The following is a 111999-nucleotide window of genomic DNA, read 5'->3' as shown; positions in this document are numbered from 1 at the left end:
GGCTCGGTCGCCGGCGGCCTGTGGTTCGGCGCCCGGGTGGTGAGCGTCTCGCTGCCGCGCCAGTACCGGTGGCTGCTGCTCGGCGTCACGATCGGCCTGGCGCCGCTGGCCGCGGCGTCGAGCCCGTGGGTGCTCGGCGCGTTGCTGTTCCTCGGCGGGACGGCGATCGCGCCGACGCTCACCGTGCAGAACTCGCTGGTCGGCGCGCTCGCCCCGGCGCACGCCACCACGGAGGCCTTCACCTGGCTGTCCACGATGGCCACCGGCGCCTCGGCGGTCGGCGCGGCGCTCGGCGGGGCGCTGATCGACGGCCCGCACGGGGTGACCGGCAGCCTGGTGCTGGCGGTGGCCGCCGCCGCCGTCGCGGTGCTGGTGACCCTGCTGCCCGGCCGTCGCGCGGCGTCGTCCCCGCGGGAGCGGGTGGCCGTCTGAGCCCGCCCTCCCGGCCGGACCCCCCGGGCTGGGAGGGCCGCGGAGGCCGCTGGTAGTCTCTTCTCCGGTGGTTCCGGGGGGACTCGGACCCCGGGAGGCTTCGCCTAGTCCGGTCTATGGCGCCGCACTGCTAATGCGGTTTGGGTTAATCCCCATCCCGGGTTCAAATCCCGGAGCCTCCGCGCACGACAACTGCACAGCACGCACCCGTAGCTCAACGGATAGAGCATCTGACTACGGATCAGAAGGTTAGGGGTTCGAATCCCTTCGGGTGCACGTCTTGGTTGAGACACCGCCACGGCCCCGCTCCTCGCGCAGGAGCGGGGCCGTGGTGTTCCTCACGCCCGCGCCCGCCGCTCGGTCCGCGCCCGGGCCCGCGCGTGTGCCCGGGTCAGCAGGTCGCGCACCGTCGCCGCCGTCCGCGGCCCCGGGTCGACCACGCAGACCCAGCCCAGCTCGCCGTAGACGGGGTGCGCCAGCACGGTGTCGGTCTCGTCGGGGGCGGGCTCGTCGTCGCCGACCGGCTCCCGCGGCGCCCGCCCGACGAGCGCGGTGAACTCCTCCCGACCCACGCCGACGTTCACCCGGAACGTCCCGGGCCGGTCCAGTCGCGACGACCGGTCGCCGGGCAGGTCCTCGGTCACGACCGTCGCGAACGGCTGGGTCCGCGGCACGACGCCGTCGGGCGCCCAGTAGAGGAAGACGTCGCCCCAGGCCGCCTCCGGCGAGCCGTCGCCGGGCCCCGGTCGCAGGACCAGGACGCCGCCCAGCGCGGTGACGTGCTCGATGATCTCGTCGATGCCCACGCCTTCGAGCGTGGCACTCAGGTGCCTGTGGAGGGTCGGGCCCGAGGAGACGAGGAGGAGCCGATGCGGAGTCTCCAGTCGGGCCTGCGCACGGTCGACGTCGCCCGGCGGGCCGGGTGCTCGGTGCAGCACGTGCGCGACCTCGAGGCCGAGGGCGTGCTGCCCCCGGTCGGGCGCACCGCGTCGGGGTACCGCACCTTCACCGAGGAGCACGTCCGCGCGGCGCTGGCCCACCGCGCGCTCGCGGCCGCGGTCGGGCCGGTCCACGCGAAGGAGCTGGTCCGCGCCGCCCACCGGGACCCGCCGGGGCTGCTCCGCCTCCTCGACGCCGCCCACGCCCGGCTCGACGCCGAGCGGCGCGACCTGGCCCTCGCCCGCGAGGCCGCGGAGCTGATCGCCGGCGAGCCGATCCGGGACGTGCGGCCCTCGGACGCGATGGGCGTCGCCGAGCTGGCCGCGGCCCTGGGCGTGCGCCCGTCGACCCTGCGGCACTGGGACGCCGAGGGGCTGGTCAGCCCGCGGCGGGGAGCCGGCGAGGCGCGCCGCTACTCGCCGGCCGACGTCCGGGACGCCCGGATCGTCCACCAGCTCCGCCGCGCGGGGTACCGCATCGGCCCGCTCCGCGAGCTGGTGCCGCGGTTCCGCGAGGCGGGGCGGCACGACGACGTCCTCGCCGCGCTGGCCGCCCGGGACGCCGACGTCGACGCCCGGTCCCGCGCGCTGTTCGAGGGGACCGCCGCGCTCGCCGCGCTGCTCGGCGCGGGGGTCGGCGGAGGAGGTCGAGGGGCGGGGGGCCGGTCCTGACGGTCTGGCCGCGTTGGTCGGTCCACCGAGCTGTCGGTGGCCACTCGATTGCCGGCTGCCCCCGCCCACGTCCACTGTGAGCCCGGTCACACGGGCCGTCAACCCCGCCCGGGCGTGTCCCTCAGCCCTCCGTGCCGCGGGGGACGACGACCACCGGGACCGGCGCGGCGCGCACGATGCGGGTCGCCGTCGAGCCGAGGAAGACCCGCGCCAGCGGGCCCAGCCGGGACGAGCCCACGACCAGCAGGTCGCCGTCGGTCCACCCCGCGGCGGACACCGCACCGGGCCACCCCGGGCCCCGCGCCACCACCGTCTGCGGCGGACCGGGCAGGCCGGCGGCCACCCGGTCCAGCTCCTCCCGCGCCTGCACGGCCCATGCGGAGGCCACCTCCCGCTCGACGTGCAGGCCGGTCTCCGAGGGCAGCATCGGGTCGCGTTCGGGCGCGAGGGTCAGCAGGCGCAGCGGCACGTCCCAGGCGGCCGCGGTCCGCTGCGCCCAGGCGAGCGCTGCGCGGGAGCGGTCGGTGCCGGCCCACGCGCAGGTCAGCCGGGTCACCCGCCGGCCGGGAGAGCCCGCCCGCCCGGCCAGCGCCAGCGGCACGGGGGAGGAGCGCAGCAGGTGCTCGGGCACCGCGCCCTCCCGGCCGAGGACCAGTAGCGTCCCGCCCACCTGCTCCACCACGGAGACCAGCCCGGCCGGCACCGAGGGCGCCTCGACCGCGACCGTCCGCACCTCGGCCACGCCGGCCTCCCGCAGGTCGTGCGCGGCCCGGCCCTGGCGGGAGCGCACGAGTTCGGCGACCCACGTCCGGTACTCGCGGTCCACGCGGGGGTCGAAGAAGCCCCGGGCGGTCACGGTGGCGACCACGACGTCGTCCCCGGCGGTGCGGGCGAGGATCGCGGCCAGGCGCAGGTGCGCCTCGTCGCGGTCCTCCAGTTCGGCGGCGTGGCCGACGACGAGGGTCACCGGGGCGTCCGCAGCGCCGAGTGGGTGCGGGCGTAGGTGACGTAGACCACCGCGGCGACCGCCAACCAGCCGGCGAACAGCGCCCAGGTGATCCCGGGCAGCCCCCCGATCAGGTAGAGGCAGAACGCCACCGACAGCACCGGCACCACCGGGAAGCCGGGCACCCGGAAGCCGCGCGGCAGGTCCGGCTGGGTGCGGCGCAGCACGACCACCCCGATCGACACCACGGTGAAGGCGACCAGCGTGCCCATGCTGGTGAGGTCGACGAGGAAGTCCAGCGGGACGAACCCGGCCAGCAGGCCGACGAACAGCGCGACGACGACCGTGCCGCGCACCGGGGTCAGCGTGCGGCGGTCGACCCGGCTGAACAGCGACGGGACCATGCCGTCCCGGCTCATCGCGAACAGGATCCGCGTCTGGCCGTACATGGTCACCAGCGTCACCGAGAAGATCGAGACCACCGCCCCGGCGGCCAGGACGATCGCCGGCCAGCGCGACCCGGTGACGTCCTCGAGGATCACCGCGAGGCCGGCCTCCTGCCCCTCGAACGCGCCCGCCGCCTGCGCGCCGACCGCGGCGAACGCGACCAGCAGGTACACCGCCGTCACCACGACCAGCGCGCCGACGATCGCCCGCGGCAGCGTCCGGCGCGGGTCGCGCACCTCCTCGCCGGCGGTGGAGACGGCGTCGAGGCCGATGAAGCTGAAGAAGATCGACGACGCCGCGGCGCTGACCCCGGCCACGCCGAGCGGGGCGAACGGCGTGAGGTTGCCGGCGTCGAAGGCGGTGAACGCGACGGCGGCGAAGAACAGCAGGACGCAGACCTTGAGCACGACCATGACGGCGTTCGCCCGCGCCGACTCGCTCGCCCCGCGGACCAGCAGCAGCGCGCACAGCGTCACCAGCACGATCGCCGGCACGTTGACCGCCCCGCCCGCGCCCGGCGCGAACGACAGCGCCTCGGGGATGCGCACGCCCAGCAGGTCGTCGAGCAGCTCGTTGAGGTACTCGCTCCAGCCCACCGACACCGCCGCCGAGCTGACCGCGTACTCCAGCACCAGGCACCAGCCGACGACGTAGGCGACGACCTCGCCGAGCGTGGCGTACGCGTAGGAGTACGACGAGCCCGCGACCGGGATGGTGGAGGCGAGCTCCGCGTAGCAGAGCGCGGTGAACCCGGCGGTGACCGCCGCCAGCACGAACGAGACGACGACGGCGGGGCCGGCCTCGGGCACCGCCGTGCTCATCACGAAGAAGATCCCGGTGCCGATGGTGGCGCCGATGCCCAGCCCCATGAGCTGGCCGACGCCGAGGCGGCGGGCCAGCGCCCCGCCCTCGGGCTCGGCGGCGCCGGTCTCCTCGACCATGAGCGCGACCGGCTTCCGGCGGAACAGCTGGGAGCGCACGGTGGGGGCACTCACGCGGACCTCCTCGACGGCGGGTCGACCGCGCCCACCGTGCGCCCCCACGGCGGAGATGGCCATTCCTGCCGCGGGGGTGGCTCAGCCCACCCGGCGGAGCACCTCCGGGCCCAGCTCGGCGACCGAGGTGTGGCCGGTGAGGCCGAGGGTCAGGTCGAACTCGCCGAGGACGTCGGAGACGACCTGCCGCACGCCGGCCTCCCCGGCCAGGCCCAGGCCCCAGGCGTAGGGCCGGCCGAGCAGCACCGCCCGCGCGCCCAGGGCGACGGCGACGAACGCGTCCGCGCCGCTGCGGATGCCGCTGTCCAGCAGCACCGGAGCGCGGTCGCCGACCGCCGCGACGACGTCGGGCAGCGCGTCCAGCGCGGAGATCGAGCGGTCCACCTGCCGGCCGCCGTGCGTGCTCACCACGACGCCGTCGACGCCCTCGTCCAGCGCCCGCCGGGCGTCGTCGGGGTGCAGGATCCCCTTGAGCAGGATCGGCAGCCGGGTGCGGGCGCGCAGCCACGCGAGGTCGGCCCAGGTGATCGAGGGCCGGGAGTAGATGGCCTGGAAGGTCTCGACGGCGGCCCGCGGCAGCGGCGAGCGCAGGTTCTCCCGCAGCGGCCCGGGCCAGGCGCGGGCCATGCCGACCATCGCCAGCACCGCGGCCAGCGTCGGGCGCGGCTGGCGGTCCCGGCCGGCGGCCTCCCCGGCCTGGGCGGGAGCGGCGTCCCCGGCCTCGGCCACGCGCCGCTCCACCAGCCGCCGGAAGACCGGGTCGGAGGTGTACTGCGCGATGCCCTTGCCGAGCGCGAACGGCAGGTGGCCGAGGTCCAGGTCGCGGGGGCGCCAGCCGAGCATCGTGGTGTCGAGCGTGACCACCAGCGCCTCGCAGCCGGCCGCCTCGGCGCGCCCGACCAGGCTCTCCACCAGCTCGTCGGAGGTGGACCAGTACAGCTGGAACCAGCGCGGCGCGTCGCCCATGGCCCGCGCGCAGGTCTCCATCGGCACCGACGCCTGGTTGGAGAAGACGAACGGCACGCCCAGCGACGCGGCGGCCCGGGCGACGGCGAGGTCGGCCTCCCGGTGCACCAGTTCCAGCGCGCCGACCGGGCCGAGCAGCAGCGGGGCGGGCAGCCGCCGGCCGAACAGCTCGACCGAGGTGTCCCGGGCGCTCACGTCGCGCAGGACCCGGGGGACGACGGCCCACCGGTCGAACGCGGCGCGGTTGGCCCGCTGGGTGGCCTCCTCACCGGCGCCGCCGGCCACGTAGGCGTAGGCGCGGGCGGTCAGCCGCTGCCGGGCCCGGCGCTGCAGCGGCCGCGCGGTGGTGGGCACCAGCGGCGTGCGCCCGTACACCCCGGCGCGGTAGACCTCGTTCTGACGGCGGCGACCGGTCCCGGCTGCTGAGTCCACGGGGTCACCGTAGTGACCCGGCTCACCGGTCTCGCCCGCCCCTCGCGCCACCCGCGGCGACGACACGCCGGGCCGTTCGCCGCGACGCGCCGTCGACCCGTCGTCAACGGACGCTCACGGACCGCATCATGGGGGAGCGCCGCCGCCGGGACCACCGGTGCCGCGGCGTGCACGACCGCTCGAGGGGGAAACGTGCCGGTCGGGTCCGTGCCGCAGCGCACGCCGCGCCCCGTCGTACCGACGGGGCCCGCTCTCCTGTTCGCCGTGTCCGGCCTGCTGGCCGGCTGGGTGGCGCTGGCCGGCCCCGCGCTGGCCGCCGACGACCCGGCCCGGCCCGACGCCCGCGTCACCCACGGGCCGAGCTGCCGCCCCGGCGGGGTGGCGGTCGAGGTGACGGCGGGGACGGTGGCCTACGCGGTCACGCTGGCCACCACGCGCAGCCCGGACGGCGAGGACGCCGCGGAGCTCGCGCCCGGCGAGACCGTGGTGCTGCAGACCGGCGACGTCGACTGGGGCGAGACGATCGACAGCCGGCTGGAGTACGCCGCGCTCGACGGCTCGGGGACGGCGTACACCGACGAGCTCGACGGGTTCTCCTTCACCCGCCCGGCCGAGGAGGACTGCGCCGCGATCACCGCGCCGTCGCCCCCGGAGCTCCCCGCGGCCCCGATGCCGACCCCCGTCCCGGAGCCCGGCGTGCCCGCGGACGAGGCCGTGCCCATGCCGATGCCCGGCCTGCCCGTCCCGGAGCCCGCGCCCGGCGCCCCCGCCGACGGGCCCTCGGCCCGCGCCTCCGTGTCGGCCTCGGCCGACCAGGTGGCGGCCGGCGGCGAGGTCGTGCTGAGCGCGGCGGGCTTCGGCGCGGGGGAGGAGGTCACCGTCAGCGGCCCCGACGGCGCCGTCCTCGGGACCGCGGCGGCCGGCCCGGACGGCACGGCGGAGGTGGTCGTCCGCATCCCCGACGGCGGCGTCCCCGGGCCGACGACGCTCGAGGTGGCCGGCGCCGACAGCGCGCGCACCGCCGCGGTGGACCTGCGCGTCGCCGCGGCGCAGGGGCCGGTCGACCCCGACCCGCTGCCGCTGCCGCTCGTGGCGGCCGGCCTGGCGCTGGTCACGACCGCCACCGGGCTGGTGCTGGCCGCGGGCCGGCGCCACCCCGCGGACCCGATCGGGAGCGCCTGAGGCGGACCTGGGCGACGATGGGGCGATGCGCCCCGACGACGTGCTGACGAGCGGGATCCCGGCCGACCCCGCGGGACTCGCCGGGACCGCACCGGGCGCCGCGGAGACCTGGCTGCGGATCGTGCAGGTGCACGACCGGATCACCCACCGGGTCGACTCCGCGCTGCACCGCGAGCACGACCTGTCCCTCACCGGCTTCGAGGCGCTGCGGCGGATCGCCGAGGCGCCCGGCGAGCGCGCCACGATGGGCGAGGTCGCCGAGGCCCTCGGGCTGTCCCGCGCCGGGGTCACCAGCACCGTCGGCCGGCTGGTGGAGCAGGGCCTGGTCGTGCGCGAGCGGCGGCCGGGGGACCGGCGGCTGCTGCACGCGCGGCTCACCGAGGCCGGCCGCGAGCGGGTCCGCGCCGCCGCGGTCACGCACGACGAGCTGGTCGCGCACCTGCTCACCCTCCTGGGTGACGACGCCGCCGTCGTCACCGACGCGCTCGCCCGGGTCTCCGCAGCCACCCGCATCCGCCGCTGAACAGCGGTTTTCCCCTCGACGTCCGGGAAGACGGAGCCAGGTCGTCGGGAACTTCAAGCCCGTAGTGTTTGCGGGCCGTCGCGCCCGGGCAGGGCGCGATCATGTCCGTGAGCTGCACCGTCGTCGTGCCGACCATCGGCCGGCCGTCGCTCGACGTGCTGCTCGACGCCCTGGCCGCCGTGCCGGGCCCCCGCCCGGCCGAGCTGGTCGTCGTCGACGACCGCCCCGCCGGGTCCCCGCTGGCGGTCGACCGGCCCGGCCTCCCGCCGGTCCGCGTCGTCCGCACCGGCGGCGGCGGGCCGGCCCGCGCGCGCAACCTCGGCTGGCGCACCGCCCGCACCGAGTGGATCGCCTTCCTCGACGACGACGTCGTCCCCGACCCCGACTGGTACGAGCGGCTGGCGCAGGACCTCGCCGACCTCCCCGCCGACGTCGCCGGCAGCCAGGGCCGGGTGCGGGTGCCGCTGCCGGAGGACCGCCGGCCCACCGACTGGGAGCGCGGCACCGCGGGCCTGGCCACCAGCTCCTGGATCACCGCCGACCTCGCCTACCGCCGCGCCGCGCTGGCCGCCGTCGGCGGGTTCGACGAGCGCTTCCCCCGCGCCTTCCGCGAGGACTCCGACCTGGCGCTGCGAGTCATGGACACCGGCAGCCGGCTGGTGCGCGGGCAGCGCTGGATCACCCACCCGGTCCGGCCCACCGACCGGTGGGTGAGCGTGCGCGTGCAGGCCGGCAACGCCGACGACGTCCTCATGCGCCGGCTGCACGGCCCGACCTGGCGGCAGCGCGCCGACGCCGCGGTCGGCCGCCGGCCGCGGCACCTCGCCGTCACCGCCGCCGGGCTCGCCGCGGTCGGCCTGGTCGCCGCCCGCCGTCCCCGTGCGGCCGCGGCCGCGGCGCTGGCCTGGGCCGCCGGCACCGTCGAGTTCGCCTGGGCCCGCATCGCGCCCGGCCCGCGCGACCGGGCCGAGGTGACCACCATGGCGCTGACCAGCGCGGCCATCCCGCCGCTGGCCACCTGGCACTTCGTGCGCGGGGCGGTGCGGCACCGCCGCGTGACCCCGTGGCGCGGGCTGCCCGACCTGGTGCTGTTCGACCGCGACGGCACGCTGGTGCACGACTTCCCCTACAACGGCGACCCCGACTGGGTCCGCCCGGTCGACGGCGCCCGCGAGGCGCTGGACGTCCTGCGCGCCCGCGGGGTCCGGGTCGGGGTGGTGAGCAACCAGTCCGGCGTGGCCCGCGGGATCATCACCCGCGACCAGGTGGACGCCTGCATGGGGCGGCTGGCCGAGCTGCTCGGGCCGTTCGACACGCTGCAGGTCTGCCCGCACGGCCCGGAGGACGGCTGCGACTGCCGCAAGCCCGCGCCGGGGATGGTCGAGGCGGCGTGCGCCGAGGTGGACGTCGACCCGGCGCGGACCGTCGTGATCGGGGACATCGGCGCCGACGTCGAGGCCGCCGCGGCCGCCGGCGCGAGCGGGGTCCTGGTGCCCACGCCGGTGACCCGCCGGCAGGAGGTCGACGCGGCGCCGCGCGTGGCCGCCACGCTGACCGCCGCGGTCGACGACGTCCTGGCCGGCCGGTGGTGACGCCCCGCCGGGGCACCGTCCTCGTCGCCCGGCTCGACAACGCCGGCGACGTCCTCCTGCAGGGGCCGCTGGTCCGCGCGGTGGCCGCGGCCGCCGCGCGGGTGGTGTTCCTCGCCGGCCCGGCCGGCGCCGAGGCGGCCGCGCTGCTGCCCGGCGTCGACGAGGTCTGGACCTGGGCCTGCCCGTGGATCCTCGGCGACCCGCCGCCGGTCGACGCCGCCGACCTGGCCGCGCTCACCGACCGGGTGCGCGCGCTGGCCCCCGACGAGGCGGTCGTCAGCACCTCGTTCCACCAGTCCCCGCTGCCGCTCGCGCTGCTGCTGCGCACCGCCGGCGTGCCGCGGGTCTCCGCCATCAGCGTCGACTACCCGGGCTCGCTGCTCGACGTCCGCCACCGGGTCGACGACGACCTGCCCGAGCCCGAGCGGGCGCTGTCGCTGGCCCGCGCGGCCGGCTTCGACCTGCCCGACGGCGACGACGGCCGGCTCGCGGTGCGTCGCCCGCTGCCGCGCACCGGTCACGAGCCCGGCTACGTGGTGCTGCACCCCGGCGCCTCGGTACCCGCCCGCGCCTGGCCCGCCGAGCGCTGCGCCGAGGCGGTCGAGGCGCTCGCCGACGCCGGCCACCGGGTGCTGGTCACCGGCGGGCCGGGGGAGCGGGCACTCACCGCCGCGGTCGCCGGCACCCGCGGGACCGACCTGGGCGGGGCCACCAGCCTGCCGGAGATGGCCGCGCTGCTCGACGGCGCCGCGGCCGTCGTCGTCGGCAACACCGGCCCCGCGCACCTGGCCGCCGCCGTCGGCACCCCGGTCGTCTCGCTGTTCAGCCCGGTCGTCCCGGCGGTCCGGTGGGCGCCCTACGGCGTGCCGACCGTGCTGCTCGGCGACCAGGACGCGCCCTGCCGCGACACCCGGGCCCGCGTGTGCCCGGTGCCCGGCCACCCCTGCCTCTCGTCGGTGAGCGCCGCCGACGTCGTCGCCGCCGTCGAGAAGGTGATCGCCGCATGAGGGTCCTGGTCTGGCACGTGCACGGCTCCTGGACGACGGCGTTCGTCCAGGGCCCGCACGAGTACCTGGTCCCCGTCACCCCCGACCGGGGGCCCGACGGGCTCGGCCGCGCGCGCACGTGGGACTGGCCGGCGTCGGCCCGCGAGGTGACGCCGGAGCAGTTGCGGGACGAGCACGTCGACGTCGTGGTGCTGCAGCGGGTGCGGGACCTGGAGCTGGTCCGGGAGTGGCTGGGCCGCGAGCCCGGCCGGGACCTGCCGGCGGTGTTCCTCGAGCACAACGCCCCGGGCCTGGAGGAGGGCGCCGCGCCGGTGCCGTACACCCGGCACCCGCTGGCCGACCGCGACGACGTCCCGATCGCGCACGTCACCCACTTCAACCGGCTGTTCTACGACAACGGCCGCGCCCCGACGACGGTCGTCGAGCACGGCATCGTCGACCCCGGCGAGCGCTGGACCGGGGAGCTGGCCCGCGCCGCCGTCGTCACCAACGAGCCGGTGCGCCGCGGCCGCACGGTCGGCGCCGACCTGCTGCCCGGGCTGGCCGCGGCCGCGCCGGTCGACGTCTTCGGGATGGGCCTGGCCGGGCTGCACGAGCGGTACGGCCTGGACCCGGACCGGGTCGCCCTGCACGACGACCCGCCGCAGGCGGCGATGCACACCGAGCTGGCCCGCCGCCGGGTCTACGTGCACCCCGTCCGCTGGACCTCCCTCGGGCTCTCCCTGCTCGAGGCGATGCACCTGGGCATGCCGGTGGTCGCCCTGGCGGCCACCGAGGTGGTCGAGGCGGTGCCGCAGGGCGCCGGCGTGCTGTCCACCCGGCCCGAGGTGCTGTGGGACGCGGTCCGCACCTACCTGCACGACGAGGACGCCGCCCGGCTGGCCGGCAAGGCGGCGCGCGCCGCCGCGCTGGAGCGGTACGGGCTCCCCCGGTTCCTCTCCGACTGGGACGCCCTGCTCGAGGAGGTCACCCGATGAGGACGCACCGGGGCACCGGCGCACCGCTGCGCATCGACCTGGTCAGCGAGCACGCCTCGCCGCTGGCCGCCATCGGCGGCGTGGACGCCGGCGGGCAGAACGTGCACGTCGCCGCGCTGGCCGCGGGCCTGGCCGCGCGCGGCCACGAGGTCACCGTGCACACCCGCCGCGACGACCCGGACCTGCCCGACGAGGTGCCCACCGCCGACGGCTACGTGGTCAGCCACCTCACCGCGGGCCCGGCCGAGGCGCTGCCCAAGGACGACCTGCTCGGGCACATGCCGGCGCTGGCCGCCGCGCTGCGCGCCCGCTGGGCGGTGCGGCCGCCCGACGTCGTGCACGCCCACTTCTGGATGAGCGGGCTGGCCGCCGTCGAGGCCGCCGGCAGCCTGCTCACGCCGGTGCCGGTGCTGCAGACCTTCCACGCCCTCGGCTCGGTCAAGCGCCGCCACCAGGGCGACGCCGACACCTCCCCGGCCGGGCGGATCGAGCTCGAGCGGGACCTGTGCGCGACGGTCGACCACGTGGTCGCCACCTGCAGCGACGAGGTGTTCGAGCTGCGCCGGCTGGGCCTGTCCCGCGACCGCGTGTCGATCGTCCCGTGCGGCGTCGACACCGCCGTGTTCACCCCGCGCGGCCCGGTGGCGCCGCGCTCGGGCCGGCCGCGGCTGCTGGTGCTCGGCCGGCTGGTGGAGCGCAAGGGCCAGGAGGACGCCGTCCGCGCGCTGGCCGTCGTCCCGGACGCCGAGCTGGTCGTCGTCGGCGGCCCGCCGGCCGGCGCGGTCGACGCCGACCCCGAGGTCCGCCGGCTGCGCGCCGTCGCCGCCGAGGTCGGCGTGGCCGACCGCGTGTGCTTCGCCGGGTCGGTCGCCCGCGCGGACGTGCCCGCCTGGGTGCGCTCGGCCGACGTCGTCCTGGCCGTGCCCTGGTACGAGCCGTTCGGCATCACCCCGCTGGAGGCGATGGCCTGCGGCCGCCCGGTGGTCGCGACCGCCGTCGGCGGGCTGCAGGACTCCGTCGCCGACGGCGTCACCGGCGACCTCGTGCCGCCCCGCGACCCGGCCCGGCTCGGCGAGGTGCTCGCCGAGCTGCTGGCCGACGACGCCCGGCGCGCCGCCTACGGCGCGGCCGGGGTCCGGCGCGCCCGCGCCCGCTACCGGTGGGGCCGCGTGGCCGCCGACACCGAGGCCGTCTACCGGCAGGTCCTGTCCACCCGGCGTCCCGTCGAGGCCGTCCGATGAGCGCCCCTGGAGGTCGCCCCGTGAGTGTCGCTCCCCACTCGGCCGGCGAGGTCGTCTCGCCCGACTCCTGCACGCACCTCACCGGCCGCGACCACGTCGCGTCGCTGCACGCGGCGATGCGCAGCCTGGACGCCTCGGTCGACACCCTCGACCGCTGGGGCCGGCTGCTGGCCGACGTGCTGTGCGGGGAGTCCCGCGGGCGGCTGCTGGCGGCCGGCAACGGGGGGAGCGCCGCGCAGGCGCAGCACCTCACCGCCGAGCTGGTGGGCCGCTACCGCGCCGACCGGCCGCCGTTCTCCGCGATCTGCCTGACCGCGGAGACCTCCTCGCTCACCGCGATCGCCAACGACTACCCGGCCGACGAGCTGTTCGCCCGCCAGGTCGAGGCGCACGGCCGCGCCGGCGACGTCCTGGTGCTGCTGTCCACCTCCGGCCGCAGCCCGAACGCCGTCGCCGCCGCCCGCCGGGCCCGCGAGTGCGGCATCACCGTCCTGTCGATCACCGGCCCCGCGCCGAACCCGCTGGCCGCGGCGTCGGACGAGGTGGTCTGCATCGACTCCCCGTGGACGGCGACCGTGCAGGAGTGCCACCTGGTCGCGCTGCACCTGCTGTGCGCGGCCTTCGACGCCGCGGTGCTGGCCGAGCCCGCCCGGGTGCCGCAGAGCCGGCTCGGGGTGGCGCGGTGAAGCCGCTGGTGGTCGTCGGCGACGCGCTGCTCGACGTCGACCTGGTCGGCACCGCGTCCCGGCTGACGCCCGACGCGCCGGTGCCGGTGGTCGAGGACCTGGAGACCCGCGAGCGCCCGGGCGGCGCGTCGCTGGCCGCGGTGATCGCCGCCCAGGCCACGAACCGCGAGGTCGTGCTGGTCGCCCCGCTCGCCGACGACGACGGCGCGGCCCGGCTGCGCGCGCTGCTGGCCGGGCGGGTGCGGCTGATCGCCGTCCCCGCCACCGGCGGCACCGCGGTCAAGCGGCGGGTGCGCGTGGGCGACCACTCCGTCGTGCGCCTGGACAGCGGCGCGCCCACCGTCACCCTCGGCGAGCTGCCCGAGGAGGCGCGCGCGGCCGTCCGCGACGCCGCCGCGGTGCTGGTCGCCGACTACGGGCGCGGCACCACCGCCGACCCTGCCGTCCGGGCGCTGCTGGCCGAGGCCGGCGGTCCGGTCGTCTGGGACCCGCACCCGCGCGGCGCCGACCCGGTGCCGAGCGTCCGGCTGGTCACGCCCAACGGCTCCGAGGCCGCCCGCGTGGCCGCGGACGTGCCCGCCGACGGCGACGGCCTGGCCGCCGTCGGGGCGCGGGCCGAGGCGCTGATCCGGCACTGGGGCGTGGGCGCGGTCGTGGTGACCCTCGGCGCCCGCGGCGCCCTGCTGTCCTACGGCGAGGGCGCGCCGATGGTCGTCCCCGCCGTGCCGGTGACCGGCGGCGACCCGTGCGGCGCCGGCGACTCCTTCGCCGCCGCCGCCGCCCTGGCCCTCGCCGACGGCGCGGTGACCGGCGAGGCGGTGGCCGCGGCGGTCGCGTTCGCCGGCCGGTTCGTCGCCGCGGGCGGGGCCTCGGCGTGGGACGCCGCCACGGTGCCCGAGCCGAACGTGGCCGCCGAGGACGACGTGTCCGCCCTGCTCGCCCGGGTGCGTGCCACCGGCGGCACCGTGGTGGCCACCGGCGGCTGCTTCGACCTGCTGCACGCCGGGCACGTGGCCACGCTGCGCGCCGCCCGCGGGCTCGGCGACTGCCTGGTCGTGTGCATCAACTCCGACGACTCGGTGCGCCGGCTCAAGGGCCCCTCGCGGCCGCTGGTGACCGCCACCGACCGCGCGCGGGTGCTCGAGGCGCTGGCGTTCGTCGACGCCGTCGTGGTGTTCGACGAGGACACCCCCGCCGAGGTGCTCGACCGGCTGCGGCCGGACGTGTGGGCCAAGGGCGGCGACTACGCCGGCGCGGACCTGCCCGAGGCCGCGGTGCTGCGGCGGTGGGGCGGCCAGGCCGTCGTCCTGCCCTACCTGGACGGCCACTCGACCACCGCCCTGGTCGAGCGCTCCCGCGTGTGAGGGACGACCGCCCGGTCGCCGTCGTCCTGCGACCGCTGGGGCTCGGTGACCTGCTCACCGGCGTCCCGGCGATCCGCGCGGTGCGGGCGGCCGTGCCGGACCACCGGCTGGTCCTGGCGACGACGTCCGCGCTCGCGCCGCTGGCCGGCCTGGTCGACGCCGTCGACGAGGTGCTGCCGGCACGCGAGCTCGAGCCGCTGGACTGGCGCGGGCCGCCGCCGGAGCTCGCCGTCGACCTGCACGGCAAGGGGCCGGCGTCGCACGTCGTCGTCGCCGACCTGCGCCCGGCACGGCTGCTGACCTTCGCCAGCCCCGGCTACCCCGGGCCCACGTGGTACCCCGACGAGCACGAGGTCCGGCGCTGGTGCCGGCTGGTGTCGGAGGGGCTGGGGGTGGACGCCGACCCCGACGCGCTCGACCTCGCCGTCCCGCCCGTGCCCCCGGCGGTGCGCGGGGCGGCGCTGGTGCACCCGGGAGCGGCGTTCCCCGGCCGGCGCTGGCCGGCCGAGCGGTTCGCCGCGGTCGCCCGGTGGCTGGCCGACGCCGGGCACGACGTGCGGATCACCGGCGGCCCGGCCGAGCGCGAGCTGGCCTGCGCCGTCGCCCGTGCGGCCGGGCTGTCCGACGACGCGGTGCTCGCCGGGCGCACCTCCACCCTGGAGCTCGCCGCCACGGTCGCCGCGGCGCGGGTGGTGGTCAGCGGCGACACCGGCGTCGCGCACCTGGCCACCGCCTACCGCCGGCCGTCGGTGGTGCTGTTCGGCCCGGTGTCGCCGGCGCTGTGGGGACCGCCGCCGCGGCCACAGCACGTCGTGCTCTGGCACGGCGACGGCACCGGCGACCCCTGGGGCACCGAGCTGGACCCGGCCCTCGCGCAGATCACCGTCGGTGAGGTCACCGCCGCGCTGGAGCGGCTCGGCCCCTACCTCTGACGCAGCGCGTCGAAGAGGACGTCCTGCAGGTCGTTGGGGTCGACGGCGGAGTAGGCGGCGCCGCCGGTGGCCTGAGCGATCTGCTCGAGCGCCGCGACGTCGGCGTCCGGGCCGAGCGCGACCCCGATGACCTTGACGGGCCGCTGCGGGTCGGCCTCGTCCTGCAGCGTCTGCACCAGCTGGTCCAGCGCGATGCCCGACGAGTCCTCGTTGGTGCCGTCGGTGACCAGGACGACGCTGCTCACCGCGTTGGGGTCGTACTGCTCCTGCGCGGCGCGGACGGCGGCCAGCGCGGTGTCGAACAGGCCGGTGCCGCCGGGGGTGAGCCGCTCGGGGAGGGTGTCGAGCTGCTGGTCGAGCGCGTCGCGCTGCGTGCCGCCGTCGACCTCCTCGTCGAGGGTGCGGATCGGCGCGAGCTCCACCCAGTCCTGCTCGCCCTGCAGTTGGTAGGCGAACACCCACAGCCCGATCGACGAGGTGCCGGGGATGAGGGTCAGTGCGCTCTTGGCGGCGTCCCGGGCGAGCGTGGCGCGGGTGCCGTCGCCGGCGGGCGCCTCCATCGACTGGGACACGTCGATGACGGTGAGCAGCCGCGACGGCGCGGCGAGCCGGGCGAGCTCGGCCAGCAGGCCCTGCACCTGCTCGGCGTCGACCGCGAGCACCTCGGGCGCCTGCTCCTGCACGCCGGGGCCGGGGTCGGTCGGCGCGGTCCCGTCCGCGTCGCGGAAGCCGGCGGCGAGGACGGCGGTGCGCGCGGTCTCCGACGTCAGCGCCCGGACGACGGCGTCCACGGCGGCGCGGTCGTCGTCGCCGGGGGAGCCGACCCGCAGCACCGGGTAGTCCAGCTCCGGCGAGCCCTCGGCCGGGTAGACCGCGACCAGCTGGGGGTCCTCGGCGCCGCGGTTGACGCTGATGACCTCCTGCTCGCTCACCGGGACCAGCGGCGACCCGGGGTCGCCGGACTGCGCCGTGGCCAGGGCGTCGGCGGGGCTGACGGCCGGCCCGCGGCGGGCGGCCAGGACCGCCTGGACGACGGCGTTGTCCGCGGCGTCCCCACCGCCGAGGGACGAGCGGACGGCGGCCAGCGCGGCGACTCCCTCGGCGCTGGCGGCGAGGTCCGGGACGGCGACCGAGCGGGCCCCGGACAGCGCCTGGCTCCACTGCGGCGCCTGCGCGCTCCAGCCGAGCTCGTCGGCGGCGGCCCGGCTGGTGCCCAGCACGACCGGCGAGGTGGCCATGGAGCCGGACGGGTCCAGCGGCGCGTCGCCGGCCCGCACCGCCCAGAGCGAGCTGTCGGGTACCCAGACCTGGGGCAGCGCGGAGCCCTCGAGGGCGGAGAGGTCGCCGACGGTCTGCAGCGGCTCCTGAGCGGTGACCTCGGCCGCCGCGCACGCGCCGCCGCCGAGGTCCTGGGGCTCGGCGAGGAGCTCCTGGGCGACGTCGCCGAGCTCGGGGGCGACGGTCACCCGGACGGTGCGGGTGCTCTCGCACCCGTCGCTGCTGCCCGAGCCGGCCAGCCACCACACCACGCCGCCGGCGACGAGGGCCACGACGACCAGCGCCACGACCAACGCGACGGGTGCAGGTCGCTGCACACGGCGCATGGAACTGGTGTCGGCGTGGCGGCCCATCGATGTCTCTCCGTCAGTGTCCGGTTCCTCGGCGTGCCCCCTAGCCGCCTGCCCCAATGTAAACGTGAATCAGGACACGGAGGAGGGGCCCCGCGGAGAAGTGGCCCAGGACACCCGGCGGGCTCAGCCGGCCCGCAGTGCGGCGGCCTCCCGCTGCTCGGCGAACCAGGCCACCGTGCGACGCAGGCCCTCCTCGGAGGGGACCGTGGGCCGCCAGCCGAGCAGTTCCTCGGCCCGGCGGGTGTCGGGCCGGCGGACCTTCGGGTCGTCGACGGGCAGGTCGATGTACTCGATCCCCGACGACGACCCGGTGAGCTCGATGACCCACTGCGCCAGCCGCAGCATCGACAGCTCGTCGGGGTTGCCGATGTTCACCGGGCCGGGCTGGTCCGAGCAGGCCAGCGCGAGGATGCCGCGGACGGTGTCGTCGACGTAGCAGATCGAGCGGGTCTGCGAGCCGTCGCCGGCCACGGTCAGCGGCCGCCCGGCCAGCGCCTGGCCGACGAAGGCGGGGATGGCCCGGCCGTCGTCGGGGCGCATGCGGGGCCCGTAGGTGTTGAAGATCCGCACGATGGCGGTGTCGGTGCCCTTGGAGGTGCGGTAAGCGGTGGTCATCGCCTCGCTGAACCTCTTGGCCTCGTCGTAGACGCCGCGCGGGCCCACCGGGTTGACGTTGCCCCAGTACTCCTCGGGCTGGGGGTGCACCAGCGGGTCGCCGTAGACCTCCGAGGTGGAGGCCAGCACGTAGCGGGCGCCCTTCTCGTGCGCCAGGCCCAGGGTGTGCAGGGTGCCGAGGCTGCCGACCTTGAGCGTCTCGATCGGCATCCGCAGGTAGTCCAGGGGGCTCGCCGGCGAGGCGAAGTGCAGCACCAGGTCGACGGGGCCGGGGACGTGCACGAAATCGGTGACGTCGCAGCGCACCAGGCGGAAGCCGGGGTGCTCCATCAGGTGGAGGACGTTCTCGGGCGACCCGGTGAGGAAGTTGTCGAGGCACACGACCTCGACGCCGCGGTCGAGCAGGTGCTCGCACAGGTGGGAGCCGAGGAACCCGGCCCCGCCGGTCACCACCGCCCGCCGGATCGTCCGCGCCGCGTGCACCATGCCGTGCTCCTCGTCTCGCCGTCGTCCCCCCGGACAGGGGTCTGCGCGGAGCCCTACCCGGAGATCAACTGCCGACACTTCGGGAGCTGAGTGTTCTCGAGGAGTCCCCGGAACGGCGAACGGGCCGCCGACCCCCGGGAGGGGATCGACGGCCCGTCGCCGTTCAGCGGGTACTCACCTCAGTTGATCGGCTCCTCGTCCGGGATGCCGTTCTCCGGCGGGGTGGCGGCCTCGCCGTCGAACTCCTCGATCTCGGCGTCGCCGTTGTCGGTGACGAGCACGGGGGTCAGGTCCTCCGAGCCCTGGCCGACGATCCGGCTGACCGACATGCCGCTGTAGCCGGCGTGGCGGTCCTCCGAGAAGCGGAAGGGCGCGAAGCCCGGGCCCTCCCACTCGGAGCCGGCCTGCTCGACGGCGGCGACGAGATCGTCACGCGTCGGGTTCTGGCCGGCGGCCTGCAGGGCCTGCACCATCGTGTAGGCCTGCGACATGCCGTAGACCCGGTAGTTGCTGAGCTCGCCCTCCTGGCCGGACTCGTCCCAGACCCGCTGGAACAGCTGGATCCAGGGGTTGTCCGGCTGGTCGACCGTCGGGATGTACTCGGTGGTCAGGACGCCGTCGAGCAGGCTGGCGTCGCTCACCTGGCCCTCGGAGAAGCGGGCCAGCAGCGAGCCGACCAGCTGCGGGTCCGAGCCGATGTTCGAGTAGAACCACTGCGGCCGGTAGCCCAGCTGCAGCGCGGTCAGCTGCGACAGCGCGGTGTAGCTGGGCACGTTGAAGCCCAGGACGAGGTCCGCGCCGGCGGCCTGCAGGGCCGAGATCTGCGGACGGACGTCGGTGTTGCCGGGGACGTAGGTCTCCTCGGCGACGATCTGGTCCTCGAGGTACCGCCGGGCACCGGCGGCGCCGTCCTCGCCAAGGTCGTCGGCCTGCAGGAACAGGCCGACCTTGGCGTCGGGGTAGTTCTCGGCCACGTACTGGCCGATGATCTTGGCCTCGATCTCGTAGTCGGGCTGCCAGCCGAAGGTGTACGGCTTCTCCTCGACGTCGTCCCACAGCCGCGAGCCCGACGACACGAACAGGTCGGGCACGCCCTCGCTGTTGAGGAAGTCGGTGACCGCGTTGTGGGTCGGCGTGCCGAGGCCCGACATGAGCGCGAAGACCTCGTCCTCGAGGACGAGCTGGTTCACGACCTGGCTGGTGTTGGTCGGGTTGTAGGCGTCGTCCCGGTAGACGAACTCGATGTTGCGCCCGTTGACCCCGCCGTTGGCGTTGACGTAGTCGAAGTACGCCTGGACGCCGGTCGGGATCTCGCTGTAGCCGGGCGCCGCGACACCGGTCAACGGGTAGTGCGCACCCAGCTTGATCGTGTCCTCGGTGATGCCGACGTCCGAGGCCTCGTTCTCCTCGCTGCCGCCACCGCCGCCGCCACCGGAGTCCCCGCCGCCGCAGGCGGCCAGGGTGGTGGCGACGGTCGCCGCGGCCACGAAGCTGACGAGGCGTCGTGAGGATCGTGTCAAGGGTTCTCCTCTGGAGGGACCCGGGCGCCGTCGCCCGGGGGGCTGGTGGGGGGGTGGGGAAGCGGGGGTGGGGAAGGGGGGTGCGGCCGCTGGCCGGGGTGGGGGACAGCCGTCGGGTCCCGGCTGCTCACCCCTTGGCGCGGGCGGCGGTGCGCCGCGCGCGCTGCTTCATCCAGGCCAGCCGGATGGACCCGACCAGCCCCGCGGGGGCGAAGAGCATGACCAGGATGAGGATCACGCCGTAGACGACGTAGGAGATCTCGGCGGCCTGAGCGGCGTCCATGTCGAAGGACTCCCCGAGGTCGCGCAGGTAGCGCGGCAGGAAGACCAGCAGCGCCGAGCCGATCAGCGCGCCGAAGAGGCTGCCCAGACCGCCGATGACGATCGCGGTGAGCAGGGACAGCGACAGGACGATGGTGAACGCCGTCGGCGCGGTGAGCCGGACGACGAGGGCGAGCACCGCGCCGGCCAGGCCCGCGGCCGCGGCGCTGACGACGAACGCCGTCACCCGCCAGGCGCCCAGGTTGATGCCGGCCAGCTCGGCGGCGACCTCCTGGTCGCGCACCGCGCGCCACGTCCGCCCGACCCGGCTGCGCATGAGGTTGGCCAGCAGGAAGAAGGTGATCAGCAGGCAGGCGACCGCGATGTAGGCGATCCACTTCACGCCCGACGCCGAGTTGCCCGACAGGGTGCGGATCGTCTCGACGAACCAGTCCGGCCGGTCCGGGGTGGAGACCGTCAGGCCCTGCTCGCCGCCGAGGGTGTCGGAGAAGTACAGCGCCAGGCCGGGCAGGCCGACGGCGAGGGCGAGCGTCGCGCCGGCCAGGTAGGGGCCGTGCAGGCGGGCCGCGGCCACACCGACGATCGCGCCGACGATCGAGGTGAGCGCCACCGCGATGAGGAAGACCACGGCCAGCGGCAGCGGCTCCTCGGCGTCGAGCAGCAGGGCGGTGGTGTAGCCGCCCACGGCCATGAGCGCGCCGTGGCCGAGGGAGATCTGCCCGTTGAGGCCGGTCAGCACCGTCAGCCCGCCGGCCGCGATGGCGTAGTAGGCCACGTAGCCGATCTGGGCGTTGAAGCCGAGGTCGGTGGACTCGAGCAGCAGCACCGCGAGGACGGCGCCGATGACGAGCACCACCAGGTGCCGCAGCAGGGTGTTCCGCGGCAGGAACGTGCGGCCGCCGGTGGCCTGGGCCGAGCTCGCGTCGGCCGCGGCCGTCGCCAGTGACGGCGCGTCGGACGACGCGGCGCCGGCCTGCGGCGGGGATGCGGGGGTCTGCAGGTCGCTCATGCCGCTCACGCCCTCCGGGTCTGGGTGGTCGAGAAGAGGCCGCCGGGCCGCACGAGCAGGACGACCACGAGGACGACGAGGGCGGCCAGGCCGACGAGCTCGTCAGCGACGTAGCCGCGGACGTAGCTCAGCAGCAGGCCGAGCACCAGCCCGCCGACGACGGCGCCGACCGGCGAGTCCAGCCCGCCGAGCACCGCGGCGACGAAGCCGAACACGATCAGCGAGTCCATGAACGTCGGGGTGACGAAGGCGGTCTCGGCGGCGATGAGCATGCCGGCCAGCGAGCCGACGACGGCGGCCAGCGCCCACCCGAGGGTGAGCATCCTGCCGACCCGGACGCCGAGCAGCCGGGCGACCTCCTGGCCGAAGGCCGAGGCGCGCATGGCCAGGCCGACGCGCGTGAACCGGAACAGGGCGGTCAGGCCGGCCATGACCGCCAGCACCGCGAGGAGGGTGAACACGGTGTTGGGGCTCAGGGCCAGGTTCGAGTCCCCGACGGTGAAGCCGATGTTCGAGAACGGCGGGACGAAGGCCCGCTGGTTGACGCCGAAGAGGACCGAGATCAGCGCCTGGATCGCGATGAAGAGACCCAGGGTGACGATGACCGCGTTGAGCTCCGGCCCGCCCTCGACCGGGCGGATCACGACCCGCTCGACGACCGCGCCGATGAGCAGGCCGGCCAGCAGGGCGACGACGAGACCGACCCAGTAGGACTGGCCGTTCTCGATGAGGGCGAGGGCGATGAAGGTGGTGAGCGCGGCCATCGCGCCCTGCGCGAAGTTGACGATCCGGGTGGACCGCCAGATGAGCACGAGGGCCAGGGCGAACGCCGCGTAGACCGCTCCGTTGATCACCCCGCCGAGGGTGAGGTTGACGAACTCTCGCACGTGGGGGCTGCCTTCCTGGTGCTGCGGGGGAGCGGGGTCTAGAAGCCGAGGTAGGCGTGCCGGAGGTCCTCGTCGCCGGCGAGCCGGGCGGCGTCGTCGGTGACCACGACCCGGCCCAGGTTCAGCACGACGCCGGTGTCGGCCACCGACAGCGCGCTGCGCGCGTTCTGCTCGACCAGCAGCACCGAGAGGCCCTCGGTGTCGACCAGGTGGCGCACCAGGCCGAAGATCTGCGCGACGATCCGCGGGGCCAGGCCCAGGGACGGCTCGTCGAGCAGCAGGACCTTCGGCCGGGCCAGCAGCGCGCGGCCGATGACGAGCATCTGCCGCTCGCCGCCGGACAGCGTGTGCGCCGTCTGGTTGCGCCGCTCCCGGATCCGCGGGAAGAGGTCGTAGACGCGGTCGAACTCGTCCTGCGCGACCTTGCCGCGGAACAGCGAGCCGACCCGCAGGTTCTCCTCGACGGTGAGCTCGGCGATGACGCCGCGGCCCTCGGGCACGTGCGCCATGCCCTTGGTGACCATGGCCTCGACCGGGTCGCGGGTGACGTCCTCGCCGTTGAGGGTCACCCGGCCGGCGGTGGGCCGGACCAGGCCGCTGATCGTGCGCAGCAGCGTCGTCTTGCCCGCGCCGTTGGCCCCGAGCACCGCGGTGATCCGGCCCTGCTCGGCGCGCAGGGTCACGCCGTCGAGCGCCTTGACCGGGCCGTAGGAGGCCGACAGGCCCTCGACCTCGAGGACGGCGGTGGCGGTCGCCGCGCCGCCGGCGGGGGCCGCCGCGCCCTTGGTCAGGCCGGTCCCGGCGGTGCCCGCCGCCGTGCTGCCGTGCGCCTCAGCCACGGGTCGTCCCCCCGTCGGTCGCGGCCAGCTCGCTGGCGTCGGTCGTGTCGTCGACGGCGTCGCCGAGGTAGGCCTCGGTGACCGCCGGGTCGTTCTGCACCTGCTCCGGGGTGCCGGCGGCGATCAGCTGGCCGGAGTCCAGGACGGTGATCTGGTCGCACACCCGCATGACCAGGTCCATGTGGTGCTCGACCAGCAGGACGCTCATCCGGCCGCTCAGGTGCTGGATGAGCTCGCCCAGCTCGTGCATCTCGTCCTCGCTGAGGCCGGAGGCCGGCTCGTCGAGCAGCAGCAGCTCGGGCTCGGAGACCAGCGCGCGGGCCAGCGCCACGCGCTTCTGCACCGGGTACGGGAGGCTGCCGGGGTAGCGGCCGGCGTAGCCCTCGGCGTCGAGCTCGGTGAGGGCGGCCGTGGCCCGCTCGCGCAGCCGGGCGTCGTCCTTGTCGGAGGTCGGGATCGCGAACAGCGCGGAGAAGAAGCCGGCGCGGGCGTGCTTGTGCGCGCCGACCATCACGTTCTCGAGCACCGTCAGGCCGGGGAACAGGCCCACGCCCTGCAGGGTGCGGGCGATGCCGAGCTTCGCGAGCTGGTTCGGCCGCAGCCGCCGCAGCTCCTGGCCGCGCCACACGATCCGGCCCTCGGTGGCGCGGACCAGCCCGCAGGCCACGTTGAACATCGTCGTCTTGCCGGCGCCGTTGGGGCCGATGAGCCCGTGCACCTGACCCGGCTCGACGGTCAGCGACACGTCGGTGAGGGCCTTCACGCCGCCGAAGGCGACGCTGATCCCGGTCATCTCGAGCCGGGCGGTGGGCGATCGGTCCTGGTGCCGGGTGCTGCTGCCTGCGGTTTCCGGCGGCTGCGCCAAGGTGCCCACGTCTCCTCTGCGTCGGGGAGGTCGCCGCGCTGCCGACCGCCGCCCGAGGGGCGACGATTGGGTCACGGCTACGTCCGTTTGACTCTGCTGGCCGGTGAGGACCGTCACAATGGGCGCACCGCACAGTGATCGGTGGCACGTGTTGTGCTCTGTGCGATGAACACAGGAGGTGAGCGCGTGCGGACTGCCCCCTGGGGTGTGGAGGAGCGCCTCGCCGAACTGGTCCCGGCGCTGCTGGACCGGCTCGACGAGCTGACCGACCGGATGGTGGAGGTCCTGGTCGAGACCGAGCCCGCCTACCGGGAGGCCCTGGTCGGGGGCGACCAGCAGATGCGCGCGACGCTGCGGCGCAACCTCGAGGTCGGCGTCCGCGGCCTGCGGCCCGACGTCCCCGCGGCCTACCACCAGAGCCACGCGGAGGGGGCCCGCGCCGTCGGCCGGCTGCGGGCCGCGCAGGGCATCCCGCTGGAGGCCGTGCTGCGCGCCTACCGGCTCGGCGGCCAGATCACCTGGGAGGCGCTGGTCGCGCTGTCCCGCCAGGGCGACCGGCACGACGACGGGCTGCTGCTCGAGGTCGCGGGCTCGCTGTGGCGCACCAACGACCGGGGCTGCAGCGCCGCCGCGGAGGGCTACCGGGACGAGGAGCGGCGCCGCTCGGGGCTCGACGCCGCCGAGCGCCAGCGGCTGCTCGACGGGCTGCTCGACGGCCGCGGCGGCGACCCGGCCTACGCCCGCACCGCCGCCGACCTGCTGTCGGTCCCGCTGGCCGGCCGGCTGGTGGTCGTCGTCGCGCCGGCCGGCGAGGAGGGGGACGCGTTCCTCGACCCGACGTCGGCGCTGCTCAAGCGTGGCATCCGCTCGGCGTGGGCCCGCCGGTCGCAGGCCGCGGTCGGCGTGGTGGCGATGGGGACCCGCCGGCTGCCGGAGCTGCTGGCCTGGCTCGGCGCCGTGGCCACCGGGCCGGTCGGGGTGTCCTCCGTCGTCGAGGGCGCGGCGGCCGTGGCCGGCGCCTACCGGCTGGCCGAGACCGCCGCGCGCACCCTGCCCGAGGACGCCGCCCGGGTGGTCACCATCGACGACCGGCTGCCCGAGGCGCTGCTGAGCAACTCCCCGGAGATCGCCTCGCGGCTGGTCGGCCAGACCCTCGGCCGGCTGCTCGAGCTGCCCGGCGACGAGCGCGAGGTGCTGCTGGAGACGCTGTCGGCCTTCCTCGACGCCGACGGCTCACCGACGCGCGCGGCCGACCTCCTGTACTGCCACCGCAACACGGTCATGCACCGGCTGCGGCGGATCGAGTCGGTGACCGGCCGCAAGCTCACCGACCCGCGGGCCCGGCTGCTGTGGCAGCTGGCCCTGCTGGGCACCGGCCACCACGACGCCGGGCACCGCCGGCCGGTCCGCGACTCCGCCTGAGCAGCGGGGCCGCCTCCCCGCTACTGCAGGTAGCCCTCGACCTCGGACCTCGGGCGCACCTCGGCGGTGTCCGGGTCCTCGTCGTACTGCCGCTTGGCGTCCCGCTGGCGGACCAGGTCCCAGAGCTGGTCCCGCTCCTCCTCGACCTGACGGAGCCGGGTGCGCTGCTCGGCGGTGTGGTCCCCGCTCTCGCGGAGCCGGTGCTCCTCCTCGACCAGTGCGTCGATGCGGCTGCGGATCTCGCTGTCGTCCATGCCCGCCACTCTGCCCGAGGTCCCGCCGGCGTAACCGGTCAGCGCTCGGGGACCCAGCCCTCGACGAACGCGGCCAGCCGCCGGGTCACCGCGCCGCCGGCCCGGCCCAGCGCCAGCAGCGCCACCCGGTCCAGCGGGACGCGGACCGGCCGGCGCCCGGGGACCACGGTGCGCACCGCGTGCCCGGCGGCGACCAGCTCCGGCCACGGGCGGTCCAGCTGCGCGCGCACCCGCGCCAGCGCGGCCGCCGTCGGCCCGGCGTTGCCCTCGACCATCGCGGTGACGAACGCCGGGTCGCTGCCGACCACCCGGGTGCCGTCGCGGAAGCTGCCGGCCGCCAGCGCGAGCGCCAGCGGGCCCGCCTCACCCGCGGCGGCGGCGAGCGCGGCGGCGAGCAGGTGCGGCACGTGGCTGACCGCGGCGACGGCGTCGTCGTGCTCGGCGGCGGTCACCGGCACCACCTCGGCGCCGGCGTCGAGGGCCACCTCGGCGGCGCGCAGCCAGCGCGGCAGCTCGGTCCCCGGCTCCAGGCACAGCGCCCAGCGCGCGCCGCGGAACAGGCCGGGGTCGGTCGCCCCGTGCCCGGACCGCTCGGTCCCGGCCATCGGGTGCCCGCCGACGAACCGGCCGCCGAGCGCCGCCCCCACCGAGGCGAGCACGGGGACCTTCACCGAGCCGAGGTCGGTGACGGTGGCGGCGGGGTCGACGTCGAGGCCGTCGAGGGCCGTGGCCGTCGCCGGCAGGGGGACGGCGAGGACGACGACGCCGCCGAGCTCGCGGGTGACCCGCACGCCCCGGGCGGCGGCCGCCTCGCGCGCGGCCGGGTCGACGTCCCACCCGGACACCTCGCGGCCGGCGGCGACCAGCGCGGCCGCCAGGGACCCGCCCAGCTGCCCCAGGCCCACCACCCCGACCGGCGGCGCCGGCATCGTCGGCACCGGGAGGCTCATGCCGGCGCCCCCCAGGGCCGGTCGGTGCGGAAGACGCGGGCGAGCGCGGTGGCCACCAGCCGCCCGTCCTCCCCGCGGGCGTCGATCCGGTAGACGGCGGTGCGGCCGCCGCGGTGCAGCTCGCTGCCCTCGGCCACCAGCCGCTCCCCGGGCCGGCCCGCGACCAGGAACTCGGTGTGCACGTCCTGCGCGACGGCCACCGTGCCGTGGCTGTTGCCCACCGCCGCGTGGACGACGTCGAGCAGCGCCATCGTCGCACCGCCGTGCGCGGTGCCGACGGCGTTGAGCAGCCGCGGGCCGACGGTCATGGCCGCCCGCGCGTACCCCGGCCGCACCTCCTCGAGCTCGATGCCGAGCAGTTCCGCGAGCGGGTCGGCGGCCAGCTGCGCGAACAGCGCGGCGTCGACCTCGGCTCCGTCGGAGGGGGCGGGATCGGCCATGATCAGAGGCTATGCCGCACTCCCCGCGCTCCCGGCCTCCGGCATGACCCCGCGGTCGTTCCTCCTGTCGCAGGAGGTGTCGGACTACGTGCGGGCCAGCTCCGAGCCCCTGGACGAGGTGGCCGCCGCGCTGGTCGCCGAGACCGCCGCGCTGGCCGACCGGGGCGAGGTCCCGGCCACCTTCCAGATCGCCGTCGAGCAGGGCGTGCTCATGCAGCTGCTCACCGCCGCGCTCGGCGTCCGGCGGGCGGTCGAGATCGGCACCTTCACCGGGTTCTCCGCCCTGTGCACCGCCCGCGGCCTGGCCGAGGGCGGCTCGCTGCTGTGCCTGGACCGCAGCGAGGAGTGGACGGCGATCGCCCGCCGGTACTGGGAGCGGGCCGGCGTCGCCGACCGGGTGGAGCTGCGGTTGGGGGAGGCGCTGGACCTGCTGCGCGCGGTGCCCGCCGAGCCGGTGTTCGACCTGGCCTTCGTCGACGCGGACAAGGGCGGCTACCCCGCGTACGTCGAGGAGCTGCACCCGCGGATGCGGCCCGGCGGTGTCGTGCTGCTGGACAACACCCTGCGCAACGGCCGCGTGCTGGCGCCCGAGAACGACGAGGACCGCGTGCTGGCCGACCTCAACGCCGCGCTGGCCACCGACCCCCGCTTCGAGACCGTGCTGCTGCCGCTGGCCGACGGCCTGACCGTGCTGCGGGTCCGGTGAGCGCCCCGGAGACGGCCGCCCCGCCGAGCTGGGCGGTGCGGGTCGCCCGCCGCGGCGGCCGCTGGCGGGTGGAGCTGCTGGCCGCCGACGCCTCCGACGAGCTGCCGGTCCTCGAGCGGGCGCTGGGGGAGCCCGGTGCGGAGGAGTGGCCGGGGCCGTTCGTCGTCGTCGTCGACTCGCGGCTGTACTTCGTCGTGCTCCGGCACGGCCCCGGGGGCATGGTGCGGGCACTGATCTCGGACGCGACCATGCAGGAGTGGGTGCTCGGCGCCGAGGTGGTCGAGCGCTACGGGATCGCCGTCGACGAGGACGGCGCCTTCGACGACGACGAGACCGGATGGCCGGGAGGGGACCTGGACGTGTTCGCCGACGACGGACTGCCCGCCGACGAGCTGCGGCCGATCGTGACCGCCGACGACCTGTGGGCCGACGAGATGGTCGCGCGGATCGCCACCCGGCTGGGCTTCGCCGACGAGCTGGCCGCGGCGGTGCGGGCATGAGCGCGACCGCGACCGCCGTCGTGTTCGACCTCGGCGGGGTCATCACCGAGAGCCCGATGCTCGCCTTCGCCGCCTACGAGGCCGAGGCCGGCCTGCCCGAGGGCCTGATCCGCCGGCTCAACAGCACCGACCCCGACACCAACGCCTGGGCCCGGTACGAGCGCAACGAGCTCGACGTCGAGGGGTTCGTCGACACCTTCGAGGCCGAGGCGCTGGCCGCCGGCCACCGGGTGGACGCCCGGCGGGTGCTGGCCGCGCTGTCCGGGGAGGTCCGCCCGCAGATGGTGGAGGCGGTGCGGACGCTGCGGGCCGCGGGCCTGCCGCTGGGGATGCTGTCGAACAACGTCGCGCCGATGGAGCGCACCGGGCGGCTGGCCGAGCTGCTGGACCTCTTCGACGCCGTCGTCGAGTCCTCGGTCGAGGGCGTGCGCAAGCCCGAGCCGGAGATCTACCGGCGGGCGCTGGCCCGGCTGAACGAGGCCACCGGCCGCGAGCTCGCCTTCTCCGACTGCGCCTACCTCGACGACCTGGGCATCAACCTCAAGCCGGCCCGGGCGCTGGGCATGCACACGATCAAGGTCGCCGACCCCGCGACCGCGCTCGCCGAGCTGTCCGCGCTGGTCGGCCTCCCGCTGGCCGGCGCCCGGACGTGACCGCTCCCGCCGGCGTCCTGCCCGACGACGTCGTCGACGCGGCGATGGTCCGCGCGCTGCAGCTCGCCGTCGCCGCGCAGGAGTGGGGCGACACCCCGATCGGCGCCGTCGTCCTGGGACCGGACGGCGCGGTGCTCGCCGAGGCGGCCAACGAGCGCGAGAAGCGGGGTGACCCCACGGCGCACGCCGAGGTGCTCGCGCTGCGCGCCGCGGCCGCGGTGCACGGCGACGGCTGGCGGCTGACCGGCGCGACGCTCGTCGTCACGCTGGAGCCGTGCACGATGTGCGCCGGCGCGGGCGTGCTGGCCCGGGTGGCGCGCGTCGTCTACGGCGCCGACGACCCCAAGGCCGGTGCCGCCGGGTCGCTGTGGGACGTGGTCCGGGACCGCCGGCTCAACCACCGGCCGCTGGTCACCGGCGGGGTCCGGGCCGAGGAGAGCGCGACACTCCTACGTGCGTTCTTCCGCCGGAAGCGGGCCCTGTAGTCTCTTCGGCGGTGGCGTGTCCGAGCGGCCGAAGGAGCACGCCTCGAAAGCGTGTGAGGTGCAAGCCTCCGTGGGTTCAAATCCCACCGCCACCGCCAGCAGGATCCGACGGCGGCGCCCCGCGAGGGGGCGCCGCCGTCGTCGTCTCCCGGGTCAGGCCACGACGTCGAGGTCGACCAGCAGCTCCCCGTCGTCCCCGCGGACGAACGTCACCGCGTGCGTCTCCACCACGCGCTCGCCGTCCCGCACGAACTCCACCCGGCTGGTCGCGGTGAGCCCGTCGTCCCGCTCGTCGACGTCCCGGACGTCGACGAGCGACACCTCGTCCCAGCGGCCGAAGAAGTCGCGGTAGTAGTCGAAGCTCGCCCGCGACCGCAGGCTCGGCCCGGTCATCGCGTACGCGCTCTCGGGGTCGCCGGGCAGGTACTCGTAGTACTGCTCGAGGGTCTGCCGCGCCTCGCCCTCCGCGTCCGACGCGGGCTCGGCCTCGTCCGCCGGCGTGGTCTCCGCCGGCTCCGGGGTGGGCTCCCCGGCCGGCTCCCCGGCGGACCCGGTCGCCGTCTCCGGCGCCGGGGTCGGCTCCGTGCCCGGCGACGTCGGGTCCGCCGTGCTCTGCGCTGCGGGGTCGGCCGACGGGCTCCCGCCGTCGCCGCGCACGGCCAGCCAGGTGGCCAGCGACGCGGCCAGCACGACGAGCAGGACCAGCGCGGCCACCAGCAGCGGGCGGCGGCGCCGGCGCCGGGCCCCGACGGTCGGCCCGGTCCGGGGCGGCCCGGGACGGGCGGCGGGCCCCGGCGCCGGGCGGTCGGCGGGCTCCGGCCCCGAGGTCGGCGGGCCGGTGGGGGCGGCCGCGGGCTGGACGGCGGTCGGCGGGTCCGCGCGGACCGCCGGGTCGGTCGGGGGCACCGGCGCCGCCACCGCGGCGGTCCGGTCCCGGTCGCGGGAGGACCGCAGGTCGGTGCGGGCCAGGAGCACCGTCGTCGTGTCGCCGTCGCGGCCGGCGGCCAGCTTGGCGAGCACGTCGCGGACCTCGGTCATCACCGGCCGGTCGGCGGGGTCGCGGGCGAGCATCCGCAGCAGCGGCCGCTCCAGCGACCCGGCGCGGGCGGGCGGGCGGATCTCCCCGCCGGCGACCCGGTGCAGCAGGCGCAGCGCGTTGTCGTCCATGCCGAACGGGGGCTGACCCTCCACGCAGGTGTAGAGGGTGGCCCCCAGGGAGAAGACGTCGCTGGCCGGTGTCATCCCGGCGCCCTGCGCGACCTCGGGGGCGAGGAAGGCCGGCGTCCCCGTGATCTGGCCGGTCTGGGTGAGCGTGACGTCGCCGCTGGCGTGCGAGATGCCGAAGTCGGTGATCTTGACCAGGCCCTCGACCCGGTCGCCCCGCCCGATGAGCACGTTGGCGGGCTTGACGTCGCGGTGGACGATCCCGGCCGCGTGGACGGCGGCCAGCGCGTCGGCCAGCTGGGCGCCGACCTGCGCCACCTGGTCGGTGCGCAGCGGCCCGTCCTCGGCCAGCACCACGGCCAGGCTGCGGGAGGGCAGGTACTCCATGACCAGCCACGGGACGCCCTTCTCGAGCGCCACGTCGTAGACGGAGATGGCGTGCGGGTGGGTGAGCCGCGCGGCGATCCGGCCCTCGCGCAGCGCCCGCTGGAGGTGGTGGTCGGTGGTCTCCGGGTCGGCGCCGGCCGGCAGGAGCACCTGCTTGACCGCCACCCGGCGGTCGAGGAGCTCGTCGCGCCCCAGCCACACCGCACCCATGCCGCCGCCGCCGATCCGCTCCAGGAGGCGGTAGCGGCCGGCCACCAGGCGGCCGGGGACGGTGGAGGTCACGGGCGGCTCCTACCCCGGAGGCGGGCGCCCGGCACGGGCCGGTTCAGACCGTGCTGGGGACGCCGTAGCGGCGCGCGTACTCCTCCTGCGCCCCCTCGGGCAGGACGTCGTAGAGCTCGCCCAGCTGCTCGACCGCGTCGGGCGCCAGGTCGTCGAACAGCCGGACCCACGTCGGCGGCTCGTCGTAGCCGCGGGTCAGCAGCAGCTCCCACGCCTGGGCCTGGCGGTCGCGCTTGCTGCGCTCGGCGGCGAACTCCGACAGGTAGCGGTCCTTGGCGGCCGCCTTCTCCTCCGCGGTCGCCGAGGGCGGCAGTCCCGCCGGGTCGGCTCCGTGCAGGACGGCGACGATGGCCTCCACGACCTCCGGTCGGACCTGATCCGGCTCGCTCATCCGTCCTGCCTCCTCGGTTCCCCCGTGCGGCCCCGTGTGGTGCCCGTGCGGTGTGCGACCGGTCCAGCCTGCCCCGTGCCGCCCCCGCGGACCACCCGGGGCGGCGCGCCCGTGCCGGGGCGGCGGCTGACCCGCGGCCCGGCGCCCGGTACGATCGGCGCACTGGAGGATTCGCCTAGTGGCCTATGGCGCTCGCTTGGAAAGCGGGTTGGGGGCAACCCCTCGGGAGTTCGAATCTCCCATCCTCCGCACGGACACGACGGGCCCCCGGCTGACGGCCGGGGGCCCGTCGCGGTCTACGCCCCGGCCACCGGCTCCGGCGCCCGGCGCAGCCGGCGGACGTAGAGCCCGGCGACGGCGGCGAGCAGCAGCAGGCCGCCCGCGACGGCGGCCGGGGCCAGCCGCTCCCCGAGGAACGCGGTGGCCAGGACGGTCGCGGTGAGCGGCTCGAGCAGCGTGACGATCGAGGCCACCGCCCCGGGCACCGTCCGCACGCCGGTGAAGAACAGGCCGTAGGCCAGCGCGCTGGGCACCAGCCCCAGGTAGAGCAGCACCGCCAGCGCTGCGCCGTCGGTGGGCACCGACAGGCCCTCGGCCAGGACCACCGGGGTCAGCAGCAGCGTGCCTCCGGCGAAGCCGGCCAGGGTGACCGGGACGCCGGCCGGCACGCCGCCACCGGCCAGCGTGACGACGGCGTAGCCGAGCGCCGAGCCGCTGGCCGCGAGGGCGCCGAGCAGCACCGTCGTCCCGGTGTCCGCGCCGGCGGAGACGCCGACCAGCAGGGTGAGCCCGACCAGGGCGACCGTCAGCGCGACGACCGTCGCCCGGTCCGGCCGGCCGTGACCGAGCAGCGTGCCGCCGACGGCGATGAGCAGCGGCGCGAGGCCGAGGGCGACGAGCGTGGCGATGCTCACACCCGCCCGCTCGACCGCGCTGAAGTAGGCGAGCTGGTAGGCGCCCAGCCCGGCGCCGACGAGGGCGAGCCGGACGGCGACCGGCCGGGTCACCGGGACCGCCGTGGTGCGGCGGCGGGCGGTCGCGAGCCAGGCGACCGCGAGGGCGGCGGCGCCGATCGCGAGGCGGTACCAGGCGATGTCGAGGGCGGACAGGTCGCTGCGGTCGCCGATCAGCCGGCCGGACAGGCCGGCCGTGCCCCAGCACAGCGAGGCGAGGACGACGAGGAGGAACCCGCGACTCGCCGCGGGGGAGGAGAGGGCGGGGGAGGACAGGGTGGACACGACGCTCCTGGGCGCTGGTTCCGGACGGGGGACCGGGTCCGGAGCACGGCGCAGCGGCGGACGGCGGGGGTGCCGGCCGCGCGGGTCAGCCCGCGGTGCTCCGGGTCAGGAGCGGGGCGGGGGCAGGACGAGGGCGCGCCGGGGTGCCATGGACCGTGAGGCTAGCGGGCGGCGTCCTCTACAGTGGTGTGCAGACCCCTCGTGTGGCGTCACCCCGTGAACCTCCCCAGGGCCGGAAGGCAGCAAGGATAAGCGGGCTCTGGCGGGTGCGCGGGGGGTCCCTCTCTTCCCGGGCACGGATCCCCCCTCGCACGGCGCGGCTCACAGCCGGCTCCCAGGTCGGTGCGCCAGCATCCCCGATCCGTCGAGGAGAGGAGCTCGTCATGGCCCGTCGCCGTCGCGCGTGGTGGATCGTCGGGGGACTGGTCGCGGTCCTCGCCCTCGGCCTGGGCGTCGGCCCGCTGGTCTACGCCGCGCTCGAGGAGGACGCCGCCGCGGCGCCGACCGTGCAGGCGCAGCCCTCCGACGTCGAGCTCGCCGCCGACACCGACGGGACCTGGACGGTCGCCCCGGGCTCCTCGGCCGGCTACCGGGTCGACGAGGTGCTCAACGGGGCCGACGTGACGGTCGCCGGCACCACCGACCGCGTCACCGGCTCGGTGGTCGTGCAGGGCGGGGACATCGCCTCGGCCGAGGTCACCGTCGACGTCGCGAGCATCACCACCGACCGCAGCCAGCGGGACGGCTACTTCCGCGACGAGGTCATGGACGTCGGCACGTACCCGACGGCGACGTTCACCGTCCGCGGGCCCGTGGACCTGCCCGAGCTCGGCGGCACCCCGGTGACCGTGCCGGTGACCGGCGACCTCACTCTGCGCGGCACGACCCGCCCGGTGCAGACCGACCTGTCCGTCGTCCGCACCGCCGGCGGGGTCGAGGTCTCCGGCGCCGTCCCGGTCGTGTTCGCGGACTTCGGCGTCTCGGCGCCGAACCTCGGCTTCGTCCGCGTCGAGGACCGCGGCCAGGTCGAGTTCCTGCTGAAGCTGACGCTGTGACACGGAAGGCGTCCGGCTGCTCCCGGGACGTCGTCCCCGCCACGTAACCTCGCCGCGTGGCTCTGGCGCTCTACCGGAAGTACCGCCCGGCGACCTTCGCCGAGGTGGTCGGCCAGGAGCACGTGACCACCCCGCTGGTCAACGCCGTCGACGGCGGGCGGATCAACCACGCCTACCTGTTCAGCGGCCCGCGCGGCTGCGGCAAGACGTCGTCGGCGCGGATCCTCGCCCGCTCGCTCAACTGCGAGCAGGGGCCGACGTCGACCCCGTGCGGGGTGTGCGCGTCCTGCGTCGCGCTGGCGCCCGACGGTCCGGGCTCGCTCGACGTCATCGAGATCGACGCGGCCAGCCACGGCGGTGTCGACGACGCCCGCGACCTGCGGGAACGTGCCTTCTTCGCGCCGGTGAACAGCCGCTACAAGGTCTACATCGTCGACGAGGCGCACATGGTCACCACGCAGGGCTTCAACGCCCTGCTCAAGGTGGTCGAGGAGCCGCCGGAGTTCCTGGTCTTCGTCTTCGCGACGACCGAGCCGGACAAGGTGCTGCCGACGATCCGCTCGCGCACCCACCACTACCCGTTCCGCCTGGTGCCGCCGACGACGCTGCGCGGCCTGCTGGAGAAGACGTGCGCCGCCGAGGGCGTGCAGGTCGAGCCCACGGTGTTCCCGCTGGTCGTGCGGGCCGGCGGCGGCTCGGTGCGCGACTCGCTGTCGATCCTCGACCAGCTGCTGGCCGGCGCCGGGCCCGAGGGCGTCACCTACGCCGGCGCCGTCGGGCTGCTCGGCGTCACCGACGACGCGCTGCTCGACGAGGCCGTCGACGCGCTGGCCGCGCAGGACGCCCCCGGTGTCTTCCGGGCCGTCGACCGCGTGGTCGAGGCCGGGCACGACCCGCGCCGCTTCGCCACCGACCTGCTCGACCGGCTGCGCGACCTCATCGTGCTCGACGCCGTGCCCGACGCCGGCGCCAACGCCCTGCTCGACTGCCCGCCCGACCGGCTGGACCTGATGGTGCAGCAGGCCAAGGCGCTGGGGTCGGCGACGCTGTCCCGGCTGGCCGACACCGTGCACGCCGGGCTGACCGAGATGCGCGGCACCACCGCGCCGCGGCTGCTGCTGGAGCTGGTCTGCGCGCGGATGCTGCTGCCGGCCACCGACGACACCGCCGCGGGCGCCCTGCAGCGGCTCGAGCGCCTCGAGCGCCGGCTGGCGATCGGCGGCGTGCCGGAGGCCGGTGCCGCGTCCGCGTCCGTGACACCGGCACCGGCACCGGCGCCCGCCCGCGAGGCCGCGCGGCCCGCGCCGGTCCGCGAGGAGCCGGCGCCGGCCGAGCGCGGCGGCCCGCCGCGGCGCGAGTACGTCCGCCCCTCCCAGCGCGCCGCGCAGCCCCCGGCCGCGCCCGGGCCGACCGCGTCCGCGGCACCTCCGGCCGCGCCGCCCGCGGCTCCGCCCGCCCCCGCGGCCGCGGGCCCGCTGCCGGGCCCGGCGCCCGCCGCGGCGTCCCCCGCGGCCGCCGACGACGACTGGCCCGAGACCCGGGCGCCCGGCGCCGGTGCCCCGGGCCCCGCACCGGCCGCCGCGTCCGCCTCCGCGGCGGCGGCCGACGACTGGCCCGAGACCACGCCGCCCGGCTCGGCGCCCGCCCCGGCCGGCCCCCGGCCCGGCGTGCGGGTCGCCACCGGTGAGCCCGACGTCCCGCTGCCGCCCGAGCCGACCGACGACGAGGACTGGCCGCACCCGGCCCAGCCCGCCGCCGCGCGCGCCGCGGCCGCCCGGGTGGCCGAGCCGCGCCCGCCGGCGGCGCCGCCGCGGGCCGCCGCCGAGTCCGCGCCCGCCCCGCGCGGCGGGGAGCCGACCCCGGTGGTGTCCGCGAACCCGCCCGCCGACCAGGCCGCGGCCGGGGACGCCGGCGAGGGCGGGCTCGGCACCGGCGACGTCCGCCGGGTGTGGCCCGAGCTGCTCGCCGTCGTCAAGCGGCACAAGCGCACCACCGAGGCGCTGCTCAAGAACGCGCAGGTGCACGAGGTGCGCAACGGCGTGCTCACGCTGTCGACGTCGTCGCCGGCGCTGGCCCGCCGGATCGGCGACGACCTCAACAAGGACGTGCTGCGCGAGGCGCTCAACGAGCTGCTCGGCGTGCGCTGGAAGGTCGAGGCGGTCGTCGAGGGCGCGACCCGCGGCTCCGGCCCGGCCGGCCCGTCCCCGGAGGCCGCGCGCGAGGCGGCCCGGGCGGCGGAGGCGGCCGAGGCGCGCGAGCTCATGGCGCAGCGGGCGGCCGAGGGCGACGACCCCACCGCCGACCGCGGGCCCTCACTCGACCCGGAGCAGGCCGCGCTCGCGCTGCTGCGCGCCCAGCTGGGCGCCCAGCCGCTGGAGGGCTGAGCGCGCCGGTCCCGGCCGCCGTCCCCCCGGATGTCGGACCGGCGGCCTACCCTCGGGTCATGTTCCCCGGTGGTGGCCAGCCCGACCTGTCGGCGATCCTGCAGCAGGCCCAGCAGATGCAGCAGGCGCTGGCCGCCGCGCAGGAACAGCTGGCGAACGAGGAGGTCACCGGCTCGGCCGGCGGCGGCCTGGTCACGGCCACGATGAGCGGCGACGGCGAGCTGCGGTCGGTCACCATCGCGCCGTCGGCCGTCGACCCCGACGACGTGGAGACCCTGCAGGACCTCGTCGTCGCCGCCGTCCGCGACGCCTCGCGCCTGGCGAGCGAGCTGACCGCCGACCGCATGGGCCCGCTGGCCGGCGGTCTCGGCGGCGGCTTCCCCGGGCTGCCCGGCGCCTGACCGGCCCGTCCGCACCACTCTTCCCCTAGGAGCACCGTGTACGAGGGGGCCGTCCAGGACCTCATCGACGAGCTCGGCCGCCTGCCCGGCGTCGGGCCCAAGAGCGCGCAGCGCATCGCCTTCCACCTGCTCGCCGCCGAGTCCGCCGACGTCGGCCGGCTCGTCGCCGCGCTGCAGCGCGTGCAGGCCGAGGTCCGCTTCTGCGTGACCTGCTACAACGTCGCCGAGGGCGAGCAGTGCCGGATCTGCAAGGACCCGCGCCGCTCCGACGACGTCATCTGCGTGGTCGAGGAGCCCAAGGACGTCGTCGCCATCGAGCGCACGCGCGAGTTCCGCGGCCGCTACCACGTCCTCGGCGGCGCGATCAGCCCGATCGAGGGCGTCGGCCCCGACGACCTGCGGGTCAAGGAGCTCATGACCCGGCTCATGGACGGCACCGTCACCGAGCTGATCATCGCCACCGACCCCAACCTCGAGGGGGAGGCCACCGCGGCCTACCTGGCCCGGCTGGTCGGCCCGCTGGGCCTCACCGTCTCGCGCCTGGCCAGCGGGCTCCCGGTCGGCGGCGACCTCGAGTACGCCGACGAGATCACCCTGGGCCGCGCGTTCGAGGGCCGCCGCCGCATCGACGCCTAGCACCTGCGCCCCCGACGGTCACAGGCGCCGTCCAGCGAGGTCACAGGATGGTGTCGATGGGAGCCGACGGCTCGGGAAGCGCTCCCCGGGAGACCTAGGGTCCGACGCACGTCCGTGCGGTTCTTCCACCGCGCGGCCGCCCAGCGTCGAACTCATCCGGCCCACCGGGGTCGAGAAGGCAGGTCTTCCGCGATGCAGCGTCGACCACAGCGTGCGCTGGCCGCCTCGGCGGCCGTGCTCACCGCAGTGACCCTGGCCGCCTGTGCCTCCAGTGACCGGGACTCCGGGTCCGGCGGGGAGGGTGGCGAGGCCCAGTCCGGCGGCACCCTCGTCTTCGGCGCGGCCGGTGACCCGGACGTGCTCGACCCCGCCTTCTCCAGCGACGGCGAGACCTTCCGGATCGCCCGGCAGATCTACGAGGGCCTCCTGGGCAACGAGATCGGCGGCACCGAGCCGGTGCCCGCGCTGGCCGAGGACTGGGAGGTCAGCGAGGACGGCCTCGAGTACACGTTCTCCCTGCGAGAGGGCGTGACGTTCCACGACGGCACCGACTTCAACGCCGAGGCGGTCTGCTTCAACTTCGACCGCTGGTACAACTTCGAGGGCCTGGCCAGCAGCCCCGCCGCCTCGTACTACTACCAGGCGGTCTTCGGCGGCTTCGCCAGCACGCCCGACACCCCGAGCATCTACGAGAGCTGCGAGGCCACCGACGAGTCCACCGCGGTGGTCCGGCTCACCCAGGTGACGTCGAAGTTCCCGTCGGCGCTGGCCCTCCCGTCCTTCTCCATGCAGAGCCCCACGGCCCTGCAGCAGTACGACGCGGACAACCTCTCCGGCAGCGAGGACGCGCTCACCTTCCCCGAGTACGCCCTCGAGCACCCGACCGGCACCGGTCCGTTCAAGTTCGAGAGCTGGGACCGCGGCAACGGCGAGGTGACCATCGTCCGCAACGAGGACTACTGGGGCGAGCCGGCCCTCCTCGACGAGATCATCTTCCGCACCATCCCGGACGGGAACACCCGCCGCCAGGAGCTGCAGGCCGGGTCGATCGACGGCTACGACCTCGTCGCGCCGGGCGACTACCAGACGCTGGAGGACGAGGGCTTCCAGGTCCTGGTCCGCGACCCGTTCAACATCCTGTACCTGGGCTTCAACGGCGGGAACGTGCCCGGCACCTCCGCCAACCCGGCACTGCAGAACCCGCAGGTGCGGCAGGCGATCGCGCACGCGATCGACCGCGAGACGATCGTGAACTCGCTGCTGCCCGAGGGCGCCGAGGTGGCCACCCAGTTCATGCCGCCGACCGTCGAGGGCTGGGCCGAGGACGTCACCACCTACGACTACGACCCCGACCGCGCCCGCCAGCTGCTGCAGGAGGCCGGCGCCGAGGGGACGACGCTGCGGTTCTACTACCCGACCGAGGTCAGCCGGCCCTACCTGCCGGACCCGGCCGCGCTGTTCCAGGTGATCAACCAGAACCTGATCGACGCCGGGTTCACCATCGAGCCGGTGGCGCTGCCGTGGAACCCGGACTACCTGGACGCGGTCCAGGCCGGTCAGGCCGACATCCACCTGCTCGGGTGGACCGGTGACTACAACGACGCCTACAACTTCATCGGCACGTTCTTCGCCGAGCAGGCGAACGGCCAGGCGTCGGCGGAGTTCGGGGCGTTCAGCAACCCGGAGATCTTCGCGGCCCTCGCCCAGGCCGACGCCGAGCCCGACGTGGCGGCCCGCACCGAGCAGTACCAGGAGGCCAACCGTCTGATCATGGACTACCTGCCCGGTGTCCCGATCTCGCACTCGCCGCCGGCCCTGGTGGTCGCGGAGAACGTGCAGGGGCTGGAGCCCAGTCCGATCAGCGATGAGGACTTCTCCACGGTGTCGCTCAGCGACTGACCCGCAGTGCCGGCCGCGCCGGGGCAGGTGGATCCTGTCCCCGGCGCGGCCGGCGCCGTTCCTGCCCCCGGAGAGGTGACCCGAGCGCGTGCTCCGCTTCGTCGTCCGGCGGCTCCTGCAGCTGATCCCGATCCTGCTGGGGCTGTCGGTCCTGCTCTTCGCCTGGCTGCGGGCGCTGCCCGGGGGGCCGGCCCAGGCCGCCCTCGGTGAGCGCGCCACCCCCGAGGCGATCGCCCGCTACAACGAGCTGTTCGGGCTCGACCAGCCGCTCTACGTGCAGTACCTGCGCTTCCTCGGCCGCGCCGTGCAGCTGGACTTCGGCACCTCCGCGCGCACCGGCCGCCCGGTCACCGAGGTCTTCCTCGAGCGGATGCCCGGCACCATCGAGCTGACCGTGTTCGCGATGGTGTTCGCGATCGGAGTCGGCATCCCGGTGGGGTACCTGGCCGCCCGCCGGCACGGCAGCTGGCTGGACTCGACGTCGGTCATCGGCTCGCTCATCGGGGTCGCCATCCCCGTCTTCTTCCTGGCCTACCTGCTGCGCCTGCTGTTCGCCGTCGAACTGGGCTGGCTGCCCGGTTCCGGCCGCCAGGAGGTGCGCATCGACGCCACCCGCGTCACCAACTTCTACGTCCTGGACGGGTTGCTCACGCGCGAGTGGGACGCCGCCTGGGACGCCTTCGAGCACCTGATCCTGCCCGGGATCGCGCTCGGCACGATCCCGCTGGCCATCATCGTGCGGATCACCCGGGCCTCGGTCCTGGACGTGGTGAACGAGGACTACGTGCGGACGGCGAACGCGAAGGGCCTGGCGACGGCGACCGTCCGGCGCCGCCACGTCCTGCGCAACGCGCTGCTGCCCGTGTCGACGACGATCGGCCTGCAGACCGGCCTGCTGCTGTCGGGGGCGGTGCTCACCGAGACCGTGTTCGCGTTCGGCGGGGTGGGGTCGGCCATCTACGACGCGATCTTCCAGCGGGACTACGCACTGCTGCAGGGCTTCGTCCTGATGCTGGCCATCATGTACGTGCTGGTGAACCTGCTGGTCGACATCTCCTACGGGCTGCTCGACCCCCGGGTCAGGGTCTCGTGAACCAGGGGGAGGGCCGATGACCGCGGTGGGGGACGTCCGCCGGCGGCGGATCGACGAGCTGGCCGCCCGCGCCGGCCAGGTGCCCGAGGGCGAGGGCGGCGTCTCGCTCACCCGCAGCGCGTTCCGCCGGCTGCGGCGCAACCCGGTGGCGATCCTCGGCGCGGTCATCGTCGTGGTGTTCCTGCTGGTCGCGGCGTTCGCGCCGCTGCTGGCCCCGCGGGACCCGCTGGCGCAGACGCTCCTGTCGGAGATCCGTCCCGGCTACATCCCGGGCGCCCAGGCGGGCTTCCCCCTGGGCGTCGACGAACTCGGCCGCGACCTGCTGTCGCGGCTGATCGTCGGCTCCCGCCAGTCGCTGCTGATCGGGGTGGTGTCGACGCTGCTCGGCGTCGTCGTCGGCATGTCCCTCGGCGTCCTGGCCGGCGCGTTCGGCGGCTGGGTCGACACCGTCATCATGCGGTTCGTCGACATCGTCCTGTCCATCCCGAGCCTGCTGATGGCGATCAGCATCTCGGTGCTCCTGGGGCAGAACCAGTGGTCGCTGATGATCGCGATCGCGGTCACCCAGGTCCCGGTCTTCGCCCGGCTGCTGCGCGGGTCGATGCTGAGCCAGCGGAACAGCGACTACGTCCTCGCCGCCCAGGCCCTGGGCATCAGGCGCGGCCGGATCGTGTTCGGCCACGTCCTGCCCAACTCGCTGTCCCCGGTGATCGTCCAGACGACGCTGTCGCTGGCGACCGCGATCATCGAGGCCGCGGCGCTGTCCTTCCTCGGCCTGGGCGACCCCGACCTGGCCCGGCCGGAGTGGGGGGCCATGCTGTCCAACGCGCAGGACTTCCTGTCCGTCCGGCCGGAGCTGGCGATCTACCCGGCCGTGTGCATCATCGTCGTCGCGCTCGGCTTCACCCTGCTCGGCGAGTCGCTGCGCGAGGCGCTCGACCCGAAGTTCCGGAGGTGAGCCCGCTGACCATCGAGGAGCTGCCGCCCAGGTCCGTCGACCGCACCGGCCTGCCCGTGCTCGAGGTCGAGGACCTCACCGTCACGTTCACGCGGCGCGGCGAGCAGCCGACGCGGGCCGTCGACGGCGTCAGCTTCAGCGTGGCGCCGGGCGAGACGATCGGGCTGGTCGGCGAGTCCGGCTGCGGCAAGTCGGTGACGTCCCTCGCGGTCATGGGCCTGTTGCCGCGCCGCGGCGTGGAGGTCGGCGGGTCGGTCCGGCTCGACGGCGCGGAGCTGGTCGGCGCCCCCGAGCGGGAGCTCCGGGACCGGCGCGGCGCGGACATGGCCATGGTGTTCCAGGACCCGCTGTCCTCCCTGAACCCGACGGTGCCCATCGGGACCCAGGTCACCGAGGTCCTCCTCCAGCACCGGGAGATGTCGAAGAAGGACGCCGTCGACGAGGCCACCCGCCTGCTGGACCGCGTCGGCATCCCCGACCCCGGGCGCCGGCTCAAGGAGTACCCGCACCAGCTCTCCGGCGGCATGCGGCAGCGGGCGCTGATCGCGATGGCGCTGGCCTGCGCGCCCCGGCTGCTCATCGCCGACGAGCCCACGACCGCGCTCGACGTGACGATCCAGGCGCAGATCCTCGAGCTGCTGCGCGAGCTCGTCGTCGACTCGGGGACGGCGCTGGTGATGATCACCCACGACCTCGGCGTCGTCGCGGGGCTCTGCGACCGGGTGCACGTCATGTACGCCGGCCGGATCATCGAGTCGGCCGACCGGCACGAGCTGTTCGCCCGGCCCCGCCAGCCCTACACGGGGGGCCTGCTGGCCTCCGTCCCGCGGCTGGACGGCGCCCGCGGCGCGCCGCTGCGCCCCATCCGCGGCTCCGCGCGCGACGCCATCCCCTGGGCCGAGGGCTGCGCGTTCGCGCCGCGGTGCGACAACGCCCAGGACGACTGCCTCACCGAGGTCGCGGGCAGCACGGTGCCGCTGGAGTACGACGGACCCGGCCGCGAGCTGCGCTGCCGGCACCCCCTCGAGTACCCCGTGTCCCCGGCCGGGGCCACGGCGTCCGGAGCCGCCCGATGACCGCCGTCCCGTCCGCCGACCCGCTGCTGCGGGTCGAGGGCCTGCAGGTGCACTTCCCGATCAAGCGGGGGGTGCTCGTCGACCGCACCGTGGGGCACGTCCGCGCCGTCGACGGCGTCGACCTGAGCATCGGCCGCGGCACCACGTACGGCCTGGTGGGGGAGTCCGGCTGCGGCAAGTCCACCCTCGGGCGCGCCGTCCTGCGCCTGGTCGAGCCCACCGGCGGGCGGGTGGTCTTCGACGGGACCGACGTCAGCTCCCTGTCGGGGGAGCCCCTGCGGACCATGCGCCGGCGCATGCAGATGGTCTTCCAGGACCCGCTGGGCAGCCTCGACCCCCGGCAGAACGTCGAGTCGCTGCTGTCCGAGCCGCTCGCGGCCCACGGACTGGGCGGCGGCCGGCAGGGCATCGCCGAGCGGATCCGGACGCTGCTCGACGCGGTCGGCCTGCCGTCGGCCGCGCTGCGCCGCTATCCGCACGAGTTCTCCGGAGGGCAGCGCCAGCGCATCGGCATCGCCCGCGCGATCGCCCTCGAGCCGGACCTGCTCATCGCCGACGAGCCGGTCTCCGCGCTCGACGTCAGCGTCCAGGCGCAGGTCGTCAACCTGCTCGAGGAGCTGCAGGAGCGGCTGGGCCTGACCTACCTCGTCATCGCGCACGACCTCGCGGTGGTCCGGCACATCAGCGACGTCGTCGGTGTCATGTACCTGGGCGCGCTGGTCGAGCAGGCCCCCTCCGACGTCCTCTACTCCGAGCCGCTGCACCCGTACACGCGGGCGCTCATGAGCGCCGTCCCGGTGCCCGACCCGGTGGTCGAGGAGAGCCGCGAGCGGATCCTGCTGGCCGGGGACCTGCCGTCGCCGGCCGACCCGCCCAGCGGCTGCCGCTTCCACACCCGCTGTCCGTGGCGGCAGGAGACCCGGTGCGACGACGAGGTGCCCGTCCTCCGCGAGCTCGGCACCGGGCACCTGGTCGGCTGCCACTGGGCGGAGGAGATCCGCGACGGGCTGCTCGCACCGCGCTCGCCGGAGGAGGTCGCCGCCACCCAGGGCGTCAGCGTCCGCCCGACCGGCGCGCAGAGCCCGGAGAGCGACGCCCTCGTGCAGGGTCTGGACTCGCCGATCGAGCGGCTCTAGCGCCTCAGTCCTCCACGACGACGTCGTCGCCGCGGCGCAGCGCCCGCTTCACCCGCAGCCGCAGCACCTTCGCGTAGCCGCGGACGAACTGGGTGTAGCCCGGCGTGGGTCCGTGGTAGCCGAGAAAGCCGCGTGGGCCCTCGACCATGTCGCCGGTGCGGACGTCGTAGCGGGCCTGGTGCCACGGGCAGACCAGGCAGCCGTTCTCGTCGAGGGAGCCCCCGGAGAGGTCGGCGAGCTGGTGGCGGCAGCGGCGGGACACGGCGAAGTACTCGCCGTCGCGGTTGCCCACGGCCCACTTCCCGGCCCGGCCCACCGCCCCCGGGGGCAGCCGGTCGGCGGGGATGCGGTCGGTCTCGCTCACGGGGGTCCTCCTCGGGCCGGGTCCAGGTCGACCGCCCCCTACCCGGTCGCGCCCGTCCTATCCGGCCGGGGAGCGATCACCCACCTAGGGTCGGGACCGTGCGCCGGCTGATGGGGGTCCTCGCAGTCACGACCGCGGTCCTGGTCGCCGGCGGGAGCCCGGCGCTGGCCGAGCCGCCCTTCGACGTGCCCGACGAGGTGACCGACCGCGCCGGCGTGCTCGGCTCCGGGGGCCTCGCTCAGGTGCAGCAGGCGGTCGACGAGCGGCAGGCCGAGGACGGCACGCAGGCGTTCGTGGTCTACGTGGCCAGCTTCGACGGCGTCGACCAGGGCGCGTGGGCGCAGGCCACCGCGGAGGCGTCCGGGCTCGGGTCGACCGACGTGCTGTTCGCCGTCGCCGTGGACGACCGGCGCTACGGCTACTGGGTCGACGACGCGTTCCCGCAGAGCAACGCGGAGATCGAGGACTTCCTCGCGCGGGACGTCGAGCCCGAGCTCGGCGCCGACGACTGGGCCGGCGCCGGCGTGGCCTTCGCCGAAGGCGTCGGCGACGCGGCGGGCTCCGGCACCGGCTCGGACGGCGGCTCGGGGGCCCTCACCGCCGCGGTCGTCGGCGGGGTCGCCGTCGTCGGCGGGGGCGCCTGGCTGCTGGCGCGGTCGCGGCGCCGCCGGCGGGACGGGCAGCCCCCGGCGACGACGCGGATCGAGCGGCCCGACCCGAACGCCGGCGTGCCCACCGAGGAGCTGCAGGGCCGGGCCAGCGCCGCGCTGCTCGACCTCGACGAGGCGGTGAAGACCTCGCAGCTGGACCTGGACTTCGCCCGGCTGCAGTACGGCGAGGCCGCCGTCGCCGGGTTCACCGAGGCGCTGGGGCAGTCGCGGCAGGAGCTCACCCGCGCCTTCACGCTGCGCCAGCAGCTCGACGACGAGGTGCCGGAGGACGAGCCGACGCGACGGCGGGTGCTGGGCGAGATCCTGCAGCTCACCGCGGCCGCCGACGCCCGGCTCGACGAGCAGGCGCAGGCCTTCGACCAGCTGCGCGACCTCGAGCGCACCGCCCCGCAGGCGCTGGAGGCGCTGGGCCCGCGGATCACCGCGCTGCACGGCCGGCTGCCGCAGGACGAGCAGCGGACGATCCGGCTGCAGCGGCGGTACGCGGCGTCCGCGCTGGCGCCGGTGGCCGACAACCTCGACCAGGCCCGCGCGCGGCTGGCCGCCGCCGAGCAGGAGGTCGCCGAGGCCCGCGCCGCGCTCGACGCCGGCCGCTCCGGCGAGGCGGTGGGCGACCTGCGGGCGGCCGAGGACGCGGTGGCCCAGGTCGGCACGCTCCTCGACGCCGTCGCCCGGCTCGAGCGCGACCTCGAGGAGGCCGCCGCCCGGCTGCCCGCCGTCCGCGCCGAGACCGAGGAGGACCTCGCCGAGGCCCGCGCCCTGGTGGCCGCGGGAGACGCCGGCGGGCTGCGGCCGCAGGTGGCCCGGGCCGAGGCGGGGCTCGCCGCCGCGGAGGAGGCCATGGGCTCCGCGGACGGCACGCTGCCCGACCCGCTCACCGCGCTGCGCCGGCTGGAGGAGGCCGACCTCGCGCTGGAGCAGGCGCTCGCCGTCGCCCGCGACGCGCAGACCCGGGCCCGCCGGGCGGCCGCGGCACTGGACCAGACGCTGCTGCGGGCCCGATCGACGGTGGCCGCCGCGGCGGACTTCGTCGCCACCCGGCGCGGCGCGGTCGGCCCCGAGGCCCGCACGCGGCTCGCGGAGGCGCAGCGCCACCTCGACGCCGCCGTCGGCACCGGGCGCACCGACCCCGAGGGCGCGCTGCGGGAGGCGCAGCTGGCCGACCAGCTCGCGCAGTCGGCGCTGCAGCTGGCGCAGTCCGACGTCGCCGGCTGGTCCTCGGGCTACGGCGGGGGCTACGGCGGCGGGTACGGCGGCGGCTACGGGCCGGGCTACGCGCCCGGGTACGGCTACGGCGGCGGGCGCGGCGGCGTGGACCTCGGCAGCCTCGTGCTCGGCGGCATCCTGGCCGGCGGCTTCGGTGGCGGGCACGGCCGCGGCCACGGGGGCGGGGGCCTCGGCGGCGGCTTCGGCGCCGGCGCCGGGGGCGGGCGGCCGCGGGGCGGCAGCTTCGGCGGCTCGCGCAGCCGCGGCCGCAGCGGCGGCGGCCGCTTCTGACCCGGCTCCCGTGCCCGTCCGCGGACGTGCACGGGAGCCGGGGGTGCCCGGGTCGGGTCAGCCGGGCAGCTGGCCGTAGGTGTGCTCGGGGGTGAACCGGACGACCAGGCGCCGCTCGGCCACCATCGCCCGGCGGTAGTCGTCCCAGTCCTCGTGCTCCTCGGAGACGCCGCGGTAGTAGGCGACCAGCTCCTCCACCGTGGCGTCGTGCGGGTCGGCGGCGACCGGGGTGAGCTCCGCGGTGCCCTCGACGGCCACCCACGACCAGAAGTCCCGGGAGGTCACGTGCAGGGTGACCCGCGGGTCGGCCCGGAGGTTGCGGGTCTTGGCCCGGTCGTCGGTCACCGAGATCCGGAACAGCCGCCGCTCCGGGTCGTAGGCGTAGCCGACGTTGGACACCTGGGGCCGCCCGTCGCGCTTGACCGTGGCCAGCACGCCCATGTGGTGCTCCGCCACGAACGCCAGGTGCCGGTCGTGCACGGTCACCGGACCCGCCCCCGGGCCTTGAGCGGCACCGGCGGCAGCGGCGGGGCGAGCTGCCGCTGGTCCTCGTCGAACCCGGCGACGACGCCGAACCGCGGGTCGCCGTCGTTCCACCGCTCGGCGTACTCGGTGACCTCCTCGCCGGACCGGCCGACGAAGTTCCACCACATGACCAGCCGCTCCTCGAACGGCTCGCCGCCGAGCAGCAGCAGCTTCGTGGCCGACTCCGTCCGGATCCGCACCGACCGCCGGCCGGTGCCGAGGTAGACCATCGCCCCGTGCGCCAGCGGTGCGCCCTCGACGTCGGCCCCGCCCGAGGCGCCGAGCAGCGCGTGCTCGAAGTCCGGCTCCAGCGGCACCTCGACGTCGGCACCCGCGGCCAGGTCCAGGTCGACGCCGACGATCGGCGTGTACGCGGTGCCCGGCGACGCCGCGCCGCCGAACCCGCCCATGAGCACCGTCGCGGTCAGCCCGTCGGAGGTGAACCCGGGCAGCGTCGCGTGGTGCTCGAACGCCGGCGCGGTGTCGCGGGCGGCGTCGGGCAGCGCCACCCACAGCTGGGCGCCGTGCAGGAACCGCGGGTGGGGTACCGGTGACTGCTCGGAGTGCGCGATGCCGTGCCCGGCGGTCATGAGCGCGAGCTGGCCGGGGCCGAAGGTGACGTCGCTGCCGAGCGAGTCGCGGTGGTGCACCTCGCCCTGGACCAGCCAGGACACCGTCTGCAGGCCGGTGTGCGGGTGCGGCGTCACCTGCATGCCGGCAGTCGCCGCGACGTCGTCGGGGCCGTAGTGGTCGACGAACGCCCAGGCGCCGACCATCCGGCGGCCCAGCGTCGGCAGCAGTCGCCGGACGACGGTGTTCGCCCCCAGCGGCACCTCCTTGGCGGGCAGCAGGTCGAGGGCCGGCCCGGCGGTCGTGTCGGCCAGGCCGCCGACCTCCTGCGCGCTGGGACGGGGCTCGGTGTTGCTCATGGGCGGACCTCCGGACGGCGGACGGTGGGGGGCGGGCAGGGTCAGCGGGGTTCGGGCGCGGTCGGGCAGCGCAGCGCGGCCAGGTCCCAGCCGGCGCGGCGGGCGCCGGCGGCGTAGGCGCTCTCCAGGAAGTCCAGGACGGTGGCGCGCGGGTCGGCCGCCGTCCGCACGTCCTCGTAGGGCAGCAGCGCCAGGTGCGCGCCGCGGCTGTCGACCCACCGCGCCGCCGCCGGCCGCAGCGGCTCCTCGGCCAGGCCCGCGGGCTCGGGCGCGGTGTAGGAGTAGAAGGCCGGCTCCGGGACCTGGTCGTCACCGAACCAGAAGCCGGCGCTGATCACCTCGTGCGAGTAGGCCTCGCGGGTGACCGGGTCGACCGCCGCCGGCTGCTCCACCCGCCGGTCGGAGAAGCGGGTGACGGCCAGGTCGAGGGTGTGCCAGAAGTGGTGCACCGGGCTGGTCTTGGCGTAGCTGCGGCCGGCGAACTCCTCGAGCACCTGGGCCACCTGGCCGAGCACGACCCAGTAGCGGGTCACCGCGGCGCGGTCGTAGGCGGCGTGGTGCTCGTCCTCGGCGAACGGCGTGCCATCGGCCAGGTCGAACGGGACGGGCAGCTCGACGGTCGCGGGCAGGCCGAGCGCCGACAGGCTGCCGAGCAGCTGCCGGTAGAACGCCGCCACGCTCAGCCCGGGCAGCGGGAACGACGTCCGCCGCCCGTCGGCCACCGCCACCTCCAGCCGGTGGTCGACCAGGTCGAGGTCGACGGCGAAGACCGGGTCGAAGCCCATCGGCCGGGTGGTCAGGCCGCGGCCGGTGAGGTGGAAGGGGACGTGCCACCAGTGGTTGCGCCGCGGGGCGTTGGCCAGCCGCAACTTGCCCACGACCTGCAGGAACCGGTGGAGGGTGTCCTTGGTGTCGGCCCACTCGGCCAGCGGGATCGGCGGGAAGACGGACACGGGGGACTCCTCGATCGGCGGTCGCGGCCAGCATGCAGGCCCCGGCGGCGGCGCGGAAGCCGCCGCCGGGGCCGTGCTCACCACCCGGTGCTCACCGCCCGGTGCTCACTGCCCGGTCTCGCCGCGCACGGAGCCGTGCGCGTACGTGGCCGGGATGCTGCCGAGCCGGCCGGCCTGGTGGTCGGCGAAGGCGTCGAGCAGCTCCTGCCGGGTGTTCATGACGAACGGCCCGTACATGGCGATCGGCTCGCGGATCGGCCGGCCGCCGAGGACGACGACGTCGAGCGCCGGCGTCCGCGACTCCTGCCGCTCGGCGCCGCGCACCGTGACGGTGTCCCCGGGGCCGAGGACGGCGAGCTGCCCGGTGCGCACCGGCGCCCCGTCGATGCCGACCGAGCCGGCGCCGGAGAGCACGTACACCAGCGCGTTGAACGAGGGGTCCCACGGCAGGTCCAGCGTCGCGCCGGGGGAGACGGTGGCGTGCACCATCGCCATCGGCGTGTAGGTGGAGCCCGGCCCGCGGTGCCCGGCGACGTCACCGGCGATGACCCGCAGGAACGCGCCGGCGTCGGGGCTGGCCAGCAGCACCGACCGGTCGGCGCGCAGGTCCTGGTAGCGCGGCTGCACCCACTTCTGCGCCCGCGGCAGGTTCACCCACAGCTGCAGGCCGTGGAACAGCCCGCCGCTGACCACCAGGTGCTCCGGCGGCCGCTCGATGTGCAGCACGCCGCCGCCGGCGGTCATCCACTGCGTGTCACCGTTGCTGATCGTGCCGCCGCCGCCGTGCGAGTCGGCGTGCTCGAAGGTGCCGTCAATGATGTAGGTGACGGTCTCGAAGCCGCGGTGCGGGTGCCAGGAGGTGCCTCTGGGCTCACCGGGGGCGTACTCGACCTCGCCCATCTGGTCCATGTGCAGGAACGGGTCGAGGTCGCGCAGGTCCACCCCGGCGAAGGCGCGGCGGACCGGGAACCCCTCGCCCTCGAAGCCCGACGGCGCGGTGGTCACCGAGCGGGTGCGGCGCCGCACGGTGCCCGGCGCGGGGACCGGGACGCGGGGCAGGGTGGTGGTGTCCTCGACGGTGACGGCGGGCATGGCCGGCCTCCCTCAGTTGAGCTCTCAACCAGTGGCGACCGTAGCACCGGGCGGGCCCGAGTTGTTCCCGCCCGGCGCCGGGTGGTGACCCGGTCCGGACACACCCGCCCGGCGCGTCGTCGCCGTCCGGAAACGCGCGCGACACACGCCCGAACTAGGTTCCGGCCCATGGCGGACCTCTTCGACGGGTATCCCCTCGGGGAGCAGTGGGACGAGATGTTCGGCGGACCGGCCCAGCCCCGGCCGGCCTACGCCGGGCTGTTCGCCTCGCTGCAGCCGATGGCCGGCGAGGAGCTCGCCGCGCGGGCGGACCTGCTGTCGCAGACCTACCGGGACGCGGGGGTCACCTTCGCCCACGCCGGCGAGGAGCAGCCGTTCCCGCTGGACATCGTGCCGCGGGTGATCGGCGCCGACGAGTGGGCGGTGATCGAGCGCGGCGTCGCCCAGCGGGTGCAGGCGCTGGAGGCCTTCCTCGCCGACGTCTACGGCGCGGGGGAGGTGTTCGCCGACGGCGTCGTGCCGCGCAGCGTGGTCACGACGAGCGCGCACTTCCACCGGCAGGCGCACGGGCTGGTGCCGCCCAACGGGGTGCGGGTGCACGTGGCCGGGATCGATCTGGTGCGCGACGAGGCCGGCGACTTCCGGGTGCTCGAGGACAACCTGCGCTCGCCGTCCGGGGTCAGCTACGTCATCACCAACCGTGCGGCGATGAGCCAGGTGCTGCCCGAGCTGTTCGCCGACCACCGCATCGAGCCGGTCGCCGGCTACCCGACCCGCCTGCTCGAGGCGCTCAAGGCCTCCGCGCCGCCCAACGTCAGCGACCCGACCGTCGTCCTGCTCACCCCCGGCGTCTACAACTCCGCCTACTTCGAGCACGCCCTGCTGGCCCGCCAGATGGGCGTGGAGCTGGTGGAGGGCCGCGACCTGGTGTGCGCCGGCAACCAGGTGAGCATGCGGACCACCGACGGCCAGCGCCGCGTCGACGTCATCTACCGGCGCATCGACGACGACTTCCTCGACCCGGTGCACTTCCGCCCCGACTCGGTGATCGGCTGCGCCGGCGTCCTCAACGCCGCCCGCGCCGGCCGGGTGACCATCGCCAACGCCGTCGGCAACGGCGTCGCCGACGACAAGCTGCTCTACACCTGGGTGCCCGACCTCGTCCGCTACTACCTCGCCGAGGAGCCGGTCCTGGACAACGCCGAGACCCACCGGCTCGACGACGAGGACACCGTGCGCTGGGTGCTCGACTCCCTCGACCAGCTGGTGCTCAAGCCGGTCGACGGCTCGGGCGGCAAGGGCATCGTCATCGGCCCCCGCGCGGACGAGCGGACCCTGCTCGAGCTCGCGGAGAAGGTCCGGGCCCGGCCCCGCGACTGGATCGCGCAGCGGCCGATCGGGCTGTCGACGTCGCCGACCCTGGTGGGCGGCCGGATCGCCCCGCGGCACGTCGACCTGCGGCCGTTCGCCGTCAACGACGGGGAGAAGGTGTGGGTGCTGCCCGGCGGGCTGACCCGCGTGGCGCTGCCCGAGGGCGAGCTGGTGGTCAACTCCAGCCAGGGCGGCGGCTCGAAGGACACCTGGGTGTTCAGCCCGCCGCGGCCGGTGCCCGAGGCCGACGAGCCGCCGGCGCGCACCCGGATCGAGTTCACCGCCGCCGACCTGCCCGGCGACCCGCCCGGCCAGGACCCGCGACCGTTCGAGGACGCCGTCGCCGGCCAGTCCCAGCAACAGCAGCAGCAGACCCTGGGAGGCGTGGAGTGCTGAGCCGGATCGCGGAGTCGCTGTTCTGGATCGGCCGGTACGTCGAGCGCGCCGACGACACCGCCCGGATCCTCGACGTCCACACCCAGCGGCTGGTCGAGGACCCGTGGATCGACGAGCGGCGGGCCTGCGCGAACCTGCTCGGCCTCATGGGCGCGGGCGTGCCCGAGGACGAGGCCGACACCGAGCGGGTGCTGGCGACCCTGGCCTTCGAGCGGGACAGCCCGAGCTCGATCGTCGGGGCGCTGTCGGCGGCGCGGGAGAACGCCCGCGGCGCCCGCGAGGTGCTCTCGGCCGAGATCTGGGAGTCGCTCAACGTCACGCACAACGCGCTGCCGCAGCAGCGCACGATGGCCCGCCGGTACGGGCCGCACTCGCTGTTCCGGTTCGTCCGCGAGCGCTCGGCGATGGTGTTCGGCCTGGCCGACTCCACGATGAGCCGCGACGAGTCCTGGCTGTTCCTCGTCCTCGGCCGCTCGCTGGAGCGCGTGGACATGACCGCGCGGCTGCTGTCCACCCGCGTGCTGGCCGGGGACGCCGCGCCGTCGTGGACGCTGGTGCTGCGCTCCACCGGCGCCTACGAGCCCTACCTGCGCACCTACCGCGGCGTCGTCGACTCCAGCCGCGCCGCGGAGTTCCTGCTGCTGGACCGGCTGTTCCCGCGGTCGGTGTTCGCCGCGCTGGAGCAGGCCGAGGCGTGCCTGGCCGAGCTGGAGCGCTCCACCGTCCGCGACGCCACCCGCATCGGCGTGGCCGGCGAGGCGCACCGGATCGTCGGCCGGGCGCGCACGGTGCTCGAGTTCATGCCGCCGCCCGAGGTGCTGGACCGGCTGCCGCAGCGGCTCGACGAGCTGCAGCGCACCTGCTCGCTGGCCAGCGCCGCGGTCACCGGCCGGTTCTTCACCGAGCAGGCGCCGCAGGTGTGGGTGCCGGAGGGGGTCGCGTGAGCCAGGCGCAGGTCCAGGTGCAGGTCCCGGGCCGGGCGCCGCGCCCGGCCGGCGACCGCTGGCGGCTGCAGGTCGTGCACACCACCCGGTTCCGCTACGGCGGGCCGGTGCGGTCCTCCTACAACGAGGCCCGGCTGACGCCGGAGAACAGCGGCCGGCAGACGACGCTGCGCTCGCGGGTCGAGATCGAGCCGGCCGCGACCGCGTTCGCCTACCGCGACTACTGGGGCTCGACGGTCACCGCCTTCGACCTGCACACCCCGCACCGGGAGCTGGTGGTCACCGGCACCTCGATCGTGGAGGCCGGCCCCGACGCCGTCGACCACGACCACGTGGGCTGGTCCGCGCTCCGCGGCCGGCTGGTCCGCGACCGCTTCGGCGAGCTGCTGGCCCCCACGCCCCGCACGGCGATGGACCCGACCGTGGTGCGCGCCGCCCGGGCCGCCGTCGGCGACGCCCCACCGCACCTGGCCGGGCCCGCGGTGTGCCGGTTCGTCCGCGAGCACATGGAGTACCTGTCCGGCTCGACGTCGGTGCGGACGACGGCGATGCAGGCGTGGACGGCGGGCCGGGGCGTCTGCCAGGACATCTCGCACGTCACCGTGGGCCTGCTGCGCGAGCTCGGCCTGCCCGCCCGCTACGTCTCCGGCTACCTGCACCCGCGCCCCTCGGCCGGCATCGGCGAGACGGTGACCGGCGAGAGCCACGCCTGGGTGGAGTGGTGGGACGGCGGCTGGTGCGCCTCCGACCCCACCAACGGCGTCCCGGTCGGGCCGCGGCACGTGACCCTGGGCCGCGGCCGCGACTACGGCGACGTCCCGCCGTTCACCGGCATCTTCTCCGGCCCGCGCAGCGAGGGGCACACGGTGACCGTGGAGGTCACCCGGCTCGCTTAGCAGCCCCTCGCCCGGGAGCCCCGCCTAGAAGCCCCGGAGCAGCCGGGCGACGCCGGTGAGCTCCTCCTCGGCGTCGGCGTCGGGGAGCACCTCGCTGCGGTCGGCCAGCCGCGGCCGCCACGCCGGCGGGGCCGACTGCAGCCACGCGGCGCCGGCGTCGGTGAGCCGGCCGTCGGAGCGCAGCGGCGCCCAGCCGCGCAGGAAGCGCAGCCCCTCGGCGGCGGTGACCAGGGTGCGGGCCACGCCACGGCCGCGGTACACCGGCTCCACGGTGACGTCGTCGACCAGGCCGGAGCGGATCCACCAGCGGACCTCGGCGATCCGGTCGGTCATCCGCACCCCGGCGGCGGCGACCTCGTGCGGGCGGACGACCGCGCCGGCCCGGAAGGCGTTGCCGCGGAAGGCCAGCAGCGAGGCGGCCGGGACCGCGCTGGTCGCGTGGGTCACCTCGGCGAACCACATCGGCGGGCAGGTCCCGGACAGCTCCTCGGCGACGTCGATGCGCACCACCCGGCCGTCGGAGGCGCGGTGCCGGACGTCGACCTGCCAGCCGGCGGGGCGGCGGCCGCGGGCGTCGACGGCGGTCATGTCGACGGGGGTGCCGTCGGGGAAGCGGTCGGAGTTGACCGCCACCAGCGAGTACTCGAGGGGGCCGGGGCCGCGACGCAGCAGCCGGGCCCACCACAGCGCCGTCGTCTCCGGGGCGGGCTCGGCCAGCGGCGGGACCGCCCGCAGGCGCGGTGCCGCCGGCGCCGGGCCCGGGAACGCCGCGTCGTGGGCCGCTGCCGTCATGCTCATGTCGTCCTCCGCTCGTCCGCCCCGGACACCCGGGGTGTGCTGCCGACGACTCTCCGGACGTCACTTGCGGGTGCCTTGGGGTCCACTAGCGGACCGCCCCCAGGCGGCCGGGGCGTGCGGGCAGCCGGGGATACTGGGGTCCGATGACCTGGACCCGGCCCTGAGCGCCCCGCTGAACCTGCTCAACCTCGAGCGGGTCTCCAAGGCACACGGCACGACCGTGCTGCTCGACGACGTGTCGCTCGGCGTCGCCACCGGCGAGCGGATCGGCGTCGTGGGGCGCAACGGCAGCGGCAAGTCCACGCTGCTCGGCGTCCTCACCGGCCGCGAGGAGCCCGACTCCGGCCGGGTCACCCGGCGCGGCGACCTCGCCGTCGGCGTCCTCGACCAGTCCGGCACGCTGCCGCCCGGCGCGACCGTCCGCGACGTCGTCCTGCCGGAGACGCTGTTCGCCGCCGAGCACGAGTGGGCCGCCGACCCGGCCGTCCGCAGCGTCCTGACCGGCCTGGAGCTCGACCGGCTCGGCCTGGACTCACCCGTCGCCCCGATGTCCGGCGGCGAGCGCCGGCGGGTGGCCCTGGCCGCGCAGCTGATCCGCCCGCTGGACCTGCTGGTGCTCGACGAGCCGACCAACCACCTCGACGTCGAGGGCGTCGCGTGGCTGGCCGACTTCGTCAAGCGGCGGGTCGGCGCGCTGGTGGTCGTCACCCACGACCGGTGGTTCCTCGACGAGGTGTGCACGCAGACCTGGGAGGTCGCCGACGGCGCGGTGCACGCCTACGAGGGCGGCTACGCGGCCTACACGCTGGCCCGCGCCGAGCGGGCCCGCGTCGCGGCGGTCACCGAGGAGCGGCGGCTGAACCTGGTCCGCAAGGAGCTGGCCTGGCTGCGCCGCGGCGCGCCGGCGCGCACCAGCAAGCCGCGGTTCCGGATCGAGGCGGCCGAGGCGCTGATCGCCGACGAGCCGCCGCCCCGGGAGACGATGGCGCTCAAGGGCTTCGCCGCCCGCCGGCTCGGGAAGACCGTCTACGACGTCGAGGACGTCGACTACGCGGTGCCCTCCGACGACGGCCCGCGGCCGCTGTTCCGCGACCTGACCTGGCACGTGGGCCCCGGTGACCGGATCGGCGTGGTCGGCGTCAACGGCGCCGGCAAGACCTCGCTGCTGCGGCTGCTGGTCGGCGAGACCGAGCCCGACCGCGGCCGGGTGGTGCGCGGGCAGACCGTCGCCCCGGCGTACCTGTCCCAGCACGTCACCGAGCTGCCCGGCCGGCTGCGGGTGCTCGAGGCGGTGCAGGAGGTCGCGCGGATCGCCCGGATCGGGAACCAGGAGATCTCCGCGTCGTCGCTGGCCGAGCGGTTCGGCTTCCCGGCGTCGCGGCAGTGGACGCCGGTCGGCGACCTCTCCGGCGGCGAGCGGCGGCGGCTGCAGCTGCTGCGCCTGCTCATGGCCGAGCCGAACGTGCTGCTGCTGGACGAGCCGACCAACGACCTCGACATCGACACGCTCACCCAGCTCGAGGACCTGCTCGACTCCTTCCCCGGCACGGTGCTGGTGGTCAGCCACGACCGGTACTTCGTCGACCGGGTGTGCGACTCGGTGGTCGCGCTGATGGGCGACGGCTCGCTGGCCGCGCTGCCCGGCGGGGTGGAGGAGTACCTCGCCCGCCGGGCCGCCGGGGAGGCCGCGCTGCCCTCGGCCGGCTCGGGTCTCGCGCCCGCCGGCGGCGCGGCCCAGGCGCCCGCTCCGGCCGGTCCCTCGGCGGCCGAGGTGCGCGCCGCCCGCAAGGAGGCCGCCCGGCTCGAGCGGCGGCTGGAGAAGCTGGGCGCGGAGGAGGAGCGGCTGCACGCCGAGCTCGCCGCCGCGGCCACCGACCACGCGAGGGTCATGGAGCTCGACGGCCGGCTGCGGACCCTGGTGGCCGAGAAGGACCAGGTCGAGACCGACTGGCTGGCCGCCGCGGAGCTCGCCGAGGGCTGACGCGGCGCCGTCGTCCTGGCTCACGCGAGCGCGTCCTGGCTCACCGGCGGCGGTGAGCCAGGACGCAGCACGATCAGCTGACCTGATCGTGCTCACGCGGCGACGGCGGCCTCGGCGCGGCGGCGCTGCACCATCCGCGCCCCGACCACGAACGCGGGGACGGCGCCGACCAGCGCGAAGCCGGCGTACAGCAGCGGGGTGAAGGTGAGCGCCGCCGAGGCGACCAGGCAGGCCACGGCCGGGACCAGCAGCCACCAGCTGATCACGCCGGCCCGCGCGAGGCCGGCGTAGCCGACCAGCGGGCCGAGCAGGCCGAACAGCGTCACGGTGCCGACGACGCCCACGGCCGCCTGGCCCTGCACCGACTCGAACAGCGCGAGCGCGGTGTCGGCGGGCAGCTGCTGGCCGATGCCGCCGGTCCAGAAGTCGTAGAGCACCATACCGGTCACGGTGACCAGCCCGATCGCGGACAGCAGGGCGCCGACGATCGTCGGGATCCGGCCGCGGCGGCCGCGGACCAGCGCCGGGGCGGCCAGCCAGGCGAGCGCGAGGGCCATGTTGCCGTAGTGCAGCAGCAGCGCCGACAGCGCCGTCCGCCCCTCGTCGGCGGCCAGGGAGGCGATGTAGTCGGCGTCGGCCGGGGAGGCCTGCGGCGGGGAGGTGGCCAGGCCGGCGACGTAGAGCAGCGAGCCCACGACGAGCGCGCCGCCGGCGATCGGCAGCATCAGCGCGCCGGCGCTGCGGGCCGGGCGCGCCTCGGGGGCGGCGGGGGTGCGGGTGGGGAGCGGGGTGGTGGTCATCGGTCCTCGTCGGTCCAGGCACCGCCGTCTGCGGTGCGTCGGCGAGGACTCTCCGGCCGCGGAGCCCTCCGGCACGTCCGTCCCGGCGGACCGACCGTCCTCCGCCGCGAGGGGGAGGGACGGCGGCTGTCCATCGGCCGCGCGGGGGATCCCGGGCACTCCCGCGGGCCCCTACCGTGCTCGCCGTGCCCCGCTGGTCCGCCTCCCCGTCCGCCCGCCGCCTGCTCTGGCCGGCCCTCGGCCTGCTGCTCGCGGTGCTGGCGGCCGTGGAGACGGCGATCGACGAGACCTACCGCTTCCCGCTGGTCACCGCGGTGCCCGGCGTCGCCGTCGGGGCGGTGGTGGCCCTGGGCACGCGGTGGCCCGAGGCGGCCGCGGTGGCCGGCGGGCTCAGCGTGCTCGGCAACTACGCGCTCGGGACGCCCGGTCCCGGCGGCGCCCAGCTCATCGCCATGGCGGTGCTCGTCGGGCACGCCGCCGCGGTGCTGCCGGTGCGGCGGGGGCTGCGCGCGGCCGCCGTCGCGACGCTGGTCGTGGTGGTCAGCGGGATCGTGTTCGGCCCCTCCACCTGGGAGAGCGTCTTCTACCTGGTCGTCACCGGCACCGCCTGGGCGGTCGGGGTCCTGGTGCGGCAGTCGCACCAGCGCTCGCTCGCGCTGCAGGCGCTCGCCGCGCGGCTGGCCGAGCAGCAGGAGGCGGTGGCCGGCGCCGCGGTGGTGGCCGAGCGGGCGCGCATCGCCCGGGAGGTGCACGACTCGGTGGCGCACGCGGTGAGCGTGATGGTGCTGCAGATGGGCGGCCTGCGCCGGCTGCTGCCCGACCACCCCGAGGCGCAGGACGTGCTGCTCGGCCTCGAGCGGCTGGGCCGCGAGTCGGTCGACGAGATGCGCCGGGTGGTGGGCATCCTCCGCGAGTCCGGCGGCGGCGACCCGGCGCCGCAGCCGTCGCTGTCCCGCCTCGACGCCGTCCTCGCCGAGCTGCGCGCCGGCGGGATGCCGGTGCAGCTCGTCGTCACCGGGGAGCCGGCCGAGCTGCCGCAGCTGGTCGACGTCGCGGCCGTCCGCGTGGTGCAGGAGGCGCTGTCCAACGTGGTCCGGCACGCCGGTGCCGCGGCCACGTGCGTGGAGGTCGCCTGGACGCCGGGCCGGGTGACCGTGACCGTCACCGACGACGGCCGGCCGCGGGTCCCCGTGCCGCCGCCGGTCCCCGGCACCGGCGGGCACGGGCAGCTGCACATGCGCGAGCGGGTGGCCGTCGCCGGGGGCGACCTGTCCGTGGGGCCGGTGCGCGGCGGCGGCTACCGGGTCCGCGCCGGCTTCCCGGTGCCCGCCCCGGCGAGCGCGCCCGCGGGGGTGGGCGCGTGACGATCCGGGTGGTGCTGGTCGACGACCAGTCGATGATCCGCACCGGCCTGCGGATGGTGCTGGCCGCCGAGCCCGACATCGAGGTGGTCGGGGAGGCCGGCGATGGCGCCGGCGGCGTCCGGGTGGTCACCGAGCTCGCGCCCGACGTGGTGCTGCTCGACGTCCGGATGCCCGGCATGGACGGGCTGGAGGCCGCGCGGCGGATCGTCGGGGCGGGCCTGCCCACGGGCGTCGTCGTCCTCACCACCTTCGACGAGGACGAGTACGTGGCCGCCGCGCTGCGCGCCGGGGTCAGCGGGTTCCTGCTCAAGGTGGCCCCGCCCGAGGACCTGGTCGCCGCGGTGCGCACCGTCGCCGCCGGGCAGGGGCTGCTCGACCCGGCCGTGACGCTGCGGGTGATCCGGTCCTTCGCCGCCGCGCCCGCGCCCGACCCCGGCCGCGCCGCCGAGCTCGCGCAGCTGACCGAGCGGGAGACCGACGTCCTGGCGCTGGTCGCGGCCGGGCTGTCCAACGCCGAGATCGCCGCGCGGCTGTACCTGGGCGAGGCGACGGTGAAGACGCACGTCAGCCGGGTGCTGCTCAAGCTGGGCCTGCGCGACCGGGTCCAGGCGGTCGCCTTCGCCTACGAGTCGGGCCTGGTGACGCCGGGTAGGTGAGCCGGTCCTCCCCGGCGTCGGTTTCCCGGGGCGGGAGCGGCGGTACCCCCACGAGGGGGCGACGCCGCCGCACCGCCGTCGTCGCGTGCTGCCCTCCGTCGCCGACCCGGGAGCCCCGTGACCGCACTGCTGCTGGCGCACCTGCTGGCCGCCCTGGCCGCGCCGGTGCTGGTGCGGTGGTGGGGGCGGGACGCCTTCCTCGCCCTCGCGCTGGTGCCGGCGGCCGGGTTCGCCTGGACGCTCGCCCGGCTGTCGGCGGTCGCGTCCGGCGACGACGTCCGCGAGACCGTGCCCTGGGTGCCCGCGCTCGACCTGTCGGTGACGCTGCGGCTGGACCCGCTGGCCCTCGTGTTCGCCGGCCTGGTCACCGGCGTCGGCGCGCTGGTGCTCCTCTACTGCAGCCGCTACGTGGAGCCGGACGCCGAGGGCACCGGCCGGCTGGCCGGCTGCCTGACCGCCTTCGCCGGCTCCATGCTGGCGCTGGTCCTCGCCGACGACGTCTACCTGCTCTACGTCGCCTGGGAGCTGACGACGGTCTTCTCCTTCCTGCTCATCGGCGGGTCGGGGACGGCGCTGGCGGCCCGGCGGGCGGCCGCCCAGGCGCTGGTGCTCACCACCGCAGGCGGCCTGGCGATGCTGGCCGGGCTGGTCGTGCTGGCGCACGCCGCGGGCACGTCGCGGCTGTCGGCGATCGTCGCCGACCCCGGCAGCGGCCCGGCCGTCGTCGCCGGGGTGCTGCTCGTGCTGACCGGCGCGGTGACCAAGTCCGCGCTGGTGCCGTTCCACTTCTGGCTGCCGGCGGCCATGGAGGCGCCGACGCCGGTGAGCGCCTACCTGCACGCGGCGGCCATGGTGAAGGCCGGCGTCTACCTGGTCGCGCGGCTGGCGCCCGGCACCGCCGACCTGCCCGGCTGGCGGCCGGTGGTGCTGGGCCTGGGCGTGGCCACGATGCTGGTCGGCGGCTACCGGGCGCTGCGCCAGTCCGACCTCAAGCTGCTGCTCGCCTTCGGCACGGTCAGCCAGCTCGGGTTCCTCACCACGCTGGTCGGCGCCGGCAGCGCCGAGCTCGCCCGCGCCGGGCTGGCCATGGTGCTCGCGCACGGGCTGTTCAAGTCCACGCTGTTCCTCACCGTCGGCGTCGTCGACCACGCCACCGGCACCCGCGACCTGCGCGAGCTGTCCGGCCTCGGCCGCCGGATGCCGGGAGTCGCCGCGGTCGCCGGCCTGGCCGCGGCGTCGATGGCCGGGCTGCCGCCGCTGCTCGGCTTCGTGGGCAAGGAGGCGGCGTTCACCGCGCTGCTCGACGGCGGCCTGCCCGACCGCACCGCCGCGCTGCTGGTCCTCGCCGGGCTGGTGCTCGGGTCGGTGCTCACCGTCGGCTACACGCTGCGCTTCGTGTGGGGCGCGTTCGCGACGAAGGCCGGCCGGCCGGCTCCGGAGGTGGCGCACCCGCCGGGGCCGCTGTTCCTCGCCGCCCCGGTCGTCCTCGCCGTCCTCGGCCTCGCGGGCGGCGTCCTCGCCAAGGGCCTGGAGCCGGTCGTCGGCCGCTACGCCGAGGAGCTGCCCACGTACGCGCCAGAGGCCGAGGAGCTCGCGCTGTGGCACGGGCTCCAGCCGGCCCTGGCGCTGTCGGCGCTCACCCTGCTCGGCGGCGCCGCGCTGTTCGCCGGCCGGGCGGCGGTGGCCCGGGTGCAGCGGCGGCTCACGGTCCGGGCGTCGGCCGACGAGGGCTACTGGAACGTGCTGCAGGGTGTCGACCGGCTCGCCGTCCTGGTCACCGGGACGACGCAGCGCGGGTCGCTGCCGGCCTACCTCGGCACCATCCTCACCACGGTCGTCCTGCTGCCGGGCGCGCTGCTCACCACGGTCGCCGAGCGCCCGGAGCAGTGGCGGGCCTGGGACAGCCCGGTCCAGGTGCTGGTCGGCGTCGTGGTGCTGCTGGCCGCGGCGATGGCGGTGCGGGTGCGGCAGCGGCTGTCGGCGGCGCTGGTCGTCGGCGTCACCGGCTACGGGCTGGCGGTGTTCTTCGTGGTCGCGGGGGCGCCGGACCTCGCGCTCACCCAGTTCCTCGTCGAGACGGTGACGATCGTGGCGTTCGTCCTGGTGCTGAGGAAGCTGCCCAAGGACGTGTCCGAGCGGCACCGCCGCCGCGAGCGCACCGGCCGCGGCCTGCTCGCGGTCGGCGTCGGCCTGCTCATGGGCGCGGTGTCCGCCGTGGCGCTGGCGGCCCGCGACGCCGCCCCGGTGTCCGACGAGTACCCCCGGCTCGCCGAGGAGGCGCAGGGGGACAACGTCGTCAACGTGACCCTGGTCGACATCCGCGCCTGGGACACCTTCGGGGAGATCTCGGTGCTCATCGTCGCGGCCACCGGCGTGGCCAGCCTGGTCTTCCTGCGGCGGCGCACCGGGGCGATCGAGCGGGCCGAGCGGGAGGACCAGGCCGCCGGGCGGTCCCGGCGCGCGCCGGTCGGGGAGTGGCTGGCCGCCGGCGGCACGCTCGACCCGCGGCGCCGGTCGGTGGTGCTCGAGGTCGTCGTCCGGATGCTGTTCCACACCGTCCTGGTGTTCTCGCTGTACCTGCTGTTCGCCGGGCACAACGCCCCCGGCGGCGGGTTCGCCGGCGGCCTGGTCGCCGGGCTCGCCCTGGTGCTGCGCTACCTGGCCGGCGGCCGCTACGAGCTCGGCGAGGCCGCCCCGCTGGACCCCGGCCGGCTGCTCGGCGCGGGCCTGCTGCTGGCCGGCGGCACCGGCGTCGCCGCGCTCGTGCTGGGCGGGCAGGAGTTCGAGTCCACCTACTGGGAGTGGACGCTGCCGGTGCTCGGCGACGTCAAGCTCGTCTCGCCGCTGTTCTTCGACGTCGGCGTCTACCTGGTCGTCGTCGGCCTGGTGCTCGACGTGCTGCGCAGCCTCGGCGCCGAGCTCGACCGCCAGGAGGACGAGGACGACCCGGTCGAGGTCGCGCCGGGGGAGGTGGTGGCCCGGTGACGCCGACCGTCGTCCTGCCCGTGGTCATCGGCGGCCTGTACGCCGCCGGGGTCTTCCTGCTGCTCGACCGCAGCCTCACCCGGGTGCTGCTCGGCTTCCTGCTGCTGGGCAACGCCACCAACCTGCTGCTCATCAGCGCCGCGGGCCCGGCCGGCAGCGCGCCGCTGCTCGGCCGCGGCGACGACGACACCGCCGACCCGCTGCCGCAGGCGTTCGTCCTCACCTCCATCGTCATCACCTTCGGCGTCTCGGCGTTCCTGCTGGCGGTGATCCACCGCTCCTGGCGGCTGGCCCGCCAGGAGGCGGTGGAGGCCGACGAGGAGGACCGCCGGCTGGCCACCCGGGAGGGCCGTCGCACCGGCCGCGAGGACCCCGACGAGATCGACCCGGACCGGCTGGCCGCCGAGGACCGGCGCCCGTTCCACGCCGAGCCGCCCCGGCGCCGCGGGCAGCCGCCGCCGGGCACCCCCGCGGACGACGTCGACCTGCCCCCGGCCCGGCGGCGGTCGCGGTGATCCGCGTCCTCGCCCCGCTGCCGGTGGTCCTGCCGCTGCTGGGCGCCGCCGTCTCGCTGCTGCTCAGCCGCCACACGCGGACCCAGCGGGCGCTCAGCGTGGCGGTGCTCGCCGCGGTGCTGGGCGTGTCGGTGACCCTGCTGGTCCTCGCCGACCGGTCGGGGGCGGTCGCGGTGGCGGTCGGCGACTGGCCGGTGCCGCAGGCGATCTCGCTGGTGGTCGACCGGCTGGCGGCGCTGATGCTGGTGGTGGCGCACACCGTGGGCCTCGGGGTGCTGCTGTTCGCCGTCGGCCAGGGCGCCGCCGACGGCGGCGAGCAGGCGCCGGTGTCGATCTTCCACCCGACGTTCCTCGTGCTCATGGCCGGCGTCGGGTTCGCCTTCCTCTCCGGCGACCTGTTCAACCTCTACGTCGGCTTCGAGGTGCTGCTGACCGCCAGCTACGTGCTCATCACCCTGGGCGGGTCCGCGCCGCGGGTGCGCGGCGGGATCACCTACGTCGTGGTCAGCCTGGTGGGGTCGCTGCTGTTCCTCGCCGCGATCGGCCTGGTGTACGCGGCCACCGGCACCGTGGACATGGCCGACCTGTCGGTGCGGCTGGCCGAGGTCCCCGAGGGCACGCGCACGCTGCTGCACGCGCTGCTGCTCATCGCGTTCGGCATCAAGGCCGCCGTCTTCCCGTTGTCGGCCTGGCTGCCCGACAGCTACCCGACCGCGCCGGCGCCGGTGACCGCGGTGTTCGCCGGGCTGCTCACCAAGGTCGGCGTCTACGCGATCATCCGCACGCAGACGCTGCTGTTCCCCGGCGGCGCGCTGGACACCCTGCTGATGGCGGCGGCGCTGGCCACGCTCGTGGTGGGCATCCTCGGCGCGGTCGCGCAGACCGACCTGCGGCGGATCCTGTCCTTCACGCTGGTCAGCCACATCGGCTACCTGGTGTTCGGCATCGCGCTGGGCAGCGTCGCGGGGCTGACCGCCGCGGTGTTCTACGTCGTCCACCACATCGTCGTCCAGACCACGCTGTTCCTCGTCGCCGGGCTGGTCGAGCGCACCGGTGGATCGACGTCGATCCGCCGGCTGGGCGGCCTGGCCGCCGCCTCCCCGCTGCTCGCGGTGCTGTACCTGCTGCCCGCGCTGAACCTGGCCGGCATCCCGCCGCTGTCGGGGTTCCTCGGCAAGCTGGGGTTGCTGCAGGCCGGCGTCGCCGACGGCCGCCCGCTGGCGCTGGTCCTGGTCGGCGCCGGGCTGGTGACCAGCCTGCTCACCCTGCTGGCCGTGGCCCGGGTGTGGACCCGCGCGTTCTGGCGGCCGCGGGCGCAGGAGCCCGGCGCCGACACCGCGGCCGCGGCGGCGGCCGACGCGGTGTCGCGGGCCGGGGGCCGCCCGTCGGGCGACGGCGCCGCCCGGCCGTCGGCGGCGTGGCAGCGGCAGGTGGCGGTGGCGACGGCGTCCGAGGGGCCCGAGGAGGCCGACGAGCACCCGGGCGAGCCCGCGGAGCGGCTGCCGCGCGTCCTGGTCGGCGCGACGGCGGCGCTGGTGGCGCTGACCGTCGCCCTCACCGCGCTGGCCGGCCCGCTCTACGGCCTGGCCGGCCGCGCCGCCGCCGACCTGCTCGACCGCGGCCCCTACCGCACGGCCGTGGAGGGGGAGCGGTGAGCGACCGCGCCCGCCACCTGCTGCGCCAGCTGCCCGCGCTGGTCTGGCTGGTGCTGGTCTGGGTGCTGCTGTGGGGCACCTGGTCGTGGGCGAACGTGCTGGGCGGGGTGCTGGTCGCCGTCCTCGTCACCCGCGTGGTGCCGCTCCCGGCGGTGGTGGAGAACGTCCGCATCCGGCCGCTCGCGTTGCTGCACTTCCTCGCCGTGTTCGCCGTCGACCTCGCCGTCTCCAGCGCGCAGGTGGCCTGGCGCGCGCTGCGGCCGGGCCCGCCGCTGCGCAGCGCCGTCATCCGGGTGCAGCTGCGCACCGACTCCGACCTGCTGCTCGCCGTCATCAGCGAGGCGCTCAGCCTGGTGCCCGGCTCGGTGGTCCTCGACCTGGACCGCGAGCACCGGGTGCTCGCCGTCCACCTGCTCGAGGTCCGCGACCGCGACGACCTCGAGCGCCAGCGCGCCGGGGTGCTGGCCATGGAGGACCGGGTGGTGCGGGCGTTCGGCCGGTCCCGCGAGCGCGCGGCGCTGGACCGGGAGCCCGCGGAGGTGACGCGGTGAGCTGGGTGGCCGTGGTCGCGTTCGGCCTGCTCGGGGCGGGGGCGGTGCTCGCGCTGGTGCGGCTGGCCCGCGGCCCGTCGCTGCTGGACCGGGTCGTGGCCGGCGACGCCATGCTGGTCATCACGGCCGGCGGGCTGGGCGTGCACGTGGCGCTGTCCCGCGACGCGTCCGCGGTGCCGGTGCTCGTCGTCGTGTCGCTGCTGGGCTACATCGGCGCGATCGCGGTGGTCCGCTACGTCGGCGGCATGGTGCTCGACCGGCCCTCCGGCGAGGACCCGGTGGGGGAGGAGCGGCCGTGAGCGCGGTCCTCGACGTCGTCGCGACCGTCTGCCTGCTGCTCGGGTCGTTCCTCGCCTTCACCGCGGGGCTCGGGCTGCTGCACTTCCCCGACGTGCTGACCCGGCTGCACGCGGCGACGAAGCCCCAGGTCACGGGTCTGCTGCTGGTGCTGGTGGGCGGGGCGATCCGGCTGGCCGGGACGCCCGCGATGTGGGTGCTGCTGCTGGTGGCGATGCTGCAGGTGCTGACCGCGCCGCTGTCCGCGCACATGGTCAGCCGGATCGCCTACCGCCGCCGGCACGTGCGCCGGGACCTGCTGGTCGTCGACGAGGTGGCCGAGCACGCCGGCCGGGACGCGGACCCGGGGCTCCGCGGCGACTGACGCCGCGAAGCCCCGGGTGCCTCAGCGCAGGGCCCGGTTGACCGCCGAGACGACGGCGCGCAGCGAGGCGCTGACGATGTTCGGGTCGATGCCCACGCCCCACAGCACGCGCTCGCCGACCGCGCACTCGACGTAGGCGGCGGCCCGGGCGTCGCCGCCGGCGGACAGGGCGTGCTCGGCGTAGTCCAGGACCCGGACGTCGACGTCGAGGGTCTTCAGCGCGTCGACGAACGCGGCGATCGGGCCGTTGCCGCGGCCCTGCACGGTGACCGGGACGCCGTCGGCGGTCAGCTCGACCACCATCTCGTCGAGCTGCTCGCCGTGGGCGGTGTGCCGGTGGCCGGTGAGGGCGAACCGGCCCCACGGGGCGTCGGGGTCAGGCAGGTACTCGCTGGTGAACGCGGCCCACATCTGCTGCGCGGTGACCTCCCCGCCCTCGTCGTCCGTGTGCCGCTGGACGACCCCGCTGAACTCGATCTGCAGCCGCCGGGGCAGGTCGAGGTGGTTCTCGGTCTTCATGATGTAGGCCACGCCGCCCTTGCCGGACTGGCTGTTGACCCGGATGACCGCCTCGTAGCTGCGGCCGACGTCCTTGGGGTCGATCGGCAGGTACGGCACCGCCCACGGCATCTGCTCGACCGGCTTCCCGGCGGCGGCCGCGTCGGCCTCCAGCGCCTTGAAGCCCTTGTTGATGGCGTCCTGGTGGGAGCCGGAGAAGGCGGTGTAGACCAGGTCGCCGCCGTAGGGGTGCCGCTCGTGCACGCCGAGCTGGTTGCAGTACTCGACGGTGCGGCGGATCTCGTCGATGTCGGAGAAGTCGATCTGCGGGTCGATGCCCTGGCTGAACAGGTTCAGGCCCAGGGTGACCAGGTCGACGTTGCCGGTGCGCTCGCCGTTGCCGAACAGGCAGCCCTCGATGCGGTCGGCGCCGGCGCGGTAGCCCAGCTCGGCGGCGGCGACTGCGGTGCCGCGGTCGTTGTGCGGGTGCAGGCTCAGCACGACGGCGTCGCGGCGGCCCAGGTTGCGGTGCATCCACTCGACCTGGTCGGCGTAGACGGTCGGCTCGGCCATCTCGACGGTCGCCGGCAGGTTGAGGATGGTCGGCCGGTCGGGGGTCGGCTCCCAGACGTCGGTGACCGCGTTGCAGATCTCGACGGCGAAGTCCAGCTCGGTGCCGGTGAAGGACTCGGGGCTGTACTCGAAGCGGATCTCGGTGTCGCCGGCCTGCTCGGCCAGCTTGCGGACCAGCTGGGCGCCGTGGACGGCGATGTCGACGATGCCGGCGCGGTCGCTGCCGAAGACGACGCGGCGCTGCAGCGTGCTGGTCGAGTTGTAGAGGTGGACGATCGCCTGGTCCGCGCCGCGCAGCGACTCGAAGGTGCGCTCGATCAGCTCGTCCCGGGCCTGGGTGAGGACCTGGATGGTGACGTCGTCGGGTACCAGGTCGTCCTCGACGAGCTGGCGGACGAAGTCGTAGTCGGTCTGGCTGGCCGCCGGGAAGCCGACCTCGATCTCCTTGTACCCCATCCGCACCAGCAGCTCGAACATCCGGCGCTTGCGGTCGGGGCTCATGGGGTCGATCAGGGCCTGGTTGCCGTCGCGCAGGTCGACGGCGCACCAGCGCGGGGCCACCGTGGTGACCTTCTCCGGCCAGGTGCGGTCGGAGAGGTCGACCGGCTGGAACGGGGCGTAGCGGGAGATCGGCATCCCCGACGGGCGCTGGGGGTTGCGGGCGTGCGGGTGCTGGGGGCTGGTCACGGTGGGATGACTCCTCTGGTGCGGGCTGGACTGTCGCTCCTGGGGGGCGGTCAGCGGGCACCGGGACGTCATCGACCACGGCAGGATCTCCGCGGCGAGGGAGCCGACCTAGGAGGAGGCCTCGCCGCGGCGGGTAAGCAGGAGGCTGCCGCGCACGGAGCCCACGGTAGCAGCGGGTCAGCTCAGGTCGCAGCCACACGCGCAGTCCGGCGCGTGCGGGGCGGGCGGTGCGGAGCGGCCCGGCGCCGGCGGGGGCTCGTCGAGCAGCAGGTCGTCGCAGGCCGGCGGGCACACGCAGCGGAAGCCGTCGTCGAACGACCGGCCCCTGTCCTCCTCCAGGAACCGCGCCCGTTCCTCGGCCCGCGCCCTCGCCGCGGCGGCCCGCCGGGCCGCGGCCCGGTCGGCCAGGGCGTCCCCGGGCCGGGGGAGCTGGTGGTCCGCCGGGGTCCCGCGCACCCGGCGGCGGTCGTCCCTGCTCCTCCGGTCCCGGGTGAACGTGTAGGTGACCGGCGTGCGGTCGTACCGGTGCGGCCCGTGCCACCAGCCGTCGTCACCGTGCCGGGTGTCGAGGTGCGCGGGGAAGTGCCGGTCGCCCTCGTCGCGCACGGCCGTGCCGTCCATCGGCGCCACCTCCCGCCCCTCGTCGTCCAGCAGCGCCAGCCGCAGCCCCGCGACGGCCGCCAGCCGGGCCAGGGCGCGGGCGTCGAGCCCGCGCGTCCCGGCCTCTGCCGCCGCGACCGTCGAGCTGGGCAGCCCTCCGGCCTGGGCCAGCTCCCGCTGCGACAGGTCCGCGACGCGACGGATCCGCCGGAGCAGTCCGGACAGGGAGAAGTCGGACACCCGGCCAGCGTCGCTGTCGGGACTCGCCCGAGAGCCGCCGGATGTCCTCCTGTGGAAGCTCGTGCTCTGCACACAGGTGTAGGCAGAGCACGAGGGCCGGTCCTGCTACGGGTGTGCGGAGCTCGTGCTCTGCACACAGGTGTGGGCAGAGCACGAGTTCGCTCGGGAGGAGGCACTGCCCGGGCCGGCACGGGCGGAGCCGAGCGCGGGGAACGGCCGGCCGGACCCCGGGACCGGGCGGTCAGGCCGGTGGGTGGGGCGGTGGGTCAGAACTCGCGGCGGCGGCGGAGGCGGAGGGGGCGGCCGTCGGGGTCGTCGACCAGGCGGTACAGCGGCGTCGCCCAGAGGCGGGTGGGCAGCGTCAGCCGCTCGGCCCTGTGGTGGCGCAGCCGGCCGCGCGGGCGGGGGCCGCGGCAGCCGCCGTCGTACCAGGCGTCGAGCGCGTCGGCCGCGGCGTCGAGGGTCGCGACGAACGTGGCCGGGTCGAGCAGGTCGGCGTCCTCGCTGCCGTCCTCGGCCCGGTCGGTGTGCTCGCGGGCGAGCACCAGCCGCAGGTCGCGGGCGAAGGTGCGCGCGCCGTCGCCGGTGCCGGCCGGGTCGCGCGGCTCGCGGGGGTCGAGCGTGGTGTCGAGGACGGCCGAGGACAGCTCGCTGTCGTGGGTCCAGGACCGGCGGTTGAAGTTGTCGCTGCCGACGCTGGCCCACACGTCGTCGACCACGCACACCTTCGCGTGCACGTAGACCGGCGTCCCCTCGTGGTTCTCGACGTCGTACACGTGCACCCGGTCCCGGCCGGCCCGGCGGCACATCTCGATCGCCTGCCAGCGCCCCACGTACTGCGGCCGCTGGGCGATCGCGCCGTCCTGGTCGGGCACCCGCGGCACGACGACGACGAGGTGCAGGTCGGGGTGCTCGCGCAGCGCGTCGGCGAACAGCTCCGCCACCTCGGCCGACCACATGTACTGGTCCTCGAGGTAGATCAGCCGCCGCGCCCGCCGGATCGCCTTCGAGTAGCCGCGGGCGACCGACCGCTCGCCGTCAGGCGCGAAGTCGTAGCGCGGCCGGATCGCCGGGTAGGTCCGCAGGTTCTGCACCAGGTGCGGCCCCATCGGCGGTGGGGCCGGCAGCTGCGGCGGTAGCGGGTCGGCGAACATGCGGCCCCGGCGGAACCGGTCGATCACGTGCGCGATCGGGTTGCCCTCGTCGGGGTCGGTGGGGTCGTCCCACCGCTCGCGGAACACCGTGTCCAGGGCCGCCACGGCCGGGCCCCGGATCATCAGCTGCACGTCGTGCCAGGGCGGGGTGGGCCCGTACGCCGCGGCCATCGGCAGCGTCTGCGGGTCGCCGCGGTGGTCGGCGTCGTCGCGGCGGCTGTGGCACAGGTCGATCCCGCCGACGAAGGCGGTGTCCTTCGTCGGGTCCTGGTCGTGTCGGCAGACGACGAGCTTCTGGTGGTGGCTGCCCCCGCGGCGCACCCGCTGGTCGAGCACCACCAGGCCGCCGCCGTCCTCGACCTCGCGGTCCAGGGCCCGGTTCTCGCGGGCGCTGAACGACAGCCAGTCCACGTGCGAGCGCCAGACCAGGCCGCGCACGGTCACCCCGCGGCCCACCGCCTCGGTGAACAGCTGGGCGACGGTCGGCCCGCCGGGGCGCAGCTCCTCGTCGGGGTCGCCGCGCCAGTCGGTGAAGAACAGGTGGTCGCCCTCGTCGAGCCCCTCGACGCACTCGACCAGCCGGTCGAAGTAGGTGGCGCCGTGCACCAGCGGCACGGCGAGGTTGCCCTCGGTCCAGGCCGGCAGCTCCGTGGCCGCGTTGCCCCGCTCCTCGGCGCTGAGCAGCCAGTCCTCGGGAGCGGTCACCCGGTGATCACATCGCCCACGGCGGCGGGGCGCAACGGGACCGCGCCGGGCTGATTCACGGGGGGACAGGCCGGCATCGGTAGCCTGTGGACCCGTGGCCCTCGTCGTGCAGAAGTACGGTGGCTCCTCCGTGGCCTCCGCCGCCCACATCAAGCGCGTCGCGGAGCGCATCGTCGCGCAGAAGAAGGCCGGCAACGACGTCGTCGTCGTGGTCTCGGCGATGGGCGACACCACCGACGAGCTGCTCGACCAGGCCGCGCAGATCACGGACGACCCGCCCGGCCGCGAGCTGGACATGCTGCTCACCGCGGGCGAGCGCATCTCCATGGCGCTGCTGGCCATCGCGATCAGCACGCACGGGTACGAGGCCCGGTCGTTCACCGGCTCGCAGGCCGGGGTGATCACGACCTCCAGCCACGGCAAGGCGCGGATCATCGACGTCACGCCCGGCCGGCTGCGCTCGGCGCTGGACGAGGGCTCGGTCGTCATCGTCGCCGGGTTCCAGGGTGTCAGCCAGGACACCAAGGACGTCACCACGCTCGGCCGCGGCGGGTCGGACACCACCGCGGTCGCCGTCGCCGCGGCGCTGCAGGCCGACGTCTGCGAGATCTACACCGACGTCGACGGCGTCTTCACCGCCGACCCGCGGATCGTCCCCAACGCCCGGCGGCTGGAGACGGTCACCTACGAGGAGATGCTCGAGCTGGCGGCCTCCGGCGCGAAGGTGCTCATGCTCCGCTGCGTCGAGTACGCCCGCCGCTACGGCATCCCGGTGCACGTCCGCAGCTCCTACTCACAGCTCCCCGGCACCGTGGTGACCGGCTCGATGGAGGACCTCAGCGTGGAACAGGCGATCATCACCGGCGTCGCGCACGACCGCAGCGAGGGCAAGATCACCGTCTACGGCGTCCCGGACCGGCCGGGCGAGGCCGCGCAGATCTTCCGCGTGCTCGCCGACGCCGAGATCAACATCGACATGATCGTGCAGAACGTGTCGGCCGAGGCCAGCAAGCTCGCCGACATCTCGTTCACGCTGCCCAAGAGCGACGGCCCGGCCGCGATCGCCGCGCTGGAGAAGGTGAAGCACACCGTCGGCTACAGCGACGTCCGCTTCGACCAGCACATCGGCAAGGTCAGCCTGGTGGGCGCCGGCATGCGCAGCCACCCCGGCGTCTCGGCCCGCTTCTTCGGCGCGCTGGCCGACGCCGGCGTCAACCTCGAGCTCATCAGCACCTCGGAGATCCGCATCTCCGTGGTCTGCCGCGACAGCGACGTGGACGTCGCCGTCCGCGCGGTGCACGACGCCTTCGACCTCGGCAGCGACGAGGAGGAGGCCGTGGTCTACGGAGGGACCGGACGATGAGCATCTTCAAGCGCGACGGCCTGCGGGTCGGCGTCGTCGGCGCCACCGGCCAGGTCGGCGCCGTCATGCGCCGGATCCTCGCCGAGCGGCAGTTCCCGCTCAGCGAGCTGCGGTTCTTCGCCAGCGCCCGCAGCGCCGGCAGCACCCTGCCCTGGGCGGACGGCGAGATCACCGTCGAGGACGCCGCCACCGCGGACCCGACCGGGCTCGACGTCGCGTTGTTCTCCGCGGGCGCGAGCACCTCGCGGGCGCAGGCGCCGCGGTTCGCCGAGGCCGGCGTGACCGTCGTCGACAACAGCTCCGCGTGGCGCCGCGACCCCGACGTCCCGCTCGTCGTCGCCGAGGTCAACCCGCACGCCCTGACCGACATCCCCAAGGGCATCGTCGCCAACCCGAACTGCACCACGATGGCCGCGATGCCGGTGCTCAAGCCGCTGCACGACGAGGCGCAGCTGGTCCGGCTGGTCGCCAGCACCTACCAGGCGGTCTCCGGCAGCGGCCTGGCCGGCGTCGAGGAGCTCGACGGGCAGGTGAGGGCGGTCGCCGACAAGGCCGCCGAGCTCACCCACGACGGCGCGGCGGTGGCCTTCCCCGAGCCGCAGAAGTACGTGCGCCCGATCGCGTTCAACGTGCTGCCGCTGGCCGGCAGCGTCGTCGACGACGGCTCGTTCGAGACCGACGAGGAGCAGAAGCTCCGCAACGAGAGCCGCAAGATCCTCGGCATCCCCGACCTGCGGGTCGCGGGCACCTGCGTGCGGGTGCCGGTCTTCACCGGGCACTCGCTGTCGCTCAACGTCGAGTTCGCCCGGCCGCTGACGGTCACCCGCGCCACCGAGCTGCTCACCGGGGCGCCGGGCGTGCAGCTCACCGACGTCCCGACGCCGCTGCACGCCGCCGGGCAGGACCCCAGCTACGTCGGGCGCATCCGGCAGGACCAGAGCGTCGACGACGACCGCGGGCTGGTGCTGTTCGTCAGCAACGACAACCTGCGCAAGGGCGCGGCGCTCAACACCGTGCAGATCGCCGAGCTGCTGCTCCGGCGCTGAGCGGACGTGGCACCCGTCGGCCGTCCGGGGGCCGGGTGGCGGGTCGCCGCGCAGGTCGCCGTCGTCCTCGCGCTGGCGGTGCTCGCCGGGCTGGTCTCGGCGTGGGGGCCCAACGACCCCTGGCACAACTGGTTCGACCTGCGGGTCTACGACGGCGCGGTCGAGTGGTGGCGCTCGGGCCGGCCGCTCTACGACTACACGTTCGGCCGCACCGACTACGGCTTCACGTACCCGCCGTTCGCGGCGCTGGCGGTGCTGCCGATGACGCTGCTGTCGATCGATGCGGTCGCGGCCGTGCACGCCGCGCTCAACCTGGTGGTGCTGGCCGGGACCACGGCGTGGCTGGTCGCGCCGCTGGCCCGCCGGCACGGGTGGCCGGTGGCGTTCGCCGTCGCGGCCGCGCTGCCGGTGGTCTTCGTGGTCGAGCCGGTGCGGGAGACGATCGGCTTCGGCCAGGTCAACCTGCTGCTGCTCGCGCTGGTGCTGGCCGACGTCGCCGCACTGCACCGAGGGTGGCGATGGGCCGGCGTCGGCATCGGGCTGGCCGCCGCGTTCAAGATCACGCCGGGGCTGTTCGTCGTGTACCTGCTGTTGACGCGGCGCTGGCGGGCGGCGGCGGTCGCGGTCGGCACCGCGGCGGTCGCGACCGCGCTGGCGTTCGCCGTCGCGCCGGCGACGTCGTGGCGGTTCTTCACCGAGACGCTGTGGCAGACCGAGCGGGTGGGCCGGCTGGACAAGACGTCCAACCAGTCGCTGCTGGGCGCGCTGGCGCGGCTCACCGACCCCGCCCAGCCGCCGCGGGCGGTGTGGCTGGTCCTCGCCGTCGCCGTCCTCGCGCTGGTGCTCACCCGCGCGGTGCGGGCCGCCCGCGCCGGTGACGACCTGGCCGGCGTGGCGCTCACCGGCCTGGCCGCCTGCCTGGTCAGCCCGATCGCCTGGTCGCACCACTTCATCTGGCTGGTGCCCGCGCTGGTCGTCCTCGTGGACGTCGCCGCGGGCAGCCCGGCGGCGCCCGGGTGGCTGTCCGGGCGCCGGGCCGCCGCGGCGCTCGCCGTCGTCACCGGGCTGGTGCTGGCGTCGTCGTCGATCTGGTTCGCCGAGGCCGACCCCGGCCACCACCACGACCTCGGCGTCCCGGGGCTCGTGGTGGAGGACCTCTACCTGCTGACGACGCTCGCCGTCGTCGCCCTGCTCCCAGCCAGGGTCACGGCCGGACGTGCCGCAGCGCGAACGACAGCGCCGTCTCGACCTGCCGGATCGTCTCCTCGATGACCAGCGAGCCGTGGCCGGCGTCGAAGCGGTACACCTCGTGCGGGCGGCCCAGCCGGTCCAGCTCGGCGAGGTAGTTCTCGATCTGCCGGATCGGGCAGCGCGGGTCGTTGGCCCCGGCGACGACGAGCACCGGCGCCCGCACCTGCTCGACGTAGGTGATCGGCGAGGACCGCACGTACCGCTCGTGCACCTCGTCGGGGGAGCCGCCGAACAGCGCCCGGTCGTAGGCCCGCAGGCCCTCCATCTCGTCCTCGTAGGCGGCCAGGTAGTCGGCCACCGGCACCTCGGCGATGCCCGCGGCCCACCGCTCGGGCTGCGTGCCCAGGCCCAGCAGGGTGAGGAAGCCGCCCCACGAGCCGCCGGTGAGCACCGCCCGAGCCGGGTCGAGGAAGCCCTCGGCGACCAGCGCGTCGTAGACCGCGGCGACGTCCTCGAGCTCGGTGAGCCCGGGCCGGCCGGTGAGCGCGTCCCGCCAGGCGCTGCCGTAGCCGGTGGAGCCGCGGTAGTTGACGTGCACGACCGCGTAGCCGGCGTCGACGTAGGCGGCGCGGCGGGCGCGGTAGGAGTCGTCGTCGGCGGACTCGGGGCCGCCGTGCACCAGGAACGCCGTCGCGTACGGCGGCTCCCCGGCCGGCCGGACGACGAGCGCGTGCACGTCCCCGCCCGGGCCGGGCACCCAGCGGTCCTCGACCGGGTGCGCCGCCGGCGGCTCCTCACCGGGCGCGGCGAGCACCACCGGCCCGTCGGCGCGGCGGATCACCGGCGGGCGCTCCGACGACGACCAGGCCAGCTCCACGGTCCCGTCCGGGCGCGCGGTGGCCCCGCGGACGACGCCGGACGGGGTGTCCAGCCGCTCGAGCGCGCCCGTGGCCAGGTCGTAGCGGTACAGCTCGCTGCGGGCGGCGTGGTCGTGGCCGACCAGCAGCGCCGACCCGTCCGCGTACCAGCCGGCGGTCACGTCGCCGGGCAGGTCGAGCACGATCTCGGTCTCGGTGTCGGCCGCGACGTCCCAGACCAGCAGCTCCTCCCGGCCGCGCCGCTCGTGGCCGACCAGCAGCCGCCGGTCGCCGGGCAGCGGGGCGAACTCCAGCGCGTGCAGGCCGCGGCCCTCGCCGTCCCACTTCTCGGCCACGACCGTGTCGTCGGCGGTCCGCAGCACCCGCAGCGCCGGGTAGCGCGGGTCGCCGTGCTCGGAGTGCGAGATGACCAGCAGCTCGTCGTCGAGGGTGAGGGCGTCGACCGAGGCGGGGTCCTCGTGCCGGTAGACCACCCGCGGCGTCCCGCCGGTGGGCGCCAGCCACAGCTCGCTGCCGTCGTCGGTGGAGCGGCCGATCGCCACGAGCGAGGACCCGATCTCCAGCCCGGCGGGGTAGGCCGGCCCGACCTCCGGGACGGCGACCCGGTCCTCGCCGCCCGCGAACGGCTGCACCATCCAGACGCCGAACTCGTCGCCGTCGGTGTCGGCGAACCACCAGATCGTCTCGCCGTCGGGGGACAGCGTGCCGATCAGCGTGCCGTTGGGCCGGTCGGTGGCCTGGCGGTGCGCGTCGGTGGTGCGGTCCCACGCGTACTGCTCGACGACGCCGCTGACGTCCGAGGCGTACAGGCAGCGCTGCGGCGCGCGCAGCGCCCAGTCGGGCAGGCTGACACGGGGCGCGCGGAAGCGGGCCTGCCAGCGGGCGGTGACCTCCGGGGACAGGACGGGGGCGCTCACCCGCTCATCTTCCCCCGGCGCCCGCCCCGGCCCTCGGGCCGCCCCGGGCGGCGATCGCCCGGGCCCGTTCGGCCGCGGCGTCGGCGTCGGCGGCGGCATCGCGGACGTCGCCGATGAGCAGCTCGAGCACGTCCTCCAGCGCCACCAGGCCGACGGTGTGCCGCTCCCCGCCGCGGGCGTCCACCACGCCGCCGAGGTGGGCGCCCTGCGCGCGCATCTCCGAGAGGACCTCGGGCAGCCCCGTACCGGGCGCGATCGGCACCAGCCGGTTGACGTGCTCCTCCGGGATCGGCCGGTCCCGGCCCTCGGCCCCGATGCCCAGCACGTCCTTGACGTGCACGAAGCCGGCCAGCGACCCGTCGTCGGCCCGGACCGGGTAGCGGCTGAAGCCGTACTCGGCCACGACGGCCTCGAGCTGCCGCGGCGTGGTGTAGCGCGGCACCGTGACGACGGTGTCCATCGGCAGCAGCACGTCCTCGACGGTGTGCTGCTCGAAGGTGAGCGCGCCGGCCGCCAGCTCGCTGACCTCGGTGCCCAGCAGCCCCTCGCGCCGCGACTGGGTGATCATCGAGCGGATCTCGGCCTCGTCGAAGCTGGCCGCCACCTCGTCGGTGGGCGTGGCGCCGAACGCCCGCACGAAGCCGTTGGCCGTGGTGTTGAAGAACCAGATGACCGGCTTGAGCAGCCGGGTGAAGGCGGCCAGCGGCGGGCCGAGCGCGATCGCCGCGCGGTCCGGGCCGGCGATGGTGATGTTCTTGGGCACCATCTCGCCGAGCACCATGTGCAGCACGGTCACCAGCGCCAGCGCGATGACCAGCGCGATCGGGTGCAGCAGCGCGTCCGGCACGTGGAGCGCGTGCAGCGGCGCCTCGATGAGGTGGGCGACGGCGGGCTCGCCGACGGCGCCCAGGCCCAGCGAGCACAGCGTGATGCCCAGCTGGGCGCCCGCCATGTTCTGCGACACGTTGCGCATCGCGGCCAGCGTCTTGGCCGCCCGCGCGGAGCCCTGCGCGACGCGCGGCTCGATCTGGTCGACCCGCGCGGACACCAGCGCGAACTCGGCGGCCACGAAGAACGCGTTGCCCAGCAGCAGGCCGACGAGGATCAGCAGGCTGACGACGTCGCTCACGCCGCCGCCTCCTGCCGCGCCCGCGCCCGTGAGGCCGTGGCGCCCGGCGGCAGCACCACCGTCCGCTCGGCCAGGATCCGCGCGACCCGGCGGCCGTCGAGGCTCTGCACGATCAACCGCGCGCCGTCGAACTCGACGCAGTCGCCCACCTCGGGCAGCCGCTGCAGCCGCTCGGCGAGGAACCCGGCCAGCGTCTCGTACCGCCCCTCGGGCACCGCGATCCCGGTGCGGTCGAGCACCTCGTCGGGGCGCAGCAGCCCGGACAGCACCCACCGCACGTCGTCGACCCGGCGCAGGGTGCGCAGCGGCCGGTCGGTCTCGTCGGTGATCTCCCCGACCAGCTCCTCCACGATGTCCTCCAGCGTCACCACGCCGTGCGTGGCACCCCACTCGTCGACCACCAGCGCGATCTGCAGGCCCTGCTCGCGCAGCAGGTCCAGCAGCCGCTCCAGCCGCAGGGACGAGGGGACGGCGAGCACCGGGTCGGCCAGCTCGCCGGCGGTGCGGCGGCCCCGCTCGGCCTCCGGGACGGCGACCGCGCGCTTGACGTGCACGACCCCGGTGACCTCGTCGAGGTCGGAGCCGTAGACCGGGAAGCGCGAGTTGCCCGACTCGGTGGCCGCGACGATGACGTCGGCGGCGGTGGCGCTGGCCCGCAGCGTCCACAGCCGGGTCCGCGGCGTCATGACGTCGGTGGCGTACTTGGCGCGCAGGCCCAGCGAGCGCTCGAGCAGGCGGGCGGCGACGGGGGAGAGGTCGCCCTCGGCCGCCGACCGGCGGGCCACCGCGGCCAGCTCCTCGGCGCCGCGGGCGGAGTCCAGCTCCTCGCGGGGCTCGAAGCCCAGCCGGCGCACGATCGCGTTGGCCAGCCGCTGCAGCGCGTTGACGACGACGCCCGCGACCGCGGTGAACGCCCGCATCCCCGGCGCGACGACCTTCGCGATGCCCAGCGGATCGGCGATCGCCAGGTTCTTCGGCCCGAGCTCGCCGAGCAGCATCTGCAGCGTCGTCGCCAGGGCCAGCGCGAGGCCGTAGGAGACGCCCGTGGCGGCCGCCTGCGACAGGCCGAGCGCCTCGAGCGGGCCGTGCAGCAGCTGGCCGATCGCGGGTTCGGCCAGGTAGCCGACGACGAGCGTGGTCAGCGTGATGCCGAGCTGCGCGGCCGACAGCTGGGTGGACAGGGTCCGCAGCGCGGTCGCCACGCCGCCGGCCCGGGCGTCCCCGGCCCGGGCGGCCTCCTCGACGCGGCCGCGGTCGACCGTGGTCAGGGAGAACTCGGCCGCCACGAAGAAGCCGGTCAGCGCCGTCAGCAGCACGGCAGCGAGGAGGAGCAGCCACTCGGTCATCGGGTCCCCGGTGCCCGCATCGGCGCCCGGCCAACCCCGGGAAACGACTCAGGGGCCGCCCGCAGGCGGCCCCTGAGCTGGAGTCGGGGTGACAGGATTTGAACCTGCGGCCTCGTCGTCCCGAACGACGCGCGCTACCAAGCTGCGCCACACCCCGGTGCCTCGACCACTGTAGCCGAGCCGTGCCACCGGCCTGGCAGCGGGTCAGGGGGTGTCACGCGGGCCGCGCCGTCAGCGTGAGCAGGGTCGCCTCGGGCGGGCAGGCGAACCGGGCGGGCGCGTACGGGCTGGTGCCCAGGCCCGCCGAGACGTGCAGCCAGGTGCCGTTCGGCCGCCCCGGGGCGGGCTCGGCCCAGCGGTGCAGCCAGCGGACCCGGTCCCGGTCGATGCCGCAGTTGGTGACCAGCGCCCCGTAGAACGGCACCCGCAGCTGCCCGCCGTGGGTGTGGCCGCACAGCAGCAGGTCGTAGCCGTCGGCGGCGAACCGGTCGAGCACCCGCGGCTCGGGGGAGTGGACGACACCGATGCGCAGGTCCGCCGTCGGGTCGGCCGGCCCGGCGACGGCGTCGTAGTCGTCCCGCCGGATGTGCGGGTCGTCGCAGCCGGCGAGGACGATCCGCCGGCCGCCGACGGTCAGCTCGCCGCGAGCGTTGGTGAGGTCCAGCCAGCCGCGGCCGGTCAGCCCGTCGCGCAGGTCGCGCCAGGGCAGCTCGGTGCCGTGCACCCGCTTGTCGGGGCGGGTCAGGTAGCTGAGCGGGTTCTTCGGCCGCGGCCCGTAGTAGTCGTTGGACGAGGTGACGAAGGCCCCGGGCCGGTCCAGCAGCGGGTCCAGGGCCTGCAGCACCGTCGGGACGGCGTCGGTCCCGGCCAGGTTGTCCCCGGTGTCGACGACGAGGTCGGGCTCGAGGTCGTCCAGCGCCGCCACCCAGTCGCGCTTGGACCGCTGCCCGGCGGTCATGTGCAGGTCCGACAGGTGCAGCACGGTCAGCGGCGCCGAGCCGGGGGCCAGCACCGGGACGTCGAAGCGGCGCAGCGTCCAGCGGTTGCGCTCGTACAGCGACGCGTAGGCGACGGTGGAGGCGCCCGCGGCGACGGCGGCCGTGGGCAGGGCGGTGTACCAGCGCACGGCCCGAGCCTACGGGCCGTGATCGGCCCCGGCGGCCGGGACGGCGGGCGTCGTGCCAGGCTGAGGGCGTGTCTGACCTGAAGGACCGGCTGCGTGCCGACCTCACCTCCGCCATGAAGAGCCGCGACGAGCTGCGCACCGCGACGCTGCGGATGGTGCTCGCGGCGGTCAGCGCGGAGGAGGTCGCGGGCAAGGAGGCCCGGGAGCTGTCCGACGACGAGGTGCTCGCGGTGCTGCGGCGCGAGGCCAAGCGGCGCCGCGAGGCGGCCGAGGCGTTCGACGGGGCCGGCCGCGCCGAGCAGGCCGGCCGTGAGCGCGCGGAGGGCGAGGTGGTGGCCGCCTACCTGCCCGCCCAGCTCGACGACGCCGACCTCGCCGCGATCGTCGCCGACGCGGTCACCCGCACCGGCGCGAGCGGCATGAAGGACATGGGCCGGGTCATGGGCGCCGCCAACGCGGCCGTCGCCGGCCGGGCCGAGGGCGCCCGGGTGGCCGCGGAGGTCCGCCGCCAGCTCGGCTGACCCGGGGCGGCCCCGGGTCGGCCGGGAGCGGGCTCAGTTGCCGCCGCGGCCGTTGCCGCCGTTCCAGTTGCCGTTGCCGGGCCAGCCGTCCGCGTTGCCCTGGTCCGCGTCGCCCTGGCCGGCGTCGTCCTGGTCGGCGTCGTCCTGGTCGGGCGTGGGTGCGGGGGTGCTCGGCGCCGGCGGGGCGGGCGCGGGGCGGCCCTGCAGCAGCGCGGGGTCGGCCGGCGGGAACGCCGAGGTGGGCTTGTCGGCGAGGAAGGGCGCGAAGGCGTCGTGCCAGATGGTGGCCGGCATGTTGCCGCCGTAGCCGCCGACGTCCTGCTGCTCCTTGGGGTTGAACACCATGACGCTGGCCGCGTACTCGGGCATGACGCCGACGAAGGCCACCGAGTCCCGGCCCTGCGCGGTACCGGTCTTGCCGGCGATCGCGTGACCCGGGATGGCGGCCCGGGTGCCGGTGCCCTCGGGGCTGGCGGTGTCGCCGACGAGGATGTTGGCCAGCGTGTCGGCGATGTTCGCCGGGATCGCGTCCGGCGTGCACCGGTCGCCGCGGACCACGGGCTGGCCGTCGTCGCCGGTGAGCGGCTGGCCGTTGCGGTCGAGCACCTGGACCACCGGGATCGGGTCGCACTGGGTGCCCTGGGCGCCGAGGGTGGCGTACGCGTTGGCCAGGTCCAGCGGGCTGGTGGCCTCGGCGCCGAGCGTGAACGAGCCGAAGTTGCCGTCGATGATCTCGTCGGCGGAGTTCTGGGTGGGCTGGTCGAAGCTCATGCCCATCCGCTCGGCCATCCGCACCGGGCCCTCGACGCTGCCCAGCCGGTCCTCCAGCGCGAGGAAGTAGGTGTTCGACGAGCGGACCAGGGCGCCGACCATGTCGAGGGTGTCCGGGTAGTTGCCGGCGTTCTCGACGCAGTACATGCCGGTCGACCGCGACCGGTCGCCGCCGCAGGAGGGGCCGCGGAAGACCCGCGAGGTGTACTGGTTGCCCGGCGTGCTGATCACGGTGTTGGCCGGGATGCCGGCCTCGAGCGCCGCGGCGGCGGTGAACACCTTGTAGGTCGAGCCGGAGCCCTTGCTGGCCGCCGTGTGCAGGACGACGGACTCGCACTGCGGGTCCGCGCAGCCGTACTGCCGGTTGACGCTCATCGCCATGACCGCGCCGGTGCCCGGCTCCACGGCGGTGAACATGCCGGCGAGCTGGTCGCCCATCGGCAGGGTCTTGAGGACCGCCTGGTCGCCGAGGGTCTGCAGCTGCGGGTTCAGCGTCGTCTGGATGGTCAGGCCGCCGTTGTCCAGCTGCTCCTGGCTGATGCCGAGCACCTGGGTCAGGTACTGCTGCATGAAGGCGCAGAAGAACCCGCCGATCGCGGCGTCGATGCAGCCGTTGGGCGGGCTGATGCCCGGCGCCACCTGCACCGGCTCGGCCATGAGCGCGGCGAGCTGCTCCTCGGTCGTCCCGTCGAGGTGGTCGAGGTCGAACATCCGCTGCAGCACCTGGTTGCGGCGGGTCTGGCCGTTCTCCGGCTGGGTGATCGGGTCGTCGTTGGTCGGGCTCTGCACCAGCCCGGCGAGCATCGCCGCCTGGGGGAGGGTCAGGTCGGCGGCGTTGACGCTGAAGTACTTCTGGGCGGCGGCCTGGATGCCGTAGGCGCCCTGCCCGAAGTACACGATGTTGAGGTAGCGGGTGAGGATCTCGTCCTTGGAGTAGGTCTCCTCCAGCGCCAGGGCCAGCCGGGCCTCGCGGAGCTTGCGGGACAGGCCCTCGACGCCGTCCTGCTCGATGGCCTCCTGCCGCTCCTCGGCGCTGTCGGCGGTCTCCAGCAGGGTCTGCTTGACCAGCTGCTGGGTGATCGTCGAGCCGCCCTCCTGCACCGAGCCCGCGGCCACGTTGGTCACCGCGGCGCGCAGCGTGCCCTGCACGTCCAGGCCGTTATGGTCGTAGAAGCGCGAGTCCTCGATGTCGACCAGCGCCTGCTTCATCACGTCGGCGATCTGGTCGGACGCCACCACCGTGCGGTTGTGGGCGTAGAAGTTGGTGATCAGCGAGCCGTCGGCGGCGAGCACGCGGGAGTTGCCCGCGGGGGTCGCGTCGGTGAGCTCCACCGGCAGCGCGTCGAGCAGGGACGCGGAGTTGCGCGCCACCAGCCCGCTCCCGCCGACGAGCGGGAAGAGCAGGCCGGCGACGAGCGCGCCGGCCACGACGATCATCGCGACGAGCTTGCCCAGGACTCGGGCGCGGGAGGCAGCAGACATCGCTGCCAATGTACGGGCCCGGCGTGACCCGGACGGGTGATCAGGCGCGGCGCGCGGGCAGCACGCGGGTGCGCGGCACGCCGGTCGGCGTGTCGTCGTCGGGACCGGTCAGCGCCTCGGCCATGGTGCGCAGCCCGTCCAGGTCGTGGACGTCGCCGGCGGCCGCCGGGACCGCCCGCATCGCCACCTCCGGGTGGGCGCTGGTGAACCGGTCGGCCAGCCGCTGCTCGCGCGCGGCCACGGTCATCCGCTCGGCGTGCACCCGCAGGGCGCCGGCGGCCAGCGCCGCGGCCGGGTCGCCGTCCCCGTTCTCCGCGGCGGCCTCGGCGGCGGCCTCGGCGCGGGTGGCCGACAGCCGCGTGCTCGCCGGCGGGTGGGTGCGGTTGAGCACCAGCCCGGCCAGCGGCATCCCCTCGGCCGAGAGCCGGTCGACGAAGTAGGAGGCCTCGCGCAGCGCGTCCGGCTCCGGCGTCGCGACGACGACGAACCACGTGCCCGGCCGCCGCAGCAGCTCGTAGGTGGCGGTGGCCCGCTCGCGGAACCCGCCGAACATCGTGTCCAGCGCGGTGACGAACGCGGAGATGTCGCGCAGCAGCTGGCCGCCGAGGACCTTGCTGATGATCCGGCTGAAGAACATCAGCCCGGCCCCGGCCACCCGCAGCCCGGCCCGGCCGCCGGCGCGGGCCGGCGCGGTGAGCAGCCGGATCATCGTGCCGTCGAGGAACCGGCTCATCTTGTTGGGCGCGTCGAGGAAGTCCAGCGCCGACCGGGACGGCGGCGTGTCGACGACGATCAGGTCCCAGGTGTCGGCCGCCCGCAGCTGGCCCAGCTTCTCCATCGCCATGTACTCCTGCGTTCCGGAGAACGACGAGGACAAGGTCTGGTAGAAGGGGTTGGCCAGGATCTGCCCGGCCCGCTCGGGCGTCGAGTGCGCGGACACGATGTCGTCGAAGGTCCGCTTCATGTCCAGCATCATCGCGTGGAGCTCGCCCGCGGCCCCCGGGACGTCGACCCGCCGCGGCTCGTTGTCCAGCTCCACGAGGCCCAGCGACTGCGCCAGCCGGCGGGCCGGGTCGATGGTCAGGACGACGACGCGGCGGCCGGCCTCCGCGGCGGCCAGCGCGAGCGCGGCCGACGTCGTCGTCTTCCCGACCCCGCCGGAGCCGCAGCAGACGACGATCCGGGTGTCGCGGTCCTCGATGAGCGCGGCGAGGTCCATCGGCGGGGCGTGCCGGTCGGCCGCCGGCGACGCGGCGGCGCGGGCGGCGCTCACGCCGCCACCTCCGCGCCGAGGTGCTCCTCGAGCCGGTCGGCCAGCTCGAACAGGCAGCCGAGGTCCATCGGGCCGGGCAGCAGCGGCAGCTCGACCGTCGGCCGGTCGAAGGACTCCACCCGGGCGCGCAGCGCGTCCTGCGCCGCCCACCGCTGCGCGTGCTCGACCGCCTCCGCGGCCAGCGCGTCGGCCAGCGCGGGGTCGGCGGGCAGGCCCGCCGCGGTCAGCCCGGGCACGAGGTCGGCGCCGGTGACCGCGCCCTCGGCGGCCCGCACCAGTGCCGGCTCCGGCAGCACCGGCTCGGTGGCCATGTTCACGATCACCGAGCCGACGGGCAGCTTGGCCTCGGTCAGCTCGGCGATGGCGTCGGCGGTCTCCTGCACCGGCATGTCCTCGAGCAGGGTCACCAGGTGCACCGCCGTCTGCGGGGAGCGCAGCACCGCCATGACGCCGTCGCTCTGCGTCTTGATCGGGCCGGAGCGCGCCAGGCCCGCCATCTCGCTGGTCACGTTGAGGAACTTGGTGATCCGCCCGGTCGGCGGGGCGTCGACGACGACCGCGTCGTAGACCCGGTGGCCGTCCTTGCGCCGGGTGACCGCCTCCTTGATCTTCCCGGTGATCAGGACGTCGCGCAGACCCGGGGCGATCGTCGTGGCGAAGTCGACGGCGCCCATCTTGCGCAGCGCCCGGCCGGCGCGGCGGAGGTTGTAGAACATCTCGAGGTACTCGAGCAGGGCCTCCTCGACGTCGATCGCGAGCGCCCGCACCTCCCCGCCGTGGCGGGTGACCGCGACCCGGCGCTCCTCGTAGGGCAGGGGCGGGGTGTCGAAGAGCTGGGCGATGCCCTGGCGGCCCTCGCACTCCACGAGCAGGACGGTGCGGCCCTCGGACGCCAGGGCCAGGGCCAGGGCGGCGGCGACGGTGGTCTTGCCGGTCCCGCCCTTCCCGGTGACGACGTGGCAGCGCACGGGGAAGTCGGGGCTCACCCTGACCAGCCTAGGAGCACTCCGGGGATCGCGGCCCGCCGTGGGCGCAGCGCACCCGCCGCCGGGCCCCCGGCGCTGCGCTAGCGTCGTCGTCCATGAGTGAACCGGCCCGCCGCAGGTGGGAGTACGCCACCATCCCGCTGCTGATCCACAACACCAAGGCGATCCTCGACTCGTGGGGGACCGACGGGTGGGAGCTGGTGACGGTGCTGCCCGGCCCGACCGGCCCCGAGCAGCCGGTCGCCTACCTCAAGCGCCCGCTGGCCTGAGGCGCCGGCGATGACGCAGGGGATGCAGGCCCAGAGCTGGCACGCGCGGCTGCGCGAACTCGGCATCCGGCTGCCCCCGGTGGCCGCGCCGGTCGCCTCCTACGTGCCGGCCGTGCGCACCGGGGACCTGGTGTTCACCTCCGGCCAGCTGCCGTTCGTCGACGGCGGGCTGCGGCGCACCGGCAAGGTGGGCGGCTCGGTCGACCCCGAGGACGCCGCCGCCGACGCCAAGCTGTGCGCCCTCAACGCGCTGGCCGCCGTCGACGAGCTGGTCGGGCTGGACCAGGTGGCCCGGATCGTGCGCGTCGTCGGCTACGTGGCCAGCGCGGAGGGCTTCAGCGGCCAGCCGCGCGTGGTCAACGGCGCCAGCGAGCTGCTCGGGAAGGTGTTCGGCGACGCCGGACGGCACGCCCGCAGCGCGGTCGGCGTGGCCGAGCTGCCGCTGGGCGCGCCGGTGGAGATCGAGCTGACGGTCGAACTGCGCGGATGACGGCGATCCGCCCGGCGGCGACGGTCCTGCTGCTCCGCGACGGCGCGGAGGGGCTCGAGGTCCACCTGCTGCGCCGCACCCGCGGGATGCCCTTCGCCGGGGGGATGACCGCCTACCCCGGTGGCGGGGTGGACCCGCGCGACGGCGACACCGCCGTCGCCTGGGCCGGGCCGCCGCCCGCCGAGTGGGCGCAGGCGCTGGGCTGCGACGAGCGGGTGGCGCGGGAGCTGGTGTGCGCCGCCGTCCGCGAGACCTTCGAGGAGGCCGGCGTCCTGCTGGCCGGCTCGCCCGACGGCAGCGACGTCGTGCCGGACGTGTCCGGGGACGACTGGGAGGCCCAGCGGCAGGCGCTGCTCACCCGCGAGCTGTCCCTGGCCGGGCTGCTGGCCGGGCGTGGGCTGGCGCTGCGGGCGGACCTGCTGCGGCCGTTCGCGCACTGGATCACCCCGCCGCAGGAGACCCGCCGCTACGACACCCGGTTCTTCGTCGCGGCGCTGCCCGTGGGGCAGGAGGCCCGCGACGTCTCCGGCGAGGCCGACGAGGCCAGCTGGCTCACGCCGGAGGCCGCGCTGACCGAGATGCGGGCCGGCACGCGGCCGATGCTGCCGCCGACGATCCACACGCTGCGGCAGCTGTCGGCCTTCCCCGACGTGGCGGCCGCGCTGGCCGGGTCCCCGCCGGAGCCGCTGCACCCGATCATGCCCGAGCTGCGGACCACGCCCGAGGGACGCTTCGCCGAGCTGCCCGACGGCACCCGCATCGGCCTCGTGGTGCCGCTCCCCTCGTGACCCTCCGGGGCACACCGCGGCCAGGTGCCCGGAAGGGCCTCGGTGCCCCCCACGCTCGGCGCGGGCCCCTGCACCCAGGCCGATTGCTGCGCTGAGCCCTGCCCGCGCGCCTCGCGGGGCGGGTCGCCTCGGGTGCCTCGAACGCGAGAGGCCCGGAACCGTGGCGGTTCCGGGCCTCTCGCGTCCAGACGTTCAGCGCGCGCGGCGGCGGAGGCGGTCCTCGTCGAGGACGACGACCGACTTGCCCTGCAGCTGGATCCACCCGCGGTGCACGAAGTCGGCCAGTGCCTTGTTGACCGTCTCCCGCGAGGCGCCGACCAGCTGGGCCAGCTCCTCCTGCGTCAGGTCGTGCTTCACCCGCAGGCCGTCGGACTCGCGGCTGCCGAACCGGTCGGCCATCTGCAGCAGCGCCTTGGCCACCCGGCCGGGGACGTCGGTGAAGATCAGGTCGGCCACCGAGTCGTTGGTGCGGCGCAGCCGGCGGGCGAGCACGTGCAGCAGCCGCTCGCCGACCTCGGGGTGCGCCTCGATCCACGGGCGCAGCACCGACTGCGGCATCTTGGCCAGCTTGACGTCGGTCACCGCCGTGGCCGTGGCCGTGCGCGGGCCGGGGTCGAACACCGACAGCTCGCCGAACTGGTCGGAGGGGCCCATGACGGCCAGCACGTTCTCGCGGCCGTCGGGGGAGCGCCGGGACAGCTTGATCTTGCCGCTCAGCACGATGTAGAGGCTGTCGCCCGGCTCACCCTCGTTGAACACGACCCGACCGCGGGGCAGGGTGATCGTCTCCAGACGGCTGGCGACGGGGTCGACGGCGTCCTCCGAGAGTCCCTGGAAGAGCCCCGACTGGGCCAGCACCTCGTCCACCACGATTTCTCTCCACCCCACCGTTCCGCGTTCGACCTGCGGGGCGTCGGCCCCGCATCCAGACGGAGTCTAGGCGGCTGTGCGCACGGTCACCCGTTCGGAGACACACCGGGTGACCCGCCGGGGTGAGGAACGGCCCCGGGAGCGACGCGGTGTGAGGTCTCTCAGACCAGCGTCTCGGTGCTCTGGCGGACCCGCGACCGGCGGCGCCGGCGCCAGCGGGCCATCGCCCGGCGGATGCCCGAGGCGGCCAGCGTGTCGACCTCGCCCGGGGTCGCCGACTCGAGGAACTCGGCCACCTCGCGCGGCGACGTCGGACGGCGGAGGGGCTCCTCCACGCGCTCCATGACCAGCAGGAACGCGATGACCATCGGGGGGAAGAGGATGACGATGAGCGCGACCACGTCACCTCCATGGTCCGGTCGCTGCTGAGCGGGCCTGTACGACCATGGTGGCACGCCCCGGAGGGTGTCGCCGGTGACGCCTACCCTCGACCGCGTGTCCACGCCGGCCTACGCGCGCCCCGCTGCGCGCCGCGCTCCCGCCCGCCGTCCGGCCGCCGAGCCCTTCGACCCGGCCGAGACGCCGCTGGCCCGCACCCGCCGCGCCCGCCGGATGGCCCGTGAGCTGGCCGTCATCCACCCCGACGCGCACTGCGAGCTCGACTTCACCAACGCGTTCGAGCTCCTCGTGGCCACCGTGCTCTCGGCGCAGACCACCGACAAGACCGTGAACAAGGTCACGCCGGCGCTCTTCGCGAAGTACCCCGACCCGGTGGCGCTCGCCGGGGCCGACCGGGCCGACCTCGAGGAGATCCTCAAGCCCACCGGCTTCTTCCGCGCGAAGGCCAACTCGGTGCTCGGGCTGGCGCAGGCGCTGGTCGAGCGGTTCGACGGCGAGGTGCCCGGCCGGATGGCCGACCTGGTCACGCTGCCGGGCGTCGGCCGCAAGACGGCGAACGTCGTCCTCGGCAACGCCTTCGGCGTCCCGGGGCTGACCGTCGACACCCACTTCGGCCGGCTGGTCCGCCGCTTCGGCTGGACCGCCGAGGAGGACCCGGTCAAGGTCGAGGCCGAGGTCGCCGAGCTGGTCCCCAAGCGCGACTGGACCATGTTCAGCCACCGCGTGATCTTCCACGGCCGGCGCGTCTGCCACGCCAAGAAGGCCGCCTGCGGGGCGTGCGGGCTGGCCCGCTGGTGCCCGTCCTACGGCATCGGGCCCACCGACCCCGAGGCGGCGACGAAGCTGGTCAAGACGCCCGCGGCGTCGGACACCGAGTGAGCGCCCGGCGCGCGGCCGCGCTGCTGGCCGGCCTCGGGGTGCTGCTGTCGTCCTGCACCGCCGCGGCCGACGAGCCCCCGGCGCCCGAGCGGGCCACCGTCGCGGGGACGCGGACGGACCTGGCGGCCTGCCCGGAGCAGCCCGACGAGCCGGCCGCCGACGGCGACCTGTCGGGCGTCGCGCCGATCGAGTGCTTCAGCGGCGGCACCCTCGACCTCGGCCGCGCGCCGGGCGTGCCCACCGTGCTCAACCTGTGGGCGAGCTGGTGCGGCCCCTGCCGGGAGGAGCTGCCGCTGGTGCAGCAGCTCGCCGACACCGCCGGCGACCGCGTCCGGGTCGTCGGCGTGATCAGCCAGGACGGCGTCCCGCAGGCGGCGTCCTTCGCGGAGGACGCCGGGGTGACGCTCCCCGGCGCGTTCGACGGGCACGGCGACGTCGCCGCGGCGCTCGGGCTGCGCGGGCTCCCGCACACGGTGTTCCTCGCCGCCGACGGGTCGGTGGCCTCCGTGCGGACCGGCGCGGTCGAGTCCCTCGACGAGCTGCGCGGCCTGGTCGCCCAGCACCTCGGGGTGCAGCTGTGACCGGGCTCCTGCCCGGCGCCGACACCACCGGCCTGCCGGACTACCTGCTGCGGCTGGTGGCCGCGGCGGCCGACCTCCCGCTGCGGCACCGCCTGCAGGCGGCCACCGACACCGCGCGCCGGTCGGCGGTGCTCATCCTCTTCGGCGAGGGCCCGCGCGGCGCCGACGTCCTGCTCATCGAGAAGTCCGCGCGGCTGCGCACGCACGCCGGGCAGCCGGCCTTCCCCGGCGGCGGCGCCGACCCGGGGGAGGACTACCCGGTGGGCACCGCGCTGCGGGAGGCGCAGGAGGAGGCCGGCGTCGACCCGGCCGGCGTCCGGGTGCTCGCCACGCTGCCCGAGCTGTTCCTCGGGCCGTCGGACAACCTCGTCGTCCCCGTCCTGGCCTGGTGGGACGACCCCCGCGACGTCGCGGTCGGCGACCCGCGGGAGGTGGCCCGGGTGGCCCGGGTGCCGCTGGCCGACCTCACCGACCCCGTCAACCGGTTCCGCGTGCGCCACCCGGCCGGCTACGTCGGGCCGGCGTTCGGCGTCGCGGAGATGGTCGTGTGGGGCTTCACGGCGGCGCTGCTCGACGCCGTCCTCGAGGCCGCGGGCCTCGCGCGGCCCTGGGACGTCCGCGACGTGCGCCCGCTGGCGGCGGCCGGTGCGCGGCCGGCGGCCGCGCCCGGGTCGCTGGGGGAGGGCGGCGCCGAGGACGCCGCCGCGCCGACGGTGGCCGACGGCGCGACCGGGGACGCCGCGACAAGTACGGTTCCGCGGCGATGAGCAGGATCTGGAGGCGCCGCCTCCCCGCGGCGCTGACCGGCGCGGCGCTGGCGGCCGGGGTGCTGGCCGGCTGCGGCTCCGGCGACGACGACGGCGGCGGCGGTGCCGCGGCGCAGCCGAGCCCCGGGGCGTCGCTCGGCACGGTCACCACGGCCGAGGACGGCGTCCAGGAGGTCACCATCCAGACGCCGGACGACTACGTGTTCGTCCCCGACACCTTCACCGTGGCGCCCGGCCGGGTCCGGCTGACGGTGCAGAGCACCGCCACCCAGGCCACCCACAACTTCCGCTTCACGCCCGGCGCCGGCGTCGAGGAGATCCCCGAGGAGATCCCGCTGCTGGCCGCGGGGGCGACGGAGACCATCGAGTTCGAGGTCACCGCCCCCGGCGACCACCCGTTCGAGTGCAGCTTCCACGTGCAGCTGGGTCAGACCGGCGTCATGACGGTGCGCGGCTGACCCATGTCGCTGGTCGACCTCGTCCTCATCGTGCTGGCCCTGGTCTTCGCCTTCACCGGCTTCCGGCAGGGCCTGCTGGTGTCGGCCACGTCGTTCCTCGGCTTCCTCGGCGGCGCGGTGCTCGGCGCCCAGCTGTCCGGGCCGGTCGCCGACCGGCTCGACGGCTCCCCGGTCACCCGGGTGTTCGCCGCGCTCGTCGTCGTCCTGGCGGGGGCGCTGCTCGGGCAGGTGCTGGCCGGCGCGATCGGGCGGGCGGTGCGCCGCCGGGTCACCTGGGAGCCCGCGGAGGTGCTCGACTCGGTCGCCGGCGCCGTGGTGTCGGCGATCGCGGTGCTGCTCGTGGCGTGGATGGTCGCCACCCCGCTGGCCACCGCGCCGTTCCCCGGGCTGGCCGGGCAGGTGCGCAACTCGGCGCTGGTGCAGGCGGTGGACCGGGCCGTGCCCGACGGCGTCCGGGCGGTCTACGACTCGCTGCGCGAGGCGATCGACCGGCGCGGGCTGCCCGACGTCCTGGACCCGCTCACGCCCACCCAGGCCCGCGAGGTCGAGGCGCCGGACGCGACGCTGGCCGCGAGCCCGGTCGTCGGGCAGGTGCAGGGGTCGGTCGTGAAGATCCGCGGCATCGCGCCGTCGTGCTCGCGGCAGATCGACGGCTCCGGGTTCGTCTACGCGCCCGGCCGGGTGATGACCAACGCGCACGTGCTCGCCGGCGTGGACGCCCCGGTCGTCGAGGCCGAGGGCGAGGAGTACGACGCCACGCCGGTGTACGTCGACGAGGAGGTCGACGTCGCGGTGCTCGCCGTCCCGGACCTCCCGCAGGTGCCGCTGGCCTTCGCCCCGGCGGCCGCCGGCACCGGGGACGACGCGATCATCATGGGCTACCCGGGTGGCGGGGAGCTGTTCATCGGCCCGGCCCGCGTCCGCGACGAGGGCCCGATCAGCGGCCCGGACTTCCGCAACGCCCGCACCGTGCAGCGCGACGTCTACGCGCTCTACGGCGAGGTGCGCGCCGGCAACTCCGGCGGGCCGCTGTTCGACCCGGCCGGGCAGGTCCTCGGCGTCGTGTTCGCCTCGGCGATCGACGACCCCTCCACCGGCTACGCGCTCACCGCCCAGCAGGTCGCGCCCGCCGCCACCGCCGGCGCCACCGCCACCGCCGAGGTCGACACCGGCCCGTGCGAATGACTCAGCCGGCCGCCCAGTCCGTGATCGCCGCCGTGACCTCGGTGGCGGCCTCCTCGGGCGGGAAGTGGCCGATGCCGGGGAGCTCGCGCCACTCGTAGGCGCCGGCCACGTAGCGGCCCGAGCCGCGGGCGGTCCGCGGCAGGACCAGCGGGTCGGCGGCGCCGTGCAGCTGCAGGGTCGGCGCGGTGACCGGCGCGGCCATGCGGCGGGCGTAGCGCAGCCCGTCGGGGCGCAGCTGGGAGCGCCCGGCCCAGCGGAAGTACTCCATCGAGCCGTAGGCCGCCTGCGGGATCCGCGCAGCCGACCGGTACCGCTCCACGGCCTCGGCGAAGTCGGCGGTGTGCGTCCAGTCCCGCCCGGCCCAGTTGCGGAGGAACTCCGCGACCGGGTCGTCGTCGGTGCGGGTCAGCCGCCGCTCGGGCAGCCGCGGCACCTGGAAGCCCAGCACGTGCCGCAGCGCCCGCCGCTGGGCGGGGTCGCGCAGGCCGGCGCGCAGCAGCCGCGGGTGGGCCATCGAGACGACGACGAGGCGGCGCACGCTGCGCGGGTGCAGCGCGGCCATCGTCCAGGCGACCAGCCCGCCCCAGTCGTGCCCGACGACGACGGCGTCCCGCTCGCCGAGGGCGCGGACCAGCGCCGCGACGTCGCCGGCCGCCGTCGGCAGGTCGTAGCCGCGCGGCGGCTTGTCGCTGGCGCCGTAGCCGCGCAGGTCCGGCGCGACCGCCCGGAAGCCGGCCGCGGCGAGGGCGGGCAGCTGCGCGCGCCAGGTCCACCAGAACTGCGGGAAGCCGTGCAGCAGGAGCACCAGCGGGCCCTCGCCGGCCTCGGCCAGGTGCAGCCGGACGCCGTTGGCGGAGACGTCGCGGTGGATCCAGGAGCCGGGCAGCAGGACGCTGGTGGCGTCGGGGCGCTCCTCGGCGGGAGCGCCCCCGGACCTCGCGACGCTCAGACCAGGTAGCTGTCGGGGGAGCGCCGCTCGACGCGCCCGTTGCTCACCGTCGGCAGCGCGCGGCGCCGCTGACCGGGCTGCTCGCGGTGCATGACCTCGGGCAGCTCGCGCAGCGACTCCATCGTCCGCTCGGGCTTGTCGATCCGCTTGATCATCCGCATGCCGATCAGCGCGACGAGGCCGGCGACGAGCAGCAGGCCCACGGTGACGATGAGGTAGGAGACCCAGCGGGGCAGGCCCAGCCAGGTGAACAGCTCGGCGAGCATGACGAACAGGTAGAAGCCGGCGAAGGCCACGAGCACCCCGGCCGCGGCGAACAGCCCGGCGCTGACGCCGGCCTTCTTCGCCGAGCGGCCGACCTCGGTCTTGGCCAGCTCGATCTCCGCGCGGATCAGCGTGGACATGTCGGCCATGGCGCTCTGCACCAGCGCCCCCACCGAGGAGTCGTCGGTGCCGGCATGCCGCGCGGCGGGCTGGGTGGACGACGCGCTGTGGGCCACGGGGGCTCCTCCCTGGTCGGGCTGGTCGGACGGCCGCGGACGGCCTGGGGAGGATCTTGCCCCGTGACCGCCCGGATCACGCACCCGGAACCCGATCGGGCCGCCGGGGACGCGGGAGACCCGCCCCGCGCCGCGGCGCGGGGCGGGCCTCCGGTGCCTCAGTCCTCGGAGCCGCTGGTGGCGGGCAGCTTCTCCTTGATCAGGTTCATCACCGAGGAGTCGGTCAGCGTGGTGACGTCGCCGAGCTCGCGGTTCTCGGCCACGTCGCGCAGCAGCCGCCGCATGATCTTGCCGGAGCGGGTCTTGGGCAGCTCCTGGACGACCATGATCTGGCGCGGCTTGGCGATCGGTCCGATGTCCTTGGACACGTGGGTGCGCAGCTGCTGCACCAGGTCCTCGCCGGAGTCCTGGGCCGACCCGCGGAGGATGACGAACGCGACGATGCCCTGCCCGGTGGTCGGGTCCGACGCGCCGACGACCGCGGCCTCGGCGACGGCGGGGTGGGCGACCAGCGAGGACTCGACCTCGGTGGTGGAGATCCGGTGGCCCGAGACGTTCATGACGTCGTCGACCCGGCCGAGCAGCCAGATGTCGCCGTCGGCGTCCTTCTTGGCCCCGTCCCCGGCGAAGTAGACCTCCTTGCCGAACCGCGACCAGTAGGTGTCGACGTAGCGGTCGTCGTCGCCCCAGATGGTGCGCAGCATCGCCGGCCAGGGCTGGGTGAGCACCAGCAGGCCGGTGGCGTCGTCGCCGAGCTCGTTGCCCTCGTCGTCGACGACCTTGGCCGAGATGCCGGGGAACGGCGTCTGCGCGGAGCCGGGCTTGAGGTCGGTCACGCCGGGCAGCGGCGTGATCATGTGTGCGCCGGTCTCGGTCTGCCACCAGGTGTCGACGATCGGGCAGCGGCCGCCGCCGATGTTCTCGTGGTACCAGAGCCACGCCTCGGGGTTGATCGGCTCGCCGACCGAGCCGAGCACCCGCAGCGAGGTGAGGTCGAAGCCGGCGGGGATGTCCTCGCCCCACTTCATGAAGGTCCGGATCACCGTCGGCGCGGTGTAGAGGATCGAGACGCGGTACTTCTCGATCAGCTCGAACCAGCGGCCGCGGTGCGGGGTCTCCGGGGTGCCCTCGTACACCACCGACGTCGCCCGGTTGGCCAGCGGCCCGTAGACGATGTAGCTGTGGCCGGTGACCCACCCGACGTCGGCGGCGGTCCAGTAGACGTCGGTGTCGGGCTTGAGGTCGAAGGTCGCCCAGTGCGTGTAGGCGACCTGGGTGAGGTAGCCGCCGGAGGTGTGCAGGATGCCCTTCGGCTTCGCCGTCGTCCCGGACGTGTACATGATGTAGAGCGGGTGCTCGGCGTCGAAGGCCTCGGGCGTGTGCTCGGGCGACTGCCGGTCGACGACGTCGTGCCACCACAGGTCGCGGCCCTCGGTCCACGCGACGTCCTGCTCGGTCCGCCGGACCACCAGCACGTTGCGGACGCCCTCGGTGCGGCTGACGGCGTCGTCGACCGCGGGCTTGAGCGCGCTGGGCGCCCCGCGCCGGTAGCCCCCGTCGGCGGTGATGACCAGGACGGCGCCGGCGTCGGTGATCCGGCTGGCCAGCGCGTCGGCGGAGAAGCCGCCGAAGACGACCATGTGGACGGCGCCGATGCGGGCGCAGGCGAGCATCGCGACGATCGTCTCGGGGATCATCGGCATGTAGATGGCGACCCGGTCGCCGGCCTGCACGCCCAGCTCGAGCAGCGCGTTGGCCGCGCGGCAGACGTCCTCGGTGAGCTGGGCGTAGGTGATCGTGCGGGTGTCGCCCGGCTCGCCCTCCCAGTGGTAGGCGACCTGGTCGCCGTGGCCGGCCTCGACGTGCCGGTCCAGGCAGTTGTAGGCGACGTTGAGCTTCCCGCCGACGAACCACTTGGCGAACGGCGGGTCGGTCCAGTCGAGGACCTCGTCCCACTCCTGGGTCCAGCTCAGCCGGCGCGCCTGGGTCTCCCAGAACGCCAGCCGGTCGGCCTCGGCCTGCTCGTATACGTCCGGGCCCACGTTGGCGGACGCGGCCAGCTGCTCCGGCGCCGGGAACCGGCGGCCCTCCGACCCGGTCGACTCGCTCACGTGTGCTCCCTCCGTCTCGTCGCTGCGCACGCCGTGCCGGCGGCGTGTCCCAGCACACACCGTAGGGGCCCGGGCCGCGCGCGGGGTCGGGGACCGCAACGTCGTTGCAGCAGACTGGGGCCGTGGACGGCGGACCGCAGGCGGTCGTGGCGGCCCGGGTGCCCGGGGCCGCCGGCCTCGGCCTGCTCGCCCCGCCGTCGGCGCGCCCGTTCCCGGCCACGCTGCTGGCCGACCCGGACTGGACGGCGGGGCGGGTCGCGGCGCTGGGCCGCCGGTACCGCAGCACCGACCGGCGGGTGCTCGCCACCGTGTGGTGGTACTCGGCGTCGGCGGTGCTGCTGACGCCGGTCGCCGCCGGGCTGGCCACCGGCCGGCCGCTGTCGGCCCGGGCGGCCGACACGACCCTGTACGAGATCGCCGGCGGCACGGTGCTGGCCGCGGTCTCGCGGGCGCCCGCGGGCCCCGATCCGGCGGCGGAGCTGCGGGAGGCGCTGGGGTCCGCGATCGCCGCGGTGGCCGCGGCCGGCGGGGTCCGCGAGCGGCCGCTGTGGGCGGTGGCCACCGACTCGCTGGCCGGCCGGCTGCTCGCCGTCGGGCGGGCGCTCGGCGACGTGGGGACGACCACCGCGCTGGCCGCGCCGCTCGCCGCGGCCGTCGGCGGCCCGATGCCCGCACCCCGGTACACCGACGTCGGCGGCGTCCGGTTCGTCCGCCGCGCCTCCTGCTGCCTGCTGTACCGGCTGCCCGGCGAGGCCCTGTGCACCGCCTGCCCCGGCCGGCCGCCGGCGGACCGGCAGGTGCTGCTGGAGGCCGCCGCGGGCCTCTGGTGAGTCAGCGGTCCAGCGCGCGGGCGATCACGAAGTGCAGGTCCTCGACGCCCTCCCCGGTGAGGGCCGAGACCGGCACCGCGTCAGGGTAGGCGGTGCACAGGGCCGCCGTCCACGCCGGCGGGGCGACGTCGGCCTCGCCGAGCGCGAGCAGCTCCCGGTGGTCGCGCGCAGCGATCTCGCAGGGGTCGCCGCGCACCGCCGTCACCTGGCCCGTGGCGTCGGGCGCCGAGGCGCCGACGACGTGCAGCACGAGCTCGGCCTCGGCGACCTCTCGAGCGTGGCGCGGAAGGCGTCGACCAGCTGGTGGGGGAGGTGGCGGACGAAGCCGAGGGTGTCGGTGAGCGTGTGGGGCCGGCCGTCGGGGTGGCGGACAGCGCGTCCTGCACGAGGACGTCGGCACCGGTGAGCCGGTTGAGCAGCGCCGACTTCCCGGCGTGGGGGTAGCCAGTGAGCGCCACGGAGGGCACCCGGTCGCCGCGGCGGCGGCTGCGGGTGCGCTGCCGCCGGGCGGCGGTTGCTGCACCTGACGCCGCAGCACGGGCATGCGCCGGCGCGGGTGGCGCCGCCCGGACTCCGGCCGCTGCTCGCCCGGGCCGCGCACCCCGGTCCCCGCCGCGCCGGCGCCGCGCCCACCGCCGAGCCGCGGGAGCTGGTAGGCGAGCTGGGCGAGCTCCACCTGAGCGCGGCCCTCGCTGATGCGGGTGCGCTGCGCGAAGACGTCGAGGACCAGTGCGGTCCGGTCGACCACCCGGGCGCCCACGCGGTCCTCCAGGTTGCGGAGCTGCGCAGGGGAGAGGTCGCCGTCGCAGCACCGCCTGCGGCGGCCGTCGCCCTCGCCGCCGTTCCCCGGCCGTCCGGCCCCTGCCGTCCCCAGCCGCCACGCGCCTGGCATCCCGGCCGTCATGCCGGGGAGGAGAACCGTGCTGGCCCGGCGGCCCGGGGGGGGGGGGGGGGCGGCCCGGGCCGGCCCCCCGCCGGGGCGCCCCCCCCCCCCCCCCCCCCCCACCCCCCCAACCCCCCCCCCCCCCCCCCCCCCCCCCCCCCCCCCCCCCCCCCCCCCCCCCCCCCCCCCCCCCCACCGGGAGGGGGCGACCCGACCTACCGCCCGGCCTACAGGCAGTCCCCGTGGCTGTGGGCGAGGGGGGTGACGAAGTCGCCGACAGCACCGGGCCCCGACATCGCGATCGGCTTGGCGAGGGTCGCGCCGATCGGGCGGTACAGCCGTGTCTCCGCGGGGAGGTTCTGGCCGGGACAGGCCGCCTGGCCGGACCCGGCGGCAGCGGGCGTGGCCGTGAGGGCGACGAAGGCGGTGGCGGCTGCCACCACGGCGAGACGACGGGACATCGGAACAGCCCTCCGTTCCTGTGACGGGGCCGCCGTGGAAGGCGGCCGTTCTCGCTCGTGATCAGGGCAGGCAGCCCTGCACGTGGCGCTCCTGCCGGTCGACCAGGGTCCGGTCGCCGGCCTGGACGAGCAGTCCCGTGGCCGTGATCGTGAACGGCGTTCCCTGCTCCGACTCGCCGACCGCGTGGAACGTGCTGGTCATCGTCAGGACGCCGTCGCGCGGCTGCACGCCCCACCGGTCGGTGTACCGGGTGGTGTACGTGTGAGAGCCCGAGTGGACCACGAGCGTTCCCTCCGTCACGGAGCGTGCGTCGAGCACGGTGGGGTCGACCTCACCGCTCTCGGTCAGCGCGACGACCTGCGCGTCGGTCAGGCCGCCGACCGTCGACCGCAGCCGGATCGTCTGGGTACCGGTGAAGTCGGCGGTCTCCTGCGGGGTGCACAGGCCGGTGTCCCCCTCGGCGCCGGTGGCCTCGTGGCTCTCCTGCACCGGGACCGTCACGACGTAGTCGGTGGATGCCAGCGCTGCCGAGGCTGCCGAGGGAACCACCACCCCGGCCGCCGTCAGCGCGGCCACGACAGCGGTTCGTCGTCCGCGGCGGAGGCGCACGGAGGGACCGGACCGTGCCGCACCGGCCCGACCGGGGACCGCCGGTGCGGGACGCCGAAGCTGCGAAGAGGTGTTCATCGGGACCTCCACGGACGGGTGGACGGACGGGTGGAGCCTCCCGGCACAGCCGGGCCGGTACATCGGGCCGGAGGTGGGTTCGCCTCCGTCCACCGGTGGAGCCGCATCGGTCCGCGGACGGATCCCCCGGAGGTCGCGGGCGGCTACCGTTCCCCCGTGACCCGGCGCCGGGTGCTGTTCCGCCGGCCGGCGGGGACAAGGCTGCTCGGGACGTCCCCCGGGGAGTGGGTCCCCGCCGTCGCGCTGGCCGGGGCGTGTGTCGCCGAGGCGCTCCTGGGTGCGGGCTCCCGCCACCCGGCCGCGGACGCGGTCGCCGGAGGCCTCGCCGCGTTGGCCCTCGTGGCGCGGCGCCGCGCGCCGGTCCTCGTCCTGCTGGTGGCCTGCGGCACGATCCTGCTACCGGCTGCCGCCGACGGAGCGTCCCAGCTGGCCACCCAGGCGGCGGTGATCGTCGTCGGCGTCTACGCGTGCGGCCGCCACGGGCGCACACCGTGGGCCTGGCTGGGCATCCCGATCGGGTCGGCGGCCGTGTTGCTCCAACTCGCCTGGGACCCGCTCGACACCGTCTCGTCGTCCTGGCAGTGGGCGCTCAACCCCATCTGGATCCAGGCCCTCGGAGCGTGGGTGCGCCAGCAGGCCGGCGCCGTCGAGCGGACGCGGGCGGAGGTCGAGGTGCGCGCGGCGGCGGCCGCCGCCGAGCAACGGGTGCGCATCGCGCAGGAGGTGCACGACGTGCTCGCCCACGATCTGGTCGTCATGCTGGTCCAAGCCGACGTCGCCGACGAGCTGCTCGAGTCCGACCCGGACCGCGCCCGCCGGGCGTTGGCCCACGTCCAGGCCACGGGCCGCTCGGCCATCCGGGACGTCCGCGGGGTGCTGGAGGCCCTGCGCGGACCGTCGGACACCTGCGGTCAGGATTCGCGGCGGCCGGTCGTCGAGCAGATCGAGGCGGTCGTGGCCGCCGTCCGCGCAGCGGGGCTGCCCGTCTCACTCGTCGTGGCCGGCGAGCCGAGTTCGGTGGACCCGGCGACCGGAGCGGTGGCTCTCCGTGTGGTCCAGGAGGCGCTCACCAACGTGCTGCGGCACGCCGGGCGGCCCGCGACCGAGGTCCGGCTGGCGGTGGCCGACGCGCGGCTCGCCGTGCGGGTGCACAACGCCCCCGGTCCCGGACCGCTGCGACCCGGCTCCGGTGGGCGTGGGCACGGCCTGCCCGGGATGCGCGAGCGGGTCGCCACCGTCGGGGGCACGTTCACCGCGGGTCCGGACCGCGCGGGTGGGTTCACCGTGGCGGCGGAGCTGCCGCTGCCCGACGAGGCGGGCGGTGCCGGGTGATCCGCGTCCTGATCGCCGACGACCAGGAGCTGGTGCGGGAGGGGCTCGCCCTCATCCTCGGCGCGCAGTCCGACATCGCCGTGGTCGCCACCGCCCGTGATGGCGTCGAGGCGGTCACCCTGTCCCGGCAGCTCGCCCCGGACGTCGTCCTGATGGACGTGCGGATGCCCCGGCTCGACGGCATACAGGCCACTCGGCGGATCCAGGAGGCGGTGGCCGGCTGCCGCGTCCTCGTGCTGACGACCTACGACCTCGACGAGCACGTCCTCGGCGCGCTCGCGGTCGGCGCGAGCGGCTACCTGCTCAAGGACACGCCGCGTCAGTCCCTGCTCGCGGCGGTGCGCGCCGTCGCCGAGGGGGACGTCCTCCTCGACCCCGGGGTCACCCGCCGTCTGGTTCACCACCACCTGCGCGGGCCGGCCACCCCCGCCGTCCGGCGGCTCCTCGACCGGCTCACCCAGCGGGAGGGTGAGGTGCTCCGCGCGGTCGGCCGCGGCGCGACCAACGCCGAGATCGCCGTCGAGCTCGGGATCGGCGAGGCCACGGTCAAGACGCACGTGGCCAAGCTGCTCGACAAGCTCGGCGCCCGCGACCGGATCCGGCTGGTGGTCCTCGCCCACGAGGCCGGGCTCGTCGAGCCGTCGCCCCGGCGCGCGTGAGGGACCTCAGGGGAGGAAGAGCATCGAGTCACCGAACTCGTGCCACAGGTAGGCGCCGGCCGCGGCCGCCTCGTAGGCGCGCTCGACCAGGTCCCGGCCGGCCACCGCCTCCAGCAGCAGGAGGTGGCTGGCCTCCGGCTCGTGCAGGCCGGTGACCAGCCCGGTCACCGCGCGGGCCGGCCGGTCCGGGCCCAGCACGAGGTCGGTCCAGCCCTCGCCGGGCCGGGTGACGCCGTCCTCGCCGGTCACGGTCTCCAGCGCCCGGGTGACCGTGGTGCCGACGGCGACCACCCGCCGCCCGGCCGCCCGCGTCACGGTGACCAGCCGCGCGGTGACCGCGGGGACCCGGTAGCGCTCCGGTGCCGGCGGCTCGTGCAGCTCGGGGCTGGAGACGCCCGCGTGCAGCACCAGCGGCACCACCGGGACACCGCGGGCCATCAGGCGGACCAGCAGGCGGTCGGTGAACGGCCGGCCGGCGCTGGCGTTCTCCGCGCTGCCCGGCTCGGTGGCGTAGACGTTCCGGACGTCGTCGAGCTCGACCGGCCCGCGCAGGTGGCGGTAGCGGACCGGCTCGCCGTGCCGGGCCAGGTAGGCGGGGACGGTCACGGCCGGCTCGGCGACCGCCCGCCACAGCCGTCCCGGACGCGCCGGCTCGGGGAAGCCGGCGCGCAGGACCAGCCGGACGCCGCCGGGCAGCAGGAGCGCGGCGCCGGGCTCGAGGCCGGTCTCCGGGCCGTCGTCGGCCGGGCGGCGCACCTCGACCACCCAGGTCCCGTCGTCGAGCACGGTCGAGACGTGCACCGGCGTGCGGGAGCCGTCGGCGCGGCGGGCGGTCAGGCGGGCCGGCAGCGTCGCCGAGGTGTTGACCACGACCAGGTCCCCGGGCTCGAGCAGGCCGGGGAGGTCGCGGAACCGGGCGTGGGTGAGGCTGCCCGGGCGGACGGCCATCAGCCGGACGCCGTCCCGGGCCAGCCCGCGGCGCTCCGGCGGCTCGCCGGCCTCCGCCCCCATGGGCACGGCGACGGCGGTCACCGGTGCGCCGCCGTCGCGAGATCGGCGACCCGCACGCGCGGGCCGGGCGGGTCCCCCTCCAGCAGCGTCAGCAGCGCCGGGGCGACGTCGGCGGGGTCAGCGAGGCCGGCCGGGTCCGCGCCGGGGTCGGCGGCGGCGTGCATGTCGGTGGCCATGTCGCCCGGGTCGACGGCGACCACGCGCAGCGCCGGGTGCTCGACGGCGAGCACCGCGGTGAGCAGGTCGAGCGCGGCCTTGCCCGCTCCGTAGCCGCCCCATCCGGGGTAGGCCTCGACGGCGGCGTCGCTGCTGATCGACACGACCGTCCCGCGGGCGCGCTCCAGGGCGGGCAGCGCCGCCTGCACCAGCGCGAGCGGGGCGACGGCGTTGGTCCGCAGCAGGTCCTCCAGCGCCGCCGGCGGGAGGTCGGCCAGCCGCGGCAGCGGGACGGGGCCGAGCGCGGAGGCGTTGTTGACCAGCAGGTCGAGGCGGTCGCCGGCGGCGGCGGCGAGCGCGGTGCGGTGGGCCGGGTCGGCGACGTCCCCCGGCACGGCGGTGACCAGGTCGGGACGGGGGAGCCCGGCGACGGCGGTGGCCAGCCGGCCGGCGTCCCGGGCGTCGACGACGAGCCGCCACCCGCGGCGGGACAGCTCGGTGGCGAGGGCGAGCCCGAGGCCGCGGGAGGCCCCGGTGACCAGTGCGGTGGGTGTCATGCGGCTACCGTGGGACCTGAAGTCGACTTGAGGTCAAGGGGGCGCCGTGGAGCTGCTCGCGATCGGGGAGGTGGCCGCCCGGTCCGGCCTGGCGCCGTCGGCCCTGCGGTACTACGAGGCGGAGGGGCTGATCGCCGCGAGCCGCACCCCCGGCGGCGCGCGGCGCTACCCCCGCTCGGTGCTGCGCCGGCTGGCGTTCGTCCGCGCGGCGCAGAACGTCGGGCTGTCGCTGCCGGAGATCCGCGAGGCGCTGGCCACGCTGCCCGACGGGCGCACGCCCTCGGCGCGCGACTGGGCGCGGCTGTCCCGCGGCTGGCGGGACCGGCTCGACGCGCAGATCGCCGCGCTCGAGCAGTTGCGCGACGGGCTGACCTCCTGCATCGGCTGCGGCTGCCTCTCGCTGACGTCGTGCGCGCTGTCCAACCCGGGCGACGCCGCGGCGGCGGAGGGCCCCGGCGCCCGGCGGCTGTCCCCACTGCTGCGCCGCGTGCCGCCGGCCGGCCGCGCGGGCTGAGCGCCTCGCGAGGGCCGCCGGAGGCGGGCATGATCCGTCCGGGACCGAGTCGCGGGACGCCGCCGGGGAGGACAGCCGCATGACCCTCATGCCCGCCGCCTTCATCGGCCACGGCAACCCGATGAACGCCCTGGAGCGCAACCGCTACACCGACGCCTGGCGCGCCTTCGGCCGCGCGGTGCCCCGGCCGCGGGCGATCCTCGTCGTCTCCGCGCACTGGTACGTGCACGCCACCGCGGTGACGGCGATGCCGCGCCCGCGCACCATCCACGACTTCTTCGGCTTCCCGGACCAGCTCTTCGACGTCTCCTACGACGCCCCGGGGCTGCCCGAGCTGCACGAGCAGGTGTCCGACGTCGTGTCCCCGACCTGGGTGGGCGCCGACCTCGACAGCTGGGGGATCGACCACGGCGCCTGGTCGGTGCTGGTGCACGCCTTCCCCGACGCGGACGTCCCCGTGGTGCAGCTGTCGATCAACGCGCTCAAGGGCCCGGACTACCACCTGCAGATGGGCGCGGCCCTGGCGCCGCTGCGCGAGGACGGCGTCCTGGTGATCGGCAGCGGCAACGTGGTGCACAACCTCGGCGGGGTCAGCCGCGCGCTGCCCGACGCCGGCTTCGACTGGGCGCAGCGCTTCGACCAGGCCGCGCGCGAGGCCATGCTCACCGACCCCGGCGCGGTGGGCCGCCTGGACGGGCACCGGGACTTCGACCTCGCCGTCCCCACGCCCGACCACTTCCTGCCGCTGCTGTACGTCGCCGGCATGGCCGGGGCCACCGGGACGACGGCGGAGGTGCTGGTCGACGGCTACGCCTACGGGTCGCTGTCGATGACCTCGTACACGGTCGGCATGCCCGCGCCCGGCGCCGAGGGCGGCGGCTTCGCCGCGCCGCTGCCCGAGGGGCCCCCGCCGGACGGCGCCAATATCTAGCCGCCCGCCGGAGCGGTGACCGGTTCACTCCGCAGCGTGACGGCGAGCCGACGGGACGAAGGGGTCCGTCACCGATCGATGTCACGGTCGTTCCCCCCGGACAGTGACGCCGCTCGTGTCCTGACATCCCCGGGGGGTCCCGTTGTCGTCCGCTCGCCGTTCCCCGTCCCGCAGGCCCCGTGGCCGCCGGGCGCTGCTCGTCGCCGGCCTGGTCGCCGCGGCGGTCGCGACGCCCGGGGTGGCCGCAGCCGCTCCGGGCGACGCCCCCACCGACCCGCTGGAGGGCGTCGTCACGACGCTCGAGCAGGCGGTGGCCGGGGAGGGCGGGGACGCCACCGCGCCTCCGGCGCTGCCCGGCACCGGTGCGCTCCCGCCGCCGGACGCCGGCCAGCAGGCGCCCACCGAGCCGACCCCTGCGGAGGAGGGCCCGGTCCCGCCGCTGCCGGAGGCGCTCGTGCAGGGCCTGCAGTCCGCGCTCACCCCGCTCGGCGTGCCGGAGCACTGCGTCCAGGGGGTGGCCGACGGCGTGCAGGACCTGCTGGACGGCGTGCTGTCCCAGGACCCCGCGGCGGCGGTGCAGGAGCTGGTCGCCGGGCTGCAGGGAGCACTGACCGGCCTCGCGTCCGGGCAGCCGCCCGCGCTGGACCCCGCGACGCTCGGGAGCGCCGCCGAGCAGGTGGCGACCGACGTCGAGGCGCTGCTCGCGGCGTTCCAGGCCTGCCTGCCGGCCCTCCCGGAGACCCCCGAGCCCCCCGCGCAGGCGCCGGAGCCCGCCCCGGAGCCGCCGCACGCCGCGCCGGTCGCCGCCCCCGTGGCCGGGCAGCCCGTGCAGTACCCCGGCTACGCGCCGACCGGCGGGGACGAGGGCGTCGAGACCGGGGGGCCCGGCGCGGTGCTCCCGCTGGCCGCCCTGGGCGGCGCCCTCCTGGTCGCCGGCGGGACCGGTGCCGCCGTCTCCCGGGCGCGGTCCCGTGCGGTCGGTCGCTAGGGAGCTGTCGGGCCAGCGCCTGCCGCTGCTGGTCTTCCTCGTCGTCGTCCTCGCCGGGGCCGGCGTGTTCGTGTGGGCGGGGCGCCCGGCGGCCGACGCCGCCGCGGCGCCCCCCGCGACCTCGCTGGTGGCGGTGCCGGCGACCGGTGAGGTGCCCGCCCTGCCGGCCGCCGTCACCCCGGCCGGGGGCCCGGTCGTGCCGGCGCGGATCGCTGTGCCGGCCGTCGGCGTCGACACCGCGGTCGAGTCCCGCGGGACGGTGCGGTACGAGAACCCGTTCACTGGCCGGGACGTCGACGGCTATGGCGTGCCCCAGTCGATGCGCACGACGTCGTGGTGGTCCGACGGGCCGGCGCCCGGGTCGGGGCAGATGGCCGTCGTCCTCGGTCACGCCGGGGCCGCGGGCGGCGCGGTGTTCGACCGGCTGCCGGAGCTGTCCCCCGGCGACGAGGTGGTCCTGGTCGACGCCGGCGGCGCCTGGCTGCGGCTCGAGGTGCTCGGCGACCCGGTGACCGGGCTGGACAAGGCCACCTCGGCCCTCGCGGACACGCTCAACGGGCACCCGGCCGGCGCCGACCTCGCGCTGGTCACCTGCGGCGGGGAGTTCGACGAGTCCGCCGGCGCCAGCGAGGACAACACCGTCGTCTTCGCCCGCGTGGTCTGAGGCCGGTTCAGGCCAGCGCCACCCGGGCGAGGTCGTCGGCCCAGAGCGCGCAGGCCGCGGCGCCCGGGTGGAAGCCGTCGTCGGCGAACAGCCCCGGCCGGTCGAGCGGCGGCGCGGGGGCGTGCCGGACGCCCGGGCGGGCCAGCCGCCCCAGCTCGGCGTCGAGGGCCCGGGCCTGGCGGCCGAGCACCCCGCGCAGCGGCTGCGGCAGGGTGGGGAAGCGGCCCAGGTCCGGCAGCCCGGCGAGCACGACGACGCCGCCGGGCGCGGTGAGCGGCGCCAGGGCGCGCAGCAGCGCGGTCACGTCGCGGCGCCAGGCGGCCCGGGAGCGCAGCCGCAGCGTGTCGTTGACGCCGAACGCGACCAGCACGACGTCGGCGGGCGGGCCGGCCAGCCCGGGGACCAGCAGCCCGGGCGCCTGCGCGACCGTCGTCCCGGTGCGCGCCGACAGCCGCCAGCGCACCTCCCGGCCGCTGCGGGCGGCCAGCGCGGCGGCGAACCGGGCGGCGAGCCCGTCCTCCTGCGTGGCGACCCCGACGCCCGCGGCCGGCGACTCCCCGACGACCGCCGCGGTCAGCGGCGGCCCGTCGCCCGGGACGACGCCGGCGCGCGGCCCGGGCGCCTCCGGCAGCACCGGCGTGCGGCGGCGGACACCCGCGCCCTGCACCAGCAGCACCGGCGCCAGGGCGACCGCGAGCGCGCGCACGGGCTACAGCCGCGTCCCCAGGGCGACGACCTCGCCCACGACCCAGACGGCCGGCGGGCGGATGCCCTCGTCGGCCAGCGTCCCCGCCAGCCCGGCCAGCGTGGTGCGGACCGCGCGCTGGGTGGCCGTGGACCCGTCGGCGACGACGGCGACCGGCGTGTCCGGCGCCCGGCCGTGCTCGACCAGCGCCGCGGCGATCGCCCCGGCCGTGTCCACGCCCATGAGCACGACGACCGTGCCGCGCAGCCGCCCGAGCGCGGCCCAGTCCACCAGCGACTGCGGGTGGCCCGGCGGCACGTGCCCGGAGACGACGACGAACTCGTGGGTCAGCCCCCGGTGGGTGACCGGGATGCCGGCCAGCGCGGGCACCGCGATCGCGCTGGTCACGCCGGGCACCACCTCGACCGGCACGCCCGCGGCGACGCACGCCTCGAGCTCCTCCATGCCGCGGCCGAAGACGAACGGGTCGCCGCCCTTGAGCCGCACCACCCGCCGGCCGGCCAGCGCGTGCTCGACCAGCAGCGCGTTGATCTGCTCCTGCGCCATCGACCGGCCGCGCGGCAGCTTGGAGGCGTCGATGACCTCGACCTCCGGCGGCAGCGAGGCCAGCAGCGACTGCGGCGCCAGGTGGTCGGCCAGCACGACGTCGGCCTGCGCGACCGCCTGCTGCCCGCGCACGGTGATCAGCCCCGGGTCGCCCGGCCCGCCGCCGACGAGCACCACGCTGCCGGCCCGGCCGCCCTCCGGCTCGCGGGCGGCGCGGTCGCGGATGCTGCCGTCGGTCAGCCCCGCGACGACGGCGTCGCGCACGCCGACCGCCCGCTGCGGATCGCCGCCGCCGTGCACGCCGATCACCAGGTCGCCCTGCCGGCCGACGGCGGGGGTCCAGACGCTGGAGGCCGACCGGTCGTCGGCGCGGGCGCAGAACACGCGCAGCCGCTCGGCCTCCTCGGCGACCGCGGCGTTGACGGCGGGGTCGTCGGTGGCGGCCACCGCGTACCAGGCGCCGTCGAGGTCGCCGGGCTGCCAGCCGCGGCGCACCCAGGTCAGCGAGCCGGGCGCGACCAGCGCCTCCAGCGCCGGGGTGACCGCCGGGCTGACGACGGTCACCCGCGCGCGGGCCTCGAGCAGCCCGGCCACCCGGCGGTGCGCGACCTGGCCGCCGCCGACCACCACGACGCGGCGGTCGAGCAGGCGCAGGCCGACGGGGTAGACGACACCGGACGCAGGGTCGACGGGCGTGGCGCTCAGCGGGGCTCCTCCGGGACGGGGGCCGGCTGCGACGTCGTCGTCGGCACCGGACCGGGGATCTCGGTCCCAAGGATCGCAGCGAGGTCCGCGGCGAACGCACGCGAGGTCGCCGGGTCGCGCACGGCGACGCGGAGGTGGTCGGGGGACAGGCCGGGGAAGGTGTCGCCGCGGCGCACCGCCCAGCCGCGCTCGCGCAGCGCCGCGCGCACCCGCCCGCCGCCGGGCACCCGCAGCAGCACGAACGACGACCGCGGCGCGCCGAGGACGGTCACGCCGGCCGGGAGCGCGGCCAGCAGAGCGGCGCGGTGGACCTCCAGCTCACGGGCGGCCGCGTCGGCCTCGGCGCGGGCGGCGGGCGTGGTGCAGGCGACCGCCGCCGCCAGCGCGGGCGTGGACAGCGGCCAGTGCGGCTGGGCGGCGGCCATCGCCGCGACCAGGTCGGCCGGGCCCAGCGCGTAGCCGACCCGCAGCCCGGCCAGCCCCCACGTCTTGGTCAGGCTGCGCACGACGAGCAGGCCGGGCAGGTCGGGACGGCCGGCCAGCGACCCCGGCTCGCCGGGCACGGTGTCGGCGAAGGCCTCGTCGACCAGCAGCACCCGGCCGGGGCGGGCCAGCGCGGCGACGTCGGCGGCCGGGTGCAGCACCGACGTCGGGTTGGTCGGGTTGCCCAGGACCACGAGGTCGGCGTCGTCGGGGACGTCCCGCAGGCGGTAGGACGGCGGCTCCAGCAGCAGCCGCTCCACCGGGTGCCCGGCCGCGCGCAGCGCCGCCTCCGGCTCGGTGAACGACGGGTGCACCACCACCGCCCGCCGCGGCCGGACCGCCCGGGCGAGCAGCACGAACGCCTCGGCGGCGCCGGCGGTGAGCAGCACCTCGGCGGGGTCGCGGCCGTGCGCGGCGGCCACCGCGGCGCGGGCCGGGCGGGCGTCGGGGTAGGCGGCGACGTCGTCGAGGGCGCGCCGCAGCACCGCCCGCAGCCACGGCGGCGGGGTGCCGGCGCGGACGTTGACGGCGAGGTCGACCAGTCCCGGGGCCAGGTCGAGGTCGCCGTGGTGGTCCAGGTCATGGTCGACGGCGCTCACCCGGCCACCGCCACGGTCACCCGCCCGTGCACGGTCTTGCCCACCACCAGCCGGGCGCCGCCGAGCAGGGCCGCGGCCTCGGCCACCGACGCGGTGCCCACCGCCGCGGCCACCCGCGCCGAGGGCGTGGGGACGGTGACCCGGGCGAGGTCCGCGGCCGGGTGGCCGGCCAGCGGCCAGCCGCGGGCGGCCGCGGCGGCGACCAGGCCGCGCTCGGCGGCGCGGGCGTCGAGGGTGGCCAGCCGGGCCACCCGGGCATCCGGCGGCAGGACGGCGTCGACGGCGGCGAGCACCTCGTGCGCGCTCACCCCGGGGACCGCGCCGACGCCGACGGTCACGTCCACGGCGTCACGCCCGGCCGGTCGGGGAGGGCGGCCAGCAGCGCGGCGGCGTCGCGGGGGAGCGGGCCGGCGGGCAGCAGGCCGAGCTCGCGCAGCCGGGCGCCGACGGTGAGCGCCCAGGGCCGGTCGAGGCGGGCGCGGGCGAGCAGGGCGTCGTCGGCGAGCAGCTCCTCCGGCGGGCCCTGCACCACCCGCCGGTCGACGACGACGGCGACCTCGTCGGCCCAGGCCAGCGCCAGGTCGACGTCGTGCGTGCTCATGACGACCGTGGAGCCCGACGCCTGCAGCCGGTCGAGGGCGGCCAGCGCCTCGGCGACGGCGGAGGGGTCGAGGCCGGCGGTGGGCTCGTCGAGCAGCAGCACGCAGGGGCGCATGGCCACCGCGCCGGCGATCGCCACCCGCTTGCGCTCGCCGTAGGACAGCTGGTGGGTGGGCCGCCCGGCCAGGCCGTCGACGGCGAGCAGCGCCAGCGCCTCGGCCACCCGGGCGCGCACCTCGTCCTCGGGCAGGCCGAGGTTGAGCGGGCCGAAGGAGACGTCCTGGGCCACCGAGGCGCTGAACAGCTGGTCGTCGGGGTCCTGCAGGACCAGCTGGACCTCCTGCCGGTGCGCCCGCAGGCCGCGGCGGGTGTGGTGCAGAAGCGCGCCGTCGACGGCGACCCCGCCGGCGTCCGGGCGCAGCGCGCCGGACAGGCAGCGCAGCAGCGTCGTCTTGCCCGAGCCGTTGGCGCCGAGGACGGCCAGCCGCCGGCCGGCCGGGACGGTGAGCGCGGCACCCTCCAGCACCCGGCGGCCGCGCTCGTAGCCGACGACCAGGCCCTCGGCGGTCAGCGTCCGGTGGCTCACGCGGCCTCCTCGCCGGCGCTCGTCGCCCGCATGAGCCCGGCTGCTCTGCTGATCGGTGAGCTCGCACGCTCGCTCACAGCAGCACCCCGACGGCGACCAGCGCGGCCAGCCCCGCGGCGGTGGCGGCGAGGAAGCCGCGCGACGAGGGCCGGGACTCGGGCAGCACCCGCAGCCCGGTCTCCATCCCGCGGCCGGCGAGCCCCTCCTGCAGCCGCCGGGCGCGGTCGAAGGACCGGGTGAACACCGCGGCCGCCAGCGCCCCGGAGGACCGGTAGGAGCGGCGCCAGGTCGAGTGGCCCATCCGCGCGGTCTGCGCCTCGCGGACGGTGCGCAGGCTCGCCAGCAGCACGAACAGCAGCCGGTAGGTCACCCCGGCGACCTCGACGACGGCCGCCGGGACGCGCAGCCGGCGCAGCGCGGCGAGCAGGTCGGTCATCGGCGTGGTGGTGGCCAGCAGCAGCACCGCCGCGCCGCCGGCGACCGAGTGGCCGACCAGCGCGCCGGCCCGCTCCGCGGCGTCCGGCGCCCAGCCGAGCCCGCCGTCGCCCACGGAGACGACGGCGGTCAGCGCCCCGACGGCGACGAAGGCCAGCGGCCAGCGCACCGCGCGGCCGAAGGTGCGCGCCGGCACCCGCGCCGGGCCCAGCGCGAGGACGACGGCGGCGACCGCGACCAGGACGCTGCCCGGCCACACCGGCAGCACCAGCGCGCAGACGACCAGGCCGCCGGTGAGCAGCAGCTTGTCCACCGGCGAGCGGGTCCGCCAGGCGCTGGCCCAGGCGGCGTCGTCGACCGCCAGCCCCGTCACGGCGCCTCGGGGGGCGGGGCGGCCTGCCGCTCCCGCGCCTGCCGCCGGCCGCGCAGCCGGCCGAGCACGTAGCCGAGCACGCCGCCGCCGAGCGCGGCCTGCAGCGCGAACAGCCCCGACTCGACCTCGGCCGAGGACGGGCTGAACACCGACTCGAACCACGGCGTGTAGCCGGACTCCTCGATCACCTCGGTGGCCCGGCCGTCGCTGCCGGCGTAGTCGGAGGCGCCGCCGTCGAGGGCCAGCGGGAGGGCGAACAGCGCCACCACCGCGAGGACGAGCAGGGCGGTGACCAGGCGGCGGCGGGTCACCGGGCCTCCTCCGGGGTGGCCGTCGGGCGCAGCAGGCCGAGGCGCTCGAGCTCCGGCCGGGCGTTGACGGTGAGCACCCGGAACAGCAGCACGCCGAGCAGGCCCTCGCCGACCGCCAGCGGCACCTGGGTGACCGCGAAGACGCCGAGGAACTTGGCCGCCGCGGCGAGGAGGCCGCCGTCGGCGTCGGGGAAGGCCAGCGCGAGCTGCAGCGACGTCGTTCCGTAGGTGGCGAGGTCGGCCAGGGTGAGGGCGACGAAGACGCCGGGCAGCAGACCGGCGCCCAGCGCCCGCGCCAGCCGGTAGGCGCCGTAGCCGGCCCACGGCCCGACGACGGCGAAGGAGAACGCGTTGGCGCCGAGCGTGGTGAGCCCGCCGTGGGCCAGCAGCAGCGCCTGGAACAGCAGGACGACCGTGCCGAGCAGCGCCATCACCGGCGGCCGGAACAGCACCGCCCCGGCGCCGGTGCCGGTCGGGTGGCTCGAGCTGCCGGTGACCGAGGGCAGCTTGATCGCGCTGAGCACGAAGGTGAACGCCCCGGCCGCGCCGAGCAGCAGCGTGGACTCCGGGTGCTCGCGCACCTCGGTCACCACCGCCCGGGCGCCGTGGACGACGAACGGCGCGGCGGCGATCGTCCAGCCGATCGCGTGCGGCGCCGGCAGGAAGCCCTCAGCGATGTGCATGGCGTGCCCTCTCCGGGACGGCGGCCGCGCAGGCGGCCACGAACCGTTCGGCCAGGGCCGGGGAGCCGGCCCAGTGCAGGTGCAGGTAGGAGGCGTGCACCGAGCCGGCGACGAACCCCTCGGGCGCGCCCCCGGGCCACCGCCAGGCCGGCGTGGGGCCGGCGCCGGGGAGCGCGTGGGTGCGGTGGAACTCGTGCCCGCGCACCCGGGTGCCGGCCGGCGCCAGCACGCTGTCGGACAGGGCGACCGCGGCGCGGTAGCCGAGGGTCAGCCGCGGCGTCATCGCCGTCGCGACGTCGAGGACGCCGCACATCGGCGCGCCGTCCAGCTCGCGGGACAGGTAGAGCAGCCCGGCGCACTCGGCGGCCACCGGGCCGCCGCCGGCGGCGAGGGCCGCGATGGCGTCCCGCAGCGGGGTGTTGGCCGACAGCTGGTCGGCGTAGACCTCGGGGAAGCCGCCGCCGACGACCAGCCCCGCGGTGCCCTCGGGCAGGGCCTCGTCGAGCAGCGGGTCGACGGTCACCACCTCGGCGCCGGCCGCGGCGAGCAGCTCGGCGTTCTCCGCGTAGCCGAAGGTGAACGCCGGCCCGCCCGCGACGGCGATCCGCGGCCGCCCGGCGACCGCGGCGACCTCGGCGGCCGGGTCCCACGGGGTCCCGTCGAGGTCGGGTGCCGACCGGGCCAGCCGCAGCACGGCGTCGAGGTCGAGCCCGGCGCCGACCACCTCGCCGAGGCGGCGCACCGTGGCCAGTGCCTCGGCCGAGCGCTCGGCGGCCGGCACCAGCCCCAGGTGCCGCGACGGCGTGCCGAGGGCGTCCAGCCGCCGGACCGCGCCGAGCACCGGCACCCCGGCCGCGTCCAGCGCCTCGCGCAGGATCGCCTCGTGCCGGTCGCTGCCGACGCGGTTGAGCACCACGCCGCCCAGGCGCACCCGCGGGTCGAAGGTGGCGAACCCGTGCACCAGCGCGGCCACGCTCTGCGCCTGCGCGCCCGCGTCGACGACCAGCACCACCGGCGCCCGCAGCAGCCGCGCGACGTGCGCGGTCGAGGCGAAGCCGGGCTCGACGTCGGGGGAGGTGGCGCCGTCGAACAGGCCCATCACGCCCTCGACGACGGCGACGTCGGCCCCGCGCGCGCCGTGCAGGAACAGCGGGACGACGCGCTCCTCGCCCTGCAGCACCGGGTCCAGGTTGCGGCCCGGGCGGCCGGCGGCGAGGCCGGTGTAGCCGGGGTCGATGTAGTCGGGGCCGACCTTGTGCGGGGAGACGGCCAGCCCGCGGGCGGTCAGCGCGGCGACCAGCCCGGTGGCGACCGACGTCTTGCCCGCGTTGCTGCTCGGGGCCGCGACCACCACGCGCGGGACGCTCACCACCGCGCCACCCCGGCGGGAGGAACGGCCATCTCTGCCGTCACCACTCGATCCCCCGCTGGCCCTTCTGGCCGGCGTCCATCGGGTGCTTGACCTTGGTCATCTCGACCACGAGGTCGGCGGCGTCGACCAGCGCCTGCGGCGCGTCCCGCCCGGTGACCACCACGTGCTGGGTGCCGGGCCGGTGCGTGAGGGTCTCGACGACGTCGTCGACGTCCACCCAGCCCCACTTCAGCGGGTAGGTGAACTCGTCGAGGACGTAGAAGCGGTGCGCCTCGGCGGCCAGGTCGCGCTTGATCTGCGCCCAGCCCTCGGCGGCGTCGGCGGCGTGGTCGACCTCGGTGCCCTGCCGGCGCGACCAGCTCCAACCCGAGCCCATCTTGTGCCAGACCACCGGCCCGCCCTCGCCGGTCTGCTCGTGCAGCCGGCCCAGCGCGGTCAGCGCGTTCTCCTCGCCGACCCGCCACTTCGCGCTCTTGACGAACTGGTAGACCGCGACCGACCAGCCCTGGTTCCACGCCCGCATCGCCATGCCGAACGCGGCGGTGGACTTGCCCTTCATCTCGCCGGTGTGCACGACCAGCAGCGGCCGGTTGCGGCGCTGCCGGGTCGTCAGCCCGTCCTGAGGGACGACGGCGACCTGCCCCTTCGGCATCTCAGGCCGCCTGTCGCACGGAGCGGACGGTGGCCGCGAGCGACTCGGCGGCGAGCTCCTCCAGCCGGAGGGTCCGCGCACCGAGGTGGGCGCCGAGGACGCCGGCCAGCCCCAGCCGCACCGGCCCGGACTCGCAGTCGACGACGACCGCCGCCGTGCCCGCCTCGCCCAGCCGCCGGGCGGTCGCGTGCGCGGCGCCCAGCGCGTCCGAGCCGCGGGCGCCGGTGGCCCGGCCGTCGGTGACGACCACCAGCAGCGGGCGCCGCTGCGGGTCGCGCACCCGCTCCACCCGCAGCGTCTCCTCCGCGCGCAGCAGCCCGGCGGCCAGCGGCGTGCGCCCGCCGGTGGGCAGCTCGCGCAGCCGCGCCGCGGCGGCCTCGACCGACCAGGTGGGCGGCAGCGCGAGGGCGGCGTCGGCGCCGCGGAAGGTGACCAGGCCGACCTTGTCGCGGCGCTGGTAGGCGTCGAGCAGCAGGGACAGCACCGCGCCCTTGACCGCGCCCATCCGCGCCCGCGAGCCCATCGAGCCGCTGGCGTCGACGACGAACAGCACGAGGTTGCCCTCGCGGCCCTCGAGCGTGGCCTGGCGCAGGTCCCCGCGCCGCACGTGGAGGCCGGGGCCGGTGCGCCCGCGCGCCGGCTGGTGCGGCGCGGCGGCGAGCACCGTGTCGACCAGGTGCAGCCGCGTCACCGGCCCGGACGGGCGGGTGGAGCCCACGACCCGCCCGCGCTCGGCGCGGGCCTTGGACCGCCGCCCGGCCGCGCCCGCCCCGACGCCGGGCACCTCGAGCCGGCGGGTGCGGAACGGGTCCGCCGGCGCGACCGCGGCCCGCTCGCGCGCGGGCGCGTCGCCCGCTTCCCCGGGGGGGGGGGGGGGGGGGGGGGGGGGGCGCGGGGGGGGGGGGGGGGGGGGGGGGGGGGGGGGGCGGGGGGGGGGGGGGGGGGGGGGGGGGGGGGGGGGC

The 111999-nt window shown here is 76.3% G+C and carries 112 protein-coding genes, 5 tRNA genes, 1 other RNA gene and 2 pseudogenes (1 of these 120 only partly in view); 62 read left to right on the top strand and 58 right to left on the bottom strand.

Annotated elements, in window-relative coordinates; genetic code table 11:
* From ACI79B_RS11615 to ACI79B_RS11605, 3 genes are all read left to right on the top strand, one after another.
* Positions 1 to 432, top strand: partial view of an MFS transporter gene (locus ACI79B_RS11615; RefSeq protein WP_456928310.1) — the end only. Its footprint begins 771 nt before the window's first position; the window shows 432 of its 1203 coding nt (coding positions 772-1203); the start codon falls outside the window, past its left edge; its stop codon occupies positions 430 to 432.
* Between the two features lie 93 nt (positions 433 to 525).
* Positions 526 to 614: transfer RNA gene (locus tag ACI79B_RS11610), tRNA-Ser, on the top strand.
* A gap of 21 nt (positions 615 to 635) precedes the next feature.
* Positions 636 to 708 (top strand) — tRNA-Arg (locus ACI79B_RS11605).
* Positions 709 to 770: 62 nt separating this feature from the next.
* Here ACI79B_RS11605 and ACI79B_RS11600 read toward each other — a convergent pair.
* Positions 771 to 1238 (bottom strand): DUF6194 family protein, encoded by a 468-nt coding sequence (locus tag ACI79B_RS11600; protein WP_456928311.1) that lies wholly within the window; start codon positions 1236 to 1238, stop codon positions 771 to 773.
* A 63-nt stretch (positions 1239 to 1301) separates the two neighbouring features.
* Here ACI79B_RS11600 and ACI79B_RS11595 point away from each other — a divergent pair, with 63 nt between their 5' ends.
* Positions 1302 to 2042 carry a MerR family transcriptional regulator gene (locus ACI79B_RS11595; RefSeq protein ID WP_456928312.1) on the top strand — a complete coding sequence of 247 codons (741 nt, stop codon included), beginning with the start codon at positions 1302 to 1304 and terminating at the stop codon, positions 2040 to 2042.
* A 121-nt stretch (positions 2043 to 2163) separates the two neighbouring features.
* Here the strand turns inward: ACI79B_RS11595 and ACI79B_RS11590 are convergent, their stop codons facing one another.
* The 3 genes from ACI79B_RS11590 to ACI79B_RS11580 form a co-directional block, all read right to left on the bottom strand.
* Positions 2164 to 3009 carry a universal stress protein gene (locus tag ACI79B_RS11590; protein WP_456928313.1) on the bottom strand — a complete coding sequence of 282 codons (846 nt, stop codon included), beginning with the start codon at positions 3007 to 3009 and terminating at the stop codon, positions 2164 to 2166.
* On the bottom strand, positions 3006 to 4430 hold the full coding sequence (locus ACI79B_RS11585) for an amino acid permease (RefSeq protein ID WP_456928314.1): 1425 nt from the start codon (positions 4428 to 4430) through the stop codon (positions 3006 to 3008). Before ACI79B_RS11585 ends, ACI79B_RS11590 begins: the two co-directional genes overlap by 4 nt.
* An 81-nt stretch (positions 4431 to 4511) precedes the next feature.
* Positions 4512 to 5828, bottom strand: coding sequence for an alpha-hydroxy-acid oxidizing protein (locus tag ACI79B_RS11580; RefSeq protein ID WP_456928315.1), 1317 nt, complete (start codon positions 5826 to 5828; stop codon positions 4512 to 4514).
* A 264-nt stretch (positions 5829 to 6092) separates the two neighbouring features.
* Here ACI79B_RS11580 and ACI79B_RS11575 point away from each other — a divergent pair, with 264 nt between their 5' ends.
* The 9 genes from ACI79B_RS11575 (at position 6093) to ACI79B_RS11535 (ending at position 15332) form a co-directional block, all read left to right on the top strand.
* A complete protein-coding gene (locus ACI79B_RS11575; RefSeq protein WP_456928316.1) occupies positions 6093 to 7010 on the top strand; it encodes a hypothetical protein in 918 nt (305 codons plus the stop codon).
* Between the two features lie 25 nt (positions 7011 to 7035).
* The gene (locus tag ACI79B_RS11570; protein WP_456928317.1) at positions 7036 to 7533 is read left to right on the top strand and encodes a MarR family winged helix-turn-helix transcriptional regulator; all 498 of its coding nucleotides are present in this window, start codon (positions 7036 to 7038) and stop codon (positions 7531 to 7533) included.
* Positions 7534 to 7634: 101 nt separating this feature from the next.
* Positions 7635 to 9125, top strand: coding sequence for an HAD-IIIA family hydrolase (locus tag ACI79B_RS11565; RefSeq protein ID WP_456928318.1), 1491 nt, complete (start codon positions 7635 to 7637; stop codon positions 9123 to 9125).
* Positions 9122 to 10132, top strand: coding sequence for a glycosyltransferase family 9 protein (locus tag ACI79B_RS11560; RefSeq protein ID WP_456928319.1), 1011 nt, complete (start codon positions 9122 to 9124; stop codon positions 10130 to 10132). Before ACI79B_RS11565 ends, ACI79B_RS11560 begins: the two co-directional genes overlap by 4 nt.
* Complete coding sequence (locus ACI79B_RS11555; protein WP_456928320.1) at positions 10129 to 11109, top strand: glycosyltransferase; 981 nt, start codon at positions 10129 to 10131, stop codon at positions 11107 to 11109. Before ACI79B_RS11560 ends, ACI79B_RS11555 begins: the two co-directional genes overlap by 4 nt.
* Entirely contained in the window at positions 11106 to 12350 is a 1245-nt protein-coding gene (locus tag ACI79B_RS11550; protein ID WP_456928321.1) for a glycosyltransferase, read from the top strand. The genes ACI79B_RS11555 and ACI79B_RS11550 overlap by 4 nt, the downstream gene beginning before the upstream one ends.
* 20 nt (positions 12351 to 12370) lie before the next feature.
* Positions 12371 to 13036: a D-sedoheptulose-7-phosphate isomerase gene (locus tag ACI79B_RS11545; protein WP_456928322.1), complete on the top strand. Its 666-nt coding sequence runs from the start codon at positions 12371 to 12373 to the stop codon at positions 13034 to 13036.
* Positions 13033 to 14400: a D-glycero-beta-D-manno-heptose 1-phosphate adenylyltransferase gene (gene rfaE2, locus ACI79B_RS11540; RefSeq protein ID WP_456928323.1), complete on the top strand. Its 1368-nt coding sequence runs from the start codon at positions 13033 to 13035 to the stop codon at positions 14398 to 14400. The genes ACI79B_RS11545 and rfaE2 overlap by 4 nt, the downstream gene beginning before the upstream one ends.
* The gene (locus ACI79B_RS11535) at positions 14397 to 15332 is read left to right on the top strand and encodes a glycosyltransferase family 9 protein (RefSeq protein WP_456928324.1); all 936 of its coding nucleotides are present in this window, start codon (positions 14397 to 14399) and stop codon (positions 15330 to 15332) included. Before rfaE2 ends, ACI79B_RS11535 begins: the two co-directional genes overlap by 4 nt.
* Here the strand turns inward: ACI79B_RS11535 and ACI79B_RS11530 are convergent.
* The 7 genes from ACI79B_RS11530 to ACI79B_RS11500 all read right to left on the bottom strand — a co-directional run bounded on the left by ACI79B_RS11530 (position 15323) and on the right by ACI79B_RS11500 (position 23475).
* On the bottom strand, positions 15323 to 16936 hold the full coding sequence (locus tag ACI79B_RS11530; protein WP_456928400.1) for a VWA domain-containing protein: 1614 nt from the start codon (positions 16934 to 16936) through the stop codon (positions 15323 to 15325). The genes ACI79B_RS11535 and ACI79B_RS11530 overlap by 10 nt on opposite strands.
* 150 nt (positions 16937 to 17086) lie before the next feature.
* Positions 17087 to 18064 carry a UDP-glucuronic acid decarboxylase family protein gene (locus ACI79B_RS11525; RefSeq protein ID WP_456928325.1) on the bottom strand — a complete coding sequence of 326 codons (978 nt, stop codon included), beginning with the start codon at positions 18062 to 18064 and terminating at the stop codon, positions 17087 to 17089.
* A gap of 179 nt (positions 18065 to 18243) precedes the next feature.
* Positions 18244 to 19584 carry an ABC transporter substrate-binding protein gene (locus ACI79B_RS11520; RefSeq protein ID WP_456928326.1) on the bottom strand — a complete coding sequence of 447 codons (1341 nt, stop codon included), beginning with the start codon at positions 19582 to 19584 and terminating at the stop codon, positions 18244 to 18246.
* Positions 19585 to 19711: 127 nt separating this feature from the next.
* A complete protein-coding gene (locus ACI79B_RS11515; protein ID WP_456928327.1) occupies positions 19712 to 20875 on the bottom strand; it encodes a branched-chain amino acid ABC transporter permease in 1164 nt (387 codons plus the stop codon).
* A 5-nt stretch (positions 20876 to 20880) separates the two neighbouring features.
* Positions 20881 to 21762 (bottom strand): branched-chain amino acid ABC transporter permease, encoded by an 882-nt coding sequence (locus ACI79B_RS11510; RefSeq protein ID WP_456928328.1) that lies wholly within the window; start codon positions 21760 to 21762, stop codon positions 20881 to 20883.
* A gap of 38 nt (positions 21763 to 21800) precedes the next feature.
* Positions 21801 to 22601: an ABC transporter ATP-binding protein gene (locus ACI79B_RS11505; protein ID WP_456928329.1), complete on the bottom strand. Its 801-nt coding sequence runs from the start codon at positions 22599 to 22601 to the stop codon at positions 21801 to 21803.
* Positions 22594 to 23475, bottom strand: a complete 882-nt coding sequence (locus ACI79B_RS11500) for an ABC transporter ATP-binding protein (RefSeq protein ID WP_456928330.1) — start codon at positions 23473 to 23475, stop codon at positions 22594 to 22596. Before ACI79B_RS11500 ends, ACI79B_RS11505 begins: the two co-directional genes overlap by 8 nt.
* A 177-nt stretch (positions 23476 to 23652) precedes the next feature.
* Between ACI79B_RS11500 and ACI79B_RS11495 the strand changes: the two genes are divergently transcribed.
* On the top strand, positions 23653 to 24888 hold the full coding sequence (locus ACI79B_RS11495) for a PucR family transcriptional regulator (RefSeq protein WP_456928331.1): 1236 nt from the start codon (positions 23653 to 23655) through the stop codon (positions 24886 to 24888).
* Positions 24889 to 24908: 20 nt separating this feature from the next.
* On the opposite strand, the gene ACI79B_RS11490 is transcribed toward ACI79B_RS11495, so the two are convergent.
* From ACI79B_RS11490 to ACI79B_RS11480, 3 genes are read right to left on the bottom strand one after another with little or no spacing between them, the layout of a single operon-like run.
* A complete protein-coding gene (locus tag ACI79B_RS11490) occupies positions 24909 to 25142 on the bottom strand; it encodes a DUF2630 family protein (RefSeq protein ID WP_456928332.1) in 234 nt (77 codons plus the stop codon).
* A 38-nt stretch (positions 25143 to 25180) separates the two neighbouring features.
* Positions 25181 to 26092: a prephenate dehydrogenase/arogenate dehydrogenase family protein gene (locus ACI79B_RS11485; protein WP_456928333.1), complete on the bottom strand. Its 912-nt coding sequence runs from the start codon at positions 26090 to 26092 to the stop codon at positions 25181 to 25183.
* The gene (locus ACI79B_RS11480; RefSeq protein ID WP_456928334.1) at positions 26089 to 26532 is read right to left on the bottom strand and encodes a PaaI family thioesterase; all 444 of its coding nucleotides are present in this window, start codon (positions 26530 to 26532) and stop codon (positions 26089 to 26091) included. Before ACI79B_RS11480 ends, ACI79B_RS11485 begins: the two co-directional genes overlap by 4 nt.
* Between ACI79B_RS11480 and ACI79B_RS11475 the strand changes: the two genes are divergently transcribed.
* The 5 genes from ACI79B_RS11475 (at position 26531) to ACI79B_RS11455 (ending at position 28974) form a co-directional block, all read left to right on the top strand.
* Positions 26531 to 27238, top strand: coding sequence for an O-methyltransferase (locus tag ACI79B_RS11475; RefSeq protein WP_456928335.1), 708 nt, complete (start codon positions 26531 to 26533; stop codon positions 27236 to 27238). The two genes, ACI79B_RS11480 and ACI79B_RS11475, sit on opposite strands and share 2 nt — an antisense overlap.
* Entirely contained in the window at positions 27235 to 27738 is a 504-nt protein-coding gene (locus ACI79B_RS11470; protein ID WP_456928336.1) for a tRNA adenosine deaminase-associated protein, read from the top strand. The genes ACI79B_RS11475 and ACI79B_RS11470 overlap by 4 nt, the downstream gene beginning before the upstream one ends.
* A complete protein-coding gene (locus ACI79B_RS11465) occupies positions 27735 to 28391 on the top strand; it encodes an HAD-IA family hydrolase (protein ID WP_456928337.1) in 657 nt (218 codons plus the stop codon). The genes ACI79B_RS11470 and ACI79B_RS11465 overlap by 4 nt, the downstream gene beginning before the upstream one ends.
* Positions 28388 to 28876 carry a nucleoside deaminase gene (locus tag ACI79B_RS11460; protein ID WP_456928338.1) on the top strand — a complete coding sequence of 163 codons (489 nt, stop codon included), beginning with the start codon at positions 28388 to 28390 and terminating at the stop codon, positions 28874 to 28876. The genes ACI79B_RS11465 and ACI79B_RS11460 overlap by 4 nt, the downstream gene beginning before the upstream one ends.
* 10 nt (positions 28877 to 28886) lie before the next feature.
* Positions 28887 to 28974, top strand: a tRNA-Ser gene (locus tag ACI79B_RS11455).
* Positions 28975 to 29029: 55 nt separating this feature from the next.
* On the opposite strand, the gene ACI79B_RS11450 is transcribed toward ACI79B_RS11455, so the two are convergent.
* A complete protein-coding gene (locus tag ACI79B_RS11450; protein WP_456928339.1) occupies positions 29030 to 30709 on the bottom strand; it encodes a protein kinase domain-containing protein in 1680 nt (559 codons plus the stop codon).
* 43 nt (positions 30710 to 30752) lie between these two features.
* Positions 30753 to 31100 (bottom strand): hypothetical protein, encoded by a 348-nt coding sequence (locus tag ACI79B_RS11445; protein ID WP_456928340.1) that lies wholly within the window; start codon positions 31098 to 31100, stop codon positions 30753 to 30755.
* Positions 31101 to 31264: 164 nt separating this feature from the next.
* On the opposite strand from ACI79B_RS11445, the gene ACI79B_RS11440 reads away from it, so the two are divergent.
* Positions 31265 to 31349: transfer RNA gene (locus ACI79B_RS11440), tRNA-Ser, on the top strand.
* Between the two features lie 47 nt (positions 31350 to 31396).
* Here the strand turns inward: ACI79B_RS11440 and ACI79B_RS11435 are convergent.
* Positions 31397 to 32338 (bottom strand): DMT family transporter, encoded by a 942-nt coding sequence (locus tag ACI79B_RS11435; protein WP_456928341.1) that lies wholly within the window; start codon positions 32336 to 32338, stop codon positions 31397 to 31399.
* Positions 32339 to 32528: 190 nt separating this feature from the next.
* Here ACI79B_RS11435 and ffs point away from each other — a divergent pair.
* The 10 genes from ffs to ACI79B_RS11385 all read left to right on the top strand — a co-directional run bounded on the left by ffs (position 32529) and on the right by ACI79B_RS11385 (position 42976).
* An RNA gene (gene ffs, locus ACI79B_RS11430) (signal recognition particle sRNA small type) lies at positions 32529 to 32624 on the top strand.
* Positions 32625 to 32721: 97 nt separating this feature from the next.
* A complete protein-coding gene (locus tag ACI79B_RS11425) occupies positions 32722 to 33393 on the top strand; it encodes a YceI family protein (protein ID WP_456928342.1) in 672 nt (223 codons plus the stop codon).
* Between the two features lie 56 nt (positions 33394 to 33449).
* Entirely contained in the window at positions 33450 to 35777 is a 2328-nt protein-coding gene (locus tag ACI79B_RS11420; protein WP_456928343.1) for a DNA polymerase III subunit gamma and tau, read from the top strand.
* Positions 35778 to 35836: 59 nt separating this feature from the next.
* Complete coding sequence (locus tag ACI79B_RS11415; RefSeq protein ID WP_456928344.1) at positions 35837 to 36178, top strand: YbaB/EbfC family nucleoid-associated protein; 342 nt, start codon at positions 35837 to 35839, stop codon at positions 36176 to 36178.
* A gap of 36 nt (positions 36179 to 36214) precedes the next feature.
* Complete coding sequence (gene recR, locus ACI79B_RS11410; RefSeq protein ID WP_387987503.1) at positions 36215 to 36814, top strand: recombination mediator RecR; 600 nt, start codon at positions 36215 to 36217, stop codon at positions 36812 to 36814.
* 192 nt (positions 36815 to 37006) lie between these two features.
* A complete protein-coding gene (locus ACI79B_RS11405) occupies positions 37007 to 38713 on the top strand; it encodes an ABC transporter substrate-binding protein (RefSeq protein ID WP_456928345.1) in 1707 nt (568 codons plus the stop codon).
* An 88-nt stretch (positions 38714 to 38801) separates the two neighbouring features.
* Positions 38802 to 39806 (top strand): ABC transporter permease, encoded by a 1005-nt coding sequence (locus tag ACI79B_RS11400; RefSeq protein ID WP_456928346.1) that lies wholly within the window; start codon positions 38802 to 38804, stop codon positions 39804 to 39806.
* A gap of 16 nt (positions 39807 to 39822) precedes the next feature.
* Complete coding sequence (locus ACI79B_RS11395) at positions 39823 to 40764, top strand: ABC transporter permease (RefSeq protein ID WP_456928347.1); 942 nt, start codon at positions 39823 to 39825, stop codon at positions 40762 to 40764.
* Complete coding sequence (locus ACI79B_RS11390; protein WP_456928348.1) at positions 40761 to 41840, top strand: ABC transporter ATP-binding protein; 1080 nt, start codon at positions 40761 to 40763, stop codon at positions 41838 to 41840. Before ACI79B_RS11395 ends, ACI79B_RS11390 begins: the two co-directional genes overlap by 4 nt.
* Positions 41837 to 42976: an ABC transporter ATP-binding protein gene (locus ACI79B_RS11385; RefSeq protein WP_456928349.1), complete on the top strand. Its 1140-nt coding sequence runs from the start codon at positions 41837 to 41839 to the stop codon at positions 42974 to 42976. Before ACI79B_RS11390 ends, ACI79B_RS11385 begins: the two co-directional genes overlap by 4 nt.
* A 4-nt stretch (positions 42977 to 42980) precedes the next feature.
* On the opposite strand, the gene ACI79B_RS11380 is transcribed toward ACI79B_RS11385, so the two are convergent.
* Positions 42981 to 43340, bottom strand: coding sequence for a Rieske (2Fe-2S) protein (locus ACI79B_RS11380; protein WP_456928350.1), 360 nt, complete (start codon positions 43338 to 43340; stop codon positions 42981 to 42983).
* A 98-nt stretch (positions 43341 to 43438) separates the two neighbouring features.
* On the opposite strand from ACI79B_RS11380, the gene ACI79B_RS11375 reads away from it, so the two are divergent.
* Complete coding sequence (locus tag ACI79B_RS11375) at positions 43439 to 45508, top strand: TPM domain-containing protein (protein ID WP_456928351.1); 2070 nt, start codon at positions 43439 to 43441, stop codon at positions 45506 to 45508.
* A 57-nt stretch (positions 45509 to 45565) separates the two neighbouring features.
* Here the strand turns inward: ACI79B_RS11375 and ACI79B_RS11370 are convergent, their stop codons facing one another.
* From ACI79B_RS11370 to ACI79B_RS11355, 4 genes are all read right to left on the bottom strand, one after another.
* Entirely contained in the window at positions 45566 to 45994 is a 429-nt protein-coding gene (locus ACI79B_RS11370) for a PPOX class F420-dependent oxidoreductase (RefSeq protein WP_456928352.1), read from the bottom strand.
* On the bottom strand, positions 45991 to 46962 hold the full coding sequence (locus ACI79B_RS11365) for a pirin family protein (RefSeq protein ID WP_456928353.1): 972 nt from the start codon (positions 46960 to 46962) through the stop codon (positions 45991 to 45993). The genes ACI79B_RS11370 and ACI79B_RS11365 overlap by 4 nt, the downstream gene beginning before the upstream one ends.
* Before the next feature lie 41 nt (positions 46963 to 47003).
* Positions 47004 to 47915: a DUF5996 family protein gene (locus tag ACI79B_RS11360; protein ID WP_456928354.1), complete on the bottom strand. Its 912-nt coding sequence runs from the start codon at positions 47913 to 47915 to the stop codon at positions 47004 to 47006.
* A gap of 105 nt (positions 47916 to 48020) precedes the next feature.
* Positions 48021 to 49007: a pirin family protein gene (locus ACI79B_RS11355; RefSeq protein WP_456928355.1), complete on the bottom strand. Its 987-nt coding sequence runs from the start codon at positions 49005 to 49007 to the stop codon at positions 48021 to 48023.
* A gap of 168 nt (positions 49008 to 49175) precedes the next feature.
* On the opposite strand from ACI79B_RS11355, the gene ACI79B_RS11350 reads away from it, so the two are divergent.
* Genes ACI79B_RS11350 through ACI79B_RS11340 form a run of 3 tightly spaced genes read left to right on the top strand, consistent with a single transcriptional unit; the run spans position 49176 to position 52614 of the window.
* Positions 49176 to 50774 carry a circularly permuted type 2 ATP-grasp protein gene (locus ACI79B_RS11350; RefSeq protein WP_456928356.1) on the top strand — a complete coding sequence of 533 codons (1599 nt, stop codon included), beginning with the start codon at positions 49176 to 49178 and terminating at the stop codon, positions 50772 to 50774.
* The gene (locus ACI79B_RS11345) at positions 50768 to 51718 is read left to right on the top strand and encodes an alpha-E domain-containing protein (protein WP_456928357.1); all 951 of its coding nucleotides are present in this window, start codon (positions 50768 to 50770) and stop codon (positions 51716 to 51718) included. Before ACI79B_RS11350 ends, ACI79B_RS11345 begins: the two co-directional genes overlap by 7 nt.
* A complete protein-coding gene (locus tag ACI79B_RS11340) occupies positions 51715 to 52614 on the top strand; it encodes a transglutaminase family protein (protein WP_456928358.1) in 900 nt (299 codons plus the stop codon). Before ACI79B_RS11345 ends, ACI79B_RS11340 begins: the two co-directional genes overlap by 4 nt.
* 24 nt (positions 52615 to 52638) lie before the next feature.
* Here ACI79B_RS11340 and ACI79B_RS11335 read toward each other — a convergent pair whose 3' ends face one another.
* A complete protein-coding gene (locus tag ACI79B_RS11335; RefSeq protein WP_457000135.1) occupies positions 52639 to 53412 on the bottom strand; it encodes a hypothetical protein in 774 nt (257 codons plus the stop codon).
* A gap of 220 nt (positions 53413 to 53632) precedes the next feature.
* On the opposite strand from ACI79B_RS11335, the gene ACI79B_RS11330 reads away from it, so the two are divergent.
* Positions 53633 to 55393, top strand: coding sequence for an ABC-F family ATP-binding cassette domain-containing protein (locus ACI79B_RS11330; protein ID WP_456928360.1), 1761 nt, complete (start codon positions 53633 to 53635; stop codon positions 55391 to 55393).
* A gap of 92 nt (positions 55394 to 55485) precedes the next feature.
* On the opposite strand, the gene ACI79B_RS11325 is transcribed toward ACI79B_RS11330, so the two are convergent.
* Positions 55486 to 56193, bottom strand: coding sequence for a hypothetical protein (locus ACI79B_RS11325; protein ID WP_456928361.1), 708 nt, complete (start codon positions 56191 to 56193; stop codon positions 55486 to 55488).
* Positions 56194 to 56378: 185 nt separating this feature from the next.
* Between ACI79B_RS11325 and ACI79B_RS11320 the strand changes: the two genes are divergently transcribed.
* The 8 genes from ACI79B_RS11320 (at position 56379) to mnhG (ending at position 64580) form a co-directional block, all read left to right on the top strand.
* Positions 56379 to 57557 (top strand): sensor histidine kinase, encoded by a 1179-nt coding sequence (locus ACI79B_RS11320; RefSeq protein WP_456928362.1) that lies wholly within the window; start codon positions 56379 to 56381, stop codon positions 57555 to 57557.
* Positions 57554 to 58213, top strand: a complete 660-nt coding sequence (locus ACI79B_RS11315) for a response regulator (protein WP_456928363.1) — start codon at positions 57554 to 57556, stop codon at positions 58211 to 58213. The genes ACI79B_RS11320 and ACI79B_RS11315 overlap by 4 nt, the downstream gene beginning before the upstream one ends.
* Positions 58214 to 58330: 117 nt before the next feature.
* Complete coding sequence (locus ACI79B_RS11310) at positions 58331 to 61198, top strand: Na+/H+ antiporter subunit A (protein WP_456928364.1); 2868 nt, start codon at positions 58331 to 58333, stop codon at positions 61196 to 61198.
* Entirely contained in the window at positions 61195 to 61713 is a 519-nt protein-coding gene (locus tag ACI79B_RS11305; RefSeq protein WP_456928365.1) for a Na(+)/H(+) antiporter subunit C, read from the top strand. The genes ACI79B_RS11310 and ACI79B_RS11305 overlap by 4 nt, the downstream gene beginning before the upstream one ends.
* A complete protein-coding gene (locus ACI79B_RS11300; protein WP_456928366.1) occupies positions 61710 to 63368 on the top strand; it encodes a Na+/H+ antiporter subunit D in 1659 nt (552 codons plus the stop codon). The genes ACI79B_RS11305 and ACI79B_RS11300 overlap by 4 nt, the downstream gene beginning before the upstream one ends.
* Positions 63365 to 63919: a Na+/H+ antiporter subunit E gene (locus ACI79B_RS11295; protein ID WP_456928367.1), complete on the top strand. Its 555-nt coding sequence runs from the start codon at positions 63365 to 63367 to the stop codon at positions 63917 to 63919. Before ACI79B_RS11300 ends, ACI79B_RS11295 begins: the two co-directional genes overlap by 4 nt.
* On the top strand, positions 63916 to 64218 hold the full coding sequence (locus ACI79B_RS11290; RefSeq protein ID WP_456928368.1) for a monovalent cation/H+ antiporter complex subunit F: 303 nt from the start codon (positions 63916 to 63918) through the stop codon (positions 64216 to 64218). Before ACI79B_RS11295 ends, ACI79B_RS11290 begins: the two co-directional genes overlap by 4 nt.
* Positions 64215 to 64580 carry a monovalent cation/H(+) antiporter subunit G gene (mnhG, locus tag ACI79B_RS11285; RefSeq protein WP_456928369.1) on the top strand — a complete coding sequence of 122 codons (366 nt, stop codon included), beginning with the start codon at positions 64215 to 64217 and terminating at the stop codon, positions 64578 to 64580. Before ACI79B_RS11290 ends, mnhG begins: the two co-directional genes overlap by 4 nt.
* A 21-nt stretch (positions 64581 to 64601) precedes the next feature.
* On the opposite strand, the gene leuA is transcribed toward mnhG, so the two are convergent.
* From leuA to ACI79B_RS11270, 3 genes are all read right to left on the bottom strand, one after another.
* Positions 64602 to 66338 (bottom strand): 2-isopropylmalate synthase, encoded by a 1737-nt coding sequence (gene leuA / locus ACI79B_RS11280; RefSeq protein WP_456928370.1) that lies wholly within the window; start codon positions 66336 to 66338, stop codon positions 64602 to 64604.
* Between the two features lie 177 nt (positions 66339 to 66515).
* Entirely contained in the window at positions 66516 to 67178 is a 663-nt protein-coding gene (locus ACI79B_RS11275) for a helix-turn-helix domain-containing protein (protein ID WP_456928371.1), read from the bottom strand.
* A gap of 266 nt (positions 67179 to 67444) precedes the next feature.
* Positions 67445 to 69037: a phospholipase D family protein gene (locus tag ACI79B_RS11270; protein ID WP_456928372.1), complete on the bottom strand. Its 1593-nt coding sequence runs from the start codon at positions 69035 to 69037 to the stop codon at positions 67445 to 67447.
* A 94-nt stretch (positions 69038 to 69131) separates the two neighbouring features.
* On the opposite strand from ACI79B_RS11270, the gene ACI79B_RS11265 reads away from it, so the two are divergent.
* From ACI79B_RS11265 to ACI79B_RS11255, 3 genes are read left to right on the top strand one after another with little or no spacing between them, the layout of a single operon-like run.
* Positions 69132 to 70400, top strand: coding sequence for an aspartate kinase (locus ACI79B_RS11265; protein WP_456928373.1), 1269 nt, complete (start codon positions 69132 to 69134; stop codon positions 70398 to 70400).
* The gene (locus ACI79B_RS11260; RefSeq protein ID WP_456928374.1) at positions 70397 to 71446 is read left to right on the top strand and encodes an aspartate-semialdehyde dehydrogenase; all 1050 of its coding nucleotides are present in this window, start codon (positions 70397 to 70399) and stop codon (positions 71444 to 71446) included. The genes ACI79B_RS11265 and ACI79B_RS11260 overlap by 4 nt, the downstream gene beginning before the upstream one ends.
* A gap of 6 nt (positions 71447 to 71452) precedes the next feature.
* On the top strand, positions 71453 to 72718 hold the full coding sequence (locus tag ACI79B_RS11255; RefSeq protein ID WP_456928375.1) for a glycosyltransferase 87 family protein: 1266 nt from the start codon (positions 71453 to 71455) through the stop codon (positions 72716 to 72718).
* Here ACI79B_RS11255 and ACI79B_RS11250 read toward each other — a convergent pair.
* The 5 genes from ACI79B_RS11250 to ACI79B_RS11230 form a co-directional block, all read right to left on the bottom strand.
* Entirely contained in the window at positions 72651 to 74432 is a 1782-nt protein-coding gene (locus tag ACI79B_RS11250; protein ID WP_456928376.1) for a prolyl oligopeptidase family serine peptidase, read from the bottom strand. The two genes, ACI79B_RS11255 and ACI79B_RS11250, sit on opposite strands and share 68 nt — an antisense overlap.
* A gap of 4 nt (positions 74433 to 74436) precedes the next feature.
* The gene (locus ACI79B_RS11245; RefSeq protein WP_456928377.1) at positions 74437 to 75561 is read right to left on the bottom strand and encodes a hemolysin family protein; all 1125 of its coding nucleotides are present in this window, start codon (positions 75559 to 75561) and stop codon (positions 74437 to 74439) included.
* Positions 75558 to 76907 (bottom strand): hemolysin family protein, encoded by a 1350-nt coding sequence (locus ACI79B_RS11240; RefSeq protein ID WP_456928378.1) that lies wholly within the window; start codon positions 76905 to 76907, stop codon positions 75558 to 75560. Before ACI79B_RS11240 ends, ACI79B_RS11245 begins: the two co-directional genes overlap by 4 nt.
* An 83-nt stretch (positions 76908 to 76990) precedes the next feature.
* Positions 76991 to 77064, bottom strand: a tRNA-Pro gene (locus ACI79B_RS11235).
* A 57-nt stretch (positions 77065 to 77121) separates the two neighbouring features.
* On the bottom strand, positions 77122 to 78033 hold the full coding sequence (locus ACI79B_RS11230) for a metallophosphoesterase (protein ID WP_456928379.1): 912 nt from the start codon (positions 78031 to 78033) through the stop codon (positions 77122 to 77124).
* Positions 78034 to 78101: 68 nt separating this feature from the next.
* On the opposite strand from ACI79B_RS11230, the gene ACI79B_RS11225 reads away from it, so the two are divergent.
* Positions 78102 to 78554, top strand: coding sequence for a GatB/YqeY domain-containing protein (locus tag ACI79B_RS11225; protein WP_456928380.1), 453 nt, complete (start codon positions 78102 to 78104; stop codon positions 78552 to 78554).
* A gap of 33 nt (positions 78555 to 78587) precedes the next feature.
* Here ACI79B_RS11225 and ACI79B_RS11220 read toward each other — a convergent pair whose 3' ends face one another.
* The 3 genes from ACI79B_RS11220 to ACI79B_RS11210 are packed head-to-tail and all read right to left on the bottom strand — an operon-like array spanning position 78588 to position 83066.
* A complete protein-coding gene (locus ACI79B_RS11220; RefSeq protein WP_456928381.1) occupies positions 78588 to 80807 on the bottom strand; it encodes a transglycosylase domain-containing protein in 2220 nt (739 codons plus the stop codon).
* A gap of 40 nt (positions 80808 to 80847) precedes the next feature.
* Positions 80848 to 82080, bottom strand: a complete 1233-nt coding sequence (locus ACI79B_RS11215) for an ArsA family ATPase (protein WP_456928382.1) — start codon at positions 82078 to 82080, stop codon at positions 80848 to 80850.
* The gene (locus tag ACI79B_RS11210; RefSeq protein WP_456928383.1) at positions 82077 to 83066 is read right to left on the bottom strand and encodes an ArsA-related P-loop ATPase; all 990 of its coding nucleotides are present in this window, start codon (positions 83064 to 83066) and stop codon (positions 82077 to 82079) included. The genes ACI79B_RS11215 and ACI79B_RS11210 overlap by 4 nt, the downstream gene beginning before the upstream one ends.
* Positions 83067 to 83161: 95 nt before the next feature.
* On the opposite strand from ACI79B_RS11210, the gene ACI79B_RS11205 reads away from it, so the two are divergent.
* Genes ACI79B_RS11205 through ACI79B_RS11195 form a run of 3 tightly spaced genes read left to right on the top strand, consistent with a single transcriptional unit; the run spans position 83162 to position 84613 of the window.
* Positions 83162 to 83335 (top strand): hypothetical protein, encoded by a 174-nt coding sequence (locus tag ACI79B_RS11205; protein WP_456928384.1) that lies wholly within the window; start codon positions 83162 to 83164, stop codon positions 83333 to 83335.
* Positions 83336 to 83345: 10 nt separating this feature from the next.
* A complete protein-coding gene (locus ACI79B_RS11200) occupies positions 83346 to 83825 on the top strand; it encodes a RidA family protein (RefSeq protein WP_456928385.1) in 480 nt (159 codons plus the stop codon).
* Entirely contained in the window at positions 83822 to 84613 is a 792-nt protein-coding gene (locus ACI79B_RS11195) for an NUDIX hydrolase (protein WP_456928386.1), read from the top strand. Before ACI79B_RS11200 ends, ACI79B_RS11195 begins: the two co-directional genes overlap by 4 nt.
* 192 nt (positions 84614 to 84805) lie before the next feature.
* Here the strand turns inward: ACI79B_RS11195 and ACI79B_RS11190 are convergent, their stop codons facing one another.
* On the bottom strand, positions 84806 to 85483 hold the full coding sequence (locus ACI79B_RS11190) for a Crp/Fnr family transcriptional regulator (protein WP_456928387.1): 678 nt from the start codon (positions 85481 to 85483) through the stop codon (positions 84806 to 84808).
* A 161-nt stretch (positions 85484 to 85644) separates the two neighbouring features.
* The gene (locus ACI79B_RS11185; protein ID WP_456928388.1) at positions 85645 to 85884 is read right to left on the bottom strand and encodes a hypothetical protein; all 240 of its coding nucleotides are present in this window, start codon (positions 85882 to 85884) and stop codon (positions 85645 to 85647) included.
* A gap of 94 nt (positions 85885 to 85978) precedes the next feature.
* Here ACI79B_RS11185 and nth point away from each other — a divergent pair, with 94 nt between their 5' ends.
* Genes nth through ACI79B_RS11160 form a run of 5 tightly spaced genes read left to right on the top strand, consistent with a single transcriptional unit; the run spans position 85979 to position 89752 of the window.
* Entirely contained in the window at positions 85979 to 86761 is a 783-nt protein-coding gene (nth, locus tag ACI79B_RS11180; protein WP_456928389.1) for an endonuclease III, read from the top strand.
* A complete protein-coding gene (locus ACI79B_RS11175; RefSeq protein ID WP_456928390.1) occupies positions 86758 to 87342 on the top strand; it encodes a TlpA family protein disulfide reductase in 585 nt (194 codons plus the stop codon). The genes nth and ACI79B_RS11175 overlap by 4 nt, the downstream gene beginning before the upstream one ends.
* A complete protein-coding gene (locus ACI79B_RS11170) occupies positions 87339 to 88109 on the top strand; it encodes an NUDIX hydrolase (protein ID WP_456928391.1) in 771 nt (256 codons plus the stop codon). The genes ACI79B_RS11175 and ACI79B_RS11170 overlap by 4 nt, the downstream gene beginning before the upstream one ends.
* A complete protein-coding gene (locus ACI79B_RS11165) occupies positions 88106 to 88567 on the top strand; it encodes a cupredoxin domain-containing protein (protein ID WP_456928392.1) in 462 nt (153 codons plus the stop codon). The genes ACI79B_RS11170 and ACI79B_RS11165 overlap by 4 nt, the downstream gene beginning before the upstream one ends.
* Before the next feature lie 3 nt (positions 88568 to 88570).
* Complete coding sequence (locus ACI79B_RS11160; protein ID WP_456928393.1) at positions 88571 to 89752, top strand: MarP family serine protease; 1182 nt, start codon at positions 88571 to 88573, stop codon at positions 89750 to 89752.
* Between the two features lies 1 nt (position 89753).
* Here the strand turns inward: ACI79B_RS11160 and ACI79B_RS11155 are convergent, their stop codons facing one another.
* The 3 genes from ACI79B_RS11155 to acs all read right to left on the bottom strand — a co-directional run bounded on the left by ACI79B_RS11155 (position 89754) and on the right by acs (position 93312).
* On the bottom strand, positions 89754 to 90557 hold the full coding sequence (locus ACI79B_RS11155) for an alpha/beta fold hydrolase (RefSeq protein ID WP_456928394.1): 804 nt from the start codon (positions 90555 to 90557) through the stop codon (positions 89754 to 89756).
* Between the two features lie 140 nt (positions 90558 to 90697).
* Positions 90698 to 91201: a phage holin family protein gene (locus ACI79B_RS11150; RefSeq protein ID WP_456928395.1), complete on the bottom strand. Its 504-nt coding sequence runs from the start codon at positions 91199 to 91201 to the stop codon at positions 90698 to 90700.
* A gap of 158 nt (positions 91202 to 91359) precedes the next feature.
* Positions 91360 to 93312, bottom strand: a complete 1953-nt coding sequence (gene acs / locus ACI79B_RS11145; RefSeq protein ID WP_456928396.1) for an acetate--CoA ligase — start codon at positions 93310 to 93312, stop codon at positions 91360 to 91362.
* A gap of 122 nt (positions 93313 to 93434) precedes the next feature.
* On the opposite strand from acs, the gene ACI79B_RS11140 reads away from it, so the two are divergent.
* Positions 93435 to 94142 carry a (2Fe-2S)-binding protein gene (locus ACI79B_RS11140; protein ID WP_456928397.1) on the top strand — a complete coding sequence of 236 codons (708 nt, stop codon included), beginning with the start codon at positions 93435 to 93437 and terminating at the stop codon, positions 94140 to 94142.
* Position 94143: 1 nt separating this feature from the next.
* On the opposite strand, the gene ACI79B_RS11135 is transcribed toward ACI79B_RS11140, so the two are convergent.
* The 5 genes and pseudogenes from ACI79B_RS11135 to ACI79B_RS11115 all read right to left on the bottom strand — a co-directional run bounded on the left by ACI79B_RS11135 (position 94144) and on the right by ACI79B_RS11115 (position 95988).
* Entirely contained in the window at positions 94144 to 94392 is a 249-nt protein-coding gene (locus ACI79B_RS11135) for a hypothetical protein (protein ID WP_456928401.1), read from the bottom strand.
* 157 nt (positions 94393 to 94549) lie between these two features.
* A pseudogene (locus ACI79B_RS11130) lies at positions 94550 to 94600 on the bottom strand (hypothetical protein); the annotation flags it as partial.
* Between the two features lie 71 nt (positions 94601 to 94671).
* Positions 94672 to 95034: pseudogene (locus tag ACI79B_RS11125) on the bottom strand (HflX-like GTP-binding protein); the annotation flags it as partial.
* Positions 95035 to 95252: 218 nt separating this feature from the next.
* Positions 95253 to 95465 carry a hypothetical protein gene (locus ACI79B_RS11120; RefSeq protein ID WP_456930428.1) on the bottom strand — a complete coding sequence of 71 codons (213 nt, stop codon included), beginning with the start codon at positions 95463 to 95465 and terminating at the stop codon, positions 95253 to 95255.
* An 82-nt stretch (positions 95466 to 95547) separates the two neighbouring features.
* Positions 95548 to 95988, bottom strand: a complete 441-nt coding sequence (locus ACI79B_RS11115; protein ID WP_456930429.1) for a hypothetical protein — start codon at positions 95986 to 95988, stop codon at positions 95548 to 95550.
* A 342-nt stretch (positions 95989 to 96330) separates the two neighbouring features.
* On the opposite strand from ACI79B_RS11115, the gene ACI79B_RS11110 reads away from it, so the two are divergent.
* Positions 96331 to 97506, top strand: a complete 1176-nt coding sequence (locus ACI79B_RS11110; protein WP_456930430.1) for a sensor histidine kinase — start codon at positions 96331 to 96333, stop codon at positions 97504 to 97506.
* A complete protein-coding gene (locus tag ACI79B_RS11105; RefSeq protein ID WP_456930431.1) occupies positions 97503 to 98165 on the top strand; it encodes a response regulator transcription factor in 663 nt (220 codons plus the stop codon). Before ACI79B_RS11110 ends, ACI79B_RS11105 begins: the two co-directional genes overlap by 4 nt.
* Before the next feature lie 6 nt (positions 98166 to 98171).
* On the opposite strand, the gene ACI79B_RS11100 is transcribed toward ACI79B_RS11105, so the two are convergent.
* On the bottom strand, positions 98172 to 99197 hold the full coding sequence (locus ACI79B_RS11100; RefSeq protein WP_456930432.1) for an S-adenosylmethionine:tRNA ribosyltransferase-isomerase: 1026 nt from the start codon (positions 99195 to 99197) through the stop codon (positions 98172 to 98174).
* Positions 99194 to 99889: an SDR family NAD(P)-dependent oxidoreductase gene (locus ACI79B_RS11095; protein ID WP_456930433.1), complete on the bottom strand. Its 696-nt coding sequence runs from the start codon at positions 99887 to 99889 to the stop codon at positions 99194 to 99196. Before ACI79B_RS11095 ends, ACI79B_RS11100 begins: the two co-directional genes overlap by 4 nt.
* A gap of 46 nt (positions 99890 to 99935) precedes the next feature.
* On the opposite strand from ACI79B_RS11095, the gene soxR reads away from it, so the two are divergent.
* From soxR to ACI79B_RS11075, 4 genes are all read left to right on the top strand, one after another.
* Positions 99936 to 100403 carry a redox-sensitive transcriptional activator SoxR gene (gene soxR, locus ACI79B_RS11090; protein ID WP_456930434.1) on the top strand — a complete coding sequence of 156 codons (468 nt, stop codon included), beginning with the start codon at positions 99936 to 99938 and terminating at the stop codon, positions 100401 to 100403.
* A 79-nt stretch (positions 100404 to 100482) separates the two neighbouring features.
* Positions 100483 to 101334 carry a 4,5-DOPA-extradiol-dioxygenase gene (ygiD, locus tag ACI79B_RS11085; protein WP_456930435.1) on the top strand — a complete coding sequence of 284 codons (852 nt, stop codon included), beginning with the start codon at positions 100483 to 100485 and terminating at the stop codon, positions 101332 to 101334.
* 238 nt (positions 101335 to 101572) lie between these two features.
* On the top strand, positions 101573 to 102322 hold the full coding sequence (locus ACI79B_RS11080) for a hypothetical protein (protein ID WP_456930436.1): 750 nt from the start codon (positions 101573 to 101575) through the stop codon (positions 102320 to 102322).
* Positions 102306 to 102986, top strand: a complete 681-nt coding sequence (locus tag ACI79B_RS11075) for a class F sortase (protein ID WP_456930437.1) — start codon at positions 102306 to 102308, stop codon at positions 102984 to 102986. The genes ACI79B_RS11080 and ACI79B_RS11075 overlap by 17 nt, the downstream gene beginning before the upstream one ends.
* A 7-nt stretch (positions 102987 to 102993) precedes the next feature.
* Here the strand turns inward: ACI79B_RS11075 and ACI79B_RS11070 are convergent, their stop codons facing one another.
* From ACI79B_RS11070 to ACI79B_RS11020, 11 genes are all read right to left on the bottom strand, one after another.
* Positions 102994 to 103692 carry an SGNH/GDSL hydrolase family protein gene (locus ACI79B_RS11070; RefSeq protein WP_456930438.1) on the bottom strand — a complete coding sequence of 233 codons (699 nt, stop codon included), beginning with the start codon at positions 103690 to 103692 and terminating at the stop codon, positions 102994 to 102996.
* 3 nt (positions 103693 to 103695) lie between these two features.
* Complete coding sequence (gene cobA, locus ACI79B_RS11065; RefSeq protein WP_457000142.1) at positions 103696 to 104892, bottom strand: uroporphyrinogen-III C-methyltransferase; 1197 nt, start codon at positions 104890 to 104892, stop codon at positions 103696 to 103698.
* A gap of 47 nt (positions 104893 to 104939) precedes the next feature.
* Positions 104940 to 106025 (bottom strand): Rv2231c family pyridoxal phosphate-dependent protein CobC, encoded by a 1086-nt coding sequence (cobC, locus tag ACI79B_RS11060; protein ID WP_456930439.1) that lies wholly within the window; start codon positions 106023 to 106025, stop codon positions 104940 to 104942.
* Positions 106022 to 106369, bottom strand: a complete 348-nt coding sequence (locus ACI79B_RS11055; protein ID WP_456930440.1) for a cobalamin biosynthesis protein — start codon at positions 106367 to 106369, stop codon at positions 106022 to 106024. Before ACI79B_RS11055 ends, cobC begins: the two co-directional genes overlap by 4 nt.
* Positions 106360 to 107211: an energy-coupling factor ABC transporter ATP-binding protein gene (locus ACI79B_RS11050; RefSeq protein WP_456930441.1), complete on the bottom strand. Its 852-nt coding sequence runs from the start codon at positions 107209 to 107211 to the stop codon at positions 106360 to 106362. The genes ACI79B_RS11055 and ACI79B_RS11050 overlap by 10 nt, the downstream gene beginning before the upstream one ends.
* Before the next feature lie 73 nt (positions 107212 to 107284).
* On the bottom strand, positions 107285 to 108019 hold the full coding sequence (cbiQ, locus tag ACI79B_RS11045; RefSeq protein WP_456930442.1) for a cobalt ECF transporter T component CbiQ: 735 nt from the start codon (positions 108017 to 108019) through the stop codon (positions 107285 to 107287).
* The gene (locus ACI79B_RS11040; protein WP_456930443.1) at positions 108016 to 108330 is read right to left on the bottom strand and encodes an energy-coupling factor ABC transporter substrate-binding protein; all 315 of its coding nucleotides are present in this window, start codon (positions 108328 to 108330) and stop codon (positions 108016 to 108018) included. The genes cbiQ and ACI79B_RS11040 overlap by 4 nt, the downstream gene beginning before the upstream one ends.
* Positions 108327 to 109013: an energy-coupling factor ABC transporter permease gene (locus ACI79B_RS11035; protein WP_456930444.1), complete on the bottom strand. Its 687-nt coding sequence runs from the start codon at positions 109011 to 109013 to the stop codon at positions 108327 to 108329. The genes ACI79B_RS11040 and ACI79B_RS11035 overlap by 4 nt, the downstream gene beginning before the upstream one ends.
* Complete coding sequence (locus ACI79B_RS11030) at positions 109000 to 110382, bottom strand: cobyrinate a,c-diamide synthase (RefSeq protein ID WP_456930445.1); 1383 nt, start codon at positions 110380 to 110382, stop codon at positions 109000 to 109002. Before ACI79B_RS11030 ends, ACI79B_RS11035 begins: the two co-directional genes overlap by 14 nt.
* Positions 110383 to 110422: 40 nt before the next feature.
* Positions 110423 to 111037, bottom strand: a complete 615-nt coding sequence (gene cobO, locus ACI79B_RS11025; protein ID WP_456930446.1) for a cob(I)yrinic acid a,c-diamide adenosyltransferase — start codon at positions 111035 to 111037, stop codon at positions 110423 to 110425.
* A gap of 1 nt (position 111038) precedes the next feature.
* Positions 111039 to 111821 carry a vWA domain-containing protein gene (locus tag ACI79B_RS11020; protein ID WP_456930447.1) on the bottom strand — a complete coding sequence of 261 codons (783 nt, stop codon included), beginning with the start codon at positions 111819 to 111821 and terminating at the stop codon, positions 111039 to 111041.
* Positions 111822 to 111999: the final 178 nt, after the last annotated feature.

It is taken from the genome of Geodermatophilus sp. SYSU D00879 (assembly GCF_054050375.1).
Note: the sequence above shows the minus strand (reverse complement) of the source record. Positions and strands in the feature narration are given on the sequence as shown.

What these genes read in the sequence shown, in the direction of transcription:
- ACI79B_RS11595 (WP_456928312.1), top strand. Translation starts at nt 1,302, where the DNA reads ATGCGGAGTCTCCAGTCGGGCCTGCGCACGGTCGACGTCGCCCGGCGG.
- ACI79B_RS11570 (WP_456928317.1), top strand. Translation starts at nt 7,036, where the DNA reads ATGCGCCCCGACGACGTGCTGACGAGCGGGATCCCGGCCGACCCCGCG.
- ACI79B_RS11565 (WP_456928318.1), top strand. Translation starts at nt 7,635, where the DNA reads ATGTCCGTGAGCTGCACCGTCGTCGTGCCGACCATCGGCCGGCCGTCG.
- ACI79B_RS11555 (WP_456928320.1), top strand. Translation starts at nt 10,129, where the DNA reads ATGAGGGTCCTGGTCTGGCACGTGCACGGCTCCTGGACGACGGCGTTC.
- ACI79B_RS11550 (WP_456928321.1), top strand. Translation starts at nt 11,106, where the DNA reads ATGAGGACGCACCGGGGCACCGGCGCACCGCTGCGCATCGACCTGGTC.
- ACI79B_RS11530 (WP_456928400.1), bottom strand. Translation starts at nt 16,936, where the DNA reads ATGCGCCGTGTGCAGCGACCTGCACCCGTCGCGTTGGTCGTGGCGCTG.
- ACI79B_RS11525 (WP_456928325.1), bottom strand. Translation starts at nt 18,064, where the DNA reads ATGGTGCACGCGGCGCGGACGATCCGGCGGGCGGTGGTGACCGGCGGG.
- ACI79B_RS11515 (WP_456928327.1), bottom strand. Translation starts at nt 20,875, where the DNA reads ATGAGCGACCTGCAGACCCCCGCATCCCCGCCGCAGGCCGGCGCCGCG.
- ACI79B_RS11490 (WP_456928332.1), bottom strand. Translation starts at nt 25,142, where the DNA reads ATGGACGACAGCGAGATCCGCAGCCGCATCGACGCACTGGTCGAGGAG.
- ACI79B_RS11485 (WP_456928333.1), bottom strand. Translation starts at nt 26,092, where the DNA reads ATGAGCCTCCCGGTGCCGACGATGCCGGCGCCGCCGGTCGGGGTGGTG.
- ACI79B_RS11475 (WP_456928335.1), top strand. Translation starts at nt 26,531, where the DNA reads ATGATCAGAGGCTATGCCGCACTCCCCGCGCTCCCGGCCTCCGGCATG.
- ACI79B_RS11480 (WP_456928334.1), bottom strand. Translation starts at nt 26,532, where the DNA reads ATGGCCGATCCCGCCCCCTCCGACGGAGCCGAGGTCGACGCCGCGCTG.
- ACI79B_RS11465 (WP_456928337.1), top strand. Translation starts at nt 27,735, where the DNA reads ATGAGCGCGACCGCGACCGCCGTCGTGTTCGACCTCGGCGGGGTCATC.
- ACI79B_RS11445 (WP_456928340.1), bottom strand. Translation starts at nt 31,100, where the DNA reads ATGAGCGAGCCGGATCAGGTCCGACCGGAGGTCGTGGAGGCCATCGTC.
- ACI79B_RS11425 (WP_456928342.1), top strand. Translation starts at nt 32,722, where the DNA reads ATGGCCCGTCGCCGTCGCGCGTGGTGGATCGTCGGGGGACTGGTCGCG.
- ACI79B_RS11415 (WP_456928344.1), top strand. Translation starts at nt 35,837, where the DNA reads ATGTTCCCCGGTGGTGGCCAGCCCGACCTGTCGGCGATCCTGCAGCAG.
- ACI79B_RS11405 (WP_456928345.1), top strand. Translation starts at nt 37,007, where the DNA reads ATGCAGCGTCGACCACAGCGTGCGCTGGCCGCCTCGGCGGCCGTGCTC.
- ACI79B_RS11395 (WP_456928347.1), top strand. Translation starts at nt 39,823, where the DNA reads ATGACCGCGGTGGGGGACGTCCGCCGGCGGCGGATCGACGAGCTGGCC.
- ACI79B_RS11385 (WP_456928349.1), top strand. Translation starts at nt 41,837, where the DNA reads ATGACCGCCGTCCCGTCCGCCGACCCGCTGCTGCGGGTCGAGGGCCTG.
- ACI79B_RS11365 (WP_456928353.1), bottom strand. Translation starts at nt 46,962, where the DNA reads ATGAGCAACACCGAGCCCCGTCCCAGCGCGCAGGAGGTCGGCGGCCTG.
- ACI79B_RS11355 (WP_456928355.1), bottom strand. Translation starts at nt 49,007, where the DNA reads ATGCCCGCCGTCACCGTCGAGGACACCACCACCCTGCCCCGCGTCCCG.
- ACI79B_RS11350 (WP_456928356.1), top strand. Translation starts at nt 49,176, where the DNA reads ATGGCGGACCTCTTCGACGGGTATCCCCTCGGGGAGCAGTGGGACGAG.
- ACI79B_RS11335 (WP_457000135.1), bottom strand. Translation starts at nt 53,412, where the DNA reads ATGAGCATGACGGCAGCGGCCCACGACGCGGCGTTCCCGGGCCCGGCG.
- ACI79B_RS11325 (WP_456928361.1), bottom strand. Translation starts at nt 56,193, where the DNA reads ATGACCACCACCCCGCTCCCCACCCGCACCCCCGCCGCCCCCGAGGCG.
- ACI79B_RS11260 (WP_456928374.1), top strand. Translation starts at nt 70,397, where the DNA reads ATGAGCATCTTCAAGCGCGACGGCCTGCGGGTCGGCGTCGTCGGCGCC.
- ACI79B_RS11240 (WP_456928378.1), bottom strand. Translation starts at nt 76,907, where the DNA reads ATGACCGAGTGGCTGCTCCTCCTCGCTGCCGTGCTGCTGACGGCGCTG.
- ACI79B_RS11220 (WP_456928381.1), bottom strand. Translation starts at nt 80,807, where the DNA reads ATGTCTGCTGCCTCCCGCGCCCGAGTCCTGGGCAAGCTCGTCGCGATG.
- ACI79B_RS11205 (WP_456928384.1), top strand. Translation starts at nt 83,162, where the DNA reads ATGAGTGAACCGGCCCGCCGCAGGTGGGAGTACGCCACCATCCCGCTG.
- ACI79B_RS11200 (WP_456928385.1), top strand. Translation starts at nt 83,346, where the DNA reads ATGACGCAGGGGATGCAGGCCCAGAGCTGGCACGCGCGGCTGCGCGAA.
- ACI79B_RS11195 (WP_456928386.1), top strand. Translation starts at nt 83,822, where the DNA reads ATGACGGCGATCCGCCCGGCGGCGACGGTCCTGCTGCTCCGCGACGGC.
- ACI79B_RS11165 (WP_456928392.1), top strand. Translation starts at nt 88,106, where the DNA reads ATGAGCAGGATCTGGAGGCGCCGCCTCCCCGCGGCGCTGACCGGCGCG.
- ACI79B_RS11160 (WP_456928393.1), top strand. Translation starts at nt 88,571, where the DNA reads ATGTCGCTGGTCGACCTCGTCCTCATCGTGCTGGCCCTGGTCTTCGCC.
- ACI79B_RS11095 (WP_456930433.1), bottom strand. Translation starts at nt 99,889, where the DNA reads ATGACACCCACCGCACTGGTCACCGGGGCCTCCCGCGGCCTCGGGCTC.
- ygiD (WP_456930435.1), top strand. Translation starts at nt 100,483, where the DNA reads ATGACCCTCATGCCCGCCGCCTTCATCGGCCACGGCAACCCGATGAAC.
- ACI79B_RS11035 (WP_456930444.1), bottom strand. Translation starts at nt 109,013, where the DNA reads ATGCACATCGCTGAGGGCTTCCTGCCGGCGCCGCACGCGATCGGCTGG.
- cobO (WP_456930446.1), bottom strand. Translation starts at nt 111,037, where the DNA reads ATGCCGAAGGGGCAGGTCGCCGTCGTCCCTCAGGACGGGCTGACGACC.